This window comes from Collinsella aerofaciens, assembly GCF_015561195.1.
Taxonomy (GTDB): Bacteria; Actinomycetota; Coriobacteriia; order Coriobacteriales; family Coriobacteriaceae; genus Collinsella; species Collinsella aerofaciens_AC.
This window is the reverse complement of record NZ_JADMSU010000002.1, coordinates 1-115,343: the sequence shown is the minus strand read 5'-3', so window position 1 is coordinate 115,343 and position 115,343 is coordinate 1. Positions and strand designations below refer to the sequence as shown.

General features: G+C 59.9%; 94 protein-coding genes, 1 tRNA gene and 1 riboswitch (1 of these 96 running past the window's edge). Of the genes, 57 read left to right on the top strand and 38 right to left on the bottom strand.

All coding sequences use genetic code 11. The features are described 5' to 3' along the window. The 8 genes from I2H81_RS02745 to I2H81_RS02710 all read left to right on the top strand — a co-directional run. On the top strand, positions 1–1,266 hold the 3' portion of the coding sequence (locus I2H81_RS02745; RefSeq protein ID WP_195644456.1) for an elongation factor G. It extends 741 nt beyond the left edge of the window; the window shows 1,266 of its 2,007 coding nt (coding positions 742–2,007); the start codon falls outside the window, past its left edge; its stop codon occupies positions 1,264–1,266. Positions 1,267–1,356: 90 nt separating this feature from the next. Further along, on the top strand, positions 1,357–2,475 hold the full coding sequence (locus I2H81_RS02740) for an AAA family ATPase (RefSeq protein ID WP_195644455.1): 1,119 nt from the start codon (positions 1,357–1,359) through the stop codon (positions 2,473–2,475). A gap of 53 nt (positions 2,476–2,528) precedes the next feature. Next, positions 2,529–3,077 carry a GNAT family N-acetyltransferase gene (locus tag I2H81_RS02735; RefSeq protein ID WP_195644454.1) on the top strand — a complete coding sequence of 183 codons (549 nt, stop codon included), beginning with the start codon at positions 2,529–2,531 and terminating at the stop codon, positions 3,075–3,077. Between the two features lie 47 nt (positions 3,078–3,124). Beyond that, on the top strand, positions 3,125–5,617 hold the full coding sequence (locus tag I2H81_RS02730; RefSeq protein ID WP_195644453.1) for an excinuclease ABC subunit UvrA: 2,493 nt from the start codon (positions 3,125–3,127) through the stop codon (positions 5,615–5,617). Positions 5,618–5,879: 262 nt separating this feature from the next. Continuing rightward, positions 5,880–6,515: a recombinase family protein gene (locus tag I2H81_RS02725; RefSeq protein ID WP_195644452.1), complete on the top strand. Its 636-nt coding sequence runs from the start codon at positions 5,880–5,882 to the stop codon at positions 6,513–6,515. Between the two features lie 161 nt (positions 6,516–6,676). Further along, the gene (locus I2H81_RS02720; RefSeq protein ID WP_195644451.1) at positions 6,677–7,489 is read left to right on the top strand and encodes an FxLYD domain-containing protein; all 813 of its coding nucleotides are present in this window, start codon (positions 6,677–6,679) and stop codon (positions 7,487–7,489) included. A gap of 144 nt (positions 7,490–7,633) precedes the next feature. Next, the gene (locus I2H81_RS02715; protein WP_195644450.1) at positions 7,634–8,278 is read left to right on the top strand and encodes a DUF4230 domain-containing protein; all 645 of its coding nucleotides are present in this window, start codon (positions 7,634–7,636) and stop codon (positions 8,276–8,278) included. An 11-nt stretch (positions 8,279–8,289) separates the two neighbouring features. Further along, positions 8,290–9,675, top strand: coding sequence for an EcsC family protein (locus tag I2H81_RS02710; RefSeq protein WP_195644449.1), 1,386 nt, complete (start codon positions 8,290–8,292; stop codon positions 9,673–9,675). A 36-nt stretch (positions 9,676–9,711) separates the two neighbouring features. On the opposite strand, the gene I2H81_RS02705 is transcribed toward I2H81_RS02710, so the two are convergent. From I2H81_RS02705 to I2H81_RS02680, 6 genes are all read right to left on the bottom strand, one after another. Further along, positions 9,712–10,311: a tRNA (cytidine(34)-2'-O)-methyltransferase gene (locus I2H81_RS02705; protein WP_195644448.1), complete on the bottom strand. Its 600-nt coding sequence runs from the start codon at positions 10,309–10,311 to the stop codon at positions 9,712–9,714. A 102-nt stretch (positions 10,312–10,413) separates the two neighbouring features. Next, entirely contained in the window at positions 10,414–11,544 is a 1,131-nt protein-coding gene (locus I2H81_RS02700; protein WP_195644447.1) for a GTP-binding protein, read from the bottom strand. Between the two features lie 86 nt (positions 11,545–11,630). After that, positions 11,631–11,972, bottom strand: coding sequence for an arsenate reductase family protein (locus I2H81_RS02695; RefSeq protein ID WP_055252194.1), 342 nt, complete (start codon positions 11,970–11,972; stop codon positions 11,631–11,633). 184 nt (positions 11,973–12,156) lie between these two features. After that, positions 12,157–12,780, bottom strand: coding sequence for a flavodoxin family protein (locus I2H81_RS02690; protein ID WP_195644446.1), 624 nt, complete (start codon positions 12,778–12,780; stop codon positions 12,157–12,159). A gap of 111 nt (positions 12,781–12,891) precedes the next feature. Continuing rightward, positions 12,892–14,421: a diguanylate cyclase domain-containing protein gene (locus tag I2H81_RS02685; protein ID WP_195644445.1), complete on the bottom strand. Its 1,530-nt coding sequence runs from the start codon at positions 14,419–14,421 to the stop codon at positions 12,892–12,894. A 125-nt stretch (positions 14,422–14,546) separates the two neighbouring features. Beyond that, entirely contained in the window at positions 14,547–17,264 is a 2,718-nt protein-coding gene (locus tag I2H81_RS02680; RefSeq protein ID WP_195644444.1) for a bifunctional diguanylate cyclase/phosphodiesterase, read from the bottom strand. A 324-nt stretch (positions 17,265–17,588) separates the two neighbouring features. Between I2H81_RS02680 and I2H81_RS02675 the strand changes: the two genes are divergently transcribed. Further along, complete coding sequence (locus I2H81_RS02675; RefSeq protein WP_195644443.1) at positions 17,589–18,458, top strand: patatin-like phospholipase family protein; 870 nt, start codon at positions 17,589–17,591, stop codon at positions 18,456–18,458. A 174-nt stretch (positions 18,459–18,632) separates the two neighbouring features. Here the strand turns inward: I2H81_RS02675 and I2H81_RS02670 are convergent, their stop codons facing one another. The 3 genes from I2H81_RS02670 to thiM are packed head-to-tail and all read right to left on the bottom strand — an operon-like array spanning position 18,633 to position 20,509. Continuing rightward, on the bottom strand, positions 18,633–19,328 hold the full coding sequence (locus tag I2H81_RS02670) for a thiamine phosphate synthase (RefSeq protein ID WP_195644442.1): 696 nt from the start codon (positions 19,326–19,328) through the stop codon (positions 18,633–18,635). Further along, complete coding sequence (locus I2H81_RS02665; protein ID WP_229108032.1) at positions 19,325–19,666, bottom strand: thiamine-binding protein; 342 nt, start codon at positions 19,664–19,666, stop codon at positions 19,325–19,327. Before I2H81_RS02665 ends, I2H81_RS02670 begins: the two co-directional genes overlap by 4 nt. A 3-nt stretch (positions 19,667–19,669) precedes the next feature. Continuing rightward, entirely contained in the window at positions 19,670–20,509 is an 840-nt protein-coding gene (gene thiM, locus I2H81_RS02660; protein WP_195644441.1) for a hydroxyethylthiazole kinase, read from the bottom strand. Between the two features lie 51 nt (positions 20,510–20,560). Next, positions 20,561–20,671: riboswitch (TPP riboswitch) on the bottom strand. A gap of 161 nt (positions 20,672–20,832) precedes the next feature. Between thiM and I2H81_RS02655 the strand changes: the two genes are divergently transcribed. The 4 genes from I2H81_RS02655 (at position 20,833) to I2H81_RS02640 (ending at position 25,393) form a co-directional block, all read left to right on the top strand. Beyond that, a complete protein-coding gene (locus tag I2H81_RS02655) occupies positions 20,833–21,741 on the top strand; it encodes an HAD-IIB family hydrolase (protein WP_195644440.1) in 909 nt (302 codons plus the stop codon). Positions 21,742–21,751: 10 nt separating this feature from the next. Continuing rightward, the gene (locus I2H81_RS02650) at positions 21,752–22,648 is read left to right on the top strand and encodes a LysR family transcriptional regulator (RefSeq protein ID WP_148331535.1); all 897 of its coding nucleotides are present in this window, start codon (positions 21,752–21,754) and stop codon (positions 22,646–22,648) included. 155 nt (positions 22,649–22,803) lie between these two features. Further along, positions 22,804–23,937: a 5-methyltetrahydropteroyltriglutamate--homocysteine S-methyltransferase gene (locus I2H81_RS02645; protein WP_229108031.1), complete on the top strand. Its 1,134-nt coding sequence runs from the start codon at positions 22,804–22,806 to the stop codon at positions 23,935–23,937. A 121-nt stretch (positions 23,938–24,058) separates the two neighbouring features. Beyond that, positions 24,059–25,393: a uracil-xanthine permease family protein gene (locus I2H81_RS02640; RefSeq protein ID WP_195644438.1), complete on the top strand. Its 1,335-nt coding sequence runs from the start codon at positions 24,059–24,061 to the stop codon at positions 25,391–25,393. A 60-nt stretch (positions 25,394–25,453) separates the two neighbouring features. Here the strand turns inward: I2H81_RS02640 and I2H81_RS02635 are convergent, their stop codons facing one another. The 4 genes from I2H81_RS02635 to I2H81_RS02620 all read right to left on the bottom strand — a co-directional run bounded on the left by I2H81_RS02635 (position 25,454) and on the right by I2H81_RS02620 (position 31,691). Further along, positions 25,454–26,119, bottom strand: a complete 666-nt coding sequence (locus tag I2H81_RS02635) for an alpha/beta hydrolase (RefSeq protein ID WP_124786412.1) — start codon at positions 26,117–26,119, stop codon at positions 25,454–25,456. 207 nt (positions 26,120–26,326) lie between these two features. Beyond that, on the bottom strand, positions 26,327–28,111 hold the full coding sequence (locus tag I2H81_RS02630) for a carbohydrate-binding domain-containing protein (RefSeq protein ID WP_195644437.1): 1,785 nt from the start codon (positions 28,109–28,111) through the stop codon (positions 26,327–26,329). 271 nt (positions 28,112–28,382) lie between these two features. Next, on the bottom strand, positions 28,383–30,170 hold the full coding sequence (locus I2H81_RS02625; RefSeq protein WP_195644436.1) for an LPXTG cell wall anchor domain-containing protein: 1,788 nt from the start codon (positions 30,168–30,170) through the stop codon (positions 28,383–28,385). A 207-nt stretch (positions 30,171–30,377) separates the two neighbouring features. Further along, complete coding sequence (locus I2H81_RS02620; protein ID WP_117582871.1) at positions 30,378–31,691, bottom strand: NCS2 family permease; 1,314 nt, start codon at positions 31,689–31,691, stop codon at positions 30,378–30,380. A gap of 193 nt (positions 31,692–31,884) precedes the next feature. Between I2H81_RS02620 and I2H81_RS02615 the strand changes: the two genes are divergently transcribed. Both I2H81_RS02615 and bsh read left to right on the top strand, forming a co-directional pair. Further along, positions 31,885–32,304 carry a peptide deformylase gene (locus I2H81_RS02615; RefSeq protein WP_195644435.1) on the top strand — a complete coding sequence of 140 codons (420 nt, stop codon included), beginning with the start codon at positions 31,885–31,887 and terminating at the stop codon, positions 32,302–32,304. Between the two features lie 135 nt (positions 32,305–32,439). Beyond that, positions 32,440–33,405, top strand: coding sequence for a choloylglycine hydrolase (bsh, locus tag I2H81_RS02610; protein ID WP_195644434.1), 966 nt, complete (start codon positions 32,440–32,442; stop codon positions 33,403–33,405). An 81-nt stretch (positions 33,406–33,486) separates the two neighbouring features. On the opposite strand, the gene I2H81_RS02605 is transcribed toward bsh, so the two are convergent. Together I2H81_RS02605 and I2H81_RS02600 are read right to left on the bottom strand one after the other, a co-directional pair. Then, on the bottom strand, positions 33,487–35,733 hold the full coding sequence (locus tag I2H81_RS02605; protein ID WP_118448785.1) for a KUP/HAK/KT family potassium transporter: 2,247 nt from the start codon (positions 35,731–35,733) through the stop codon (positions 33,487–33,489). A 139-nt stretch (positions 35,734–35,872) separates the two neighbouring features. Then, a complete protein-coding gene (locus tag I2H81_RS02600; protein WP_117757313.1) occupies positions 35,873–36,784 on the bottom strand; it encodes a DMT family transporter in 912 nt (303 codons plus the stop codon). 118 nt (positions 36,785–36,902) lie between these two features. Here I2H81_RS02600 and I2H81_RS02595 point away from each other — a divergent pair, with 118 nt between their 5' ends. Further along, entirely contained in the window at positions 36,903–37,760 is an 858-nt protein-coding gene (locus tag I2H81_RS02595) for a LysR family transcriptional regulator (protein WP_271817448.1), read from the top strand. 202 nt (positions 37,761–37,962) lie between these two features. After that, positions 37,963–39,444, top strand: a complete 1,482-nt coding sequence (locus I2H81_RS02590; RefSeq protein WP_117757320.1) for an aminotransferase class I/II-fold pyridoxal phosphate-dependent enzyme — start codon at positions 37,963–37,965, stop codon at positions 39,442–39,444. 75 nt (positions 39,445–39,519) lie between these two features. On the opposite strand, the gene I2H81_RS02585 is transcribed toward I2H81_RS02590, so the two are convergent. Next, positions 39,520–39,930: a peptide deformylase gene (locus I2H81_RS02585; RefSeq protein ID WP_195644432.1), complete on the bottom strand. Its 411-nt coding sequence runs from the start codon at positions 39,928–39,930 to the stop codon at positions 39,520–39,522. A gap of 214 nt (positions 39,931–40,144) precedes the next feature. On the opposite strand from I2H81_RS02585, the gene I2H81_RS02580 reads away from it, so the two are divergent. After that, entirely contained in the window at positions 40,145–40,996 is an 852-nt protein-coding gene (locus tag I2H81_RS02580; RefSeq protein WP_195644431.1) for a hypothetical protein, read from the top strand. Positions 40,997–41,400: 404 nt separating this feature from the next. On the opposite strand, the gene pdxT is transcribed toward I2H81_RS02580, so the two are convergent. Together pdxT and pdxS are read right to left on the bottom strand one after the other, a co-directional pair. Next, the gene (gene pdxT / locus I2H81_RS02575; protein WP_195644430.1) at positions 41,401–41,988 is read right to left on the bottom strand and encodes a pyridoxal 5'-phosphate synthase glutaminase subunit PdxT; all 588 of its coding nucleotides are present in this window, start codon (positions 41,986–41,988) and stop codon (positions 41,401–41,403) included. A 20-nt stretch (positions 41,989–42,008) separates the two neighbouring features. Continuing rightward, a complete protein-coding gene (pdxS, locus tag I2H81_RS02570; RefSeq protein WP_195644429.1) occupies positions 42,009–42,899 on the bottom strand; it encodes a pyridoxal 5'-phosphate synthase lyase subunit PdxS in 891 nt (296 codons plus the stop codon). Between the two features lie 145 nt (positions 42,900–43,044). On the opposite strand from pdxS, the gene pdxR reads away from it, so the two are divergent. Next, positions 43,045–44,475, top strand: coding sequence for a MocR-like pyridoxine biosynthesis transcription factor PdxR (gene pdxR, locus I2H81_RS02565; protein ID WP_195644428.1), 1,431 nt, complete (start codon positions 43,045–43,047; stop codon positions 44,473–44,475). 546 nt (positions 44,476–45,021) lie between these two features. After that, the gene (locus I2H81_RS02560) at positions 45,022–45,903 is read left to right on the top strand and encodes a hypothetical protein (protein ID WP_195644427.1); all 882 of its coding nucleotides are present in this window, start codon (positions 45,022–45,024) and stop codon (positions 45,901–45,903) included. Between the two features lie 241 nt (positions 45,904–46,144). On the opposite strand, the gene I2H81_RS02555 is transcribed toward I2H81_RS02560, so the two are convergent. Together I2H81_RS02555 and I2H81_RS02550 are read right to left on the bottom strand one after the other, a co-directional pair. Next, entirely contained in the window at positions 46,145–46,705 is a 561-nt protein-coding gene (locus tag I2H81_RS02555; RefSeq protein WP_229108030.1) for a ferritin family protein, read from the bottom strand. Between the two features lie 278 nt (positions 46,706–46,983). After that, complete coding sequence (locus I2H81_RS02550; protein WP_195644426.1) at positions 46,984–47,877, bottom strand: DUF5131 family protein; 894 nt, start codon at positions 47,875–47,877, stop codon at positions 46,984–46,986. A gap of 196 nt (positions 47,878–48,073) precedes the next feature. On the opposite strand from I2H81_RS02550, the gene I2H81_RS02545 reads away from it, so the two are divergent. From I2H81_RS02545 to I2H81_RS02510, 8 genes are all read left to right on the top strand, one after another. Beyond that, entirely contained in the window at positions 48,074–49,294 is a 1,221-nt protein-coding gene (locus I2H81_RS02545; protein WP_195644425.1) for an iron-containing alcohol dehydrogenase, read from the top strand. 8 nt (positions 49,295–49,302) lie between these two features. Beyond that, positions 49,303–50,682, top strand: a complete 1,380-nt coding sequence (locus I2H81_RS02540) for an aldehyde dehydrogenase (protein WP_195644424.1) — start codon at positions 49,303–49,305, stop codon at positions 50,680–50,682. Positions 50,683–51,105: 423 nt separating this feature from the next. Further along, the gene (locus tag I2H81_RS02535) at positions 51,106–51,285 is read left to right on the top strand and encodes a hypothetical protein (RefSeq protein WP_195644423.1); all 180 of its coding nucleotides are present in this window, start codon (positions 51,106–51,108) and stop codon (positions 51,283–51,285) included. 66 nt (positions 51,286–51,351) lie between these two features. After that, positions 51,352–51,897 (top strand): metallophosphoesterase, encoded by a 546-nt coding sequence (locus I2H81_RS02530; RefSeq protein WP_229108029.1) that lies wholly within the window; start codon positions 51,352–51,354, stop codon positions 51,895–51,897. Positions 51,898–51,970: 73 nt separating this feature from the next. Beyond that, positions 51,971–52,807: a PRD domain-containing protein gene (locus tag I2H81_RS02525; RefSeq protein ID WP_195644421.1), complete on the top strand. Its 837-nt coding sequence runs from the start codon at positions 51,971–51,973 to the stop codon at positions 52,805–52,807. Between the two features lie 340 nt (positions 52,808–53,147). Continuing rightward, entirely contained in the window at positions 53,148–54,596 is a 1,449-nt protein-coding gene (locus tag I2H81_RS02520; protein ID WP_195644420.1) for a PTS transporter subunit EIIC, read from the top strand. Positions 54,597–54,673: 77 nt separating this feature from the next. Next, complete coding sequence (locus tag I2H81_RS02515; protein ID WP_195644419.1) at positions 54,674–55,438, top strand: ChbG/HpnK family deacetylase; 765 nt, start codon at positions 54,674–54,676, stop codon at positions 55,436–55,438. A gap of 139 nt (positions 55,439–55,577) precedes the next feature. Further along, on the top strand, positions 55,578–57,335 hold the full coding sequence (locus I2H81_RS02510) for a DUF2130 domain-containing protein (protein ID WP_195644418.1): 1,758 nt from the start codon (positions 55,578–55,580) through the stop codon (positions 57,333–57,335). Between the two features lie 79 nt (positions 57,336–57,414). On the opposite strand, the gene I2H81_RS02505 is transcribed toward I2H81_RS02510, so the two are convergent. The 3 genes from I2H81_RS02505 to I2H81_RS02495 form a co-directional block, all read right to left on the bottom strand. After that, complete coding sequence (locus I2H81_RS02505) at positions 57,415–60,096, bottom strand: DEAD/DEAH box helicase (RefSeq protein WP_195644417.1); 2,682 nt, start codon at positions 60,094–60,096, stop codon at positions 57,415–57,417. Between the two features lie 268 nt (positions 60,097–60,364). Continuing rightward, complete coding sequence (trmB, locus tag I2H81_RS02500; protein WP_195644416.1) at positions 60,365–61,246, bottom strand: tRNA (guanine(46)-N(7))-methyltransferase TrmB; 882 nt, start codon at positions 61,244–61,246, stop codon at positions 60,365–60,367. Between the two features lie 118 nt (positions 61,247–61,364). Beyond that, the gene (locus I2H81_RS02495) at positions 61,365–62,237 is read right to left on the bottom strand and encodes a methyltransferase domain-containing protein (protein WP_117778893.1); all 873 of its coding nucleotides are present in this window, start codon (positions 62,235–62,237) and stop codon (positions 61,365–61,367) included. Between the two features lie 267 nt (positions 62,238–62,504). On the opposite strand from I2H81_RS02495, the gene I2H81_RS02490 reads away from it, so the two are divergent. From I2H81_RS02490 to I2H81_RS02475, 4 genes are all read left to right on the top strand, one after another. After that, positions 62,505–63,227: a helix-turn-helix domain-containing protein gene (locus I2H81_RS02490; protein WP_195644415.1), complete on the top strand. Its 723-nt coding sequence runs from the start codon at positions 62,505–62,507 to the stop codon at positions 63,225–63,227. Continuing rightward, the gene (locus I2H81_RS02485) at positions 63,224–64,123 is read left to right on the top strand and encodes a DUF4097 family beta strand repeat-containing protein (RefSeq protein WP_195644414.1); all 900 of its coding nucleotides are present in this window, start codon (positions 63,224–63,226) and stop codon (positions 64,121–64,123) included. The genes I2H81_RS02490 and I2H81_RS02485 overlap by 4 nt, the downstream gene beginning before the upstream one ends. 97 nt (positions 64,124–64,220) lie before the next feature. Beyond that, positions 64,221–66,128, top strand: coding sequence for an elongator complex protein 3 (locus tag I2H81_RS02480; protein WP_195644413.1), 1,908 nt, complete (start codon positions 64,221–64,223; stop codon positions 66,126–66,128). Further along, positions 66,129–67,004: a spermidine synthase gene (locus tag I2H81_RS02475; protein ID WP_195644412.1), complete on the top strand. Its 876-nt coding sequence runs from the start codon at positions 66,129–66,131 to the stop codon at positions 67,002–67,004. A gap of 25 nt (positions 67,005–67,029) precedes the next feature. Here I2H81_RS02475 and I2H81_RS02470 read toward each other — a convergent pair whose 3' ends face one another. From I2H81_RS02470 to I2H81_RS02430, 9 genes are all read right to left on the bottom strand, one after another. Then, positions 67,030–69,474 carry a DEAD/DEAH box helicase gene (locus I2H81_RS02470; RefSeq protein ID WP_195644411.1) on the bottom strand — a complete coding sequence of 815 codons (2,445 nt, stop codon included), beginning with the start codon at positions 69,472–69,474 and terminating at the stop codon, positions 67,030–67,032. Between the two features lie 116 nt (positions 69,475–69,590). Further along, positions 69,591–70,895, bottom strand: a complete 1,305-nt coding sequence (locus tag I2H81_RS02465; RefSeq protein ID WP_117645733.1) for an ATP-binding protein — start codon at positions 70,893–70,895, stop codon at positions 69,591–69,593. Beyond that, entirely contained in the window at positions 70,888–72,648 is a 1,761-nt protein-coding gene (locus tag I2H81_RS02460) for a TerB N-terminal domain-containing protein (protein WP_271817446.1), read from the bottom strand. Before I2H81_RS02460 ends, I2H81_RS02465 begins: the two co-directional genes overlap by 8 nt. Positions 72,649–72,734: 86 nt before the next feature. Then, positions 72,735–73,451 carry a DUF554 domain-containing protein gene (locus tag I2H81_RS02455; RefSeq protein ID WP_195644410.1) on the bottom strand — a complete coding sequence of 239 codons (717 nt, stop codon included), beginning with the start codon at positions 73,449–73,451 and terminating at the stop codon, positions 72,735–72,737. A 118-nt stretch (positions 73,452–73,569) separates the two neighbouring features. After that, a complete protein-coding gene (locus I2H81_RS02450; RefSeq protein WP_117563506.1) occupies positions 73,570–75,000 on the bottom strand; it encodes a hypothetical protein in 1,431 nt (476 codons plus the stop codon). Positions 75,001–75,018: 18 nt separating this feature from the next. Next, positions 75,019–75,300: a hypothetical protein gene (locus tag I2H81_RS02445; RefSeq protein WP_118384834.1), complete on the bottom strand. Its 282-nt coding sequence runs from the start codon at positions 75,298–75,300 to the stop codon at positions 75,019–75,021. Further along, positions 75,284–75,883: a hypothetical protein gene (locus I2H81_RS02440; protein WP_089573324.1), complete on the bottom strand. Its 600-nt coding sequence runs from the start codon at positions 75,881–75,883 to the stop codon at positions 75,284–75,286. The genes I2H81_RS02445 and I2H81_RS02440 overlap by 17 nt, the downstream gene beginning before the upstream one ends. A gap of 90 nt (positions 75,884–75,973) precedes the next feature. Continuing rightward, positions 75,974–76,483, bottom strand: a complete 510-nt coding sequence (locus tag I2H81_RS02435; protein WP_099431401.1) for a cell division protein FtsQ/DivIB — start codon at positions 76,481–76,483, stop codon at positions 75,974–75,976. Then, positions 76,480–76,776 carry a hypothetical protein gene (locus tag I2H81_RS02430; RefSeq protein ID WP_089573322.1) on the bottom strand — a complete coding sequence of 99 codons (297 nt, stop codon included), beginning with the start codon at positions 76,774–76,776 and terminating at the stop codon, positions 76,480–76,482. Before I2H81_RS02430 ends, I2H81_RS02435 begins: the two co-directional genes overlap by 4 nt. Positions 76,777–77,122: 346 nt before the next feature. Between I2H81_RS02430 and I2H81_RS10560 the strand changes: the two genes are divergently transcribed. From I2H81_RS10560 to I2H81_RS02415, 3 genes are read left to right on the top strand one after another with little or no spacing between them, the layout of a single operon-like run. Continuing rightward, positions 77,123–78,724 (top strand): FAD-binding oxidoreductase, encoded by a 1,602-nt coding sequence (locus tag I2H81_RS10560; protein ID WP_271817445.1) that lies wholly within the window; start codon positions 77,123–77,125, stop codon positions 78,722–78,724. 2 nt (positions 78,725–78,726) lie between these two features. After that, entirely contained in the window at positions 78,727–79,542 is an 816-nt protein-coding gene (locus I2H81_RS02420) for an electron transfer flavoprotein subunit beta/FixA family protein (protein WP_195644409.1), read from the top strand. Continuing rightward, positions 79,543–80,748 carry an electron transfer flavoprotein subunit alpha gene (locus I2H81_RS02415; RefSeq protein WP_195644408.1) on the top strand — a complete coding sequence of 402 codons (1,206 nt, stop codon included), beginning with the start codon at positions 79,543–79,545 and terminating at the stop codon, positions 80,746–80,748. Here I2H81_RS02415 and I2H81_RS02410 read toward each other — a convergent pair. Continuing rightward, a complete protein-coding gene (locus I2H81_RS02410; RefSeq protein ID WP_195644407.1) occupies positions 80,745–81,548 on the bottom strand; it encodes an HD domain-containing protein in 804 nt (267 codons plus the stop codon). The two genes, I2H81_RS02415 and I2H81_RS02410, sit on opposite strands and share 4 nt — an antisense overlap. Between I2H81_RS02410 and I2H81_RS02405 the strand changes: the two genes are divergently transcribed. The 4 genes from I2H81_RS02405 (at position 81,450) to I2H81_RS02390 (ending at position 85,186) form a co-directional block, all read left to right on the top strand. Beyond that, positions 81,450–82,367, top strand: coding sequence for an AzlC family ABC transporter permease (locus I2H81_RS02405; protein WP_324253199.1), 918 nt, complete (start codon positions 81,450–81,452; stop codon positions 82,365–82,367). The two genes, I2H81_RS02410 and I2H81_RS02405, sit on opposite strands and share 99 nt — an antisense overlap. Then, on the top strand, positions 82,357–82,680 hold the full coding sequence (locus I2H81_RS02400; protein WP_195644405.1) for an AzlD domain-containing protein: 324 nt from the start codon (positions 82,357–82,359) through the stop codon (positions 82,678–82,680). Before I2H81_RS02405 ends, I2H81_RS02400 begins: the two co-directional genes overlap by 11 nt. A gap of 150 nt (positions 82,681–82,830) precedes the next feature. Then, positions 82,831–83,853 (top strand): 2-keto-3-deoxygluconate permease, encoded by a 1,023-nt coding sequence (locus I2H81_RS02395; RefSeq protein WP_117645720.1) that lies wholly within the window; start codon positions 82,831–82,833, stop codon positions 83,851–83,853. A gap of 190 nt (positions 83,854–84,043) precedes the next feature. After that, positions 84,044–85,186: a GGDEF domain-containing protein gene (locus I2H81_RS02390; protein WP_195644404.1), complete on the top strand. Its 1,143-nt coding sequence runs from the start codon at positions 84,044–84,046 to the stop codon at positions 85,184–85,186. A gap of 60 nt (positions 85,187–85,246) precedes the next feature. Here I2H81_RS02390 and I2H81_RS02385 read toward each other — a convergent pair whose 3' ends face one another. Together I2H81_RS02385 and I2H81_RS02380 are read right to left on the bottom strand one after the other, a co-directional pair. Continuing rightward, a complete protein-coding gene (locus I2H81_RS02385) occupies positions 85,247–86,221 on the bottom strand; it encodes a DMT family transporter (protein WP_195644403.1) in 975 nt (324 codons plus the stop codon). A gap of 99 nt (positions 86,222–86,320) precedes the next feature. Beyond that, positions 86,321–90,067: a phosphoribosylformylglycinamidine synthase gene (locus I2H81_RS02380; protein WP_195644402.1), complete on the bottom strand. Its 3,747-nt coding sequence runs from the start codon at positions 90,065–90,067 to the stop codon at positions 86,321–86,323. Positions 90,068–90,251: 184 nt separating this feature from the next. Here I2H81_RS02380 and I2H81_RS02375 point away from each other — a divergent pair, with 184 nt between their 5' ends. Then, the gene (locus I2H81_RS02375; protein WP_195644401.1) at positions 90,252–91,814 is read left to right on the top strand and encodes a cation:proton antiporter domain-containing protein; all 1,563 of its coding nucleotides are present in this window, start codon (positions 90,252–90,254) and stop codon (positions 91,812–91,814) included. A gap of 284 nt (positions 91,815–92,098) precedes the next feature. On the opposite strand, the gene I2H81_RS02370 is transcribed toward I2H81_RS02375, so the two are convergent. Continuing rightward, positions 92,099–92,848 (bottom strand): SDR family NAD(P)-dependent oxidoreductase, encoded by a 750-nt coding sequence (locus I2H81_RS02370; protein WP_195644400.1) that lies wholly within the window; start codon positions 92,846–92,848, stop codon positions 92,099–92,101. A 214-nt stretch (positions 92,849–93,062) separates the two neighbouring features. Next, complete coding sequence (locus I2H81_RS02365) at positions 93,063–94,406, bottom strand: homoserine dehydrogenase (protein WP_195644399.1); 1,344 nt, start codon at positions 94,404–94,406, stop codon at positions 93,063–93,065. 251 nt (positions 94,407–94,657) lie between these two features. Here I2H81_RS02365 and I2H81_RS02360 point away from each other — a divergent pair, with 251 nt between their 5' ends. The 8 genes from I2H81_RS02360 to I2H81_RS02325 all read left to right on the top strand — a co-directional run bounded on the left by I2H81_RS02360 (position 94,658) and on the right by I2H81_RS02325 (position 102,761). After that, positions 94,658–95,824: an ABC transporter substrate-binding protein gene (locus tag I2H81_RS02360; RefSeq protein WP_195644398.1), complete on the top strand. Its 1,167-nt coding sequence runs from the start codon at positions 94,658–94,660 to the stop codon at positions 95,822–95,824. A gap of 271 nt (positions 95,825–96,095) precedes the next feature. Then, positions 96,096–97,283, top strand: coding sequence for an ABC transporter substrate-binding protein (locus tag I2H81_RS02355; RefSeq protein ID WP_117855262.1), 1,188 nt, complete (start codon positions 96,096–96,098; stop codon positions 97,281–97,283). A 139-nt stretch (positions 97,284–97,422) separates the two neighbouring features. Beyond that, positions 97,423–98,304: a branched-chain amino acid ABC transporter permease gene (locus I2H81_RS02350; protein WP_117582912.1), complete on the top strand. Its 882-nt coding sequence runs from the start codon at positions 97,423–97,425 to the stop codon at positions 98,302–98,304. A gap of 9 nt (positions 98,305–98,313) precedes the next feature. After that, on the top strand, positions 98,314–99,393 hold the full coding sequence (locus I2H81_RS02345; RefSeq protein ID WP_195644397.1) for a branched-chain amino acid ABC transporter permease: 1,080 nt from the start codon (positions 98,314–98,316) through the stop codon (positions 99,391–99,393). Next, a complete protein-coding gene (locus I2H81_RS02340) occupies positions 99,383–100,243 on the top strand; it encodes an ABC transporter ATP-binding protein (RefSeq protein WP_089573307.1) in 861 nt (286 codons plus the stop codon). Before I2H81_RS02345 ends, I2H81_RS02340 begins: the two co-directional genes overlap by 11 nt. Beyond that, positions 100,244–100,957, top strand: a complete 714-nt coding sequence (locus I2H81_RS02335; protein WP_229108026.1) for an ABC transporter ATP-binding protein — start codon at positions 100,244–100,246, stop codon at positions 100,955–100,957. A gap of 325 nt (positions 100,958–101,282) precedes the next feature. Then, on the top strand, positions 101,283–101,960 hold the full coding sequence (locus I2H81_RS02330) for a copper homeostasis protein CutC (RefSeq protein ID WP_195644396.1): 678 nt from the start codon (positions 101,283–101,285) through the stop codon (positions 101,958–101,960). A 3-nt stretch (positions 101,961–101,963) separates the two neighbouring features. Continuing rightward, a complete protein-coding gene (locus I2H81_RS02325; RefSeq protein WP_195644395.1) occupies positions 101,964–102,761 on the top strand; it encodes a DUF4931 domain-containing protein in 798 nt (265 codons plus the stop codon). A 30-nt stretch (positions 102,762–102,791) separates the two neighbouring features. Here the strand turns inward: I2H81_RS02325 and I2H81_RS02320 are convergent, their stop codons facing one another. Beyond that, on the bottom strand, positions 102,792–103,790 hold the full coding sequence (locus I2H81_RS02320; protein ID WP_195644394.1) for a bile acid:sodium symporter family protein: 999 nt from the start codon (positions 103,788–103,790) through the stop codon (positions 102,792–102,794). Positions 103,791–104,066: 276 nt separating this feature from the next. On the opposite strand from I2H81_RS02320, the gene recJ reads away from it, so the two are divergent. The 9 genes from recJ (at position 104,067) to rplT (ending at position 115,013) form a co-directional block, all read left to right on the top strand. Then, positions 104,067–107,354, top strand: a complete 3,288-nt coding sequence (gene recJ / locus I2H81_RS02315) for a single-stranded-DNA-specific exonuclease RecJ (RefSeq protein ID WP_195644393.1) — start codon at positions 104,067–104,069, stop codon at positions 107,352–107,354. 15 nt (positions 107,355–107,369) lie between these two features. Further along, positions 107,370–109,730 (top strand): RelA/SpoT family protein, encoded by a 2,361-nt coding sequence (locus tag I2H81_RS02310; protein WP_195644392.1) that lies wholly within the window; start codon positions 107,370–107,372, stop codon positions 109,728–109,730. Positions 109,731–109,823: 93 nt separating this feature from the next. Then, positions 109,824–110,498 carry an MBL fold metallo-hydrolase gene (locus tag I2H81_RS02305; RefSeq protein WP_195644391.1) on the top strand — a complete coding sequence of 225 codons (675 nt, stop codon included), beginning with the start codon at positions 109,824–109,826 and terminating at the stop codon, positions 110,496–110,498. Positions 110,499–110,692: 194 nt separating this feature from the next. After that, a complete protein-coding gene (gene fba / locus I2H81_RS02300; protein ID WP_035137086.1) occupies positions 110,693–111,559 on the top strand; it encodes a class II fructose-1,6-bisphosphate aldolase in 867 nt (288 codons plus the stop codon). Between the two features lie 253 nt (positions 111,560–111,812). Further along, positions 111,813–113,246 carry a transglutaminase-like domain-containing protein gene (locus I2H81_RS02295; protein WP_195644390.1) on the top strand — a complete coding sequence of 478 codons (1,434 nt, stop codon included), beginning with the start codon at positions 111,813–111,815 and terminating at the stop codon, positions 113,244–113,246. A gap of 39 nt (positions 113,247–113,285) precedes the next feature. Then, positions 113,286–113,372: transfer RNA gene (locus I2H81_RS02290), tRNA-Leu, on the top strand. Between the two features lie 441 nt (positions 113,373–113,813). Further along, positions 113,814–114,383 (top strand): translation initiation factor IF-3, encoded by a 570-nt coding sequence (gene infC, locus I2H81_RS02285; RefSeq protein ID WP_006234423.1) that lies wholly within the window; start codon positions 113,814–113,816, stop codon positions 114,381–114,383. A gap of 32 nt (positions 114,384–114,415) precedes the next feature. After that, positions 114,416–114,607 carry a 50S ribosomal protein L35 gene (gene rpmI / locus I2H81_RS02280; RefSeq protein ID WP_006234422.1) on the top strand — a complete coding sequence of 64 codons (192 nt, stop codon included), beginning with the start codon at positions 114,416–114,418 and terminating at the stop codon, positions 114,605–114,607. Between the two features lie 46 nt (positions 114,608–114,653). Beyond that, positions 114,654–115,013, top strand: coding sequence for a 50S ribosomal protein L20 (gene rplT / locus I2H81_RS02275; RefSeq protein WP_006234421.1), 360 nt, complete (start codon positions 114,654–114,656; stop codon positions 115,011–115,013). Positions 115,014–115,343 lie beyond the last annotated feature (330 nt).

Here is a 115,343-nt window from a genome sequence, read left to right as displayed (position 1 = left end):
GAGCGTTTGGCTTGGGTTAAAGTGACCGGTGGCACGCTGCACGCCAAGCAGATGATTGACGGACGTTCCGGTGCCGAGGCATGGGAGCAGAAGGTCGATCAAGTACGCATCTATAACGGCGAGAAGTATGAGCTTGCGCAAGAAGTTGCTGCTGGCGGTATTTGTGCCGTGACGGGTCTTGCGCACGTTCGCCCAGGGGACGCCCTGGGCGCGGAGCCCGCGGGCGATGCGCCCGTCATTGCGCCAGTCCTCACCTATACGGTGCTTCCGGGCGAACACGATGTCCACGCGGTGTTCAAAGCGCTGACTGAGTTGGCGGACGAAGATCCCATGCTCGGCGTAAGCTGGAATACGCATCTTGAGCAGATTCACCTGCAGTTGATGGGCGCCGTGCAGCTCGAGGTCGTGCAGCGCGTGCTGGCCGATCGTTTTGGCCTTGCGGTCGAGTTTGAGCCCGGCGGCATTCTCTATAAGGAGACTATCTCGCAGCCGGTCGAGGGTGTGGGCCACTTTGAGCCACTGCGCCACTATGCCGAGGTGCATTTGCGCTTGGAGCCGTTGCCGGCGGGGTCGGGCGTGCAGTTTGGCACCGTGACCTCGACCGACGAGCTCGATCTTAACTGGCAGCGTCTGGCGCTCACCAACGCTATGGAGCGCGATCACCTGGGCGTGTTGACGGGCTCGCCCATCACCGATGTGCGCATCACGCTCACGGGCGGCCGCGCGCACGCCAAACACACCGAGGGCGGCGATTTTCGCCAGGCCACGTACCGCGCGATTCGCCAGGGTTTGATGCAGGCGCGTGAGGCCGGCGCAGCCGTGCTGCTGGAGCCGTGGTACCACTTTGAGCTCGAGGTGCCGGGGGAGTGCGTGGGCCGGGCGTTGTCAGACGCCACGCGCATGGGTGCCGAGTACGAGTCGCCGACGATGACGGGCGACCGGGTAAAGCTTGTGGGTCGCGTGCCGGCATTCGAGGTGCAGGATTACGCGCTGGAGGTGGCTGCCTACACGAGCGGTCGCGGACATCTGTACCTGGAGTTCGCCGGTTATGCGGCTTGCCATGATGCCGAGCGCGTAATCGAGGCGGCCGCCTACGAGCCCGAGGCCGATCTGCCCAACACGCCCGACTCGGTTTTTTGCTCTCACGGCGCCGGCTACACGGTCAAATGGTACGACGTACCCGCCGCGGCGCACGTAAAGGTCGATCCCAGCACCTTCCGTCCCTGGCGAGCGGCAGACGCCGAGTTTTTCGGCCATAGGCGATAGAGGTTCAGTCTCTTTGTTACATGCTATTGGTATAACTCGGTATAAGTTAGTATAACTATTACCAGGGTTTGCCAATCCGAGGAGGCCGGCATGAATCCAAATCCCTTTAAGCCGACGGCAGGCAAGCGGCCCCCGATGCTCATCGGTCGCGAGTCGGTCGTCGAAGATTTCGAGGAAGGGCTCGATAACGGCGCCGGAGCGCCGGGCAGGCTCATGCTCATTACGGGAAACCGCGGTTGCGGCAAGACGGTTCTCCTGCGGGAGCTGCAACGTCTAGCCAAAGAACGCGGATGGGCGGTTGTCTCCGATTCTGCTTCGCTTGGCTTGTGCGATCGCCTGGCCGACGCGCTTCGCTCGAATAAACCCGTTGTGACGTCAATGGAGTTTGGGCCGTCGTTTGGTCGGATGTCGGTCGAGGCGGCTCGGGCAAAGGGCGAGACGCTACGGGGGCTGGTCAACGAGCGCCTCAAGAAGCTCGGTCCAGGCAAGGGCATCCTGTTTGCGATTGACGAGGCGCAATCTGCGTCAATCGAGGAACTGGCGGCTCTTGCCGTTCTCTATCAGCAGGTGCTCGGAGATCAGGATGCTACGGGCCTGTCCGATAGCGACCAGCGCGGTCTTGCGCTGGCGTTCGCCGGCTTACCCAGTATGGTTGACGATCTGCTCGAAGAGCCGAGCGTGACGTTTTTGCGGCGTGCCCAGCAGCGTACGTTGGGGGCGATATCTTTGCCCAAGGTGCGCGATTCGTATATCCAGACGGTCAAAGACGCCGGGCTTTACGTTGACGCGGAGACGGCGGACCTTGCGGCGCGCAAGAGCATGGGGCATCCCTACATGGTTCAGCTGGTGGGCTATTACATGTGGCGCTCTACTGTCCGGCGTGGCTCGCAGGTCATCGAAAGGCGCGATGTCGAGGATGGCCATGCGGATGCCGTCTCCGAGTTCTACGAAGCGGTTGACGCGCCTCTGTATTACGGGCTGCGCAGTCCACAGCGCCTCTTTATCGAGACCATGGCGGTTGACGAGGGCAAACCGACGCGCATGGCGGATATCATTGAGCGCTGCGATCGCACCCAGAGCTGGGCGAGTAAATATCGCGCAAGCCTGATTCGCGAGCGCGTCATCGAGGCTGCCGGATACGGCCTGGTCCGGTTTACCGTGCCCATGCTGGGCGAGTACATCCGCGACCGCGTTTTATGGCACGGGTAATGTGACAAAGGGACTGTCCCTTTGTCACATCGATGTTTGAGAGGGGCCAAAGCATGGTGATTCATACTGAGCGTTTGACGCTTCGTCCGTGGCGCGAGACGGATGCGGCGATCCTGTTTACATATGCGAGCGACCCGGACGTGGGACCGGCTGCGGGCTGGCCGCCCCATCGAAGCATTGAGGAGAGCAGGGAGATCATTCGGACAGTCTTTGCGGCACCCCATACCTTTGCCCTTTGCCTGGCTGAGACAGACGAGCCTGTGGGCAGCATCGGGCTCATGCCGCCTCGTTGCGAGTCGAACAGCCAAAGCGCTGGACTCGAACTCGAGGTGGGGTATTGGGTCGCCAAGCCGTTTTGGGGCCGAGGCTTTGCTCCCGAGGCAGTTCGGGCCATGCAACGTTATGCGTTTGAAACGCTTGGCTGCAAGGTACTTTGGTGCGGATACTACGAGGGCAATAACAAGTCGTTACGCGTTCAGCAAAAGTGCGGATTCGCGCCGCATCACGTTAAGCGCGACGTGCCCTGCGAGCTTATGGGCGATGTACGTACCGAGTGCTTTACGTATTTGACCTGCGAAGACTGGCGCAGACAGACAATGTGACAAAGGGACAGTCCCTTTGTCACATTCGATCAACGGGAGGGAAAGCGATGACGGTGTCGCAACAACCAAGTGCTATCGAGGTACGTGGCGCGCGCGTCCATAACCTTAAGGACATCGATATCGATATCCCGCTGGGAAGGCTCGTGGGCATTGCCGGCGTGTCGGGGTCGGGCAAGAGTTCGCTGGCGCTGGGGGTTCTTTATGCCGAGGGCTCGCGCCGTTACCTGGAGGCGCTCAGCACCTATACTCGACGTCGCCTGACGCAGGCCGAGCACGCCCAGGTGGATGAAGTGCTGCACGTACCGGCGGCGCTCGCATTGCACCAGCGTCCCAGTGTGCCGGGTGCGCGTTCCACTTTTGGCACCATGACCGAGCTCAACAACAGTCTGCGTTTGCTCTTTAGCCGCTGTGCCCATCACGTGTGCCCACATTGCGGGGCGCGTGTGGAGCCGAGCCTTAACGTGGCTGCGGGCCTGTCGCTCACGTGTTCGACATGCGGCCGCGAGTTCTACGCGCCGAGTGCCGAGGATTTGGCTTTCAATAGCGGCGGTGCGTGCCCTACCTGCGGTGGTACCGGTGTCATGCGCGAGGTGGACGAGGCGAGCCTGGTGCCCGACGAGTCAAAGACCATCAACGAGGGCGCGGTCCTTCCCTGGGGCACGCTCATGTGGGATCTGATGAAGCAGCTGGCTGGCGAGATGGGCGTGCGCACCGACGTGCCGTTTAACCAGCTCACGCCCACCGAGCGCGACATCGTGTTTCATGGTCCGGCGGTTAAAAAGCACATTCTCTACGTTCCCAAAAACGGCGAGGGCGCCACGCCGCTCGACTTCACCTATTACAATGCCATCTATACGGTCGAGAATGCGCTCGCCAAGGTTAAGGACGATAAGGGCCTCAAACGCGTGGGTCGCTTTTTGCGCGAGGGCCCGTGCCGTGACTGCGGCGGCACGCGCCTCTCCGAGGCCGCGCGCCAACCCCAGGTGCGCGGTATCAATCTGGCACAGGCGGCGGCCATGACGCTGGGCAAGGCGATTGAGTGGGTTCGCGGGGTGCCCGCATCCTTGCCGGCCGAGATGCAGCCCATGGCAGCGGATATCTGCGATTCGTTTTTGAGCACGGCTCGTCGCCTGGTCGACCTGGGGCTCGATTACCTTTCGCTCGATCGCGCCGGTGCTACGCTCTCCACGGGTGAACGCCAGCGTGTGCAGCTCGCCCGCGTGGTGCGCAACCGATCGACGGGCGTGCTTTATGTACTCGATGAGCCCTCGATCGGCTTGCATCCTGCCAATGTCGACGGCCTGGTGGGCGTGATGCGCGACCTGGTGGATGACGGCAACACCGTGGTTGTTGTTGATCACGATACGCGCGTTCTAGCGGAAGCTGACTATCTGGTCGAGATGGGCCCCGTTGCCGGAGCAGGAGGCGGTAATGTGATCGCTGCAGGTACGGTGGACGAGGTAGAACAATCGCAGGGCAGCCGCATCGCGCCGTTTTTACGCGCAGACCCCAAGCGCTTGCGGCCGCAGGTGGCTGACGACGAAATGTACGACCAGGGCCATATCCGCATGGCGACCGATGCCATCCATACCGTCAAGCCGCTCGAAGTCGATATCCCGCGCGGTCGCTTGGTCGCGGTGACGGGCGTTTCGGGTTCGGGTAAGACGACGTTGGTGCTCGAGATGCTCATTCCGGCGCTCAAGGCGCAGGCGGCCGGCGAGCGCCTGCCGGGGCACGTGCGTTGGGTCGATGCCGAGGGCATTGCCCGCGCAAATCTGATTGACGCCACGCCCATCGGCGCCAACGTGCGCTCGACGGTAGCGACCTATGCCGACATCCATGACGAGCTGCGTCGAGCCTTTGCCCGTACGCCCGAGGCCAAGGCGGCCGGCTACAAGGCGGGCGCCTTTAGCTACAACACTGGCGCTCTGCGCTGCCCTACGTGCGATGGCACGGGCTCGATATCGCTCGACGTGCAGTTTTTGCCCGATGTCGAGATCGTCTGCCCGGCATGTCGCGGCTCACGTTATGCAGACGCTGCTTCGCATATCCATCGCGAGGGCAAGGACGGGAGCCTGCTTACGTTGCCGCAGCTCATGGATATGAGTGTGGACGAGGCCATCGACGCCACGCTGGGGCTCAAGAAGGTTCAGACGCGCTTGCAGACTTTGCATGACCTGGGCTTGGGCTATCTCACGCTCGGTGAGCCCACACCAGCGCTCTCGGGCGGCGAAGCGCAGCGTCTTAAGCTTGCGAGCGAGATGGGCCGCGTGCAGGACGATGCCGTATTCGTATTCGATGAGCCCACGATCGGCCTGCATCCGCTCGATGTTCAGGTGTTGCTGAGTGTGTTCGACGGCCTTGTTGCCAAGGGCGCCACGGTTATCGTGATCGAGCACGACCTCGACCTTATCCGTAACGCCGATTACGTAATCGACATGGGCCCGGGCGGTGGCGATGCGGGCGGGCAAATCGTCTGCGCCGGTACGCCGGGCGACATCGCAGCCTGCTCCGCAAGCATCACCGGTCGCTACCTATAACCGAATGTGACAAAGAGACAGTCCCTTTGTCACATTGCCACATGCCGGCAAAGCCTGTCAGCATCACGGTTTTCTTTTCTAGCAATTCTAGTTAAAGGCAGCTGATTACCGTTAAAAGTCAGCATGTTGTCGGCATGGCACTTGAATAGCTTGTGCCTGAGGGCCAAAATGACCTCAACCCATTCGCGAAATTTGCACGCCCTATAGTGAGTGGGCTCTCGCTTGAGCTGATGCTGCCAAGAGGTAGCCGATAGGGGCAATTATGGACAATCGAATCTTTGGGTATGCGCGTGTCTCTTCCGCGGACCAGAACTTGGACCGCCAGTTAGACGCACTAGGGAGGTTTCCTGTGCAACGGAGCCAGATTTATGCTGACAAGGCAAGCGGTAAGGACTTTAAGCGTCCCCAGTACCAACGTCTTCTTCGCAGGTTGCGCGCGGGTGACGTTCTCGTGATCAAAAGTATCGATCGTTTGGGTCGCAATTATCGCGAAGTCCTCGATGAGTGGCGACGCATCACGGTGGATAGGAACGCTGCCATCGTGGTTCTTGATATGCCGCTGCTCGATACGCGCGAGCAGCCCGATGGCATCACGGGAACGTTTATGGCAGATCTGGTCCTTCAGATCTTGAGCTACGTGGCGCAGCTAGAGCGCGAAAACATCAAGCAACGCCAGGCGGAGGGCATCGCGTCGGCGCGTTTGCGTGGCGTGAAATTTGGAAGGCCGGCATTCGAACGTCCAGATAGCTATCGCGATGTCATCAAATTATTCGAAGGGGGTGAGGTTACGAGGCGAGAGGCTGCTGCGCTTTTGAACGTCAGCGCATCGACATTCGATCGTTGGAGACGGGCGGACGCGGCTAGTTTTGACCGTTCGTCGTCTGTCCGTCTTCTTTAGCTAGACATTTTGACGAGGGGAGTTTATTGAACAGAGCTCACTCCTTCCCTCGATGTCTGTCCAGTTCACGCCCTTGAGCCAAATAGTGCCACCGCGTTGCCAATTCGTCTGCTTTTTGACGAGGGGCTAGATATCGTGTTTTGTATTAAAAGGAGGACGAAATGAAAAGGCGTTATGGAATGGCTCTGGTGACCGCGCTATTTGCGATGGTGTTTTGTGGGGCGCTTCTGCTGAGCGGCTGTTCGCAGTCTGAGAAGAAAAACGCTGAACCTGATTATGCCGATGACCGTGCAATGGCTGTGATCGCTCAAGGTTATCAAAAGCGGTCGGATTATATCGAATCGCTTGGAGAAGATGCTGATCTAAGCTCGAATAAAGTGCGAAAAGAGATAATTAAAACCGAGATCGATAACGACAAAGAACTCAAAAAGGCGCCTTTTAAAGACACTAAGATGCAGGAAGATGTCATCGCCTATCTCAACCTGCTTGACGATCAGCTTGATGTTACCAAGAAGTATGCGGAATCTGATCCTAAATACTACGAGGAATGGGAAAAGGCCTACGACGCACGATCCGCACAGCTTAAGAAACTGGTTGATCGATATGACTTAACAGTCGATGACGAGTATCAAGATGAGTTTGACGAGCTGATTAAGAACGGTAGGACCGTAGAGGAGAAGACGCATAACGATGAGGTTATCAACGGCTTGCTCTCATCGGCGAACTTTGAGAAAAGTGATGATGGCTACGGTCTCTATACGTACACTGCAATCGTCGAAAACACCTCTGACATATCGTTCGAAAACGTTTATCTAAACGTTGCCCTTTACGATGCCGATGGTGTGAGGGCGGAAGAATGCTACGCAGATGCATCTGCCTGGGTGCCTGGCGAGAAGGTGAAGTTTGAGGTAATGAGCGAGGTTGACGCCTCGAGGCTTGCGCCGACGGTGTCGGGTTACAGCGTCAAGGAATAGTTCGCGGGAATTGAAAAGAAAGCGCGGCCGTTTTCTCCGAACGGTCGCGCTTTGCATTGAGCCGTTGACGGAATGATTCGTGTCATCATGCTCGCGCTGGAAGATGATGGGAACGTCGGGGCAATAAAGAAAAGGTGAAACAGGATGGCAAAAACAAAATTTCTTACAACGATACCGCAAAAGGTTGCCTTTGGCGGGTTAGTCGTTGTTACGGTTCTAGCGGTTGCCTGGGGTATCTGGATGTCATTGACGCGTAATCCTACAACGATCAGCGATGATTCGATTCGCGAGGAGATCACGCCAGTCGTTAAGCTCGTGACGTACGAGTACAATTTCACCCAGCTGCTTTCAATTGATGAGGCGGGCAATCCGCTTGGGTGGGAAAACCCCTTTACGTCTAAGCGATATGTCGCAACGATTGACGGCAAGGCTGACATCGGGATCAATGCCGATAAGATGAAGGTTACAATCGTACGGGCTAATATGGCCGATAAGAATTCAGAGGTCAAGAGCGTAAAGGTTATACTGCCTCACTCGGAGATCACTTCGTTCTCGACAGACCCCAATACGCTTAAGAAATATGTTGAGGACAATGGTTTTCTTAACTGGAATCAAGTAAGCACGGATGATCTAAACACGTTATTGAAACAGGCAAAGAAAGAGCAGACCAAGAAGGTCAAGGAAAGCAATATGCTCCAAGAATCTGATGATAGAGCCTGCGCCCTTATCGAAAAACAGGTCAAAGCCCTATGCGGCGATGACGTCAATGTTGACATTGCGTTTGAGTAGGGGTGAATAGCATGTTGGATAAACGGCAACAGACCGTTGGGGCGGAGCTCGAAAAATGGCGGAAGTCCGGTGCCAGCTTTTCTTCGCTGGAGAACATGATGTCTGGAGTACTCAATGGTGCTGGAAACGCCATTAAGGATGCGACCAAGGAGGCTCAAAAGAAATCGGGGGAACTGGCGGAAGCCGCTGGTCCTTTGGCAGATAGTGCACTCAAAGGTTTTTCGGATTTCGCAAACGGGATTGCTTCTACGGCAGCCGCCGCGGCTAACGAGCGCTACAACGCAAAGCGACAAGAGCAACTCGGCCTATCGTCGACGCTCGTTGACGATAACGGTGATTGGGTGTTGCCCGATCCGCTACTGTCCAATCGCGAGCTTGGCGAGCTTGAGGTATTAACCGAGCAATACGAAAAGATGGTATCGCCTTCAAAGCTCAAACAGCTGGCTGATAAGGCCGGGTCAAGAGTACCGGAGAATCTTCGCGCTACCATTGGGGGTGCGGTCGACGACCTTACGGGTGAGATTCAGAAACAAGCGCTGTATGCGCAGGTCATGAAGCAAGTTGTCGATGGTTTCAAGATCATCGAGGAGCAAGCTGCCAAGTACAGCGTCACTGAGGCACAGATTGTTGAGGTTGCAAACGCCACGCTCGAAGGTGTTACTATCCGGTCGATTGATGAGCTGTTCATGCTTCGCAGTTTTGACGTCGCGAAGATTGCGGCAGGCGAGAACGGTAGACACCTGCTGCTTGCGGCGACCGAGGGTGCGGCGACAGGCGCTCCCGGTTTTGCCGGCCTGCCCTTCAACATCGTGTTCAGCATGTTTCTCTATTATCGCGCGGTGCAGTCAGTCGCCATGATGTATGGATTTAACGTTAAAGAGGATCCGGCTGAATTGGTCATTGCGGGTGATGTGTTTTCAAACGCGATGGCTCCGTCAGCAGGTTCTACTGATGGCATGACTGCCGCAATCGGCAAAGTGATGCTTGTAGCCGAGATGGAGGGCGTGAAGCAGACAGTCAAAAAGGGTTGGACGGCCATGGCGGCACGGGGCGGCGCTGCCACGCTTATCGCGCAGATTCGCGCCCTTGCAAATGCCGCCGCACGCAAGGCAATCGAAAATGCCGGCAAGAAGTCGCTCGAGAACAATGTTTTCAAAAACGTACTCGAGCAAATTGGCAGGAATATCACCCAAAAATCTCTTGGTAAAGCCGTCCCTGTATTTGGCGGCGTTGTCGGTGCTCTGTTTGATGCCTCGCAAATGAATCGTGTTTTGCAGTATGCCAATATCTTCTACCATAAACGGTTCATCATTGAAAAACAGGAACGGATTGCAACATTGGTTGGCATGGAGACGACCTCCGAGGACAGCGGGGATGAGATTTGCATTGCAGAGTGATAGCCGGCCGAATGTGACAAAGGGACTGTCCCTTTGTCACATGCCGGGAAAGCCTGTTTGGCGCAGGGCCTCGTAGAGGACGATGGCGGCGCTGTTGGAGAGGTTGAGTGCGCTGATGCGATAATCGTCCGGGTCGACGAAGTTGCCGCAGATATCCTGCCGAAGGATGGCCTCATGGCTGTCCTCGGTATGCCCCAGCGATTCCTCGTGGGCTTCCCAGGCCTCGGCGTTATCGAGCGAGTCACAATCGCGCAGCATGGGGATGCGCTCGCAGCGCGCGGGCGCCGCGGCAAGCAGTGGCTCGGGAATCCCCGAGCTTTCGCTGCCAAAGACCAAGTAGTCGCCATCGCGGTAGGTGCTTTGCGCATAGGTGCGGCGTGCCTTTTTGGTCAGCAGATGCAGGCGCTCGTCGGCGGGGGAGAGGCCGTTGCGCGCAAGGAAATCCTCCCAGCCGGCATAGGTGGTCACGTCCAAGTTTTGCCAGTAGCCCAGGCCGGCGCGACGCACCGTCTTGTCGTCGAGCGAAAAGCCCAGTGGCTCCACCAGATGCAGGCGGGCGCCGGTAACTACGCAGGTGCGGCCGATATTGCCCGTATTGGCCGGAATCTCGGGCGCATACAGCACAATGTTGAACATGAATCTCCTTGGCTCAGAACGAAAAACCACCACGAAGGGGACAGGCACCTTCGTGGTGGTTTTGGCGGTTACGTGGGCGGAAAAATGCCCGCTTCGATAAACCTAGGCGCGGTGCCAGTCGGTCAGGCAGGCATCGAGGGCGGCGATGAGCGCGTCCTTGTCCATGTGACGGCCGATGATGCACAGGCTCGTCATGCGGTCGCCCGTCTCGTCGTCCCAAATCTGCATGATCTCGGGGTTCTCGTCGATGATCTTCTGCTTCTCGCCCTCGGGTGCGGAATCGACAAACAGGCCGTTCTCCATCAGGCGCATCTGGTGGCCGGCCTGCTCAAACATGTAGCACATGTCCGGGTTGCTGGCCTGCCACAGCGGACCCTTGACGCGGATGACCTCGTCGGGCCACTCCTGCTCAACAAAGTCGGTAAACTTCTGCAGGTCGAACGGCTTGCGGCGCGAATACACAAAGGTCTCGATGTCGTACTCGAGCACCTCGGGGTCGTCGTGCTCCTCGGGATGCTCCATGGCCTCGATCCAGGCGGCGGAGTTGTAGGCGCGCATAAAGTCGAAGCGGTCGGTGTCGAGCAACTCCTCCATGGGGACCTCGCCGTTTTGAGCCTCGACAATCACGGCGTCCTTCTGTAGGCTGCGCACGATGGCCTTGAGCTCGGCAATCTGCTCAGGCGTCACGGTGTCGGTCTTGTTGAGGATCAGCGTGGAGCAGAACTCGATCTGCTGGATGAGCAGGCTCTCGATGTCGTCCTCATCGATATCCTCTGCCAGCAGGTCACGACCGCCGTTGAACTCGTCGTACATGCGGGCGCAGTCGACCACAGCCACGATGTTGTCGAGTGCGAGTTTGGGCTCGCCGCCCACCTTGGCCTCGTCGCAGAAGCTCGAGATGGTGTAGGCAATGGGGATAGGCTCGCAAATGCCCGATGCCTCGATGATGATGTAATCGAAGTTGCCCGAATCGGCGATGCCCTGCAGCTGGTTGGCCAGGTCGTCCGAAAGCGTGCAGCAGATGCAGCCGTTGGTGAGCGGGATGAGGTCGTCGGCCTCGGAAAGGCCGCCGTCAGCGATGAGGCTGGCGTCGACGTTGATCTCGCCGATATCGTTGACGATCACGGCGGCGCGGATGCCGCCGTCGTTAGCGAGGATGTGGTTGAGCAGCGTGGTCTTGCCGGCACCGAGGTATCCGGTAAGCATGATGATCTTCACGGGTTTGTTGGGCATGTGCCCTCCTTTGTTAGACATGGCTTACAGTTGAATCTTATGCCAAACGCCTGCTCTTATACCCACGCGCCGACAAATAACACAGGCTACTCCCAGGCTCCCCATACATCGGGGCAATAACCGACGGTGGCCTTCTTGCCGTTGCGCACGATGGGTTCGGCCAGAACCTGCTGGTTCTCGAGCAACTTGTCGAAGCGCTGGCTGGGGGTGAGGTGCTGGATGAGCGCGAGCGTCTCCTCGTCCTTGGCCTTGGGGTTGAGCAGCTTGTCGATGCCGCCGACCGCCTGCATCACGCTCGTGAGCTCGCCTTTGCTCATCTCCTTTTCCTTAAGGTCAATAAACTGCACCTTAATGCGGCGCTCCTTAAAATAGCGCTGGGCCTTCTTGGTATCAAAGGACTTCTTGGTGCCGAAGATTTGCACGTTCATATAATGTTCCGCCGTTCTAACGAACGGCGGTCACCTCGACGCTGCAAAGCCATCTGATGGGCAATCTGCCTTTCAATCGTCGGGCGCGGGCAAAAGCCCAGCGCCCTCCTCTTTCAAGGCACCTTGCCTCATCAGCTGGCTTTTCGCTGACATTGACAGTACATCGAGGTGACCACCGCCGGACTTATCGAATGAAGTTGGTGCGCTCGCGATCGGCCGCAGGTGCCTCGATGCCGGCGGCCTTTCCCGCCTCGATGCAATGCAGGAGCCAGGCCATGTTCTTGCCGATGTTTCGCATGGTAGCAAGACCCTCGGCGTCCTGGGTGGCCTCGCCCGGCATGGCGCCAAAGACGTTGTTCCAGTAGGTGGATGCCACCACGGGCATCTGGTTGATGGTGAAGTACTTGTTGAGCACATCGAAGGTGGTCGATGTGCCGCCGCGGCGGGCAACGGCGACAGCGGCACCCGGTTTGTGCGCAAAGGCCTTGCTGCCGGCATAAAACGCGCGGTCGAGGGCCGAGAGGATGCGGCCGCTGGGGTGCGCGTAGTAGACGGGGGAGCCAAAGACAAAGCCGTCGGCCTGCTCGGCGGCAGCGATGAGCTCGTTCACCACGTCGTCGTCAAAGGTGCAGCGACCGCCAAGCTTGCCGCACTGGCCGCAACCGATGCAATCGCGAATGGGCTTGGCGCCCAGCTGAAACACCTCGGTATCAATGCCTTCTGCATTAAGTTGCTCTGCGACCTCGGCGAGTGCGCGGGCGGTGTTGCCGTTCGCCTTGGGGCTGCCATTGACTAAAAGAACCTTCATCACAAACTCCCTCTGTTGTCGATGACTTCTGCGGAGGATTATCGCACGAGCGGGCAGATGGCGTGGGGCGCGATGCGAAACGGGCTGTGTTTCGCATCGCGCCCCATAACGCTAGTCCAGCTTGGTGCCCGGTACCTGCGGCGCATCTTTAATCAGCGCATTGAGTTCGTTCAAAATGGAAACGGGCTGTCGGTCGACGGCATCCAGATGAAGCGTGGCCACGCGAAGGGGCGGCTGATATTCAAATGAGCCAAAGAGCACGGGCGACCCTAAGAACCGCTCGATTTCGTCTGCGATCGCGTCGGTCTCTTCGGGATCAAAGTTGTCGAAAAGCGCCACGAACATCGGCCCGGTCGAGCGGAACAGGCGACCCTTGCCGCGCGAACAATCCATGAGGCAGGCGGCGCTTTCTGCCAAGACGCGGTCGCCCGCATCAAAGCTAAATCGGGCGTTGACCTTGGCGATATCGTCGATTTTAATGGCGATTAAGCCGGCCCTGCGCGTCACGCGACGCATTTCGCCAATGGCGTTGACCAGGGCATGGATATCGCCCAGGCCGGTTACGGAATCGGTCGTATCTGCCAGGCTTCGGTTGATGATAATGCCCACATACATGTTGGGCTCGGTATCGGTTCCGTCCAAGCGATAGCCCGTACAGTCGCAAAGCGCGTATTTTCCAGCGGTATTCATTACGCGATACTGCATGTAGTGGAAGTGCCACGTGCCGTTTACCACCATATCGAGCTCGGTGCGTACGTTATCGCGGTCCTCGGGATGAACGCGGGCAAGCCACATGTCGAGCGAGTTAAAAGGGTGCTGCGAGGGCAGGTCAAAATCGCGCACGGCATTAATCGACCATTGTGATTCGCCCGTATCGAGGTTAATGATGAACGGATAGCGCGTCTCGGAGCTCATGGAGATCGCTTGGAACACCCGCTCGTTGCAGGGAGGCTGTTCGACGACCGGCCGCATCGGCGCGTCATCTTCTTTTGGTTGCTGCACACGGTGCATGAGCTTGTAGCGATACATCTTGCGGTCGGCGTCCATGGTCATCTGGCGACGCGAATCGCCTGCAAGTGGGTCGACGCGCGAGCAGCCAAAGCTAAAACTAGCGACCATGGGTGCCTTGCCGTCCGATGTCGCCTCGATCAGATCGGTGCGCGTCCGCTCCAGGCGCTGCTCGAGCTCGGCTTCGTCTGCCATGGGGGACACGAGTACAAATTCGTCTCCACCGATGCGGAACAGCAGGTCATCGTGCTCCATCGTTTCGGTGAGCGCGCGGCAGATGCGCAGAATGTAGCGGTTGCCCTCGGCGTGGCCAAACGTATCGTTGCAATGCTTAAGGTGGTCGATGTCAATGTAGGCGCAAGTGAAGGGGGTGCCTTTGCGCCAGAGCAGATCGGCATAGCGGTGGAGTGCATTACGATTGCCAAGATTGGTGAGCGAATCGATATGGGCACTGCGCTCAAGCAGCTGGTGTTCTTGCTCCAGGATGGCGAACGTCTTTTGGAGCTGCTCGCCCACGGCGCGCAGCTCAGTGGGCAGCGCGGCAACATCGAGCTCGGCGGTTGAGGCCCCGTTTGCAAGTCGCTGAAGGTAGGCAATGATTGATTGCTCGCCCAGGCGATACGACTCGTTCATGATGGATAACCTCCTTGGGCAGAAAAACGGTTTGTATCATATCCCCAATTCGATGTGGATTGGGGATATAAGTTAGCCAATGGGGACAAATGCTTCTTTCGACGGTGGTGTTTTGCGCGAGCGCATCAGTTGTCGTTGCCACCGTCGAGCAATGCCTCAAAATCCTCCGCCGGCATGGGGCGGTAGTAGAGGAAGCCCTGAGCGTAGCGGGCGCCCATCTGTCGTAGCATGTTCGCCTGCTCATGTGTCTCGACGCCTTCGATTACAACGGGCAGATGGAGCGACTGCGCCATCTCGAGCATCGATGACACGATCTGCGCGCTGCGGCCTTGATCGCGGTCGGTGGGCACAAAGGTGCGGTCGAGCTTGATGACATCGACGTTGACGTTCTTGAGCATCGCGAGCGTGGACTGGCCGGTGCCAAAGTCGTCCATATAGGTCGAAAAGCCCTGATTATGCAGGTCTGCCGTTAGCTTGTCCACCGCCTCGGATTCTCCGGTATAGGCGGTTTCGGTGATTTCGATGCGCATGAGCTCGGGCGGCAGGTTGTACTGAGCAGCCAGTGCGCTCATGTGCTCGGCGACATCGCAGGCGAGGATGTCGACACGCGACACGTTTAGGGAAATCGGAATTACGCGAAGCCCCTGGTCGATGCGCTTGCGCAGCCACGAGGCGACACCCTGCCAAATGTACTTGTCGAGCGTCACTACAAAGCCGCTTTCCTCGAGTGCGGGGATAAAGGACGCGGGCGGAATTAACGATCCATCTTTGTCGATCCAGCGTGTGAGCGCCTCGGCGCCAATGATCTCGCCGGTTTCCATATCAACCTGGGGCTGCAAGTAGTAGGTAATGCGGCCGTTTGAGAACGCATACTGGAATTCGGTCAGCGTGCGGTGGAACGCGATTTCGCGCTCGTACTCCTCGGGGCGGAAAATGGCTATGCGCTCCTTAAAGTCGTTTTTTGCGCGCCGATTGGTAAAAATGGCCTTGGCCTGCGCATCGATGGTGATTTCCTCGTTGGGGTCGATGGGGCAAACGCCCATGGACGGCCAGAAACCCACGCCGTCATCATGCTTGGCCACGGCGGCGCGAACGCGGTTATAGATTTGATGGACGGTGTCGTGCTCAAAGGGGATGAGAATGCAAAAGTCGTCTTGGCCCCAGTATCCTGCGACGCCCATCTCGGCATTCTCGATGTCCTTGAGGACCGTGCCCACATCGGCGAGTACGCGGTCGCCCTCGGCCTGTCCGTGCCATTCGTTGAACAGCCGCATGTGTCCCATGTCGACGGTGGCGATACACCAAGCGCCGCCGTGCCTTGTCTTAAGAAATGCGTTGGCACGCCGCATAAACTCGCTGGGTCGATAGAGGCCCGTGAGCGTATCGATGCGTTCGGCGACGGCGCATTTGCGCTCAATCTCAGGTATGGGGAGGCTGTCGTTGGGAACAAGCCCGCCGGCCGCACGAAGACGACGGTCGAGTTCGCCTAAAACGGCGGTCGCTTGATTGATTAAGCGCTCGTAAAAGGCCGGAACGACGAGGCAGACGGGGGTAATGGTATCGCCCGCGATTTGAACAGGAGCGAAAACGGCCTCTTTAAGATGGCGGGTCAGTTGCTCGAATGCCTCGTGATCCAAATTGTTGCTGAGCACGACGAACTGGGCGTTTCGTGAGCGGAAGACGCGACTCCTGCCGCGGGTGATCGACAACATACGGCCTGCGTATTCGGCGAGCATGTTGTCGACAGCCTCGGCCCCGTAGAGCTCGTTGAGCTTTGCCGTGCCGCGAACGCGGACCGCTATAAGCCCCGTCTCGCAACGGTCGCGACGGCAGGCATCGATAGCGTTGATCAGCATACGCTGCGTTCCGAGGCCCGTAGCGGCGTCGACGGTCTCAGCGAGCGAGTGGTTGACAAGTTCGCCGACATAGAGCGAGGGGGTATTTCCGTCGCCTTCGATACGAAACCCGCGAGCGCGACAAAGGACGTAGTCGCCCGCGGCATTGCGCATACGGTACTGCATAACGCGGCGGTGTTTGGAGCCGTTGTAGATTTGGTCGATATCGTTGGTATAGGCCTCAAGGTCATCGGGATGGACACGCGTTCTCCAGTAATCGTGGCAGTTGTCTATATGCTCGGAAGGAAGACCGAGATCGCGCAAGGCGCTTTGTGACCAAAGAGTGCGATGTTTGTCCAAGTTCTCGATAAAGCAATAGCGGCCTTCATTGAGCATCGAAAAGGCATCGAAAACGCGGTCGCTTATTTCGAAGTCGTCGGTGTGGACTTGCGCGATGTTGCGTCGATCAAGATGCATGGCATGGCGTAGCTTGTAGTCGTACATGCGATGGTCGGCATCGAGTGTCATACGATTGGGGGCTTCACCCAGGGCGGGGTCGGCGTGTGACACTCCGTAGCTAAACGAGTGAGGCATCTCAGAATCGTTGTTTTTGAGCAGGACCGTTCGGCAGTGTTCCAAGCGTTCGGCGAGGTCATCCTCGGTCGCAATCGTAGACAGGATGGCAAACTCGTCGCCTCCCAGACGAAACGCCGCTTCGTCCACTTTCATATACAGTTTGAGATAAAGGCTTACCTGCAAGATGTAGCGGTTGCCCTCGTCATGCCCAAAGACGTCGTTGCAGTGCTTGAGATTGTCGATATCGATGAACGCCATGGTCACGGGCAGTTCCTGCTCCCAGAGTTCCTCTAGGGAACGGGTAAAGCCGCCGCGGTTGCCAAGTCCGGTAAGCTGGTCGGTAAGGGCGGTCCTAATCAGATCATCCTGACGCTCGAGAAGGTCACGGATGGTCTTTTCGAGCGTTTCGGTGTAATTGCTGACAGTATCCATGTTCTAAGCGGCTTTCTGAGGTCGGGGCGGATGGCGTCGGGCGAGCTCGTAGTGTACACGCGTCGTTGCTCCGCGCCTTGCGTGTATCCAGGCCCCCGCCTTGCTGCGTTGTTGAGTTACTTTGCCGGCTAATGTTCGCTGTTGATAACTGCTGAGTAGTGTAAACAACAGTACGCAATTATATATGGGTGTCCATGCTGTTGGCGGCTACTATTCGCCAAGCGGTAGCGCGACAATGCGATGTTCGATGAAAATGCGACTGAGTCGATATATGTTGACGGGTATACTTGTCCCGTTTTAAAACGCAGGAACGGAGATGGTCACATGGCACAGCCGGATACGACGCGCACGGTGGGGCTTGCGCTCGAGGGAGGCGGCTACCGCGGTATGTATACGGCGGGCGTGCTCGACGTTTGGATGGAGCACGGTTTGACCTGCGACCATATGGTGGGCGTTTCGGCGGGCGCGGCGTTTGGCTACAACTTTAAATCGCGGCAGATTGGGCGCGCCATTCGCTACAACAAGGCCTATTGTGCCGACAAGCGCTATGCGAGCGTGACCAGCTGGCTGCGAACCGGTGACATGTTCAATGCCGATTTTGCCTATCACGAGGTGCCCATTGAGCGCGATCCCATCGACTTGGAGGCGTATCGCGCCTGTCCCATGCGATTTACGTGCGTGTGTACCGATATCGAGACGGGCAAGGCTGTCTATCACGATTTGCCGTATGGCGACGAGCGCGATATCGAGTGGATCCGGGCGTCGTCTGCTATTCCTGTGGCGACGCGTCCCGTTGCTATTGACGGGCATAAGTATCTGGATGGTGGCGTGGCTGATTCTATCCCCAGCGCATGGCTGTTTGCGCAGGGGTATGACCGCAATATCGTGGTGCTCACGCAGCCGGCGGGCTTTGTGAAGCAGCCCAACAGTGTGATGTCCATGCTGCGGCGCGTGTTCCGTCACTATCCGGAGTTTGTCGCAGCGCTTGAGCATCGGCATGAGGTCTACAATGCCACGCTCGATGACCTGGCACGTCGCGAGGCTGCCGGCGAGGTCTTTGTGGTGCGGCCGAGCGAATCGGTGAAGGTGCCGTCGCTGTGCCGCGAACCGGATGAGCTCGAGCGCATCTACCAGGTCGGCCGCCACGATGCGGAGGCGACTTTGCCGGCGTTGGAAGCGTATCTGGCGGGGTAGGACAAGCTGCCGCGGACTCGGCGGAAAGCGCATCCCGGAATTTGTGTTCAGACTGGGATGCAGTTTCCCACTGGCCCTCTATGCGGAAAGCGCATCCCAGAATGGACGTCCAAACTGGGATGCGCTTTCCGCTATTGAAGATATGAGGTTGCGAATCGGCTGCTCGGCTTATGCCTATGCCTGCTGCCAGGTATCGACGAGCTCCTTGGCCGCGGCGTAGGGGTCGTCGGCGCTGCAGACGGCGCTCACCACAAAGAAGCCATCGACGCCGGTGGCCTTGAGCTGCGGCAGGTCGGCCGTCTTAACGCCGCCGCCCACCACGATGGGCACGGGGCTTGCCGCGTGGAGGGCGGCCAGGTCCTCAAAGCTCTTGGTGATGATAGAGCCGTCGGCCGCGCGTCCGCAGTCGCGCTTGGTCTCGGTCTCGTGGAGCGGGCCGATGCCCAGGTAGTCGACCAGGCTCATGTCGGCGGTCTTGACGTACTCGAGCATCTCCTCGCAACGGGCCGAAAGGCCCACGATGGCATCGGGGCCCAAAAGCTTGCGGCAGACCTCGACGGGAATATCGCTCTGGCCCACGTGCACGCCGTCGACAGCGATGCCCTGCTCGCGCGCGGCGAGTACGCAGTCAAGGCGGTCGTCGATCAGCAAGGCGACCTGACCGGTCTTGCCGGCCTGTGCGATTGCCTGCGCGGCGTCGTCGGTCAGCGCGATGATCTCGCGGGCGCTTGCCACCTTGGAGCGCACCTGGATGCAGGTAAAGCCGGCGTCGAGTGCCTGGGCCACCACATCGCCCACGGGGCGTCCGAGGGTGTTTTCGGGGCCGAGTACCAGATAGGCGGAGATATCAAGGTTGTCGCGGATGCTCATCGTGCTTCCTCCTGCTTTTTGATCTGTGCTTCCATGCGCTCGAGTTTGCCGGTCATGGTGTCGGTAAATCCGGGTCGAATATCTGCCTTGAGCACGACTTCGGTCCGGATGCCCTTGCTCGCCAGCACAAAGGTTGCGTCGCGCACGACCTGCATGACCTCGTCCCAGTCGCCCTCGATCTCGGTGAACATCGAGCTGGTGCGGTTGGGAAGGCCACTCTCGCGAATGACGCGCACGACCTCGGCGACCTCGGCGGACAGCTCATCGCCGGTGCCGCACGGGGCGATGGCCACGGCGACGAGTGTGTTCATGCCGGCGCTGGTTGTGGACTCGGACATGGCTTATGCCTCCTCGAGTTCGAGTTGGTTGTCGGCAATATCCTGGGCGGTCGCGCGGTAGAGCTCGTCGATAAAGGCGACCTTAAAGCTTGCCGGGGCATCGGCGACAGCGGCGGCACGCGTACCGGCGACGTTGTAGACGGCGGTGCCGCAGATGGCTGCCGTAAACGGATCGGCAGCACAGGCGTACACGGCCAGTACGCCGCCTTGCGAGCAACCGCAGCCGGTGATCTTGGACATGAGCGGGCTGCCGCCGTGGGACTTGGCCACGGTTGTGCCGTCGGTGATTAGGTCGACTTCGCCCGAGACCACTACGGCGCCGCCGGTGTAGCGGGCGAGCGCTACGGCGGCATCGCGGGCGGCGTCGACCGTGTCGGTGGTATCGACACCGCGTACGCGGCTCAGATCGGCCGCCTCGCCCTCAAGACCCCACAGGCCGGCGAGCGCGATAATCTCGGAGGCGTTGCCGCGCACGATGGCGGGCTTGTACTGCTTGAGTTCGTTTACCAGCTGGGTGCGCAGGCTACCGATGCCCAGACCAACCGGATCGAGCACCCAGGGCTTGCCGGCATCGTGCGCCGCCTTGGCTGCGCGGGGAATCGTCTGCTCGTAGATGGGGAAGAGCGTGCCCATGTTGAGATAGATGGCGCCGCCGCCGGCAACGAGTGCCTCGCCCTCGTCGGGCAGATAGACCATGGCGGCCGAGCCGCCCACGGCGAGCTGCGCGTTGGCGACAAAGTCGATCGTCACCGTGTTGGTGATGGAGCCGGCCATCGGATTGGTGGCGCGAATCTCTTCCACGGCCTTGACCACATTTTGCTTAAGCTGTTCCGGATCAATCACTGCACATGCCTCCTTGGCATAGAAAAGGGGCGCTGTGCATAGACAGCGCCCCTGTAAAGGCGGCATGCTCCCTACGCCAGCATTAACTGACAGGTTCAAAGGATTGGGCCCTATGCCCTCTCAGCCTTGTGGTTTGCACCGCCGGCACTCCCGCATCGAATCTGTTGCTCCCTATACTAACGCACCCGCCAAAAAGGGACAGATTTATTTTGGCAGGTGGCAACAGGGGTGCTGCATTTTCCCAGATAAAACCTGCCAAAATAAACCTGTCCCTTATTGGCAGGTCGTTACAATGGTTACGGTGAAAATGACTGGGGGACTCTATGATCAAACTTGTGCTGACCGATATGGACGATACGCTGATTCCAGCCGGGCATGACGGTGCCAGTGACTACGCCATTGAGGGTATTCATGCCATGCAGGCGGCTGGTCTGCACTTTGGCCCGGTTTCGGGTCGCCAACCGTCCGCGATGGGCTGGATGTTCAAAAATCGTTCTGAGTGCTTTTCGACCGGTGCGTTCTGCAACGGCCAGGTCATGTTTGTCGACGGTCAGGCGGTCGCTTCGCGCGCGACCGACAACGATGCTCTGATGCGTCTGGCCGATTACCTCGAACAAGAGACCAACGATACCTATCTAAAGGTCTACAGCCTGGGTGACGACTTTTGGGATAACGATGCCTATTGCGTGACGAGCGACCCCGAGCGCGTGCGTCGCGCCATGGAGTCGGGCGGCAACGCATGGCTCAAGGGCGAAGAAGCCCCGTGCCGTCCTGTTATCGATGATGCCCCGGTATACAAGGCGAATATCTGGAGTGCCCGTTCGCGTGAGGAGCTCGCAGAGCTACGCGAGCGCGTTGCCGCTGAGGTGCCGGAGCTCTCGCTTGTGTTTCCCAACAACCGCGTGCGCCTGTTCGATATCCTTCCAGCAGGTTGGGACAAGGGTTGCGCCGCCCTGGAGCTGGCGCGTGCTTTGGACCTGACGCTCGACGAGGTGGCCGTATTCGGTGATTCCGATAACGATCTACCCATGATCGATGCCGTTCCCAACTCCGTTGCAGTCGCCAATGCCAACGAGGCTGTCACGGCTGCCGCGCGCTGGCATATCGGCGCTGCGGTAGACGATGCGGTCGCTGGGGCTCTGCATCAGATTGCCGCCTGCGCCGCGACGGGGGAGATGCCGCCGTTTATGCGTCAGGTGGGCGAGACGGGTTTCGACGTCATGAACGTCTAGGGAGGGCGCTATGAAGCTTCAGCAGCTCAGGTATGTCGTCAAAGTTGCCGAATGCGGCAGCATCACCGAGGCCTCGCGCCGACTCTTTGTGTCGCAGCCTTCGATTACCGCGTCGATTCGCGATCTCGAAAACGAGATGGGTGTGCATATCTTTGAACGCACCAACAAGGGTGTCATTGTGTCCGAGGAGGGCGAGACCTTCTTGGGCTACGCGCGCCAGGTGCTCGACCAGGCCGACCTGCTCGAGGGCAAGTACAAGGGCGCGTCCGAGCAGGTGCCGCACTTTAGTGTGAGCTGCCAGCATTATTCCTTTGCCGTCAACGCGTTTGTCGATGTGATCCGTGAGTTCGATGCCGCGCGTTATGACTTTACCCTGCGCGAGGAGCAAACCCACGAGATTATCGAGGACGTCGCGCATATGAAAAGCGAGCTGGGCATCTTGTACCTGTCCGAGCACAATCGCGAGGTTATCGAGCGCATGCTGGCGGCCAACGAGCTCGTATTCGAGGGACTCTTCTGCGCCACGCCGCACGTTTTTGTGTGTGCAGACCATCCGCTGGCGGGCCGCTCGAGCGTGACGCTCGAGGACTTGGAAGACTACCCGTTCCTGTCCTATGAGCAGGGCAGCTATAACTCGTTCTACTATTCCGAAGAGCTGACCTCGACGTTTGAGCGCCGCAAGAATATCCGCGTGCGCGACCGTGCGACGCTGTTCAACCTGGCCATGGGACTCAACGGCTACACGGTGTGTTCGGGCGTGATCAGCCACGAGCTCAACGGCCCCGGCATCATCTCGATTCCGCTCGATGTGGACGAGTACATGGAGATTGGCATCATCACGCGCAAGAACACGACACTCACGCGCTACGGCCAAGCCTATATCGACGCGATCCGTCAGCATATCTAGGCTGCTGTGCTCCGCGCGGGTCAAATTTCTTTATGGCAGTCCAGACTGATATAGGAATTATCTATATCAAACTGTTGTAAACGTATATTTTACGATGGCCATATGAGCGCTCATACTCTGTCCCAGTAAAGCAACCAATGCAAAGGGAGATATCTATGAGTGCTTTAACCACGCTGAACGCGCCGTTTCGCGCCGATATCGTCGGCAGTTTTCTTCGTCCGCAGGTCGTGAAGGACGCCCGTGCCGCCTACGCCGCGGGTACGCTCGATGGCGAGGGGCTTAAGGCCGTCGAAGATGAGGCTATTCGCGACCTAGTGGACAAGCAAAAGACCGCCGGCCTGCAGGTCATCACTGATGGCGAGTTTCGCCGCAGCTACTGGCACCTCGATTTTATGTGGGGGCTGAACGGCGTCGAGCGTCGCACCTCGCGTACGGGCTATATGTTCCACGATGAGGAGACCACCGCCGACACCGCCGTGGTGACTGGTCCCATTAGCGGCGAGAGTCATCCGTTCGTCGAGCACTTCAAATTTGTCAAGGCGCTCGAGGGGGAGGGCCAGGTCGCGCGGCAAACTATTCCGGCGCCGATCCAGACGTTCTCCGAAGTCACGCTCGACCGCTGCGATGGCCAGCAGGAGAGCCTGCGCGCTGTCTATAAGACCGACGAAGAGCTCGCCGACGCCATCGCGGCGGCATACCGCACCGTGATTGCCGACCTGTATGCCGCAGGCTGCCGCAACATTCAATTTGATGACTGCACCTGGGGCATCTATTGCGATACCGACTTTGTGGCAAAGACTGGTATGAGCCCGGTCGACCTGCAAAAGGTGAGCGAGCTGGGCGTGGCGCTCAACAACGCCGCCATCGAGGGCAAGCCCGACGACCTGGTCATCAACACGCATGTGTGCCGTGGTAATTACCACTCCACCTATGCCTTCGAGGGCGGCTATGACCCCATCGCGCCGTACCTGTTCGCACACGAGAACGTCGATGCGTTCTACCTTGAGTTCGATACGCCGCGTGCCGGCGGTTTTGAGCCGCTGAAGTACGTTGCCCCCGGCAAGAAGGTCGTGTTGGGCCTGGTGACCACCAAGGCCGCTGAGCTTGAGGACGAGGATGCCATCGTTGAGCGTATTCACGAGGCTGCAAAGTATGTTCCGCTCGAGAACCTGTATCTGTCTCCGCAGTGTGGCTTTGCCAGCTGCGAGATTGGCAACAAGCTGACCGAGGACGAGCAGTGGGCGAAGATCGCGCTGGTCAGGCGCATTGCCGAGCGCGTTTGGAAGTAGCAGTACCGTTTGCGGGGACGGTGCGTGCGGGGCGGCATATATCACGTACAATGGTTCGGATCGTATCGTTCGGGCAGGTTATCCGATATGCCCGATCGCCCTTCTATTCGAAAGGACATCCATGTCCCAGTCTTCGACGCCCGCTGTCGCCGATGCCATCTACGATGCGTCGTCGCTCGGCCGCCCGCGCATGTTCCTACTCGGTCTGCAGCATCTATTCGCGATGTTCGGTGCCACGGTGCTCGTACCCGTGCTCACCGGTCTCTCGGTTTCGGCAACGCTTCTGTTTGCCGGCCTGGGCACGCTGCTGTTCCACTTCCTGTCGCGCGGCAAGGTGCCGGCCTTCTTGGGCTCGTCGTTTGCCTTTATTGCCGGTTATGCCGCAATCGCGCCCAACGGCGAGGCCGAGCTTTTGCCCTACGCCTGCCTGGGCGTAGCCTGCGCCGGCCTGCTCTATCCGGTGCTGGCGGCGCTCTTCCGTGCGTTTGGCGCCAAGCGTGTTATGCGCTTCTTTCCGCCAGTGGTGACTGGCCCCATCGTCATTTCCATCGGTCTGATCTTGGCAAGCTCCGCCATTGCCAACTGCCAGACCAATTGGCTTGTTGCCGTTGTCGCTGTGGCAGTGATCATCATCTGCAACATTTGGGGCCGCGGCATGGTCAAGATCGTGCCGATCTTGCTGGGCGTCGTGGTGAGCTATGCCGTTGCCGCTGCGCTCGGCGAGGTCGATTTTTCGGGCGTTGCCGCCGCTCCCTGGGTCGGTCTGCCCATCATGTGGGACAACACCGTGTTTGCGCTCTTTGGCCCGCAGTTCGATAGCGGTCTTGCCACGACGGCCATCATCACCATTATGCCGCTGGCCTTTGCGACCATGATCGAGCATATCGGTGATATCTCGGCTATCGGCTCCACTTGCGAGCGTAACTACATCGCCGATCCCGGCCTGCATCGCACGCTGCTCGGCGACGGCCTTGCCACGATTTTGGCTTCGCTCTTTGGCGCTCCGGCCAACACCACGTATGGTGAGAACACCGGCGTGCTTGCCCTGACGCGCGTGTTTGACCCGCGCGTGATTCGCGTTGCCGCGTGCTGCGCCATCGTGCTTTCGTTCTGCCCCAAGTTCGCGGCTGTCATCGCCGCCATGCCGGCGTGCGTAATCGGCGGTGTGTCGCTCGTGCTCTATGGCATGATCAGCGCCGTAGGCGTGCGCAACCTCATTGAGAACCAGGTCGATTTCCAGAACAACCGCAACGTGCTGGTGGCCGCTCTGGTGCTCGTGCTTTCGCTCGGCATTGCGTACAGCACCGCCGGCGCCATCGTGTTGGAGCTGGGCGGCGTGACGATTTCGCTTTCGGGTCTTGCCGTGGGTTCGCTGGTGGGTATCGTGCTCAATGCGATTCTGCCGGGTAATGACTTTGAGTTTGATGTCTCGGAACTCGAAGGGTCTGCCGAATAGCAGCTGTGTCCAACTCAGTTAAAAAAGCCGGCCATGCGTCCGATGCGCATGGCCGGCTTTTTAGTGCGCAAGAACCCAGTGGATGCCACGCGCCATGCGCAGGTCGGTTTGGGCAAAGTGGTTGCCGGGGTTGAGTTCCAGTGTTGTGAGGATGCCGCGCTCAACGAGCAACGTTTCCATTGCGCGCGTGTCGTCAAGTACGTGCCGCATCATGCGGTTGGGCGTCTTGGTTTCCTTTTTGCCGAGTGACAGATAGACGGCCTGCGGGTTGCCGGCAAAAGGGGCCGTGCTGGCGCGATCGACAAAGTCGGGAAACCACAACGACCCCGATGCGCTTGCGGCGCGGCTAAAGGCGTCGGTTTGCCAGAGGGACCAGAGCGCGAAGAGGCCCGCGAGCGAGTAGCCGGCAATGCCGCGCCAGGTGGGCGGCTGAGGAAGCGACGACTCGGCCTCTGGGATTATCCAGTTCAACAGCTCATCGAGAAATCCGGATGCCTGACCGCCAAAGGGCTCGGCATCGCGCACGGTTCCGTCGCATCCCCAGGGGCTCAGCTCGCGATTCCAGTTGAGGCTGCCAATGCCGACAAGCGTGAAGGGCGGGCAGTTGAGCTCTCGGCAGCGTTCATAAACCTCCGTGCCGTCGCCCATGACCACGGGAAGATAGATGACTGGTGCGCTTTCGGCATGCTGTGCATGAACGGTTATCTGCTTTTGATGCGCTTCCATGACGGGCTTCTCTCGGCGTTGTGATATCGACGGCCCCCATTGTCGCACGCCGGCTCATGCAGGTTGGGCTAGACCAAAGACAATCTCGTGCATACCCTGCGGACGCATATGGAAAACGCCACCGCCGGAGGGGAGCTCGGCGGTGGCGTTGTTAAACGGTGCTGGGACTCGGGGCCTTCGCGGGAGCTGCCATGTGCGCAGAGGCGTCTAAGAGCGCTTGCGGCTCGCCATGGTGCCTGCGGCGATAGCGGCTGTTCCCGCAAGGACGGTTGCCACGATGGCCGCACCCGAGGTGTCGCCGGTTGCCGCGAGCACGCCGGTAGTCTTGGCTTTCGTGATTGAAGCCGCAACGGCCTTGGTCGGCTTTGAGCCCTCAGGCTTGGGGTTCTGCTTGGACTCCGCGGGCTTGCTTTCTGCGGGCTTGGTCTCGTCGGGCTTGGGGTCTTCCGGCTTGGCTACCTCGGGAGGTGCGATGACCATGCTCTTGGCGACAGCTTCGTTATAGGGGGAGTCGATCACAGCGTCGCCCGTGCCGATGGCTTGGCCTGCCTCGTAGATGCCGTCACGGAGCTTGCGATAGTCAATGACCTTGCCGCCTTCGGGCGTCTGGATGGCGGCGTTCTCAATCTTGATGGTGCCGATTGTCTTGCCGTCAGCGCTCATGGCACGGGCAAAGATTGCCGCTGTATCTCCTTCGGCCGTTACCTTGCTGCGGATGATCGAGATGACTGCGGGTGTGACGCCCTCGCTGGTCTGGGCGATGATGCCGATGTTCTCGCCTTGGGGCTCGGGGCTCGTCTCACCATCTTGGTTTTCGCTGTAGGGGATGGGGCCGTCGCCGTTCTCGACATAGCGGGCTATGGCCTTGACAACGGAGTCGCTGATGTAGATGTGGCCACCCTCCTCGTTGGGTCGATCGTTTCTGGTGGAGAATGCAGCCGAAACCTCGCCTTCCGCAAACGCGTCCACGGTGGAGCCGTTCTTGACGACGATATCGTCTTGGTAGGTGAAGAGGGCAATGGCACCACCGTATCTGCCTTTACTTGCGCGGACTGTCACGTTTGCATGATCGAGTGTGATGCCCTTGTGGGCATAGACGCCATATTCAACACCGTTTGCGTTGAGGGAGGCGTTTGTGGCTGCGAGGCTGCCCTTGGCCTCGACGGCGGCGTCTTTCTCGGAGCTCGCCTTGACCTGGCTGCCGTCCGAGATATTGATGTTGCCGCCGCTCCAAATGGCCTCACCATCGGCTGAGCTTGCCTCGACTGTGCCGCCACCCTTGATGGTGAGGTTCTTGTCGGTTCCAATACCCTTGTCCTCGGTAGCCCTGGCGGTGACGGCTCCGCTGTCGTCAATCGTGATATTGCCGTTTGCCCTGATGCCATCCGATGCACCCGTGGCGTTGACGTTGCCCGAACCTTTGATAGCGAGATCACCCCCGGCATTGATGGCATCAAACCCAGTGCTCGTGGCGTTGACGGATCCGGCTCCGTCGATGTTGATATTACCCGTGGAGAGGATAGCGTCCTCAGTAGATGTCACGCTGAGCGTGCTGCCCGCGTCGCCTTGGATATTGAGCTCGGCATTCTCATTCTTGCCATGAGAAGCCTTGATGCCTTCGATCCAGTCGGCAGTGACGATGTTGTTTCCCGAGTAATTCACGTTGAGCTTGCCTGCGGCCTGGATCTCGCCGCCGTTATAGTTGTTGAGCTTCAAGTCGTCGGCGCCGTCCCACGACCAGGTACCGGCCTCGTCGCTCGCCGCGGTGTTGTACTTGTTGCCGCCGACCTTGACCCATTCCGCTGCGAGCGAGACGCTCGGCATGAGCAGCGAGCTCACCGTGAGCGCGCACACGGCGCCCGCGACGATGCGGCGCGTCACGCGGCGCCAGCTGCCGTGCGCGAGTCCTATGCGACGGCGAACGTCGGGTTCGGCAACATGGGTTCCGGCGGTAGCGTTATTGCGTTTGGGGGTCGTGAACAAGGCTGCCATGGTTGCTCCCGTTCTCATAGGGCCTATACGACTAGATTCAGCGTATCTGCTGGATGTTGCCGGCGGTAGTGCCGTTTGGAGGGCAAAATGGCCAAAATGGGGGAGAAATAGGCCGCACGCCGGCGCAGGGACCGGCGCTAAAAGAAAAGCGCGGGGCCGCATGGCGACTCCGCGCTTTATTGTTCAGCTTTTGCAGCCTTGCCCTCACGCTACGAAGAAGTAGACGAGGAAGGCAAGGGCCGCGATCCACCCGTCCTGTGCGAAAAAGTGTTTACGAGCGCTTGCGGCTCACCACGGCGCCTGCGGCGATGGCGGCTGTTCCCGCAAGGGCGGCTGCCACGATGGCTGTGCTCGAGGCGTCGCCGGTTGCCGCGAGCTTGCCGGTGGTCTTGGCTCCCGTGGCTGCAACTGCAACGGTCTTGGTCGTCTTCGTGCCCTCGGACTTGGAACCCTCGGGCTTGGTCTCGCCGGACTTTTCCTCGGGTTTGATCTCCTCGGGAGGTACGATGACCGCGCTCTTGGCGACAGCGGCGTCATAGGGGGAGTCGATCGCAGCATTGCCCGTGCCGATGGTTTGACCTGCCTCGTAGGAGATACTGGGGCCGTACTCTTCTTCGTGGCGATAGTCAATGATCTTGCCGCCTGCGGGCGTCTGAATGGGAGCGCCTTCGATCTCGATGGTACCGATCGCCTTGCCGTCCTCGCTTATGGCAAGGGCGAAGATTGCCGCCGTGTCTCCCTCGGCCGTGACCTTGCTGCGGACGATCGAGATACTCGCGGGCGTGATGCCCTCGTAGGTCTGGGCGAAGATGCCGATGTTCAGACCCCTAGGCTCTGGGGTGACCTCGCCGCTTTGGTCGTTGCTGTAGTGATCGGGGCCATCGCCACCGGTCTCGACATAGCGGGCTATAGCCTTAACAACGGAGTCGCTGATGTAGATGTGGCCGCCAGCGATGTTTGGCTGGTGGTTTCTGGTAGAGATTGCAACCGAGAATTTGCCTTCTGCGAACGCGTCCACGATGGAACCATTCTTGATGACGATGTCGTCCCCGTCAGTGATGAGGGCGATGGCCTGGCCGCCGCTCGCGCTTGTGCGGACCGTCACGGTCGCGTGATCGAGCGTAACGCCCTTGTAGGCATAGACACCATATTCAACACCGCTTGCGTCAAGGGAGGCGTTCGTGACCGCGAGACTACCCTCAGCGTCGACGGCAAGATCTCCCTGGGAGCTTGCCTCGACCTGGCTGCCGCCCGAGATGTCGATGTTGCCGTCAGCCCAAATCGCCGCTTCTTCTATCGAGCTTGCTTCTTCCTTGCCACCGCCTTTGATGATCAGGTCACTGCCCGCGGTGACGCCGTAACCTTCGCCTCCTTTAGCGATCACTGTGCCAGAGGAATCGATGGTGGTCTTGCCCTTGGATCGGATGCCTTCGGTACCGCCCGTTGCATTCACAGTGCCCGATCCCGTGATAGAGAGATCGCCCTTTGCCTCAATTCCGTCGGAAGAAGTGCTTGTGGTGTTCACAGTGCCTGGGCCAGAAATGGAGAGGTCGCCTGTGGATTTAATTGCATCGGCCTCGGCTGTCACATTGAGCTCATCCGTGCTATTCGAGCTCGTTATGTTCAACTCTGCTTTCTGGCTAGTGCCATCCTGCGCCTTGATGGCGGCTCCGGTGTAATCGGGCTCGGTTTTCACGGTGTTCTTGCCCCCGTAGGCAATGTTGAGCTTGCCCGCAGCATGGATCGCACCGCCGTCATAGCCGTTGAGCTTCATATCGTCGGCGCCGTCCCAGCTCCAGGTGCCGGCGGCGTCTCCCGTGGGGCCCGCGGCCGCTTCGTGGCGGACGCCGCCAACGTCCACCCACTCCGCCGCGAGCGATACGCTCGGCATGAGCAGCGAGCTTACCGTAAGCGCGCATACGGCGCCTACAACGATGCGGCGTGTCACGCGGCGCCAGCTGCCGTGTGCGAGCAGCGTGCGACGGCGCACGTCGGGCTCGACAAAATGGGCTCCAGAGGTTTTGTCATTGCGCTTGGGGGTCGTGAACAAGGCGGCCATGGTTACTCCCATCCTCATAGGGCCTATGCGGTTATATCCAGCATATCTGCAGGATGTAGCCGTCGGTAGTGCCGTTTGGAGGGCAAAATGTCCAAAACTTGGGAAGCAATATATCGCGCGTCCGTGCGATGCCTGGCTTTAAAAGAAAAGCGCGGAGCCGCTCGATGCGACTCCGCGCTTTGGTGTTCTGCTTTGGCAGCTTTGCCGCTACGCTACAAAGAAGTAGACGAGGAAGGCAAGGGCTGCGATCCACATGAGCGGCTTGATCTTGGAGGCCTCGCCCTTAAAGAGCGCGACGATCACGTAGGCGATAAAGCCCAGACCGATGCCGGCAGAGATGGAGTAGGTGAAGGGCACGCCGGCGACAATCATGAACGCCGGGAAACCCTGCGACACGTCGGACCAGTCGATCTCGGAGGCCTCGCTCATCATGAGGTAACCGACGTAGACCAGAGCACCGCAGGTGGCGGCGCTGGAAACGATGGTGACGATGGGGGAGAAGAACGCGGCGAGAATGAACAGCACGCCGGTGGTGACGGAGGTGAGGCCCGTGCGGCCACCGTCGGCAGCGCCAGAGGTGGACTCGACGAAGGTAGTGATGGAGGAGACGCCCATAAAGCCACCGGCAGCAGCGGCCACGGAGTCGACGACCAGGATGGGACGGATGTCCTCGACATTGCCGTCCTCGGTCAAGAACTCGCCCTGCTTGGCGACGGCCATCGCGGTGCCCATGGTGTCGAAGAAGTCGCTCATGAGCAGCGAGAAGGCAACGACGAGCAGCATCGGGTCGGTCAGAACCTTCACGATGGCCATGTTGCCATCAGCGGTGCTGGCAAACGGGGCGCCAAAGGTCGAGAAGTCGAGCGGTGCGATGAGGCCCTCGGGCGCATGGGTGACGCCCAGCGGGATACCGGCGATAACGGCAACGATGATGCCGATGAGCAGCGAGCCCGGCACGTTGCGGGAAGCCAGGGCAACCGTCACGACGATGGAGATGATGCCGACGATAAAGGTGGGGGAGGTGATGTCGCCCAAGCCGACGAGCGTACCGGCGCCAGCGGTGATGATGCCGGCGTCGCACAGGCCGATCATGGCGATAAACAGGCCCAGACCCACCGAGATGGCGTGGCGCAGGACCACGGGGATGGCATCCATGATGGCCTCGCGCAGGCCGCAAAGGACGAGCAGCAAGATGACGATACCTTCGAGGAAGATAACGCTCATGGCAACGTGCCAGTCACCGCCGCACATGGTGGTGGTGATGCCCGCGATCATGGCGTTGATGCCCAGGCCCGACGCGCAGGCGAGCGGGCGGTTGGCGAAGATGCCCATGCAGATGGTCATGATGCCGGCGCCCAGGCAGGTGGCGCAGGCGAGCGCTCCCGCATCGATGCCGGCGCCCGAGAGCACTGCGGGGTTGACGGCGATGATGTAGGCCATCGCCAGGAATGTTGTCAGTCCAGCGCGAAGTTCGGTCCCGATTGTGGACTTGCGCTCACTGACGTGAAATAGTTCGTCCATGCATACCCTTTCCTTGTTCGGCCCCGAGTTTAGGCCGATTGACACGAACTTAACTACTATATCGCCTTTGAAAGATTGATGTTCCTCGCGTGTTGAAGTTCGGCGCTTTGTAGCAGACGGACGGTATTATTCGCATGAAAATGTGTAGGTACCGTATACTTAAGCGGTTACAACGACCCCTATGGAGGAACGTATGATTAAAGAGCTTTGCCACGACGAGGCTATCCTGTCCCAGCGTTGCGAGGTTGCGACCGTCGAGGACGAGTCGGTTGCTCAGGACCTGATCGATACCATCAAGTCGCTCGACGATGCCGGCTGCTTGGCCGCCAACCAGATTGGCGTTACCAAGAAGGTTTGCGTCTACTTGGACGATGCCGGCGAGCCCCACGTGCTCTACAACCCTCGTCTGGTGTTTGGCCTGGGCGCCAGCAAGATGGAGGAGAGCTGCCTGACGCACGACGAGATCACCAAGTCCACGCGCTACATCAAGTGCAAGGTCGCCTTTGACCAGATCGTCGACGGCAAGATGAAGGAGTGCCGCCGCGACTATGCAGGCTTCGAAGCTCAGATGATCCAGCACATGATTGATCACTGCCAAGGCAAACTTGTCTAGGGTGGTTCAATTGGGGACCGAATTTGCGGTCTTTGTCCCGGGCGTGACATTGTTGTCATGTCCGGGCTTTTTTTGTTTAGCGCCTCTTTGTTTGGTGACAATGAGTTTAGCAAGAACGAAAAGCTAGGAGGCGCTATGTGCACGAGCATTCGATTTACCGATAATTCTGGCCACATGTATCTGGGCCGTAACCTCGACTGGAGCTTTGACTACGGCCAACAGGTTCGCGTGATGCCGCGCGGGTTTCACATTCCGTATTCGTTTATCGACGACGCGACAGCGGCACACGCGGTGATCGGCATGTGCATCGATTACAAGAACTACCCCATGTTCTTCGACTGCGGCAACGATGCGGGCCTCGCCGTGGCGGGTCTCAATTTCCCGGGTTATGCCGAGTATGCCGAGGATCCTGCCGACGGCAAGACCAATATCGCGGCCTATGAGTTTCCCCTGTGGGTGGCAGCGACGTTCTCGACGGTCGACGAGGTCGAGGCTGCGTTGCACGATACGGTGATTGTTGCCAAATCTGCAGGAGAGGGGCTGGGCGTGTCGCTGCTCCATTGGATTATCGGCGACAGGCAGCGTAGCATCGTGGTCGAGATGATGGCTGACGGCCTGCACGTATACGACGATCCGGTCGACACCCTTGCCAACCAGCCGACCTTCCCGTGGCATATGGAAAATCTACGCACCTATATCACCGCCACAAGCGATTTTCCGCAGACGGCGACGTGGCGTGGCGCCGAGCTTAAGCCCTATGGAGCCGGTGCCGGCATGCGCGGCATTCCCGGCGACTGCTATTCGCCGAGCCGTTTTGTAAAGGCAGCGTACCTCAACGCCAATTACCCGCAAAAAGACAGCGAGGCCGAAAACGTCGTCCGCATGTTCCGCTCGCTCGAAGGCGTGGCGATGATCGAGGGAGCGTCCAAGATGGGCGATGGTAAGTTCGAGAAGACTATCTATACCGGATGCTTTAGCGCGCGCACGGGCAATTATTACTACGCGATGTATGGGGATCCGTCGATTCGCTACGTGAGCCTGATGGATGCCGAGGGCGCGAGCCCCGATAGGCTCGTGGTTCCCGAGCCGCGTCGTTCGTAGCTCACTGGTCCGTTGCGACATAAAACGGCCTCGCACCTCCTATGAGATGCGAGGCCGTTGTCGTCAATGGCTGGTGGCGTGTTAGAAGTTGGCGTCGTTGAACTGGGTGCTCTCGAGTCCGTCGAGTTGCTGTTCGGGCGTATCGGCGACGCTCTCGAGCAGCTCGGTGGGATCGACGTTCATGCTCTTGCCGGCCTCGTTGCCGTTGACCAAGTCGTCCGAGAAGATGTCGACCTCCATTTCCTCGGCCTCTTCGATCTGAACCTCGAGCGGCACCTGGGTGCGCACAAGTTTGACGGCCGGGCGCATGCGGGCAAAGAGCGGTACGTACTCAATGATGATGGCCGAGTTCTCGAGACCGTACCAGCGTGCCGGGCTTCCGCAGGCGCGGCGGACGGCGTACTTGATGGCCATGACGCGATGGTCGTTGCGGTTGATGTCCGTTTCGGGGGCAAGCATCTTGCGCAGCATGCAAAAGCGGAAGTCGCCCACGTTGCCGCGTGTCTCGTAGATAGAGTAGGTGTGATGCTGCGGCGGCAGCTCGCCCGATGCCATCAAGTCGCCGACGATTTGGCGCAGGTAGGCATTAACGCGCTGGTTGACCTTAAAGCCCAAGTCCAGGCGCACGCGGAACAAAAAGTCCGTGCCAAAGGTCTCGACGGAATACTCGTGCGTATAGGGCTCGTCGGTAACGTGCACGTTGATGAACCAGTATGCCTTGGCGCGCTTGGGATGTTTGTCCAGGATGGAATAGAGCACGTCGCGGTCGAGCGTGAGCGGATCGGGGCTGTTGGTGAGGAACACCAGATTGTCGGCGAGCACGGGGTAGGTCTCGTCGTTGCGCAGGCGGTTGAGCTGGTCAATGTACTTGGAGACGGGCAGCAGGATCGTCTGCGTGCGCTCGATGGCGGTGCCGCGACGCCACACATACATAAGGCCAAACAGCAGTGCGGCCAAGAAGATCATCACATAGCCGCCGTCAAAGAACATGGTGAGGCACGAGGCGAAAAAGCACAGCTCAATGGCGCCGAAGAGCAGGGCGAAGACGCAGGCGCCCAGCTTGTGCTTGAGAATGCCGGCGATATAGCTCGTCAAAAGCGTGGTGGTCATAAGCATGGTCACGGTAATGGCGAGGCCGTAGGCACTCTCCATGCGCTCGGAGTTTTGGAACAGCAGCACGATGAAGATGCAGCCGACCCACATGATGTTATTGACGAGCGGAATATAGAGCTGGCCCTTGGTGTCGCTGGGGTAGTGGATGCGCAGGTGCGGCATAAGGTTGAGGCGCGTTGCCTCGGATACCAGCGAGAACGAGCCGGTGATGAGCGCCTGTGAGGCGATGATGGCCGCCACGGCCGAAAGCACGATGGCAAAGGGGCGTAGGGGCTCGGGGAGCATCATATAGAACGGGTTGACGATATCCATCGCGAGCATCTGGGGGTTGGAGTTATTGGCGAGTAGCCAAGCTCCCTGACCCAGATAGTTGAGGATAAGGGCCGCCTTAACAAATGGCCAGGATGCATAGATGTTTGCCTTGCCCACGTGGCCCATGTCCGAGTAGAGTGCCTCGGCACCGGTTGTCGACAGGAAGACAAAGCCGAGCACCATGATGCCCGAATGGTTGATGGGCGAGAACAGGAACATAATGCCGCGGATGGGGTTGAGCGCGCGCAAGATGGACAGGTTGCCGAGCATGTTGAACAGACCGGCGCCTGCCAGGAACAGGAACCACAGCGTCATGAGCGGGCCGAACAGCTTGCCGATTGACGAGGTGCCGGCGCGCTGCATGGCAAATAGGCCGCAGATAATGATGATGGTGATGATGATGACGTTGGTCTGGCCGTCGCCCAGCAGCGCATGGCCCCATTCGATGGTGCGCAGACCCTCGATGGCTGTGGTGACCGTGACGGCGGGGGTGAGGATGCCGTCGGCAAGCAGTGCCGCACCGCCGATCATGGCGGGCAGAATCAGCCATGGTGCCACCTTGCGTACGAGGCTGAACAGGGCGAAGATGCCGCCTTCGTTGTGGTTGTCGGCCTTCATGGCGATTACCACGTACTTGACCGTGGTCACGAGCGTCATGGTCCAGATGACGAGCGAAAGCGCGCCCAGGATCATGTCCTCGCTGACGGTACCGATGCCGCCGTTGTTGGCGACGATTGATTTCATGGTGTACATGGGGCTCGTGCCGATGTCGCCATAGACGACGCCGAGCGTTACGAGCAGCATGCCAGCGGAGAGGGGGATGGCTCCGTGCCCGCCTTGCCCGCGCTGGTCTTGGAGGTTTGCCTCCAGTTTGTTGTGTGCCACGAGGACTCCCTTAGACATCCGGTTATCTGTCTAGGACAAAAAACTTTATGCCGTCTTTATACATACAAGAACAGTTTGGCACATCGGGTTATTTTAGACAATAATCCTCAGCTGGGGATTATTTATCTACGCAGGTAGCATTTCAAAGCAGGGGCTTTTAAGCACGTGCTGTCTGGGCGATGCCAGCCTTGGCGTTTGCGCGTTTGCCGGCGAGTTCGCAAAAAATCGCGCCGCCGATGATAAGCGCGGCGCCCATCAGGCGGACCGGTGTTATGGCTTCACCCAAAAGGGCGGCCGAGAACACGACCGCCGAAAGCGGCTCGAGGTAGCCGACGACGGCGACGGTCTGGACGGGCAGCTTGGCGACGGCGCTAAAGTAGAGCAGGCAACCAATGCCGGTGTTGACGACGCCGAGCATAGCGACGGCGCGCCAATCAATGCTGGCGGCGACGCCGGCGGACAGGAACGAGGGAGCGCCCTGCGTGATGAGCGTGAGGGCCAGTGCGGTCACAAAGGCGGCGCTCACTTGGAGTGCGGAGTTCTCGAGGCCCTCGATGTGCGGCGCACCCTTGCTGGCGATGACCATCAATGCATAGCAGAAGGCCGAGGCGATTCCACAGACGATGCCCGCAATGGGCATATTGCCGCCTAGACCTTGCGCTGCAATGAGAAAAGCACCGCAGGCGACGGCGACAAAGCCGGCGATTTTGCCGCCGGTCAGCTTTTCGCCAAAAATGAGCGGGGAAAGGGCCATAACGATGATGGGGCCACAGTAATACAACAGCGAGGAGATACCAACGCCGATCGTCTGATAGGCGCGGAACAGGAAAATCCAGCTGGCGCCCAGCGCGGCGCCCGAGACGATGAGCGCTGCGGCCTCGCGGGGGCGAGACGGAGCCTGCAGGTTATGGCGCTTGGTTATGAAGAGGATGGCGGCAAGGGTGAGAGCGCCCAAAAACGTGCGCAACAGTACGATATCGGAGCTCGGCAGTGCGATAGCTGCGGCGATGATGCCGTTAGAGCCAAACAACAGTAATGCTGCTAAGTATGTAAACAGTCCGTTGTTCATGCGCTGACATCCCCTCTATATCCGAACATATTCACTATGGGTGAACTGGCTTTAGAAGAAAAGCGAATATAATGCATGGAAAACATAACAAAAACTCATGCAAGGGTGGAGGACTGCCGTGGAAACGAATATTCAAAAGATGCAGGTGCTGCTCGAGACAGTGCGCGCCGGAAGCTTTACGCGCGCCGCCGAGCGCCTGAGCTATTCGCAATCGGGCGTGAGCCGCATGGTGGCCGATCTTGAGGCCGATTGGGGCTTTAAGGTGCTCGACCGCAGTCGCGAGGGCGTGGCTCTTTCTGCTGACGGGCGGCAGGTCATGCCGGCTGTCGAGGCGCTCTGCGAGGAATTCGTTCGCTTGCAGCGACGCGTGGATGAGATGCGTGGGCTCATGCGCGGCAAAATCTGCATCGGTACGTTTTCGAGCGTGGCGACCCACGTGCTGCCGCCGGTGATTGCTCGTTTTCGTGCCGATTATCCAGACATTGATTACGAGTTGCTGATGGGTGACTATTCAGAGATTGAACAATGGGTGGCAGAGGGCCGCTGCGATCTGGGCTTTATCCCGCATGAGCCCCGAGAAAATGGCATGACGTCGCGGTCTTTGGTGCGCGACGAGTTGATGGCGGTAGTGCCGGCAGACTCTTTGCTTGCCACTGAAGAGGTCGTCTCTCTTGCCGATTTGGCCAACGAGCAGTTTATTCTGCTGGAACGCGGCACTGATGACGAGATTACGCCGCTATTCCGTCGGGCGGGGCTGGCGGTGCGCTCAAAACTGTCGACTTGGGATGACTATGCGATTATGGCTATGGTCGAGGATGGCCTGGGCGTGAGCATTCTTCCCGCGCTCATCTTGCGTCGCTGCCAGTTCGATGTTGCTGTGCGTCCGCTCGAAGGGCATCCCCATCGGCAGATCAACGCCATATATCGAACGGCCGATGTTTCGCTTGCCGCCGCTCGTTTCCTCGAATACCTCTAAATGCGTGCACGTCGTTATCGCCTTGGGATAAATCTCGAGGTCTTGCTCATTTTATTTTTGAAATTGAACTTTTCGAAATAGCACGGCGTTATACTGCTGCCTAAATTGAACTCAGGTTCAATTCGTGTTGTATAAATTGAACTTTGCCAGCAAGGAGGTTCTAGTGGCCCAAGAGACGTTTAGCGATCGTCTGCGACAGGCTATGTCCGATCGCGACGTTCGCCAGTCGGACGTGATCCGCGCATCGGAGATGCTCGGCAAAAAACTCGGCAAGAGTCAGATGAGCCAATATGTGAGCGGCAAGACGATTCCGCGGCGCGATGTGGCTGAGCTGCTCGCCCGTATTTTGGAGGTCGATGTTACCTGGCTGCTTGCCGGCGACGCCGATCAAGGCGAGGCATCATCACCCCGCAACGATTCCAAGCCCGAACCCCATCCCTCAGCTCAAATTGCAAGGAGCACCACCATGCGTACTTTTTCTAAATCCACCAAGCTCGATAACGTCCTGTATGACGTGCGCGGTCCCGTCGTCGACGAGGCCGCCCGTATGGAGGACGAGGGCGAGCGCATCCTCAAGCTCAATATCGGCAACCCGGCGCCCTTCGGTTTCCGCACGCCCGATGAGGTCATCAAGGACATGCGCCAGCAGCTGCCCGACTGCGAAGGCTATTCCAACTCGCGTGGCCTGTTCTCCGCGCGCAAGGCGATCATGCAGTATTCGCAGATCAAGGGCTTGCCCAACGTTCAGATGGAGCATATCTACACGGGCAACGGCGTGTCCGAGCTCATTCAGCTTTCGATGAACGCGCTGCTCGACAATGGCGACGAGATTCTGATCCCCAGCCCCGACTATCCGCTCTGGACGGCGTGCGCAACCCTTGCCGGCGGTCATCCTGTGCACTATCTGTGCGATGAGCAGGCGGATTGGTATCCCGACCTGGAGGATATGGAGTCCAAGATCACGAGCGCGACCAAAGCCCTCGTTATCATCAACCCCAACAACCCCACGGGCTCGGTCTACCCGCGCGAGGTGCTCGAGGGCATCGTCGAGGTTGCACGCAGGCATCAGCTGATGATCTTTGCCGATGAGATCTACGACCGCCTGTGCATGGACGGCTACGAGCACGTCTCGATTGCCTCGCTCGCTCCCGATCTGCCCTGCGTTACCTTTAGCGGTCTGTCCAAGTCGCACATGATCGCGGGCTATCGTATTGGCTGGATGGTGCTTTCGGGCAACCAGCGCTGCATGAGCGACTTCATCATGGGCATCAACATGCTCTCCAACATGCGCCTGTGCTCCAACGTGCCGGCTCAGTCGATCGTTCAGACGGCGCTCGGTGGCCATCAGTCCGTCAACGACTACATCCGCCCCGGCGGCCGTGTCTACGAGCAGCGCAACTTTGTGTATGAGGCGCTCAACAAGATTGACGGCATCTCGGTGGTTAAGCCGCGTGCGGCGTTCTACATCTTCCCCAAGATGGATGTGAAGAAGTTCAACATTACCGATGACGAGCAGTTCGCCCTTGACCTGCTGCACGAGAAGAAGATTCTGATCACGCGCGGCGGCGGCTTCAACTGGGCTGAGCCCGACCACTTCCGTATCGTGTACCTGCCGCGCATGGAAGTGCTCAAAGAGTCCCTCGAAGATCTCGCCGACTTCTTCGATCACTACCGCCAGAGCTAGTGGGATAGAAGCTCCGCACTATGAAAAGCTCCCTGCAGTTGTTTTACTGCAGGGAGCTTTCTTGAATCGGCGGAACTATATAACAATCCCGTTGCAGTGGTCGATTTCGTGCTGGATGATTTCGGCGGTGTAGCCCGAGAAGTTTTTGATGCGGTGGACAAAGCTCTCGTCCAGATATTCCACCTTAATGCGGCGATAACGAGTGCAGGGACGCTCGCCGACGAGCGAAAGACATCCTTCGCTCGTCTGATAGGCATTGACCTGCTCAAGAATTTGAGGGTTGTACATCAGGAGCGTCCTGTTGCCGTCCTTTACGCAGATGATGCGTTTGCGCACACCGATCATGTTGGCAGCGAGGCCCACGCACTCGTGCTCATGCTCGTGGAGCGTATCCAGGAGGTCCTGCCCGGTCGCGGCATCGTCGGGTCCCGCGTCTTCGGAAGGCAGGCGCAAAAAGAACTCGGATTTCATGATGGGCTTAATCATGGCGGGCTCCTTAGGGTGGACACGTTTGGTTCAGGCCATGATACCGCGACATGTCGCATTAATGTGTGCACATAGATTCTGCAGCTAGATTGGCGGGCGAGACCATAAACTAATGGACGTTTTGCCGAGAGGTATGAATGTTTAAAGCGCAAAGAGTGCGCGACGGGCCCCGCGAATGGGGCGATGATGCCCGAGAGGGCCAAGAAGGAGTCTCATGTCTGAGAACGAAGAGATCATGAACGAGACCGAGAACGAGACCATGACTGCCGAGGTTGAGGCAGTCGAGACCGTGGAGACCGAAGCTGCCGAGGTTGAGGCTGCTGACGAGGTTTCTGCCGAGGAGGAGGCCGAGGTTGTCGAGGCCGCCGTTGATTACGATGACGAAGAGCTGATGGACAAGATGCAGAAGGCCGCCCGCCTGCTGCGCAGCCGTCGCTTTGCTATTTCCAAGGAGGAGGAGGCCAAGGCCGAGCGCATGGCGAACATCGAGCGCGCCATCAAGCTTCTTGACCTCAAGCCCAAGATGGAGCAGAAGGAAATGTCCGACCTGCTGGGCATGCGCCTTCGTGAGCTCGATGGCCTGATGGCCGAGGCCGAGGCTGCCGATCTGGTCGGCCGCATCGACGACGCCGAGGGCGATATGCGCAAGATCGTCGTCTTCGCTGCCGAGGATGCCGCTGAGGGCCTGGTCGAGCTTGCCAACAAGAAGGAGAAGCTCCTGCCCGGGCTTTCTTACGAGGAGGCCACCGAGCTGATGGCCGCTCTCGATAAGGTTATCGCTCCGCTCGTCGCCATGGGCCTGGACGAGGACCGCGGTCCTCGCGGCGGCCGTGACGACCGCGGTGGCCGTGGCGGCGACCGTGGCGGTCGCGGCGGCTTTGGCGATCGCGGTGGCCGTGGCGGCGACCGTGGCGGTCGCGGCGGCTTCGGCGGCAACCGTGGTGGCTATGGCGATCGCGGTGGCAACCGTGGTGGCTTCGGCGGCAACCGTGGTAACGACCGCGGCGGTCGCGGTGGCGACCGTGGCGGCCGCAACGGTGGCGGCTTCCGCGGCAACCGTTTCTAATTGGGTTACGCGGTTTTACCAAACCGCGTAACTGCTCGACGCTGCAAACGCCCCTAAGCGGCAATCTGACGTTCAATCGTCGGTCGCGTACCGAAGTACGCTTCCCTCCTCTTTCACGTCACCTTGCTCGCTTAGGGGCGTTTTCGCTGACTTATGCTCAACCTGCGGCGCCTTCAAGATTCGCTACGCAAAGAGGACGGCATGACCAGAAGGTCTATGCCGTCCTCTTTTCAGTAGTCGTTGGGGACGTTCTTGAATGACTAGTCGTTTAGGAACGTCCCCAACGACTACGTAGTATGAGAGTGGATAATCTCCCGGTTTGAGTCTGCATTCAAGCTCAAAGTGGGAGATTATCCACGCTCATTTGCTGTGTGTCCGAAAATCCACGCTCGTTTTATTTTTGCCTACATTTGCAGGAACAGTTCGTGGAGGCGAGCGTCTTCGTCGAGCTCGGGGTGGAAGGTGACGCCGAGCTGGTTGCCTTGGCGGGCGGCGACGATGCGACCGTCGACTTCGGCTAGGGCCTTGGCATTGCCGTGCACCTTGACGATGCGGGGTGCACGGATAAACGTTAACGGCACCTCACCGTCGATACCGCCTACCTGCCCCTTGGTGCGAAAGCTGCCGAGCTGTCTGCCGTAAGCATTGCGCTCAACGAGCACATCCATGGTTGCCAAGCGCGGCGTCCCCTTATCGTCGTGGGCGGCAAGATCGCGCGCCAACAGAATCAAGCCGGCGCAGGTGCCCAGTACGGGCATGCCCTCAACAATGCGGGTGCGAAGCTCATCGAGCATACCAAGCTCGGCAAGTAACTTGCCCTGAACGGTGGACTCGCCGCCGGGGAGGACCAGACGGTCAAAGTTCTGCTGCAAATCGGCCGCCTGCCTCAGCTCGATACAACGTGCGCCCAGCTCGGACAGCCTTGCCTCGTGCTCGGCAAAAGCGCCCTGGACCGCCAGCACGGCGACCGTTTGGTCTGCATAATCGCTCATGTGCGATCCTTTCTGCTGGACTAGCGCCCGCGCTCCTCCATGATGATCTCGATTTCGTCGGCGTTGATGCCCACCATGGCCTCGCCCAGGTCCTCCGAAAGCTCGGCGATGAGCTTGGCGTCGGTGAAGTTTGCCACGGCCTTGACGATGGCGGCGGCGCGCTTGGCGGGGTCGCCGCTCTTAAAGATGCCCGAGCCAACAAAGACGCCCTCGGCGCCCAGCTGCATCATCAGCGCGGCGTCGGCGGGGGTCGCGACTCCGCCGGCGGCAAAGTTTACGACGGGGAGCTTGCCCGTGGCATGGACCCCGCGCACCAGCTCGACCGGAACCTGCAGCTGCTTGGCTGCCTCAAAGAGCTCGTCGTCGCGCAGAGCAACAACGTCGCGGATCTGCTTTTGGATCTTGCGCATATGGCGCACGGCCTGAACGACGTCGCCCGTGCCCGGCTCGCCCTTGGTACGAATCATCGTGGCGCCCTCGGCAACACGGCGCAACGCCTCGCCCAGATCGCGGGCGCCGCAGACAAACGGCACGTCAAACTGGGTCTTGTCGATGTGATAGACGTCATCGGCAGGGGAGAGAACCTCGGACTCGTCGATGTAATCGATCTCGATGGCCTGCAGGACCTGCGCCTCGACAATGTGACCGATGCGGCACTTGGCCATGACGGGGATGGAGACGGCCTCTTGGATGCCCTTGATCATCTTGGGGTCGCTCATGCGCGAGACGCCGCCAGCGGCGCGGATGTCGGCCGGAATGCGCTCGAGTGCCATGACGGCGCAGGCGCCTGCCTCCTCGGCGATGCGTGCCTGCTCGGGCGTGGTGACGTCCATGATGACGCCGCCCTTGAGCATCTGCGCGAGCTCGCGATTGAGTTTGACGCGATCGGCCTTGCTGGTCTGTTCTGCCATGGTTGCTCCCTTGGTTGGCGTGTACATTGCTTGACGGAACATCCTATCGGGGAGCTGGGTATGGCGAAATACTCAGTTTTCGAGATAATAACAAGGCCAGACTAATGCCAGATTGAATGATTCGATAAGGTCAGATGATAGACCCATGCTTGACTACAATTTGGAAAATCGCGGCGAAGCATCGCTTTATGAGTATGTTTACCAGCAAATTCGCGATGATATTGTTGCCGGGCGCATTGCGGCAGGGGAGCATCTGCCATCTAAGCGCGCCTTTGCGAGTCATCTGGGTATCAGTGTCATTACCATCGAGAATGCATATAGCCAGTTGCTTGCCGAGGGTTATATTTGCTCAATGCCGCGTCGTGGCTACTACGCGTGCGAGCTTCCGGATGCGCCGGTTTTGGCTTTGGCTGCGGGGGATATCGACCGAGATGCCGTCCCTGTTGGTTCCAGCGCGCATGATGCCATGGGGCAGGCAGAGCGATTCGACGCACTTTCTCCTTCCGCTTTGGAGGCGGCGCGGCTTTGGCAAAGTGCGCTACGGGCGACGCTGACGTCCGAAGACGAGCGTGAAATCTTTTCGCCCGCACCGGCGCAGGGCACCGCTCGACTGCGACGTGCGATTGCGCACCATCTGCGCGGGACAAGGGGCATGAATGTCGATCCCGACAACATCGTTATCGGTGCGGGCGCCCAGCTGCTCGACACCATGCTGGTTCAGTTGCTTGGTGCGGACAAGGTGTATGCCGTTGAGGACCCGGGCTATTTGCGCCTGACGCGCATCTATCAGGCTATGGGCTGCGAAGTGTGGCATGTCCCGTTGGATGCTGAGGGCGTGGACTTGAGCGAGCTGCAGAAAACCGGGACAGATGTCCTTCACCTGATGCCGTCTCATCAGTATCCGACCGGTCTTGTGACGAGCATTGCACGTCGTTATGCGCTGCTGAGCTGGGCTGCCGAGCGACCAGGTCGGTATCTCATCGAAGATGACTTTGATTGTGAGTTTCGCCTTGCCGGCAAGCCGATTCCCGCGCTCGCGTCAATCGATGCCGCCCAGTCGGTTATCTACACCAACACGTTTTCGAAGAGTCTTTCATCCGCGTTGCGTTTGGCGTACATGGTGTTGCCCGATGAGCTGATGGAGCGGTTTAGGTGCAACCTTGGTTTTTACGCCTCATCGGTGAGCTCTGTTGACCAGGTCGCTTTGGCTCGTTTGCTGGAATCGGGCGATTACGAGCGACATGTGAACCGCGTGCGCGTTCGTGCTCGCGAGGCACGTGATGGCCTGGCGGCGCTTGTACGGAAAGCGTTTCCGGCAGGGGAGGTTTCGATCGAGCATGCAGACGCGGGCCTTTACTGCGCCGTGGTTGCGGAGCGTGGAACGGGCGGAAGCTCTTTTGCACAGGCCCTCACGCGCTCGAGCATCCCTTTTATCGATATCAGTGACTGTTTTTGGTGCGTCGATGGCGCGTCTGTCCCTGAAAACTCAACTCGAATTCTTGTCCAATATGACGACCTGAGTCTGAAAGTGCTAAATACCCTGGAATTGCAGCTTATGGGGCACTCTGCAATCTAAGTGAGTAGACTTTTGGCACTTTGGCGACCAGGAAGTTTTGTAACAAGCTATCTACCTGCGGTTTTGAAAAGCAGGATGACCGGCCTGCTCGGGATGTTCCAAAAAGTCTACTCACTTGCCGCACAAGGCTTCTGCATGAGAGGAAAACGAGGTTTTCAACAGGGCTTTGTCCAGTTCTTGGCAAGCTTTTGGTCAGTTGGGGAGGGCTGTTGAAAACTTAGCAGTCCGTTCGGCGCCATTTTCGGTGCGTTCGCGCCAATGCGAGACCGGCTGGGTTGAAATTCGTGTTTTCCTGTGCCTATGAAGGATCTACTTTGTGACATATCGGCTTTTAGGTACTGGCGTTTGCCCCCTCAGGTCCGCGCTTTGTGTCCGCCGCTTCCGCGACCGGAAGAAGACCGGCAGCGATACAACCTCGCTCATAACCCGACGGCTTCGGTTGCGCTCGGCTTTCCGCTGTATACGTTGGTTCGGACGAGAAGCAAGCGGACTTGCCCTGCCAGCATTAGGCAGCGGCTGTTCCTTGGCGAGCTCCCCAGGGAATCCGTGCTGGAAACGGAGCATGGGTTTTTGGTTACGTCTCCTCTGCTGACGGCATTCATCATGTCGCGGCATCTGACGGATCTTCAGCTTCTTTTGGTATTGGCGGAGATGTGCGGCCTGTTTGCGGTGTGTGCCCTGCCGGCGGCACTTGAGGCGGAGCTTTCGCGCGCAATTGATTCGGGCGCGATTTCGGCAACGTCGGGTTGGGTGCGCTGTCCGTCCGAGGACGGCGCTGCCTCAAATTTATGGCGTCGCGACGCTTTGGTTTTGGGTGAAGACCTTGACCGTTTTTGTTCAGGTGTTTGCGGGATGCGTTACGGCAATCGATTTATAGCAGTATCGTGTCTCGCTCCATTGGGTGCCGCATCGCCTTTTGAGGTCGAGGCGTATTTGCTGCTTGGATTGCCGCGATCCCTGGGAGGCGAAGGTTTTTGCGGCGTAGAGCTCAATGTCGAAGTGAGGCTAAGCACAAGTGCTCGAGCGATTGTGGGAAAGTCCCGCGTATATATCGATTTACTTCTGTCTTCGCCGGACGGAAGGCGACAGTTGGCCATTGAATGTCAGGGAAAGGCATCGCACGGGCGTGCGGGGGATGGCTTGCGTGACGCTGACCGCATGACGGCGCTTCAGGCCATGGGCTACGATGTGCTTCTCCTGACACACGGACAGATATCCGATGAGGATCGATTCCGTGCGATCGTTAAGGCCGTATGCAGGATGCTCGATGTTGAATATTGCGATAAAAGTTCGGATGAGCAAGGGGCCGAGGCATTGCTCCGGTCTGAACTCTTCGTTGACTGGACAAAACTGGGAGTAATTGACGGAAAGATGCCCGTTAGATACAAAAAAGCTCGGTCATGGACGGTCGCGGATCTAAGTGAGTAGGCTTTTGGCGTGATGGCGACCAGACCGTTATGCGACAAGTCATTTACCTGCGGCTTTATAAAGTTATATGGATGGCCTGCTCGGCAAGTTCCAAATAGCCTACTCACTTAGTTTTTGACGAGAAGCCGATGTCGAGGGTGATTCGATTTTACGGCGTTAACGAGTTCTCGAGACACAAAAAGGCCCGAACCAATACGGTTCGGGCCTCATCGAGCTAGAGGTTATGTCTCAGGCGGTTGGCTTAGCCAAAGTAGCGCTTGAGCAGGCCGGCGAAAGCCTTGCCATGGCGAGCCTCGTCGCGAGCCATCTCGTGCACGGTGTCGTGGATGGCATCGAGGCCAGCGGCCTTGGCGCGCTTAGCAAGATCGGTCTTGCCGGCGGTGGCGCCGTTCTCGGCCTCAACGCGCATCTCGAGGTTCTTCTTGGTGGAGTCGGTCACGACCTCGCCCAGGAGCTCGGCGAACTTGGCGGCATGCTCTGCCTCCTCGTGGGCAGCCTTCTCCCAGTACAGGCCGATCTCGGGATAGCCCTCGCGATGAGCGACGCGAGCCATGGCCAGGTACATACCGACCTCGGAGCACTCGCCCTCAAAGTTGGCGCGCAGGTCGGCAACGATGTCCTCAGAGACGCCCTCCATCTTGGCGACGCCTACGACGTGCTCGGCAGCCCACTCGAGCTGGCCCTCCTCCTGCTTCAGGAAGCGAGAACCGGGAACGCTGCACTGGGGGCACTTAAAATCCTCGGGCAGCTGGTCGCCGTCGAACTCTTCCACATAACCGCAAACGGGGCAAACAAACTTCATGATTCGATCCTTTCGATCGATGGCGATGGCGCGCTCGTCCGGTCCCGTAAGGGCCCTCTCCGGACGTGCGTCTTGACGGGTTCTATTATCCATAAATGCAACCAAATGTGAAGCCTATTAGGAATGATTTTTAATAAAACAATTTTACTTTTATCCCCAGGCCTCGTAGGCGCCCTTCTTTTCCGCCGAAACTGCCGTTTCGGCGGGAGGAGGTGCTGTTTGGGTTGGAATCGTGCCTTGGTTGCTGGCGTCGGCGCTTGATGAGTCGACTGGCAGCGCTAGCATCTCCCGCAGAGGCCGCAGCGGACGCAGCCGTTGCAGATGAGCTGGCTTCCGCAGGTGGCGCACCACGGTTCATGTGGTGGAACCCAGAGCTCCTGCTCGGGTATGGCGAGCCCCAGCGGGTCATGGAGGTTCCATCGGATGGGGCGTCCTCGGTGCTGGAGTCCTGACTTCCAGGCCTGCTCGGCCTGAAGGTTCTTGCTGCGCAGATGGTATGTTTTGCCGTCTTTCTCAAAATAGGTGCCCGTCTCTATGAAAGCGAATGCGGCATCGGCGACAACGCATCCCTCGTGCAGCGCCCGCACCCATTCATAGCGACAGGGGCGTGCGCCGCCGTAGTTCTCGCCGCCCACGATGACCTGCTCGATGCCGCCCGTGCGCCCCAGGCATCCGGGCGCGGCGTTTTCGAGTGAGACGCTTCCGATAAGCGGCGCGCACATCACGCCGCGGTGCGCTGCGGGCGTGGCAAGCAGCAGGGGCACGCGTTCCTTGGCGCGCCGTTGGTTTTCGCAGGTTACGTTGAGCATCACGTTGGGCCAACCGCTTCCCCAGTCGCGGGGCAGGCACTGCGCAAAGCGCTCAGGCCGCTTGGTGAGGATGAAGAACTTGACGTCCGGGCGCTGTCGGATAATGTCCCACACTTCCGGTCGCCACGCATCGGCCTCTTCGACAAGAAAATCCGAGGTCATGCAGATCCGGATGAGCTCGCCCGCCTGCACCTTGTACGAGCCGTCGCGTCGGCGCTGAAGCGGATAGTCAAAGGCCGCCTTGTTGCGAGTGACGATGGAGGGGTCAAGCCCGCGCTGCCCATCCATAAAGTACATGTAGCAGTTGTCGCAGCCCTCGCTTACGCGGGCGCAGCCGTGCCAAGGGTTCCAGATGTCGTGCATGGACCTCCTGCCTCTCGCCGCCGCATGCTCGGGCTATCAGGGTAGCGCATTGCAGGGGAGTCGACCTGGCCGCATGGGCAAACGCGCCAAATATGAAGATGTTGATTGATTAACGATTGGCAGGCGGCCCGCGAGTCTCGATGAGTACAATCGGTCGAGCAAATGTTGACCCATCAACAAATGAGGAGCTTCCTTTATGCATCTAGCCCGCCGCGCCTGGTGCCGAACGTATCAAACGGTCTTTCGCATCGCATTGCCGGTGCTGCCCTATACCGAGCCACACATTCTGGAGCATGCTGAGGATGTGCCCGCAGTGCTTCGGGCGCGTTCGATACAGCGGGTCCTTATCGTGACGGATCCCGGTATTGCCCGCCTTGGGCTCACGGCACCGCTCGAGACGGCGCTCGCGTCCAAGGGAATCGGCGTTGCGATCTATGCCAAAACATCAGCGAACCCCACGGTCTCAAACGTGGAGGAAGCGGCATCTCTGTATCGAGAGAGCGTCTGCCAGGCCATTATCGGCTTTGGCGGCGGCTCGGCCATGGACTGCGCCAAGGGCGTGGGCGCGCGCATCGCGCAGCCAAAGAAGCCCATCAACAAGATGCGCGGCCTGCTGCGCATTCATCGTCGCCTGCCGCTGCTTATCGCCGTTCCCACCACGGCGGGTACGGGAAGCGAGGTCACGCTTGCAGCGGTAATTACCGACGACGAGACGCACTACAAGTATCCTATTAACGACTTTGTGCTGATCCCGCACTATGCGGTGCACGACCCCGAGTTTACGCGCGGCCTGCCCGCCTCCATTACGGGGCAGACGGGCATGGACGCCCTGACGCATGCCGTCGAGGCCTTTATCGGACGCAGTACCACGCCCTATACGCGCAAGATGGCGCGCCAGGCGGTACAGCTCATCCATGACAATTTGCTGGAGGCCTATGAGCATGGCGGCAACATGCGTGCGCGCCGCAATATGCTTTCGGCGGCGTATAAGGCAGGTGTTGCCTTTACGCGCTCCTATGTTGGATACGTTCATGCCATCGCACACAGCTTGGGCGGGCGTTACGGGATTCCGCACGGCTTGGCCAACGCTATCATCCTGCCGCATATGCTTCGCGCCTATGGCGAAGCCGCTGCTCCTAAACTCGCCGATCTCGCCCGCATGGCCGGTATCGCGCCGGCTAACGCGCAGGACGGCCTGGCGGCCGAGGCCTTTATCGATTGGGTCGACCGCATGAACGAGGCCCTGGGAATCCCCAAATATGTCTCGGGTATTCGCCGCTCCGATATTCCGCAAATGGCGACGCATGCCGATGTCGAGGCCAATCCCCTGTACCCCGTTCCGCTATTAATGGACCGCTTGGAGCTCGAGCATATGTATGAAGTCGTTGCAGGTGGTATGTTTGAGGGCGAGAACTAGGAGGGTCCATGAACACCGAGGAAATTGCGTGCATCGTCGGCGATCAGCGCGCCTACTTTAAGACGCACGCCACGTTTGATGTCGATGCTCGACGTCGTGCGCTCGTGAGTTTACGCGATGCAGTGCGGGCCCACGAGGCCGATATTGCCCATGCGCTCAAGACCGATTTGGGAAAGTCGCATGACGAGGCGTATATGTGCGAGATCGGCACCTCGCTTTCCGAGATTCGTTATCAGATTGCGCATGTGGCTCGATGGAGTCGCTCGCGTCTGCGTCCGTGTGACCTCGCCAACGCCGTGAGTGTGTGCAAGACGCAGTCCGTGCCCTATGGCGTCACGCTCATCATGGCTCCGTGGAACTACCCGTTTTTGCTGACGCTCGAGCCGCTCGCTGGCGCCCTTGCCGCGGGCAATACCGTGGTCATCAAGCCGAGCGCCTATGCTCCGGCATCGAGCGCGGTGCTCAAGCAAATCTGTGAAGAGGCATTTGATCCGCGCTTGGTGACGGTCGTCGAAGGCGGGCGTGCCGAAAACGAAGCGTTGCTCGATGAGTGCTGGGACAAGATCTTCTTTACCGGTAGCGTTCCGGTCGGCAAGTTCGTTATGGAGCGCGCAAGTAAAAACCTTACGCCCGTGACGCTTGAGCTGGGCGGAAAGAGTCCCTGCATCGTGGATGCGACGGCTAACTTGAAGGTCGCGGCACGCCGTATCGCCTTTGGTAAATGGCTCAACGTGGGGCAGACTTGCGTGGCGCCCGACTACCTGCTGGTCGACACGCGCGTGCACGACGAGCTGCTGGGTCTCATCAAGGAAGAGGTCCGCCGTATGTTTGGCGAGCATCCGCTCGATAACGAGGATTACGGGCATATCGTCAACGCCAAGCATTTTGCGCGCGTGCGCGGGCTGATCGATCCCGATAAGGTCGTGCTTGGAGGTACCGCGCGCGAGACTTCGCTCAAGATCGAGCCGACGATTTTGGACGGCGTGTCCCCCGATGACGCCGTGATGCAGGAGGAGATTTTCGGCCCCATCTTGCCGGTGCTGACGTTTGAGAGCCTAGACGAGGCCGAGACGTTTATTACGGATCGTCCGACGCCGCTGGCCCTGTATATCTTTAGCCAGGACCGTGAGGTTCAGCAGCGCTTTGTGCGTTACGTGCCCTTTGGTGGTGGCTGTGTTAATGACACCATTATGCATTTGGCCACGAGCCATATGGGCTTTGGCGGCATGGGGGCGAGCGGTATGGGACAGTACCATGGACGCGAGAGCTTCGATACGTTTAGCCACAAGAAGAGCATCGTGAACAAGGCAACGTGGCTGGACGTGCCGTTCCGCTATGCCCCTTACGCAAGCTGGAAGCACAAGTTCGTGCGCATGTTTGTGCATTAGAAAAGGGTGCGGGTAATACGAACAGATGTTCCTATTACCCGCATTTTGCGTTAGACTACTGCTATGGAGCACGGATGGGCCAACTCCCTTTAGAAGGGATTTGGTATGAACGTAAGCGATGTTATTTCGTTATTGGCGTTGTTGATCGCGGCTATCGAACTCGGCCTGTTTATCGGCCGAATGAAATAGCCGCCCCCGCGTAAGCGAAGACGGCCACTTCTCACGATGAAAACGTGTATCGGAGTTGGCAAGACCCGCAGCCACGGGTGCCATCCGTGTCCCTATCTTAGCTGTAAGCGTTCCGCCGCGCAAGCGTTGCGGCAAGCGATTGAAAGACGCAGACAGGATGAATTTGTGTCCGCACGGGCCCGTAGACTTCTCAACTATGTTGTGGATGCTCTCTAATCGGTAATGGAGGCGCACGTGTTTGATGACGATGACTTGTTCGATCTGGTAGATGATCCGTTTGAGTGGGATCTGCTGCTCGATGACGATGAGCTGGAGCAAGATCGTAAAAAGCGACAGGGCAAGAAGGCTCAGGATGACGCTTCGAAAAAGCAGGACAAGCGCCGCCGAGGTCTGTTCGGCGGGCTCTTTGGGTAACCGTCGCATCGCTGCGTCTGTATACTAAACAGGTCTTATACGCGCTGCGAAATGAGGACAGAGACGATGATGTGGTTTACCGCCGATCTGCACCTGGGCGATACGAATATCTTGCACGACGTGGATCGACCGTTTGATTCGGTCGAGGAGATGAACCGCAAGGTCATCGATGCCATCAATGAGTGCGTGGCTGTGGACGACCGCCTCTATATCCTGGGAGACTTTACGTATCGTTTGCCCATGGCGGAGGCAGTGCGCCTGCGCGAGCGCATCGAATGCCAGAACGTGACGCTCATCCGTGGTAACCATGATGGCGATTGGGGAGATCCGGACGCGCCGCACATTTGGGATGAGGTGCGCGATTATCTGGAGGTCGCCCCCGGTTACGCTAAGGGCCATCGCCTGGTAATGAGCCATTACCCCATGCTCAGCTGGAATGGCAAGGCGCGCGGCGCCATCATGCTGCACGGGCACATTCACAGTAGGGGAGACCGCACCAACGCGCGCAATCGCGATCGCGAGCGCCCTATCTTTCGCTACGACGTTGGCCTCGATGCCAACAACTACAAGCCCGTTAGCCGCGACCAGATTCTCGGCTTCTTTGGACTGTAGTTGTAAGTGCAGGTAGAATGAACGCGCCGCGTGGATGGTCTGTGCGGCGCTTTTTAGTAGGAGCGATGAATCCATGAGGGCTATCCAGCGCATTAACCATAACGCCGCTATCTGCGAAGACGGCGCGGGGCGTCAGCTTATCGCGCTGGGTCGCGGTATCGGCTTTGGCGATATGCCACATGAAGTCGACCTGGATGTCATCACGCGTACCTTTTACGGCATTGATTCAAAGTACCTGGCGTTTATCGATGAGGTCGATCCCGAGGTGCTGGAGTTTTCTGCTCAGCTGGCCGATATCGCGACCGGACAGCTTTCGTACGAATTGAGTCCTAACCTTCCCATTACATTGGCAGACCATATTCAGTTTGCCATTAAGCGCGCCCGCGAACATATGGTGGTGTCGTTGTCGCTCGAGCGCGATCTGGAGCAGCTGCATCCCATCGAATACCGCTTGGGCGAGCTGGCCGTTCGCGGCATTCAGAAAAGCTTTCGCGTGCGTATGCCCCGAAGCGAGGCCGCGGGCATTGCCATGTCGATTGTCAACGCATCGGTTAAGCCGAGCGAGCGGCGCGTGCTGGCTGAACAACATGAAGAGCATCTGCTCGATATGACGGTCGCGATTATTCAAGAAGAGTTGGGTGTGAAGGTTGATCGCTCGTCGTTCGCCTTTACTCGCTTTGCCACTCATGTACGCTATCTGCTCGACCGCGTGGCAAAGAAAGAGCCGATCGATACCGAGAACTCCGGTCTTTACGACGTGCTCGTGGAGCAGTATCCGGCGGCGTCGCGTTGCGCTCATCGTGTCGACGATCTGATTCAAGAGGCCTTTGGCGAGCCATTGGCCCAAGAAGAACTCGTCTATCTGATCATGCATGTGAACCGCGTGGCTTCTGTCCACTCGGATAAATAGGCTCTCTGGTATTTCCTTTCCGTCATGGCGACCGTTCGCGGGTCGTTTGCTACCGTTCGTCGGTAATCTGAGCCGCAACGAACGCATCTGCCGCATATACTCGCCGTGTGTTGGGTGTTACTCACGGCGCAGCTCCGAGAGGCACTACCGATTCTGCCGAGGCCATAATTGGGTCTCTGTCGGTTGTGCGCGGGGCTTTTTTCATGTCGATCCACCCGGGAATCACATGCAAATCAATCTCTTGCCAACTGATATCGTGCGCTGCGCAGGCGCGAGCGGAATCGTGCGTCTTGGTGCCGTGAAGTCCCACGGCCTTTAGTTGGAAGAGAAGGGATTCGACATGGCTGTCGATAACAAGAAGATTGCCGAGGACGTGCTTGCTGCCGTCGGCGGCGCCTCCAATGTGACGAACGCGACGCACTGCATGACCCGCCTGCGTCTGAACCTCAAGGATCAGTCCATTCCCAATGACGATGAAGTAAAGAAGATCAAGGGCGTGCTGGGCGCACAGTGGTCTGGCGGCCAGTATCAGGTCATCATTGGCCAGAACGTGCCGAAGGTCTATGACGCCGCCATTGCGCTGGGCGTCAAGGGCGAAGGCTCCATTGACGAGAACCTCGATGACGGCACCAAGGAGCCGCTGACGCTCAAGACTGCGGGCAAGAAGACCCTCAACTACCTGTCCAAGACTATGGTCATGACGATCCCCATCATCATGGGTGCCGCCATGTTCCGCACCATTGCCGTACTTTGCGGCGACGGCATGCTCGGTATCTGGTCTGCCGATTCCGACATCTACAATTTCTTCTACAACTGGATTTACAACGCTGGCTACTATTTCCTTCCTGTCTATCTGGGCTGGGCTGCCGCAAAACAGCTTGGCTGCAGCCAGTCGCTTGGCATGATGCTCGGCGGCGTGCTCATTGCCCCCGAGTTCATGACGTTGGTCAATGCCGCTGCTGATTCGGGTGCTACGACCACCATGGTTTATGGCGTGCTCCCGGCTCAGCTAAACAACTATTCTGCGACCGTGCTTCCCATGGTGCTCTCCATGCCAGTGCTGATGGTCGTCGAAAAGTTCATGAAAAAGATTATCCCCGACATGCTCTCCACGGTGTTTGTGCCCGTGTGCACCATGGCTGTGATGATCCCCGTTTCTCTGTGCGCTCTAGCTCCGATCGGCTCCATTCTGGGCAACCTGGTCGGCAACTTTATGTTCGGCCTCGGTAACACTGGCGGCATCGTCACGATCCTCTCCCTCGTCGCCATTGCCGCGCTTTGGGAGTTCTTGGTTATGACCGGTATGCATCAGGTTCTGCTTACCCTGGGCATTGTGCAACTGCTCACCTTGGGCTCTGATTCTTGCGTTATGGTCGCGGGCGGTATCGCCCAGTTCGCCACGTGGGGTATGGCCTTCGGCGCCTTCCTGCGCCTTAAGGAGACCGACGAAAAGGGTGCCATGCTTGGCTTCTCGCTCTCCGGCATTGTCGGTGGCGTGACGGAGCCCGCGCTGTATGGCTGCGGCTTTAAGTACACCCGCTGCCTGGGTGCCATGGTTGCCGGCGGTGCCATCGGCGGCCTGATCGCGGCTCTCACCAATGTGACCACGTATGTTTTGGGCGCGACTAATATTCTGGGCGTTACTGGATTTGTTGCCGGCGGAACTGCTAATCTCGTTTGGGGATGCGTTGCCTCGGGCGCTGCGTTTGTTTCCGCAGCCGTCATCGCTTACCTCTTTGGCTTTACCAAGGAGCAGCTCGACGAGGACGCTGCTGCCGCCAAGGCCTAAAGCATCCGTTTGGTAGGACAATTATCTGGGGCACTTGGCTACGCTTCAAGTGCCCCTTTCCGTAGATGGGGGTCAATATGAAGCAATTGCTCATTCGTGCCGACGATATCGGTTATTCGTATGCCGTTAACCTGGGGATTGCCCGCAGCATCAATGAGGGTCTGGTGCGCTCGGCGGGCTTGATGCCCAATATGCCCGAGGCCGAGCGCGGCTGGTCGCTCGTGGCGGACGCCGGCATTGCGGTGGGCCAGCATACCAACGTGTGCCTGGGCAAGCCGTGTGCCGACCCGGCGCTCATTCCGAGCATGCTCAACGAGAATGGTGAGTTCCATAGCAGCCGTACCTTCCGCGAGCATTTTAAGCGCGGCGAGGAGTTGATAGACTTCGACGAGGCCTGCATCGAGATTCGCGCGCAGCATGACCGCTTTGTCGAGATCGTGGGCCGCGAACCCGATTACTTTGAGGCCCATGCCGTCATGAGCAAAAACCTTAACCGAGCGATCTCGGCGGTTGCTCAGGAACTGGGCCTTAAGGAACAGAAGGCGAGCTTCGACCCCGCAGCGGTTGTGCGATGCGGTGCCACCGACCTGCGCATGGTGATGCACTCGATGGAGCCGGGCTACGAACCCAAGGACTCGATTATGCGGACGGTTCGCGAGATGGCGGACGGCGAGACGGTCGTCTTTGTGTGCCATCCGGGCTATCTCGATCGTTTTATCTTGGAGAACAGCTCGCTTACGACCGATCGCACCAAGGAAGTCGATGCGCTGATCGATCCTGAGCTTCGCGCTTGGCTTGAGTCTCAACCTGATCTTCGCCTGATCGACTACCGCGACCTGTAAGGACCCAAGCCACCACAAAGGGGATAGGCACCCTCGCGGTGGATCTGGCGCCGTTGCCATTATGGCGGCGGCGCCTTTTTTGTCCGCGTGGCGCGGTAGAGTGTAGGCGGTTGTAATTTGCGTCCATCGAGGAGCTGCCATGAACGAGATCAAGTGCCCGCATTGCGGCGAAGTTTTTAAGGTCGATGCGTCCGGTTATGCGGATATCGTCAAGCAGGTGCGCGACGCCGAGTTCTCGCGCGACCTGGACGAGCGTGTGAAGGCGGTCCAGCGCGAGGGCGAGCAGGCGCTGGAGCTTGAGCGCTCGCGCTCGACGGCTGCCTTGCAAAAGGCAGAGTCTCAGCGCGACGCTCAGCTTGTCGAGCAGAAGAACGCTGCAGCTCAGCAGCTGGCACAAGAGGTTGCCAAGCGCGACGCTGAGCTTGCCGAGCTGCGCGCCAAGCTCGAAGGCGCTGCCGCAGAGCGCGAGAGCGCAAGTCAGCGCGCGGCGGTTGAGGCCCGTTCCGATGCTCAAAAGGAGAATGCCGAGCTTCAGCGCGAGATCGACAATTTACGTGCGCAGTTGGAGCGCAAAGATGATGAAGCCAGGCTTGCCGAGGCGGCGGCACGCAATGCTGCTCAAAACGACCTGTCCGCGCGCGACGCTCAGATTGCCGAGCTGCAGGCCAGGATCGCCGCGGCGGACAAGGCCCAGGAGATGGCGCTTGCCGCTGCCGCGGCAGAGTCGCAGCGTGAGCTCGATGCCGCTCGCAGCGAGGCCGAGCGCGCGCTTACTGACTATCGCGCGAAGGTGCAAGAGAAGTTTTCCGCCGCAAAGGCTCAGTCCGAGCAAGAGGCCGAGGGCCTGCGTGCCCAGCTGCGCGAGCAGGAACTGATGGCAAAAATGAACCTGTCAGAGGCGGTTGCCGCGGCGGAGCGAGAGCGCGATGAGGCACGTGCCAAACTGACGAGCGAGCTGGCGGTGCGCGATTCTCGCGAGGAGCAAGCCAAGGCGGCACACGAGCTCGAGCTTGCGCAGGCCAAGCGCGCGAGCGATGACCTGATTCGCTACAAGGATGAAGAGATTGAGCGCCTTAAGGACATGAAGGTCCGCCTGTCCACCAAGATGGTGGGCGAGTCGCTCGAGCAGCACTGCGAGACCGAGTTTAACCGCCTGCGCATGACGGCGTTTCCCAACGCGTATTTCGAGAAGGATAACGATGCATCCGAGGGTACCAAGGGCGACTTTATCTTCCGCGAGTGTGACGAGAGCGGCAACGAGATCATTTCGATCATGTTCGAGATGAAAAACGAGAACGACGAGACCGCGACCAAACACAAGAACGAGGATTTCTTTAAGAAACTCGATCACGATCGTCGCCAGAAAGGCTGCGAGTATGCGGTGCTCTGCACCCTGCTGGAGCCCGAGAGTGACCTCTATAACGCGGGTATCGTCGACGTGAGTTACCGTTATGAGAAGATGTACGTGATCCGCCCGCAGTTCTTCATTCCCATGATTACGCTCCTTCGCAACGCCGCCATGGGTTCGCTTCGCTATAAGCAGGAGTTGGCGGAGTACAAGCAGCAGAATATCGATGTTACGAACTTCGAAGCCAAGATGGAAAAGTTTAAGGATGGCTTCTCGCGTAACTACAACCTGGCGAGTAAGCAATTCGAGTCGGCGATCAAGGAAATCGATGCCGCCATCAAGCAGCTCGAGAAGACCAAGGACGACCTGCGCCGCAGCACCGAGAACCTGCGCCTGGCCCACAACAAAGCTGATGAGCTTACCATTCGCAAGCTCACATGGGGCAACAAAACCATGAAGGCCGCGTTTGACGAGGCGCGCGAGGCCGCGCCAGAGACAAACGATGATCCGGCCGAGGCAGATTCGTATGAGGTCGAGGATGCCGAGTAGGGCATAGCAGATCGTGTAAAAGCGGGGCCGCCGGCGATGTTGCCAGCGGCCCCGCTTCGTTTCGCTTCAATATGTTCGGCTAGTCCTCGAGCAAGTCCTCGATAAAGCCGACGCGGTAGTTTTTGAAGACGACCTCGCCGCCGTCTTGCGTGGCGTCCAGATCGACATCGCCCATGATGCCAAAGTCGTGGTCGCCGTCCTCGTCGGCAAAGACCTGGTGCACATGCCATAGGTGGTCGGCCTTCTCGTCGCTCTCGTCGATCGAGAACATAGCAGAGGAGCGCGCGTCGCCGTTGGTAAGAATCTCCTCGTGCTGCTCATGATAGGCATCGAGCGCTTTTTGCCAACGGATTTCGCTCATGCCCCAGTCGTCGTCGAGCTCGCCCAGGTCGCGCACGTGCTCGCGGGCGGCAAGGGTCACGCGGCGGAAGAGCGCGTTGCGCACCAGCAGCGTGCAGCCGCGGCGATCCGCCACGACCTCGTCGATGCCCTGCGGCGGCGCGGCGTCGAGGGCTGCCGGGTTGCCGGCGTTCTCCCACTCGTCCACCAAGCTCGAGTCGACCGAGCGCACCACAAAGCCGAGCCACGAAATGATGTCACGCAAGCGCTCATCGCGCTTCTCAATGGGCACGGTGCGATCGAGGGAACGGTAGGCCTCGGCTAGGTAGCGCAGCAGAATGCCCTCGGAGCGGGCGATGCCGAGCTTTTGGATATAGCCCTTAAAGTCACTCGCGCTTTCCAGCATGTCGCGCAGGACACTCTTGGGCGAGAGCTGGTAGTCGTTGGCCCAGGGTACTTCCTGGCAGTACTTGTCAAAGGCGGCGTCGAGCAAATCCTCGAGCGGTTTTTCGTACGTGACGTCCTGAATACGCTCCAGACGCTCCTCATACTCGATGTCGTCGGCCTTCATCTCGGCCATAGCGCGATCGCGTGCGGCGCGCTCCTGTGCGCGCAGCACCTGCTTGGGATCCTCGAGCGTTGCCTCGACCATTGAGATTAGATCCATGGTATAGGTCTCGCTCTCGGGATCGAGCAACTCCAGCGCGGCAAGCAAAAACGGCGAGAGCGGCTGGTCGAGTGCGAAGTCCTCGGGCAGATCGACCGTCAGCGCATAGTCGATGTCCGGTGCGGCGTCGGCCGGGGCATCCGGCGCGGGCGGCACTTCGGTACGCACGACGACGCCGGAATCGATAAGCGTGGCGAAGATTTCGTCGGCGCGAACCTCAAGCTTGGCCTTTTCCTCGGGGGTCTGCAGGCTTGTCTCGATAAGGTCGTGCACGCGGGCGCGGGCGTTACCGCCCTGCTCGACCACGCTAATTACCATAGAGTGCGTGATGCGCAGGCGCGGCTTGAGCGTCTCGGGCTGCGTCTCGATCAGGCGTTCAAAGGTTTGCTTGTTCCAGGAGACAAAGCCCTCGGGGGCCTTTTTCTTTTTAATCTTACGGAGCTTTTTGGGGTCGTCGCCCGCCTTGGCCATAAGCTTGGCATTCTCGATCTCGTGCTCGGGTGCTTCGGCAATCACCATGCCCTCGGTATCGAAGCCCGAGCGGCCGGCGCGGCCGGCAATCTGGTGGAACTCGCGGGCGCGTAGGCGACGCATCTTGTAGCCATCGAACTTGGTGAGCGCGGTGAGCACCACGGTGTGGATGGGCACGTTGATACCGACGCCGAGCGTATCGGTGCCGCAGATGACGGGTAGCAGGCCCTGCTGCGCCAAGCGCTCGACCAGCAGGCGGTAGCGCGGCAACATGCCAGCATGGTGCACGCCGACGCCGCATCCGAGCAAGCGCTTGAGGATTTTGCCGAAGGCCGTCGAGAAGCTCGTGCCCTTGGCCGCCTCCTTGATGGCCTCGCGCTGCTCCTTGCTGGCAATGCCAAAATTGGCGAGCGACTGTGCCGTCGCAAGTGCGGCATCCTGGCTAAAGTGCACGATGTAGAGCGGGGCCTCGCCACGGCGCATGGCGAGCTCGACCGTGCCCTCGAGGGAGGTCGTCACATAGTCGTAGCTCAGCGGAACAGGACGCGGGGCGTCGACAACCAAGTCGCAAGCAGCGCCGGTGTGCTCCTCGAGTGAGGCGGCGATGGCAGTGACATCGCCGAGCGTGGCGCTCATGAGCATGAATTGCGTGTGAGGCAGGGTGAGCAGCGGCACCTGCCAGGCCCAACCGCGATCGGGGTCGGCAAAGTAGTGGAACTCGTCCATGGCGACGCAGCCAACATCGGCATCTTCGCCCTCGCGTAGTGCGTCGTTGGCGAGGATCTCTGCCGTGCAGCAGATGACGGGCGCCTTGGTGTTGATATGCGTGTCGCCGGTGATCATACCGACGTTATCGCGGCCGAGCACCTGCACAAGGTCGAAAAACTTCTCGCTGACCAGAGCCTTGATGGGGGCCGTGTAATAGCAGCGTTTGCCCTGTGCCATGCCCATAAAGAGCATGCCCAGCGCGACAAGCGACTTGCCCGATCCGGTCGGCGTGCCCAGAATGACGTGATCGCCGGCGGCTAGATCCATGAGGGCCTCTTCCTGGTGGTCCCACAGCTCAATACCGCGATTGCTCGTCCATTCAAAGAAGCGCTCGAAGGCCTGGTCGGGCGTGAGCCACGGTTCGGGCTCGCTGCCGTCCTCGGGCTCCCACCAGGTGGGGGAGAGCGCACCGAGTGAGCCGAATTCGGCTTCGGTTCCCGTGCCGCCCGAGAATGAGCTGGCGGCTCCGGCGCCGGAGACGGTGCTGGCGGCGATATCTGTCGTGGTCTGTGCCATGTGTTTGCTTTCTCTCGCGATTGTCCGCCAACTATTATGGCGTAGCGGCGGCGCGGGGTGCCAGCGCGAAAGAAAATGCAGGAAATGGGCGTTCTGCTCAGCCGTTTGGTGCAGTTGCCAGCTAAGTGAGTAGACTTTTTGCGATATCTCGAGCACACGGCTTTTGCGCAAGGGCTCTACCTGCGGTTTTAGTTTTCGTTATGCGGGTTGTGCTTGGCTATTGCCAAGAAGTCTACTCACTTAGGTTTTGAGGGTCGTTTGCTGGCGCCTATTTGCGCTTGCTTACCGACGCCGCGACCATCAGAGGCCCCTGGGATTCTTGCGGCAGGCGCTTCTTGCCTTTGCGGGCGCGGTTTCTAAAGTTCTCGACGGCCTCCTCCATGCCCAGAGGTACATAGGTGAGCTCATCGAGGTTTTCGGGCAGGTAGCAGGCAAGGCTTTGCTCCTGCGCGCGGCCCGCCGCGAGCTGTTCATCGCTGGGCTGCGCGCCGGGTGTGGCGCAAATGCCATAGACGGCTGCACCCATCTCGCGCGTGCGGCGCTCGTATTCGGTCTCGGGGTGCTCGGGATGGTCGCGGCGGACGTCGTCGCTTACCCAAAGCGTGTCATAGCCGGCCGCAGCAAACTGCCCCAAGGCGTAGTCGCGCAATGGCTTACTGTCGGTGCGCAGCGTGACGGTGGCGCCGGCTGCAAAGAGCGGGCGGTACAGCATTAGGTGGTCGACATGGACGAGTCGCTTTTTGGCGTACTTGGCCTTGGGCTGCGGCGTGGGAAAGTTGATGGTGATGGCATCGAGCTCGCCTGCGGCAAATAGCTGCGGCAGCGATGCGGCGCCTCGGGGCAGGACAAGTGCGTTGGTCAGTTTCTGCTCGCATATTTTCTGCGCGGCATAGGCAATGCAGATGGGCTCCTGGTCCATGCCGATAAAGAGCGTGTTTGGCTCGTGGGCCGCGCTCTCTACAAGGTACGTTCCCTTGCCACAACCAAGATCCAGGTGAAGGTGTTCGAAAGGCTTGCTGCCTGCGGGCGCACAGGCCTTGCGCCAATCTCCGACATAGGCCTCGGGGTTCGTCTCAATCGCATCGGCGTAGCGCTCCAGGCGCTCCTCGAGTACAAAGTTCTTAGGCGTGCGAACGTGGACGGCTCCCATGAGGCTCCTTGGTCATAAATGCGAAACGCATGGCTGCGCGTTTCGGCGATGCGTTGGAAGAAGGTGGGCATAGTTTGCCCGAAAGATGCGGCGCGGCTCGGCGGCGCGTCGTCGGTGCCTACAGACGCTTGAGAATCACATAACGGTTGAGCTCGCCGCTACGGCCGTCGGCATGGAAGCGCTCAAGCTCGCGCACGGGGACCTCGCCGCTCTTGTAGAACGTACGGACGCCGCGCACCAGGTCGGTGATCTGCTGATCGTCAAAGTGATGGCAATAGCGGTAGGCGTGGCGGTCGTTTTGCCAGCCAATGAGGTGGTCGCCGGCTTCAAACTGCGCGGAATCGTAACCTTCAAACGGCGGGGTAAGCTCGGCGCGGGCTTCGGCGCGAACGGCCTTGCGCGCCATGCGCTCGTCATTCATAAACTCCCAAAAGCTGATGGCGATGATGCCGCCCGGGCGCGTCTGGCGCACCAGGGTGTCGAGCACGCGTACGCGGTACTCGCACGACGGCACGTGGTGCATAAAGCCAAAGCAGACCGAGATATCGGCGAGCGGGGCGTCGAAAAGCACGTCGGGCGTCTCGGCGGGATTGAGCTTCATGAGGGCGTCGAGCACGTCGAGTTCCTGGAAGTGCAGGTTGGGAATGCGCAGGGCGTGGCCATGTGCATCGATGGCCAGGTCTTGGCACGAGTCGACGCCATAGAACTCGAAGGGGCAGCTGGCATCTGCCGAGGGGTTTGCGCCGTCGACGCCCTTGGCGGCAAGTGCGCCGCCGGCGGCAAAGTTCTCGAATCGCATATTGCCGCAGGCGAGATCGAACACGCGGACGGGGTGCTCGATCGTGGCGACGTCGAGCTGTTCGAGCGCGATGTCCATGGTGCGCACCCAGCCGGGCCACGGGGCCTGGCGCGTATCGGAAAAGGAGGCGGAGTGCTCGCGATAGAACGTATTGTTGAGCTGGATGAGCGATGAGGCGAAATCGCGGTTCACGGCGCGGAACTCCCTCCATTGGCGGTGCGGAATTAATAGTACGACCATACTACCGTTAACGCCGCAACGGGGACAACCAAGCTACGGGTCATTGCTTTGTTTGGACACATTTCCGCAGCTCATATGCACCCGCAACCGCCGGTTGTCAAAAATCTCACTAGAATAGGTGGCATGCTTTTGGCGGTGGCGGATAGATTTTTAACTGTGCAAGGCGCCTTAAGAACAAAAACGGTCCGGCGGCACGGCTGGCATCACATAGGAGGAACCATGAATGTAGAAACTGCGCAGCGGCTCGCTGATCTTCGCCGCAGCAAGGGCTTTAGCCAAGAAGGATTGGCACGAAAGCTGGGGCTGTCGCGCCAGGCGGTCAGTAAATGGGAGCGCGCGGAGAGCTCGCCCGATACCGAGAACCTGATCTCGCTTGCCAAGCTCTATGGTGTGAGTCTGGACGAGCTGCTCAATCCGAGCGACGAGATCGAGGACGATATCGAGTTTGAGAACGAGGACCGTGCCCGCCAGCGCGAGGCCGAGGCAGCGGAGCGCGCCCGTACCCATGAGGCGGCGGCACGTGCTACCGAGGCGGCAACGCAGGCGAGTGATGCCGCCGCCAAGGCGGCGCAAGCGGCAAGCTGGAGCGCGCAGGCAGCTAATGCGGCGACGGCTCAGGTGACGGGTGCCGGTGCGACCAGCGTGACTCCGGTGAAGGGCCCGTTCCAGTCGTTCCCGTATTGGGCCGTGTGCTGGCTGCTGTTCTTTTTGCTGATGTTCCTGTTTGGTGCCGGCCCCTTTGCCGCGCTGATCTTCTTTACGATCCCCATCTATCACTGGGTGGCGCGTGCGCTCGATGGCGATTGGGCGCGCGGGGATATCCAGGTTGGTCCGGCGCCGGCGGTCGCTAGGACTAAGGGGGAGGACGTTTCCACTGTGGTTGACGCTGACATGGCTGCCGGGGCCACCGCTGAGCCGAGTGCCAAAGAAGGTGGTGAATGATGAAGCTCTCGCATGAGTCTAAGAGGCGCTTGGGCGTCGGCATCGGAGCGTTTGTGCTTATCATCGGACTTGTCTTTGGCACTTCGTGGACTTTGATTCATTTTGATGGACCGTGGGATTTCGACGATGTTGTATCCGGCTTGTCTGGTATGGGCGATGCGTTTGACGAGGACGATTCCTTGAATAGCGGTAACTATTCCGCTCGGCCTCAACAGCTTTCGAAGGAAACGTTTGATGCCGACGCGTTCACATCCCTTGACTTGGACGTGACGTCGGGCACGGTCGAGGTTAAGTGCGTTTCCGACGGGCCGGTACGTGTCATCGAGAGTGGCCGCGTCGCAAAAGGAGTAGCTGCTTACGATGCGGCAACCCAGAACCTGGCCGAAATCAAGGGCTCTACGCTCAAGATTCGCCAGTTCGATTGCGATGACGAGCGCGCCCATGACCGTAAGGTCACCATTGAACTGCCGCGTGAGCTTGCCGATAACATGATGGGCATTACGGCAAATGTGGGGTTGGGAGACCTGACGGTCGCGGACATTGCGTGCCACGACTTTGATTTGACGTTGGACTCGGGAGACGTCGCGTTTGCGGGCACCGTGACCGACACTCTGAATGCCGAGGTCGGTTTGGGCGATGCGACGTTCGAGCTCTACCAGGCCCCCGCGAAGTCTATGGACGTAAGCGTGGACTCGGGCGATGTGGAGATAACGGTTCCGAACTCTACGGGCTTTAAGGCGAGCCTCACCGTGGGCAGCGGTGACTTCGAGAGCGATTTCCTTCCGCTTGGCTACGATGGCGAGACCATATTGAATCTTGAATTCGACAACGGTGATAAGTCTGCCACGTATCGTTTTAAGGTCGGTTCGGGCGACATGTCGTTCGATCCGGAGTGACATGCGGTTTTCGGAGGTCGGTGCATATAGGCATGCTCTTTGATGGAGGCGCCGGGGCCGTGACTGGCTCCGGCGCCTTTGCCTTTACAATGGGGGCATGGAACAGATTATTTTGAACATACTCGAGGCTCTGCGTCGCGGCGAGACCGTGGACGACAAGACCCTCGTCAAACTGATACATGCCGAGGCGCGCCGCGAGGGTGCCGACAAACGGGACCTGGCCAAGCGCCGACTGCTGCCGTTTTACCAGCGGGTTAAACGTGAGGAACCGGCTCGTTGGGCTGGGTGGAATGTCGACGCCGATCTGGAACGTCAACTGCTGCAGGTGCTGCGTATGAAGCCGCGCCGAACGGCCTCGGGCGTGGCGACCATTACCGTCATCACCAAGCCGTGGCCCTGTTCGGGCGATTGCCTGTTTTGTCCCAACGATCTGCGCATGCCCAAGAGCTATCTGCATGCCGAGCCGGCGTGCGCCCGTGCGGAGCAAAACTGCTTTGACCCGTATCTGCAGGTGAGTGCTCGTTTGACCGCGCTTTCGCAAATGGGGCATGCAACCGACAAGATCGAGCTTATCGTTCTTGGCGGTACCTGGAGCGACTATCCGCAAGGGTATCAGGCATGGTTTATGTCGGAGCTTTTCCGTGCGCTCAATGACGACGCCGTCGCCGGCGTGGCGGCCAACCCCATGTTGGCGCGTCCGGGCATCAGCCGTGCCGAGGCGGGGCGTCTGCTCGATGACGCTCCCGCCGATGCCCTGCCGCCGGTGGTAGCAGAGCGTCGCGAGCGCTATCGGGCCGCCGGCATTGTGACTGATGAGGCCGAGCTTGCGAGCGGCGTTGCCGACGAGCAGGGACGTGTGGATGCTGCCGTGGGCGGCTATAACCGTGCGGTGCGTCGTCTGTACGGCCCCGGTACGCCGTGGGGCGAGGTCACCGAGTGGCAGACGGCAACGATGGAGGAGCTCGAGCGTCAGCAGCGCATTAACGAGACGGCGAAGCATCGCGTGGTGGGGCTCGTTATCGAGACGCGCCCCGATGCCGTAACGCCGCAGGCCCTCACGCTCATCCGCCGCCTGGGTTGCACCAAGATACAGATGGGCATCCAAAGCCTTGACCAGCACCTGCTCGATATCAACGAGCGCCGCATTTCGGTGGCGCAGATCGAGCGGGCGTTTTCGCTCGCGCGCCTGTTTGGCTTTAAGATCCACGCGCACTTTATGCTCAACTTGTTGGGTGCTACGCCTGAGGGGGACAAGCGTGACTACGAGCGCTTTATGACCGAGGGCGCCTTTATGCCCGACGAGGTCAAGGTCTACCCGTGCGCGCTCATCGAGGGCTCGCGTCTGGTGGGCTGTTACGAGCGTGGCGAGTGGCGCCCCTATACCGAGGAAGAACTGCTCGACGTGTTGGCCGATGACATCGTGGTGACGCCGGCGTTCTGCCGCATCAGCCGCATGATTCGCGACTTTAGTTCCGATGACATCATGGTGGGCAACAAGAAGCCCAACCTGCGTCAGCTCGTCGAGAACCGCCTGGCTGCTCGGGGTGACGGTGCGACGGTGCGTGAGATCCGCTATCGCGAGATTAGCACGGCGGGCGCCGACCTAGGCGAGTTGACCCTTGACGAGGGCGTGGCGTACGAGACGCCGGTGACGCACGAGCGCTTTTTGCAGTGGGTGACACCCGAAGGCAAGATCGCGGGCTTTTTGCGTCTGTCGCTGCCCGACCGTTCGTTTGTTGCCGCGCACGCGGACGAGCTGCCGACGGGGCCGGAGGAGGCGATGATTCGCGAGGTGCACGTGTATGGTATGGCGGCACGTGTGGGCGATCAGGGCCAGGCGGCTCAGCATCACGGTCTGGGGCGTCTGCTCGTGGAGCGTGCGTGCCAGATTGCTCGGGATGCGGGGTATACGCACATCAACGTGATCAGCGCGATCGGTACGCGCGAGTACTATCGTCACCTGGGTTTTTGCGACCATGGTCTCTATCTGCAAAAGGAGCTCTAGATGAACAAGCCGAGTGTTTCCGCTGGTGTTGTTGCCGGCGTTGCCCTGGGAGCTGCGGCGCTTGGTGCGGCCGCCGTCGCTGTTCGCGCTGCCTGTTTGCAGGTCGCACGTACTCGCAACGGGTTGGCGCGTGTGAAGCGTGTGCACGACGAGAGCGGTGACGAGGTCCGCGTGCTCGTACAGGGCGGCGTCTACCAAAGCGCGAGCTATGTTGGCGATCGTTGGGCGGAGCCGGTCTTTGCGTACTATCGTGCATTTGACGATGTGTTTGAGGCCGAGGGCGCAATGCGCGACGCGTATGGTCATGGTATCGACCGCATGCTTATGCTGGGTGGCGGCGGGTTTGCCTATCCCAAGTTCGCGCTGATGTCGCACGAGGGCTTGCGCATGGACGTCGTCGAGTATGACGGAGAGATTACGCGCCTGGCGCGCCGCTGGTTCTACCTGGACGAGTTGGAGCGCACGGTGGGCGATCGCCTGCGAGTGATTACCGCTGAGGCTCGCTCGTATCTGGGTGTGACGAGCGTGGGCCATCGTCGCTACGACGTGGTCGTGAGCGATTGCTTTGGCGGTGCCGAGCCCGTTCGCGAGCTGGCGACCGTTGAGGCGCTGCGCCTGGTGCGGGGCAGCCTGAACCCCGGGGGTATCTACGTGGCCAATATCGTGAGCGCAAACGAGGGGAGCGATGTGGCGTTCCTTCGCGACTGCGCTGCCGCGGCACTCGAGGTATTCGTCCACGCCTGGGTGGTCCCATGTGGCGATGCGAAGTTCGGCGGCGAGGAAAACTACCTGCTCATCGCCAGCGACGGCGACTACGCCTTTGCCGAAGCCGTGCCCTTCGACACCGACTTCCTCGGCACTGCTCTCCACGACTAGCCTATTGGGAATAGTCAGTCCCGTCTTATGTGTGGTCGCGCCAGCTGAGGACGCGCTGCTTCATGCCCTCGATGTCGAGCACGCCTTCGGCAAAGCCCTTGCGTACGAGCTCTTCGGGAACAAACTCGTCGTAGCGGTCAAAGTAAGGCACCTCGCCAGGATAGACGAGCTCGATGGGATCGAAGTCCTTCTCGGCCTCGGCGGCGAGCACCTCAAAGAACGTCTCCTCATCGGCCTTCATCTTAAACTGCATAAAGTACGGGCGTGACGGATCGAGCCCGCGAAGGCCCAGCTCCGCGGCACATTTAATCTTGAGCATGCGCTCGAGCGCCAAAAAGGCGTAGCTGCCCAGCCAGGGGAAGAGCACCCAGGTATCGCCGCCCAGGTTAATGAGCGGCTTGGTTCCCGCCCCCGAAATCTCGGCCGTATGACGAGCCTGCGCCAAGCGGGCCCGTGCGTTACCCATAAGGTACGGATATGTCGCGTGCTCGTTGAGCGCCTTGCGCATGCGCTCGAGCACATGCGTGTTAATGTCGCCGGGGCAGTCGCCAAAGTAGGCCGGCACCCGGCCCTTGACCTGCGTGGCAAAGACAGTGTGGCGCTTCCAGTCCACTTCCTCGACAATCCAGCAGTGTCCGGCGATGGCGATGCGCTCACCGGGCGGGGGCGGATTAACGATCGTGCCCAGCTCGGCCGATTCGCTGCGAACGGTAAACTCCTCGTTTTCCTGGAACACGGCGTAGAACTTAAAGTTGTTGATGATGCGCTCGCCCGCGAGGCCCACGATGAGCCCACCGCCCTCGGTGACCTGGATATGGTCGATCTTAATGAGGTGATGTAGCAGCACACGGTAATCGTCTGCCGAGACACGGTGGAAATAGCTGAGCGTGAGCACGCGTTGGGCAAGTTCGGCCGGCGTGAGCTCGCCGGTGCTGGCGAGCGTCGACATGGTCTGGTGATAGAGCAAACTGTAGGGGAGTCGATCGAGCTCGGGCGGCTCGACCCACTTTTCTTCGCGATAGAGTTGTACGAGCGCGATGCCCTGCAGGAGCTTCCAGGGTATCGTTTCGGGCATCATCGTGCGCGGCTCGGGCTCTTCCTCGCGCATGACAAACCACATCTCGGGCGGAAGATCGCGACGGCCTGTGCGCCCCATGCGCTGCAAAAAGGAGCTGACGGTAAACGGCGCGTCAATCTGGAAGGCGCGCTCCAGGCGGCCGATATCGATACCGAGCTCCAACGTAGAGGTGGTGACGGTTGTCTGCGTCTGCTCCTCGTCGCGCATGAGCTCCTCGGCCGTCTCGCGTAGCGATGCCGAAAGATTGCCGTGATGGATGAGAAAACGGTCGGGCTCGTGCCGGCTCTCGCAGTAGCTGCGCAGCATGGAGCACACGGCCTCTGCCTCCTCGCGCGAGTTGGCAAAGACCAGGCATTTGCGGCCGCGCGTATGCTCAAAGATATAGCCCATGCCGGGGTCGGCGTTGTCGGGCGCCGTGTCGGTGGGGTTGAGAAGCGCCTGCTCGGTCGCTCGTGGGATGTCGACTTCGCCCTCGGGGGCCGAGGAAGTGCGACGGTCTTTGGGAGCGGCCTTGTCCCGCGCCTGCTCACGACGTTGACGGTGTTCTTCCTGTGTAAGCTGTCCGCTGTGGCACATGTCTTGTCCGGATGCGGGCAGCGCCGCGGGCGCCGCCGTCTCAATACGCTCGCAAGCAAGCACCTCGGCTTCTTGTGGACCTGTGCCTACGAATCCTCGTTGCTGAGCCTGGGGGCCCGAGTTGTAGAAGTGCTCCATGGAGATGCGCCACACGCGGCGCGGTTCCTCAAAGCGGGGGATAACGCAGTCGCGCCCCGTTCCCTTCGAGAGAAAAGCGCCCGTGCGCTCGGGGTCGCCGATGGTGGCCGAAAGGCCAATGCGTCGGGGCTGTACGCCGGCCATGCGCGAGAGTCGCTCGATAAGGCAGAGCGTCTGCCCGCCACGGTCGCCGCGCATGAGCGAGTGGACCTCATCGATGACCACATAGCGTAGGTCGCAGAACATGCGCGGGATCGCCATATGCTTATGGATTAAGAGCGCCTCGAGCGACTCGGGCGTAATCTGCAAGATGCCGCTTGGCTTTTTGATGAGCTTGGCCTTGTGCGACTGCGAGACATCGCCATGCCAGTGCCAGACGGGGATGTCGGCTTCTTCGCACAGGTCATTGAGACGGACGAACTGATCATTGATGAGCGCTTTGAGGGGGCCGATGTAGAGGGCGCCCACGCTCGCGGGCGGGTTCTCCCAAAATTCGGTCAGGATGGGAAAGAAGGCTGCCTCGGTTTTGCCGGAAGCCGTGGATGCCGTCAGGAGCACATTATCTTGCGTGTTAAAGATGGCATCAGCTGCCGCAACCTGGATAGAGCGCAAGCTCTCCCAATCGTGGGAGTAGATGAAGTCTTGGATAAACGGGGCGTAGCGGTCAAAGGCGTTCACGAGGCCTCCTTTCAAAAGCGAATCTCTCAACGCGGCGGGCAGTGGCTTGCTGCATTACTGCTTCAACGTTTGCCCAGATAGAGCCTGCCAAAATAAACCTGTCCCTTTTTGGCAGGTTAGATGGTGAATTCGGCGAAGTTACGGTCGCCGCCTGCGGTATCGGTGTCGCCTGTTGCGGCTGCCGGCGCCAGCGCGTCGCCGCCGACGCTTTGCAGCAGCTCGGCCACGTTGGCGTCGGGGTTTTGGCATAGGATGTCGAGCAACTCGATAAAGTCACGAATGACTTCACGCGGCGTCAGATGCGTGTCGGCTCCCACACGACCGAACTCGATCTTGAGGAAGTCCACCAAGTCGTTCTCGGTAAGCGTGGGCGTCCAGCCAAAGTAGCCGGCGTGAATTTGCATGAGTTTTTCGATGAGCACCAGTAGCTCCTCGTAGGTGAGCGGCTGCAGGCGGATGATGGGTGCGAGCATGTCCTTAAGGTCCTGGCGCGCAAAGCGACCCTGAGCGAGTCGGCTGCGCAGAGCCTCGTAGGAGAACACGCCGCGGCGGCGGTCTTCGATGGAGGTTGGCGTGCCGCCCATGATCATGCCCAGGTACTGCGCCTTGCCCTGAAGTGTGTCGTTGTACATGGTCAGGATCTTCTCGTAGTTGTACTGGCGCGTGATGGCATTGGGAATCTTATACAGATTCACGAGCTCGTCGATGAGCACCAGCATGCCCTTGTAGCCGCTGCAAACCAAAAAACGCGCGATGAGTTTGACGTAGTCGTACCAGTCGTCATCGCTGATGATGGTCGAGGAGCCCAGCTCGGCGCGCGCCTCGCTCTTGGTGCGGTATTCGCCGCGGATCCATTTGGTCACGCGGCTCATGGTCTCTTCGTCGCCCCCGGATGCGGCCATGCGATAGCGGCGGAGCATGCGGGTGAAGTCGAAGCCGTGGACCATCTCCTCGAGCGGGGCCAGTTGGGCATTGACGACCGACTCGTCGACGTCGGCACATGAGGCGACCCAGCGATCTAGGATAAGGTTGAGCGCACCGCCCTCGGGGCGCGTCTTGGTCGATATATTGCGGATGAGCTCGCGGTAGGTGGCAAGGCCCTGTCCCTGACCGCCCTGCAGGCGGCGCTCGGGCGACAGGTCGGCATCAGCGACGACGAATCCCTCGCCCATGGCGTGCGTGCGGATGGTCTGGAGCAAAAAGCTCTTGCCGGCGCCGTAACGACCGACCAGAAAGCGGAAGCTCGCGCCACCGTCGGCGATGAGGCTCAGATCGGTGAGCAGGGCGCGGATCTCGACCTCGCGGCCTACGGTGATGTAAGGAAGGCCGATGCGCGGGACCACGCCGCCCTTGAGCGAGTTGAGAATGACGGCAGCGACGCGCTTGGGCACGCGAGGTGCTGCGGATGCGGTATCACTCATGGTCTAGGTATCCTCTCACGTCTGCTTCGTAGTCCTCGATAATCTGCGGCCCTGCCGCGCTAAATTCAATTACGGTGTCGCCCACCAGGTCAAAGAGCGCCTCGTTGATGGTATCGACGAGCATGTCCTCGCTCTGCTCCGATTGCACTACCGCCGATTCCGCCTGTACTGCGTTGTGCTCGAGCAGCGCGCGGAGATAGGCGTCTGCGGCGAGCGCGAGTTCGTTCGTGGCGTCAGCGGGCGCAGCCGCTGCGAACGCGGGCGTCGGCGCGAGAAGCGGTGCCACGACACCAAACTGTTCGGTGGATATGGTCGGCTCGTCGGACTCGTCCTGCCCTGCGGCCGCCGCGACCGCCTCGACCGTCGCGTCGGCTACGGGCTCGGCTTCCGGTTGCCCTGAGTCCGCTGCCTCGGCTTCTGCGGACGCGCCGTCCTCGCGTTCCTCGTCAATCAAAAGCGCTTCGCGCGTTTGTGCGGCAGCGCTCCGAATGTGCCCCAGCTGGCTCAAATCGATATCGATCTTGACGGGCTGGTGTGCAGCGTCCCACGAAAGCCATGTCACAACCTCGTCATCGATAATCTTGGCCAGATATTTGGGGACCTTTTCTTCCTTAAGGGGATGGGCAGGGTCCAGGGCCAGGCGCAGGCGTTGGTCGCAGGCGCGCATCATCTCGCCAAGTTTGCTGCTCTTTTGTCTGCTGCCGTGAATCCGCATGCATTCCCAAAAACCGTTTTGGCAACGGTAGATATGGATGGGGTCCAGACGGTATTCGCAGTCCTCGTGGCGCTCGGGCGCAAAGAATACGGCCGAGGCAAACATGGTGTAGGGCATGGCCGTCTCCTCCCCAAATAAACTTGCCACGATGCCGGTCTTTCGGTGCGTGTCATAGTAGCGCGCCATGCGGACATACACGGCGCACGCCACGTGGCGCAGATCGCGGTGGTGGCTGCGGTCGAGCCGCGAGCTACTTAGGTTGTACGTGGAGAGGGCGTTGATGGCGGCCATGAGTCGCTCCTCGCGCACCTCATCGGGCGGAAGGGGGAGCGTGGGCTCGGAGGTTTTGCGACGCTTAGGGGTCTGGCCGGACGGTGCCGGTGCCGGTACAAGGTCTCGCGCCGCGCGTCGCAGCTCGATAAGGGCGTTATCGAACATGACGGTTTTAGAGTCACGAAGCAGCTTGGGGTCGAGCCCGTGGAACACGGCGTAATCTTGCAGCCACACGCGCGCAAACCGGTCGATGCCGGGCTCGAAGGCGCGATAGACATCCCAAAAAGCCCTGATCTTGTTAAAACCATCGAGTGGATTATCTACGCCAATGCCGCAAATCAGCTCATAGAGATACAGAAAGGCAAAGGACGTAGACGTTTCCTCGACGGTTCCGCGGCGCACTTGGGCACGCCAGGTAAAGTAGCCGCGCAGCTGCCGGTCGCTCATGGCGTTGTAGGTGGGAAAGTACGACTTAAAGGTGCCGTTGTAGGGACAGTCGTCCTCAAAGTCGGCCATCAGCAGGCCCTGGCGGTAAAAAAGCTCGGCTTCCGAAAGCCAGCGGCCCGCACCGCCCTTGGGGTCATCCTGCCAGCGCGATATCTCGCGCATTTTACGGTACTGGTCGGGGAGGAAATTCTGCATCTGTCGGCCGGTTTTGAGAATCGGCTCGTCTGCGTAGGTTTCGTTTGAGAAGCGGGCGGACTGATGGGTCCGGGCCTCGGCCATAATGCGCTCGATGAGCATCTTGATGTCCTGGTCGGCCACCGCTCCTCCTCTCGAACGCAGCTACGGTGACCTCATATCATAGCACAGCATCAAACAGGTGTTCGAGATATCACTATGCTGATAGTTTAGAACAGGAGGGCGTAGATGACGGCGATGACGACGGAGGGAAGCATGTTGGCCGTGCGGAAGGTCTGAGGTCGAATAAGGTTAACGCCAACACAGAAGATGAGCATGGATCCCACAAGCGAAAGGCTGTTGAGGGCTGCCGTGGTCATGATAGGGGAGAGTGCGCCGGCAAACAGCGTAATCGTTCCCTGGAATACGGCAACGGGCAGGGCGGAGAAGATGCAGCCGCGGCCGAGCGAAGCCGTCATGGTGCAGACGATGATGCAGTCCAGCGCGCCCTTGAGGGCAAGCGTGGACCAGTCGCCGAGCAAGCCGTCTTGGATTGATCCCACGATAGCCATGGCACCGATGCAGACGGTCAGCGATGTCGAGACAAAGGCATTGGTGAACTCGTTGTCTCCCTCGCTGCCGGTTTTGCGCTTGAGCCATTCGCCCAGGTTTTCGATGCCGGCTTCCAGGTTAATGGCTTCGCCGATGAGCGAGCCGAGGGCAAACGATACGATGAGCATGGTGGTACCGGTGGTCGCTAGCGCCTTTCCATCGATGACGAGCATCTTTTGCATGGTGCCGCCCAGGCCGATAAACAGGACGCACAGCCCCGATGCTTTCATGAGCGTGTCTTGGATGCGCGGTGTAATGAAGCGGCCGCCCGCTAATCCCAAAAGACCGCCCGCAACTAAAAGCGCAACGTTGATGATTGTTCCCAAGCCCGGCATGAGCCCTCCTGTATTGATGCCAACGTGGCAATCGTAGCAGAACGAAATGCGAGGCACATCGCGACTCATCTAATACGTTATATAAGTGGTATTAGGAATGATGCGCAGCATTTAAGCCTCAGGTGGTTGTCGGGACATAGGGATAGTAGTCAAAGCGCAGTGTCATAAGCCGCTGTGGGGATTCAATAGCCGCGGCGATGATATTGGCATCGCGGGCACGATCAAACCCTTCGAGTTCGATCTGATACGAGACGTCTTGCATAATGTCCAGACGTCGCCAGGCTAGAAGTGTGTCGCCATCGAATTCCAAGGTCTTGCCTCCGTCTGGGGCAACGGCGTATAGACGCAGTTTAGCGGTGGTTGCAGGGTCGACAACCGTGACCTTTTTAATTTCGTTTCGAGTATTCTTGGCGCCCAACAAGGTGAGCAGTGTTGGGGCCACGACCTCGCCCGATGGCAAAAAGACGACTTCGATGGATTCGGGAAATGCGATGATGGCCGACTTGCGGACGGGCTGATTGGCGGCGGCAACTTCGATGTTTGCAGCATCGATGACCTCCGTGTGGTCGAGGGCGGCAAGCACGCAGCAGTTACCTTCATCGATCTCCTGAGGATCAGCAAGCCCCAGACTGTCCGCGAGCTCGGGATCGTTTGGACCGGTAGCGGGCTCATTCGGTGCTTCGAAAGAAGCTGGGACGCTGTTTGTCGGCGACGGCGTGTCGCCCGCACCTGCTTCTTTGTCCGTGCTCTCTTCTTGTATGGTTGCGTTGATGGGTTCGTCGTTTGAGGGGAGCGTCTTGGCGTCAAGCGCGGAGGGGACAATCCCGACGGCTCCGGATCCGTTCCACTCCATCTCGAGAAGCGCCGGGTCGGCAAGAATGCGTTGCCTGCCTAGCGTGTGGGTATCGATCGCAATAGGGCCTGCCTCCGTCCCGCGCGTAAGGCTGAGCGATCCGGCCGGCTTCTCGAAATGAATGTCTGTGTCTTCGGTGCTGGCGGCGTAGAACAGCAGGGATGCTTCTCCCGCCGCGATGGCATCGGTGCCCGCCTTGGTCAGCCGCAGCGATGCCGTGAATGAGAGGGTGGGCTGCACATCGTCTGCATTCGCGGCGGCGCAGCCCAGACATATACCGCCTCCTTTCTCGAAAAACGCACCGTCGAAGGCGACCTTCGCTCCGTTCGCCGAGTCATCGACCGAAGCGATATCGATGCGCAACCCCAAATCGCACGGATCGCCATCTGCATCGAGCACAATCGAGCGCCACGTGCAGACGGCGCACCCCGCCTGGGAGCCGTTTGCCTTGTTCGAACGATTGATATCCACGACTATCGAGCCGTCCGTATTACGACGAAGGCATCCCGAGGTTGAGATTGCGGCCTGTGCGAACGAAAAACGCTTGCACGCAATGGCGCTCGACGGATTTGGTGCGGAGCTTAGGGCTGCTGGTAAGGAGTCTGCCATGACGGGAGTCGCCCAAGCGGCGACAGGCGTTCCGGTTGCGAGCGCGCCGCAGAGTGCGACGACGGGCAAAAGGTTCTTCGATGCCATGGGGTCTCCTTAGCTAATTTAGTGCGGCCTGTCCGTGTTTCGTTTCTGGCTGCGTTTGATGTGCAGACCGAGGCCGGCGGTTCCCGCGCCTGCTGCCGTGGCGCCTGCTGCCAAGAGCCATCGTCTGTCGTCTGTCTGTGCCAACGGTTCCTTGCAGTTGCCGCGGTCGAGCTCCGAGAGGTCGACCGTCACCTGCGTGGCGGCCTGCGCCTGTTCTTGCTGGGCAAAGGCCATGGCTGGCCCAAACGCTAGGATACTGACGGCGGTGGCCAGGGCGACGGCCTTATGCCGTGTGCGCACCGGGCTCGACCGTCCAGGTGATCGTTGCAACCTGATCGCCTTCGCCGGTTACGCGGAAGATGTCGCGCGTGACGCGGGCGACGTTTCCGCTTGTCTTGAGCTTAATTTTGTCCGTGCCGCCGGCAATGCCCTGGTAGCCCATGTCGAAGGCTGCATTCTTGGAAAGATCGAGGCCCGTCTCCTGCATTGCGGCGCTGGCGTTCTGGAGTGCGCCGTCGGGGCCGACCTTAAAGTCGATGGAATTCTGCGCGGTTCCGGCCTTGGCGTCGGCGGCAATGGTCCAGGTGTTCATGGCGTCGATCTTCATGTTGGTGACATGGATGCCGTAGGCCGAATGATTGTCGATGGTGGTCGCGTCTTCTGAGGGGCCCTGAAGCGTGCCGTCGGCCTTGGCGACGAAGGGAATAACCGTCGGAACTTTGAACTCTACGTTGTCGATCTCGGTCCTGACCATTACTTTCGTGGTTCCAACGCGCCCGGCTGCCAGAGCTGGCGTCGGGGCGGCGCCCATTGCGAGCGCGAGCGCGAGCCCTGCGCCCACGACGAGCGCTCTGGCTCCGTTCATGTTCCTGGTGATGTCCATGGTCGTTCCTTTCTATTCGCCGCGGGCCGTCCCCGCGATGATTGGACGAATGCTGGTGAATTGCGTGCGGTGCCGCGTCGGCCGAAAAAGCTAGTTCTCGGCTTGCTCAACCCGTACCTTGACACGTGTCGGATTGCCGTGGCTGTCGAGGGTCTTGGCATCGAGTGCTTGGATCTCGATGTATGCCTCGCCTTCTTTGATGTCGCCAGCGGGGCACGTCTCGATTGTCTTGCCGGTCTCGACCACACCGGATTCGTACATGGTCTCGTCGTTTTGGATGACGCGGAATCGCTGGGGAAATTTATTGTCTTGGACGTTTTGCACGTTGACGCGCAGCTTGCCGTCCTCCTGTAGCTGAGCGACCGGCGCGACCGAAATCGTCATCATGTTGTCGCGGACGATGGCATCGAGCTCATCTTGGATTTCTTGTCGCGATTTACCCTCTGCCGTCGTGACTGAGGCGCCCGCTTCGGGCACGGGCTGCGACTGCCAGGCGTATAGCCCTACGGCGATGAGGGCGCAGACGATAGCCAGACAGACAACGACGAGTTTCTTGCGACGCCCCAGTCCTGCGAGGCGGGGCGGCTTCTTCGCACTCATGCGGCGTCCTTGGTGGTGTAGACACGTGCGAACGTGGACGGGTCCGCTCCAAAGAGCATGTGAAGCATCAGGCGGCGCGAGTAGATGAGCTCGTCAAAGTCGTGAGGGAGCTCGATGTCGTGGATACGCGCGATGTGGTGGGCGAGCGCCGAGAACGACTCGGGGTCGCAGATAACATCGGTGGTGACGTGGTAGACCGCCGTGTCGGGGAACGCCTCTTCGTCGAAAGGCAGGAGATAGGGATCGTCGTCGACCTCGATGGCGACGCCGTACTGGGGCCAGTAATATGCCATGGGAACCTCCCTGCTTCTGGGGCCAAAACTTCTATCGGTTTTGGCTGTCGACGCCGACCGTATCAGCCGCTACTTGACCAATTTCTGACCAAATGCTTGACGGATTGACATCTCCGCAGGTAAAAGGTGGAAAAAATTACTTCAACTTTTTTCGAGCGACAATCGAGCGGTCGGCGACGGCGGGGCGATATGTGTCAAAAGCATCGTCTGCCGAGGAAGCTTTGCCGTTCGCCGAATTGCACAAACGTAAAAATCGCCAATTATGGAGACGGTCTCGAACACGTCGACGAAACGATGCGGTAACATCTCCCTGCAAACACTGTAGTTAGCTAAAGGGGGAGTTCGCGTGTCTGCAACCATCAAACCCTTCACCGACGAGTTCGAAGAGTATGGTCGCGATGAATCTCGTGCATCGGGCGAAGCATCGAGCATCTCGTTTCCGACAACGGAAGACGAGGTCCGTGCCATTTTGGAAAAGCTCCATGCCGAGTGTGTCCCGGTAACGGTTCAGGGCGCCCGAACTGGCCTTGCCGCCGGCGCCGTGCCCCACGGCGGGCATATCCTCAATACTTCCCGTATGAATCGTTACTTGGGCCTTCGCCGCGATGAACAAGGCCAATTTCTGCTGCGTGTGGAGCCGGGCGTTGTGCTCTCGGAGCTGCGCAAGCAGCTGAGCAAGAAGGTGCTGCCGATCGCTGGTTGGGACCAGGTATCGCTTGAGGCCTACGAGGAGTTCCAAGAGGCCCCGGAGCAGTTTTTTCCCACCGATCCCACCGAGGCGTCTGCCTGTCTGGGCGGCATGGCGGCATGTAACGCCTCCGGTGCCCGCAGCTACGCCTACGGTCCCATGCGCCCACATATCACGGGACTCCACGTCGCGCTGGCTGATGGCGATTTGCTTGAGCTTCAGCGCGGCGAGGCTTTTGCCCAGGGCCGCCACCTGTCGCTCGTGACGGCAGCGGGCCGTGCACTCGAGCTCGATCTTCCCGGCTATACCATGCCCGAGACAAAAAATGCCTCAGGCTATTTCGTTGCGGACGATATGGACGCCATCGACCTCTTTATCGGCGCGTGCGGCACGCTCGGCGTTATCACCGAGCTCGAGATTGCCCTGCAGGCGGCGCCTGCGGTCGTTTGGGGCGTGAGCTGTTTCTTTGACAGCGAAGACAAGGCCGTGTCCTTTACCGATTCTGTGCGTCCCGTCCTGTCCCACGCGGCTGCCATCGAATATTTCGATGCGGGCGCCCTGGATATCCTACGTCGCCAGCGCGAGCAGTCGACGGCGTTCGCCTCGCTGCCGGCGCTCGACAAAGACGCCAAGGTCTGTGTCTACGTGGAGCTCGACTGCGACGACGAAGCCCAGGCGACCGAGGAACTGTACCACCTGGGATGGGTGCTCGAGTTCGCGGGTGGCCGCGACGATGCGACATGGGTCGCGCGCACCGAGGTTGATCGCGAGTGCCAGCGGTTCTTCCGCCATGCGGTCCCCGAGAGCGTCAATATGCTGATCGACGAGCGTCGCCGCACGGATCCCACCATCACCAAACTGGGTTCGGACATGTCGGTGCCCAATGCACGCCTTGCCGATGTCGTGGCCCTCTATCGCCGCACGCTGGCCGAAAGCGGGCTTGAATCTGCTGCCTGGGGGCACATCGGTAACAACCATCTGCATGTGAACATCCTGCCGCGCGATGCGCAGGACTACCGTCGCGGTGGAGAACTCTTTGCCCAGTGGGCTTCCGAGGTCACGGCCATGGGCGGTGCCGTTTCTGCCGAGCACGGCGTCGGCAAGATCAAGGCGGGCTTCTTAGAGACGATGTACGGTCAAGAGGCCATGGTCGAGTCGGCGCGGCTCAAGCTCCAGCTCGATCCCGACGGGCAGCTGGGTCGTGGCAACCTGTTTGCGGAGAAGCTCTTGGATGAGCTCGTCCAGAAAGGGGGCGCGTGAAGATGAGCGATTTCCATATGGTGGTGTGCGTCAAGGCCGTGCCGGGCAGCACCGAGGTCAAGATGGACCCCAAGACCAATACCATCGTGCGCGATGGCAAGCAGGCGGTCATTAATCCCTTTGATGCGAGCGCTTTGGAATGCGCGCTGGCGCTGAAAGACGACTTTATCGGCTTTGGCATGGACGTGCGCGTAACGGTGGTGTCGATGGGCATCCCCGCGACCGAATCGCTGCTGCGCGACTGCATCGCCCGCGGTGCCGACGACGCGCTGCTGCTGACCGACCGAGCCTTTGCGGGTGCCGATACCCTAGCCACCACCTATGCCCTCAAATGCGGCATCGAGGCACTCGATGAGGACTTTGACCTGCTCATCTGCGGCAAGATGGCAGTGGACGGCGATACGGCCCAGATCGGCCCCGAGCTGGCCGGAGCTTTTGAGATTCCCTGCGTGACCGACGTGAGCTGTGTGCAGAGCGTGGGATTTACGACGTGTGGCTCGCTGGCGCTCGTCCACGGCTGCGATGCCGGCGAGGAGACGGTGTACCTGGAGATGCCATGTGCAATGACGACTGCCAAGGAGATTGGCCAGCTGCGCATGCCGAGTATTGCCGGTATTCGCGCGGCCGAGGATGCAGGCGTGCGCGTGGTCAACGCTGCCGACGTGAACGCCGACCCCGCACGCTGCGGCCTTGCCGGATCACCGACGCAGGTCGTGCGCTCGTTTGTGCCCGACCGTGACCAAACGTGCGAGGCCGTTGAGGGAACGGCGTCCGAGCAGGCGGTAAAACTTGCCAAGATTATCGAGGGGATGGCATAGATGAGCGGGCTGATTATCGATAGCGAAGTCTGCATCGGCTGTGGTCGCTGCGTTCGCGCCTGCGCCTCGGGCGGCATTGTGGTGGAGGGCGAGCGCCCCAATCGCTGTGCCCGCGTAACCGACGGCTGTATCCTGTGCGGCGGGTGCGTCGACGCCTGCCCCGTCAACGCCATCTCGATCGAGCGCGACGAGGCCGCTGGCGCGGTAGACCTTGACGCATATCGAGACATTTGGGTCTTCGTGCAAACTGACGAGCACGATGCCGTGGCATCCGTGGCCTTCGAGCTCATGGGCAAGGGCCGCGAGCTTGCCGATGCACGTGGCTGTCGCCTGGTGGCGCTGGTCGGCATGGGCCCCGAGGGCTCGCTCGGGGACCTGGAACATCTGGTTTGCGCCGGTGCGGACGAAGTTCTGGTCTGTCGTGACGAGCGCCTGCGTCAGAACGACGCGGAGGTCTATGCTCGCCTCATCTGCGATTTGGTAGCCGAGCGCAAGCCCGAGGCAATTCTGTACGGTGCGACCGCCTTTGGCCGCGAGCTGGCGCCTGGCGTTGCCGTGCGCCAGCAGACGGGCCTTACGGCCGACTGCACGGTGCTTTCTATGGATACGGAGACGGGTCTGCTGCAGCAGACGCGCCCGGCGTTTGGCGGCAACCTGATGGCCACCATTATCTGCCCCAACCACCGCCCGCAGATGGCAACGGTGCGCCCCGGTATCTTTAAGGCGCCCGAGTTTGACTATAGCCGCTCCAGCACGATCACCCAGGTGATGCTTGCGGAAGACGTTAAGGCCCGTGTCGAGATCTCGATTCCCGCCGAGGAGTGGGGACAGCAGGCATCGATTGCCGATGCCGAGCGTCTGGTCGTGGTGGGCCGCGGCATCGGCTCCAAGAAAAATCTGCCCCTGATGCGAAAGCTCGCCGATGCCTTGGGTGCCGAGCTTGGTTGCACGCGTCCCATTGTGGAGGCAGGCTGGTTGGAGTATCGCCACCAAATTGGCCAGACGGGTGTATCGGTCTCGCCCAAGCTCCTCGTGAGCATCGGTGTCTCGGGTGCTATCCAGCATCTCGCCGGCATCGGTGGGGCGGAGTGCATTGTCGCCATCAACGAGGACCCGGATGCCCCCATTTTCGGCGCTGCGCAGTACAAGGTTGTCGGTGACGCCGTCGAGGTCGTTGAGGAGCTCCTAGCTCAGCTTGAGCGCTAGGCGCGCGCCAGCCAGGTGCGCATCTCGTTCTTTAGGCGCTCCCAGGTCGCTTGCGTGGTGGGGTCGCTAAAAGGCCGTGCAATGCCAAAGGGCGCGTCGAGCAGGCGGTGGATATCGCCCTGCTCGCGCGCCAGCGCGCGGCTCGCTGGATAGACGAGCTCAAACATAAAGCAGATGAGTCCCACCAGGTAGTCTGCGGGCTCATCGCGCGTGACGCAGCGGTGCTCGTCAAAGGCGGCCAGCGTCGGTGCCGAGAAGTGGCTGGCGAGAAACGTGTCCTCATCCACCTTAAGGATGGTCTCGACGGTGCTGTCGGCGATGGTGCGCATAATGTCGATCTTGTCACCATCGCGCACGATATCGCAGAAGCTCCGCGTGCGCTCGTCGAGCTGTGCGGGTAGACGGAAATCGCTGTGATAGGCAATGCTCGCTCGGATGAGCTCATCTTCTACCGGGTCATCGATAAAGTCGCGGATGCTCGTTACGGCGGGTGCATCGGCGGGATTCTCGCCAAAGAGGACCTCGATGCCCAGCGCCGCATGGCTCATGCTCTCGGCGTCCTTAAAGGTGTCCCAGCGTCGCAGCTGCTCAAAGCGGCCCATATCGTGTAGCAGGCCGCAAAGCCATGCTAGGTCAATATCTTCTGACGACCAGCCCTGCTCGCGCGCTACGGCATCGCATGCCTCGGCCACGTGGTACGTATGCTCGATTTTGAGCGCGATGCGTGGGTTGGTGGCGTCGTAGGCATCGGTGTAGCTTTTGAAGGCCGCGCGCGCCCGGTCTCGATCGATAGCTGTCATAATGACTTCCTAAAAAGTTGTGTCTTTCGATCCGGTGGCAATTGTAGGCGAACTCGGTTGCTGTCGGATGATGATTCTGCCGTGTCGCTACATGCGGCTCGGAGACCTTGTCAGGATAAGAAGCGTATGGTGCTCAAAATCGTTAGAACCGTCTGGCCGGTGATGCTTACCTATGTTGCGATAGGCGCGCCGTGCGGAATGATCATGGGGCAGACGGGAATGGAGCCCTGGATGGTCTTTGCTCTGAGCAGCACGTTTGTGACGGGCAGCGGCCAGTTTATGATCTGCAATCTTTGGCTGGCGGGCGTACCGGCACCTTCGATTATCGCGAGCGTCGCCGCCATCTCCTCGCGCTTTGCACTTTATTCGGCATCGATCGCACCCCATCTGGCGGGCGCCTCGAAGCGTCAGACGCTGGCTGTTGCCGCGACGCTCACCGAGGAGGCATACGGCATCTCGCTTGCCAAGCTGGTTGAGGGGGAGGATTGGGGCCCGCGCGAATCCTTCGTGCTCAACGTGATCCTCATCGTGACATGGGGCGCTTCGTGCACGATGGGTGCCATCGTCGGTGCCGTTGTCGATGTTCCCACCGCTATTGCTAGCTTCGTCTGCACGTCGCTCTTTATCTGTCTACTCTTTTCGCAGCGGCTGTCGCGCGGCAACGTTGTCGCGGCGGTTTCGGGCGCGGTGTCCGTCGCCGTATGCAAGTTCTTGGGCCTCACGAATATTGCCGTGCCGGCAAGCGTCGTGGTCGGCATTGCCATTGCGCTGGCGTGCGATGCTGTATTTGACGGAAGAGGTGCCCGCGATGCCCGTTAACGAGTTCTTGGTTCTGTGGCTGTCGTCGTGGTCTGCTATCGCGTTCTTTCGCATCGCGCCGGCGTTTGCCTTGCGCGGGAGAACGCTGTCGCCCCGCATTACCGAGGCCCTGGGCTATATCCCGCCCGCTGCCTTTGCCGCGCTGGTCGCCAACGGCTTGGTGAGTCCCGGCGCGTTCGACGCGGGGCTCTGGCCTGCCTTGGTTCCCTGGATTGCGGCCGCCGGCGTCGTGGTCGTGGCGGTCAAGACAAAATCGATGCTGTGGTGCTGCGTCTCGGGCATCGTACTCTATATCGTCTTGAGCCTTATATAGGGGTGGCGTCGCGGGCGCCGAATCTCGTTCCATCCCAACTTGTCGAATTTTTCACCGAGCTGGTCTATTTCTTCTGGTACCATGGTCAAACTTTACTGTAGCAAAGCGTGACGTGGGCTTTTGTACCCCGTCAGCGGAAATGGGGGTTTCATGGCACAGGAAGCGACCGCCAACGAGCAAAAGAAATTCAAGGTCCCGCGCATCCCGGGCGACATCATGATCTATCCGATGATCGTCGGTCTTTTGCTCAACACCTTCTGCCCGCAGGTTTTTGAGATCGGCGGCTTCTTTACGGCTGCCTGCCGCGGTGGCTCCAATACCATCGTCGCCGCGATCCTGCTGTTTGTGGGCGCCGGCATCAGCTTTAAGTCCACGCCGGGTGCCATCAAGACCGGTATCGTCGTGCTGATCCCCAAGCTGGTCGTCGCAGCGGCCCTCGGCCTGGGCGTAGCATATTTCTTTAACGACAACTTCCTGGGTCTGAGCTCCGTGTCTATCATCGGCGGCATCACGTTTTGCAACATGGCGCTCTATACGGGCATCATGGGCGAGTTCGGCGATGAGTCCGAGCAGGGCGCCGTCGGTATCCTGTTCTTTACGGCTGGCCCCGCCGTCACGATGATCATCCTCGGTGTTTCCGGCCTCGCCAACATTCCCATTGGCACCATTATCGGCTCCATCTTGCCACTCGTTATTGGCATGGTTCTGGGCAACCTGTTCCCGTTTATCAAGAACCTGCTGGTTCCCGGTGCCAATCCCGCGATTGCCGTCATCGGATTTCAGCTCGGTGCGTCCATGAGCCTGTCGAGCTTTATCACCGGCGGTATTTCCGGCATCTTGCTGGGCCTTGTCACGCTGTTTGTCGTCGGTCCCATCACCTTTGCGTTCGAGCGTCTGTGCGGCGGCAATGGCAAGGCCGCTGTGGCTTGCTCCACCATTGCCGGCACGGCTATGACCACACCGGTTGCCCTCGCCGAGGTCGCACCGCGCTACGCCGAGCTTGCGCCCACCGCGTACGCTCAGATCGCCACCGCCGTTATCATCACGGCGATCATGGCTCCGATTCTGACTGGCTGGGTCGACAAGAAGTTCTGCCAAGGCAAGGAGGATCTGTCGCCTGTCGGTGTCGAGGCCATCGAGGAGGCCGTCGCGACTGACATCGATGGCGAGTAGCGATCGATACCCATCAATGATGCCGGCGTGTGCAATTCGCGCCGTATGGGCGCCCGAACAGAAACTGTTTTGCAGTGATGTTCGGGCGCTCTGCTATTATCCCCTTTACCCCTGCGGAGTAAAGGGGTGTTTATTGCCCTGATTCGAATTGGGCGATTCTGACCACTTGGATATTGAAGGGATGGCGCTAGTGGTTAAGGCACTCAAGATTGAGATATTCGTGCTATGCATGATTGTTCTTATCGGGCTTGCCATGCGAAGTCGTCGCTCCTTGTTCTCGAGCACCCAGCAGTTATTGTTTAGCATGCTTGGCTACACCTCTGCCGCGTACATATTATTCGATATGATCTGGACGCTTTCGGACGGTGTGGACGGCACGTTGGGCATTGCTGCCAACTGGATTTCCAACGCGGTTTCGTTTTCGCTCTTTGCTATCGCGTGTCTCATTTGGTTTATCTATTCCGAGACGGTGCAGGGTTCTCGCCTTTTGACCTCGCGCTATAGGGTGGTGCTTGTAGCGTTGCCTACGGCTCTGGTGGTCGTGCTGGCGTTTACCAGTTACTGGACGCACGCCCTGTTCTATATCGATTCGCAGGGCGTGTATCGTCGCGGCTTTGCCTATATGATCCAGCCCATCGTCAGCTACTGTTACGTTATACATACATCCCTGCATGCGTTTGTGCAATCTCGCAGGGTCGAGAGCCTGCAGACGAAGGCCATCTATCGAACCTTGGCATTTTTCGCCATTCCGGCCCTGGTGGGCGGTACCTTTCAGGTCGTATACTCGGTGCCCGGCCTTTGTGTCGGCATAATGATTAGCATGTTGCTGCTCTACATCATCTACCAGGAGCAGCTGATCTCGACCGACCCGTTGACTGGACTTAACAATCGCAACCGTTTTGAGACCTATATGCTGTCGCTCTTCTCAAATGTGGATCAGGCCGAAGATGTATATCTGCTTATGATGGACGCCGACGGCTTTAAGCAGATTAACGATCGCTATGGGCATGTGGAGGGCGACCACGCTCTTCAGGTCATATCTGCTGCGCTCAAAGAAGTCTGCTCGGCGTCTGGCGGCTTTATCGCACGTTATGGTGGCGATGAGTTCGTGGTGCTCCAAAAGGCAGTGGCGGAACAGGATATCATGCATCTGTGCGCGACAATCAACGACGAGCTCGCGCGCGCCGAGGTTCCGTATCTGTTGCGGATGTCCATCGGCTACGCACGGGTTGGTGATGGCGTCGATACCTGGCAAGACTTGCTTCGTGCTGCCGACGCGGAGCTCTACCGCGTCAAGGCCGAGAAAAAGAAAGCCGGCGTCCAGATACGCTAGAAAAAGGGGCGCACGCTTGCGTGCGTGGCGGCCCTCAGCTCACCGATGTACTCCATTAAACTAAAGTATGTGAATCTCTCTGCTAAATAAGGGCAGTTCGCTAGGCTTTTTGGGTTTGTTGACGATGATGATGCCGCCGCAGACCAACAGCAGGGCAACGATGACGGTAACGGGGCTCGTGCCAGCGCCCTCGCCGAGCAGCAGCGCGCTCAGCATCACACCAAAGACGGGGTTCATAAACCCAAAGACCGAGACGCGGCTGACGGGGTTGACGGCAAGCAGGCGCGACCACAGCGAGTAGGCGACCGCGGAGATAAGCGCCATGTAGATGATGAGCGCGATAGCGGGGGCAATCGCCGTGGGGGAGAGCGCGCCACCCATCAAAAAGCCGATGGCGGTGAGGACCAGGCCGCCGACCAAGAACTGCCACCCGGCAAGTAAGACGCCGTTGTGCTCGCGCGAGAAGATGCCGATCAGGCAGGTCGAAAGGGCACCCGCGACGGTGGAGGCCAGGATAAAGCCCTCGCCGTCGAGCGTAAAGCCAAAGGTGCCGCCTGCGCTCGAAAGGTTGACGAGCGCGACACCGGCAAAGCCCAGCACACAGCCGAGCACCTTGGCCACATCGAGCTTTTCGGTGCGAAACGCCAGGGCGGCAAAGAGGATGGCTAGGAAGTTGGCGCTGGCCTCGATGATGGAGCTCGACATGGCGCTGGCGCGCGAGAGTCCCAGGTAGAAAAAGAAGTACTGGCCGATAGTCTGGAAGAGCGACAACGTGAGGATGGGCTTGATGTCGCGCGCTTGCGGAACGAGCGGACGGCGCTGGGCCACACTCATGCCAACAATGACCAGCATGCCGGCAAGGGTGAAGCGCAGACCCGCGAAGAGCAGCTGCGAGGCGCTATCGTGCGCGGGGATGCCAAAGAGCGCATAGCCGATTTTGATGCAGGGGAAAGCCGACCCCCAGAGCGCGCAACAAACAAGGCAGCCCAGGATGAGTCCGGGTAGGGTGGCGAGATACGGCTTGCGGCTTTCCATGGTGTCCTTCCTGTATGCGCGAAGCAAAAAAGAACCCGCCACCGGGTGTGCCGGTGGCGGGTGATGTTACCCGAGGGGATTGTACCCGATGGGAAAGCTTTAGGCGAAGTAGGCTACGCCGCTCTCAAAGATCGGCATGAACTTATCGCCGGGGACATGCTCGGGCACGTTGCGGTACAGGTTGTCGCCGCGACGCTCGGCGTGGCCCATCTTGCCCAGGACGCGGCCGTCGGGGCTCGTGATGCCCTCGATGGCGAGTGCGGAGCCGTTGGGGTTGACGGAAAGATCCATGCTGGGCTTGCCGTCCTCGCCCACGTACTGCGTGGCGACCTGGCCGTTGGCGATAAGCTGGGCGAGCACCTCGTCGTTAGCGACGAAGCGGCCCTCGCCGTGACTGATGGCGACGGTGTAGGGGTCGTCCAGGCTGCACTGCGACAGCCACGGGGACAGGTTGGACGAGATGCGGGTGCGCACCAGACGGCTCTGGTGGCGACCGATGGTGTTGAACGTCAACGTGGGCGCATCGGGCGTGGCGTCGACGATGTCGCCGTAGGGCACCAGGCCGAGCTTGATCAGGGCCTGGAAGCCGTTGCAGATGCCCAGCATCAGGCCATCGCGGGCCTTGAGCAGGTCGCGGACTGCCTCGGTGACCTCGGGAGCGCGGAAGAACGCCGTGATGAACTTGGCAGAGCCGTCGGGCTCGTCGCCGCCCGAGAAGCCGCCGGGGATCATAACGATCTGGCTTGCACGGATGCGGCGGGCAAGCTCGTGGGTGCTCTCGGCGACGGCCTCGGGCGTGAGGTTGTTGATCACGAAGGTGTCGGCCTCGGCACCGGCGGCACGGAAGGCGCGGGCGCTGTCGTACTCGCAGTTGTTGCCGGGGAACACGGGGATGATCACGCGCGGGCGGGCGATCTTGGCGCCGCCGTACACGTGGATATCCTTGGCGCGGAAGTCGATGGTCTCGACCTCGGGGGTCTCGCCGGCGCTGCGGTAGGCGAAGACGCCCTCGATGCCGCTCTCCCAGGCCTCCTGGAGCTCGGCGAGCTCGATGACCTCAGAGCCGGTGTCGATGACATAGCCCTCGACGGTGGTGCCCAGGGGCTCGACGACAACGCCGTCGGCGACCTCGGGCAGCTCGGCATCCTCGGCGAGCTCGACGATAAAGCTACCGTAGAGCGGGGTGAAGAGGCTCTCCACGTCCACATCCTCGGCAAGCTCGATACCGATCTGGTTGCCGACGCACATTTTAAAGAGGCTCTCGGCGCCGCAGCCGTAGCCGGGCGTGGAGATGGCCAGGGCGTTGCCGTTGGCGGTGAGCGCCTCGACGGCGTCAAACGCGGCGAGCAGCTGCTGGGCATCGGGGCGGTAGTCCTCACCATAGGTGGCGGGGGCGATACGGACGACGCGGTGTGTGAGGCCCTTGAACTCGGGGGAGACAGCGCGCGCCGCCTTGCCCACGGCGACAGCGAAGCTGATCAGGGTCGGCGGAACGTTGAGCTCGCCGGCCTCGTCCTCAAACGAGCCGCTCATGGAGTCCTTGCCGCCGATGGCGCCGGCACCCAGGTCGACCTGGGCCATAAGGGCGCCTAGGACGGCTGCCATGGGCTTGCCCCAACGCTCGGCCTCGGTGCGCAGGCGCTCGAAGTACTCCTGGAAGGAGAGGTAGGCGCGCTTGTGCTCAAAGCCGGCGGCTACGAGCTTGGCGATGGACTCGACCACGGACAGGTAAGCGCCCGCAAACTGGTCGGCCTCCATCAGGTAGGGGTTGAAGCCCCATGCCATAGCGCTTGCCGTGGTGGTCTCGCCGTCCACGGGGAACTTGGCGACCATGGCCGAGCTTGGGGTGAGCTGCGTCTTGCCGCCAAAGGGCATGAGCACGGTCGCGGCGCCGATGGTGGAGTCGAAGCGTTCGGAAAGGCCCTTGTTGGAGGCGACGTTGAGGTCGGTGACCAGCGAGGTCATGCGCTCGGCAAGCGTGGTGCCGGCCCAGCTGGGCTGCCACACGCTGCGGGCGCAGACGTGGGCGACCTGGTGCTTGGGTGCACCGTTGGAGTTGAGGAACTCGCGGGATAGGTCGACGATGGCGACGCCGTTCCAGGCCATGCGCATGCGCGGCTCGGCGGTAACCTCGGCGATAACGGTCGCCTCGAGGTTCTCCTCGGCGGCGTAGCCCATGAACTCCTCGACGTCACCGTCGGCGACGGCGCAGGCCATACGCTCCTGGGACTCGGAGATGGCGAGCTCGGTGCCGTCCAGGCCGTCGTACTTCTTGGTCACGGTGTCCAGGTCCACGTACAGGCCGTCGGCAAGCTCGCCCACGGCGACCGAGACGCCGCCGGCGCCAAAGTCGTTGCAGCGCTTGATCAGGCGGCAGGCGTCGCCGCGGCGGAACAGGCGCTGCAGCTTGCGCTCGACCGGGGCGTTGCCTTTCTGGACCTCGGCGCCCGAGGTCTCGATGGACTCGGTGTTCTGGGTCTTGGATGAGCCGGTGGCACCGCCGATGCCGTCACGGCCGGTGCGGCCGCCCAAAAGGATGATTTTGTCGGTGGGGGCGGGGCACTCGCGGCGCACGTGGTTTGCCGGGGTAGCGCCCACGACGGCGCCGACCTCCATGCGCTTGGCCACGTAGCCGGGGTGATAGAGCTCGTTGACCTGGCCGGTGGCAAGGCCGATCTGGTTGCCGTAGCTGGAGTAGCCGGCGGCGGCGGTGGTCACGAGTTTGCGCTGCGGAAGCTTACCCTCGAGCGTCTCGGAAACCGGGACAGTGGGGTCGCCGGCGCCGGTGACACGCATGGCCTGGTACACGTAGCTGCGGCCCGAGAGCGGGTCGCGGATGGCACCGCCCACGCAGGTGGCGGCACCGCCGAAGGGCTCGATCTCGGTCGGGTGGTTGTGGGTCTCGTTCTTAAACAGGAACAGCCAGTCCTGGTCCTCGCCATCGACATCGACCTTCACCTTGACGGTGCAGGCGTTGATCTCCTCGGACTCGTCGACATCGGTCATGACGCCGGTCTTCTTAAGGTACTTGGCGCCGATGGTGCCCATGTCCATGAGGCAGACGGGCTTGGCGTCGCGACCGAGCTCGTGGCGCATTTCCATGTAGCGGTCGAAGGCCTGCTGCACCACGGCGTCGTCGATCGTCACGTCGTCCAGGACGGTGCCGAAGGTGGTGTGGCGGCAGTGATCGGACCAGTAGGTGTCGATCACGCGGATCTCGGTGATGGTGGGGTCGCGATCCTCATCGCGGAAGTACTGCTGGCAGAAGGCGATGTCCGCCTCGTCCATGGCAAGACCGCGCTCGGAAATAAAGGCGGCAAGGCCTGCCTCGTCAAGCTCGCGGAAGCCGTCGAGCACCTCGACGGGCGCAGGCTCGGGGGTCTCCATGTACAGTGTCTTGGGCAGGTCGAGCGAGGCGATGCGCGCCTCGACGGGGTTCACCACGTAGTGCTTGATGGCCTCGACGGCGGCTTCGTCCAGAGCGCCCGAGATCATATAGACCTTGGCGGAGCGCACGGCGGGGCGCTCGCCCTGGCTGATGAGCTGCACACACTCGCTGGCGGAGTCGGCGCGCTGGTCAAACTGGCCAGGCAGGAATTCGACGGCAAAGACGGCGCCATCGCTTGCGGGGAGCTCGTCGTAGGTCACATCGACCTGGGGCTCGCTAAAGACGGTCGGCACGCAGGAGCGGAAAAGCTCCTCGTCGATGCCCTCGACGTCGTAGCGGTTGATGATCCTCAGGGCCTCGATGCCCTTGATGCCGAGAATTTCGGTCAGCTCGCCCTTGAGCTGCTGAGCCTCGACGTCGAACCCGGGTTTCTTCTCCACGTAGATACGAGAGACCATTGGTTCCTGCCTTCCTGATCGGTTGGGCGTACGGTACGGTATGCGGCAGCGGTCGGTTTGCGGGGTCTGCCCTGCGGTCGCCTTGAGCCACATGTTTGTAAACCTCACTATGATACGACAGCTCGCGGCGCGTTGAGGACGGCGAGGGTGCTACAGTGAAGCGCAAACAAGAGAAAGGCATCACATGGCATTCGTTTCGCTCGCCATCATCGCACTCGTGGCCTTTGCGAGTCCTTTTATCGCCTCGGCGATTCCCGGAAAACCCGTTCCCGAGACGGTCTTTTTGCTCGTGCTCGGCGCGGTGCTGGGACCCCATATGCTCGGCGTCATCCATGTAGATGCTGAGGTCTCGCTTGTGTCCGAGCTGGGCCTGGCCTTTTTGTTCCTGCTTGCCGGCTTTGAGATCGACCCCAAGAGCATCACGGGCGTCGAGGGGCGCTACGGCTTGGCGACGTGGGTCGTCACGTTTGGTATCGCCTGGCTTGCCGTGCGCTTTACCCCGTGGTTCTCAGTCAGTCATTTCGACGGTATCGCCGTGACGCTTGCCCTCACTTCGACGGCGCTCGGTACGCTTGTGCCCATCATGCGTGAGCGCTCGCTCACCGGCACGCGCGTGGGCGACTCGATTCTCGCGTATGGCACTTGGGGCGAGCTCGGTCCCGTGCTCGCCATGTCGGTGCTGTTGTCTGCCCGCACTGGCATCCAAACGCTCGTTATCCTTGGCTTGTTTGCGGTGGTTTGCGTGTTGCTGGCCGTGGTCCCAAGCCGCTCCAAGCGCGTCGGCAGCCGCTTCTTTGCGTTTGTTGAGGAGCGCGCCGATACCACGTCGCAGACCTTCGTGCGCCTGACGGTGCTCATCCTGGTCACGCTCGTGGCGTTCTCGGCCGTCTTTGATCTCGACATCGTGTTGGGTTCTTTTGCCGCCGGCTTTGTCCTGCGCTATATCATCCCCGAGGGCAACCATACGCTCGAGACCAAGCTCGACGGCCTGGCCTACGGCTTTTTGATTCCGGTGTTCTTTACCGTATCGGGCGCAAAGATCGACCTGACGGCCGTGGCGTCGCGCCCGGGCTTGCTCGCGGGCTTTATCGTGGCGTTGTTGATTATTCGTGCCGTGCCCATTCTTATCTCTATGAGCATTTGTCCTGCGACGCGCGATGTCTCGGCGTATGGCCGCATCACCGTGGCGCTCTACTGCACCACGGCGCTGCCGATCATCGTTGCCGTGACGAGCGTTGCCGTCAACGCAGGTGCGCTGTCGCAAGACATCGCGTCGGTTATGGTTGCCGCCGGCGCCATCACGGTGTTCTTGATGCCATTGCTCGCGCAGCTCTTCTACCGCGTGGTCGACGCCGCACCGGTCGCCGCCGTGGCAGAGGTTGCCGAGCATCCATCCGATGCGCTCGACATCCTGCGCGCTCACCACGACCTAGCGAGCTTGCTCGCGCGCGAGCATGAGCTGCTGACTTCGCATGGCCATGGTCGCGTATTCGAGGGCCTGCCTACGCTCGATACGATTGCCGAGCGTCTTTCTGCCGAGGCGGCGAGCGGCCACATCGATGCCCGCATCGTGGATGCGGCGCATCTTCTTGCCGATAAGACCTATGGTGATGAGGTTGACCCGTCCGAGCTGACTCCGCGCGAGCGTCGCCGCTTGGAGCGCGCCAAGCTCGCCGTGCGCGAATACCGCCGCCGCATGCTGGAGCTTTACGCACGCGAAGAGGCCGAGAACGACGACGGTAAGTAGTCGATACTCTCTCGGGGAAGCCGCGTCCCGCTTTGAAGACTCGGAACGGGATGTGGTTTCCGAAACGGGGGCCGTTGGGAAGCTGTGTCCCGGAATGGGCGCTCAGAGTGGGATGCAGTTTCCGCAAGGAGGTCCTGGGGGAAACCGTGCCCCGTTCTGATCCGAAATACTGGGACATAGTTTCCCTTTCATAACAGGAGAAGGCGCGCTGTCTGCAGTTGATTCAGACGGCGCGCCTTTTTGGTTGAGCTATGTTGAAGCTTGAAGCCAAAGCTTGTGGCTCCTTAGGAGCGGGCGGCTCCGTCGACGGGGAGCACGGCGCCCGTGACATAGGAGGACATGTCGCTCGCCAGGAAAACAAAGGCGTTGGCGACATCCTCGGGCTCGCCCATGCGACCCAGCGGAATGGTGGCGATGATGGGCTTGATGACCTCTTCGGGCAGGTTGGCGACCATGTCGGTCTTAGTCACGCCGGGGGCGACGGCGTTGACGCGGATGCCCATGGGAGCGAGCTCGCGCGAGAGCGACTGGACCATACCGTTGACGGCAAACTTGGACGTGGGGTAACCGACGCCGGAGGGCTGGCCGTACTTGGCGACCATCGAGCTTGTGGTAGTGATGGTGCCGCCGTGGCCGGCCTCGGTCATGATCTTGGCGGCAGCCTGGTGGCCATTAAAGACGGCGACGACGTTAAGGTCCATGACCTTTGCGAACTCCTCGGCCGTGTAGTCCAAGAGGGGTGAACGTTGGGAGATACCGGCATTGTTGACGACCGTGTCCAAGCCGCCCATGTCGGCTGCAGTCTGCGTAAAGGCCTCAGTCACGGCCTCGAGCGAGGTGAGATCGCAGGAGCGACCCCAGACCTTGGCGTCGGGATAGGCGGCTGCCAGCTTCTCAACGGCCGTGTCGGCAGTCTCCTGGCGCGAGCCAAAGACGGTGACGGCAGCGCCTTCCTCGATAAAACGGCAGGCGATGGCATAGCCGATACCGCGCGTGCCTCCGGTGATGACTGCTTTCTTGCCCTCGAGCAACATGGTATTTCCTCTCATCGCGGGCGGACATTCGCAACAAAGCGTAGCGGTAGCCGGAATCGGCCGCGTTTGCATATCGGTGAACGGTAGCCCGCGTTACCGATGAGCGGCTCGCGCAAATATGCTCTGCCGTTGTGCTTAGGGCAGGTGACAAAAGGGCTCCCGCCCCACATCGGACGGGAGCCCTCAAGGCGCGTATTGCTAGGCGAGCGTTGGGTTAGTTGGCCATAACGCCTTCGGTCCAGGCCTCGACGTCCTCGATACGCAGGACGTTGGCGACCTCGGCCACGCAGTCGACGCTGGCAAGCTCGGCGGCGGCAGCCTGGACGTCCTTCTCGAGCGCGCGGTGCGTCAGGAAGATGACCGAGCAGGCATCGCTGACGCCCGACTTGCCGTCCTCGACCTGGTTGATGAGCGAGATCGAGATGTTGTGCTTGGCAAAGATGTCGACCGTCTCGGACAGGGCACCCACGCGGTCGGCGACCTTCAGGCGCACATAGTACTTGGTCTGGAGCTCGTCCATGGGCTTAAAGGTGAGGTTGTGGCCATAGGGCTCAATCTCGGGCAGCGGAGCCACGCCGCGGCTGATCTGCTCGGAGAGCGACAGGATATCGCCCACGACGGCGCTCGCGGTGGGGAAGGAGCCTGCGCCCGCGCCGTAGAACATGGTCTCGCCCACGGCGTCGCCTACCACGTAGACGGCATTCATGGCGCCGTTGACCTTGGCAAGCATATGGTCTGCCGGGATGAGCGTGGGATGCACGCGAACATCGACGCCGGCGTCGGTGTTGCGGGCGATGCCGAGCAGCTTAATGGTGTAGCCGAGCTCGCGGGCCTGGGCGATGTCCTCGGCGCCGATGGTGCGGATACCCTGCTGGTACACATCATCGGTGGTAACGCGGGTGCCAAAGCCGATGGAGGCGAGGATGGCCGTCTTGCTGGCGGCGTCGAAGCCGTCGACATCGGCGGACGGGTCGGCCTCGGCATAGCCCTTGGCCTGGGCGTCGGCGAGCACGTCAGCGTAATCGGCGCCCTCGGCGTCCATGCGCGACAGGATATAGTTGGTGGTGCCGTTGAGGATGCCGGCGATGGTCAGGATCTTGTTGCCCACCAGGTCGTGCTCGAGCGTGCTGACGATGGGGATGCCGCCACCGCAGCTGGCCTCGCACTTAATCTGCACGCCGCACTCACGCGCCTTCTCGGCGAGCGTCTCGACATGACGGCCCAGCAGGGCCTTGTTGGCAGAGACGACGTGCTTGCCGTTCTCGAAGGCGGTGGTGAAGATCTCGGTCGCGGGGTGCTCGCCTCCGATGAGCTCGACGACGATATCGACGGCTGGGTCGGTGACGACATCATGCCAGTCACTCGTAAAGGCCTCGCGCTCAATACCGGCTGCTTCAGCCTGCTCCCAGGCAAGCGCGCAGGCGCGGGTCAGCTTAAGGTCGATGCCGTAGGCGGCCAGGTACTCATCGTGGTGGCTCTTAATCAGGCGGGCCACGCCGCCGCCGACGGTTCCCAGACCGATGAGGCCGACGTTCACGGTGCGCAGGGGTTCGCTCATAGATAGCTCCTTCGTGCATCTTATGGATGGATTAACCGCTTAAAGGTTGAGTGCATTCTAGCGTGAACCGAGGGCGCGTGCTCGCCAAGCAACAGGAGTCGCACAAAACGGCACCCCCGAAACGCTGCGGAAACATTGGAAACATGCTCGCTACAAACGGAACTCCGTAACAAACTGTCAACGTTTGCGCCATAAGGTTTGCCCTGTACCGCAAGACGGCCGCACCGCGGCCAGCGAAAAAGGGGGACACCATGTTCAACATCAACAGCACGCTCAGCCGTAGGAACTTTCTCGCCGGCGCTGCGGCGCTCGGCAGTACCGCCGCACTCGCTGGTTGCTCGTCGGGTGGCTCGGACGGCGGCTCCGCCGATGACGGCAAGACCTTCAAGATCGGTGTCATCGGCCCTCTGACCGGCGCCGCGGCAACCTATGGCGTTTCGGCCGAGAAGGGTGCCAAGCTTGCCGCCAAGGATTTCTCGACCAAGGACCTCAAACTCTCGCTTAAGTCCGAGGATGACGTCGCCGACGGCGAGAAGGCTATCAACGCCTTCAATACCCTGTGCGACTGGGGCATGCAGGCGCTCGTCGGCCCCGTCACGACTGGTGCCGCCGTCGCTGTCTCGGGCGAGATCGCCGACGATATGCTCATGGTCACGCCCTCTGCTTCGTCCCTCGACGTCACCAAGGACAAGACCACGGTTTTCCAGGTTTGCTTTACCGACCCCACCATGGGCGCGAGTGCTGCCAAGTTTTTGGCCGAGAAGTATGCAGACGCCAAGATCGCCCTATTTTACAACTCCGGCGATACGTACAGCTCGGGTGTTGCCGACGCCTTTGCCGAGCAGGCCAAGGAGTCCAAACTTGATATCGTCGATACCGAGACCTTTAAGGACGACTCTTCCACGAGCTTTACCAACCAGCTCACCAAGGCCAAGGAGGCCGGCGCCACGCTTATCTTTGCCCCGATCTATTACACGCCGGCGTCCGTTTTGCTCAAGAACGCCAAGGACATGGGCTACGACATGACCCTCATGGGCACCGACGGCATGGACGGCCTGCTCTCCGTTGAGGGCTTCGACACCTCTCTTGCCGAGGGCGTGCTGCTCATGACCCCGTTCTCTGCCGACGATGAGAAGAACGCCGACTTCGTCAAGGCATATAAGGACGCCTACGACGAGACGCCCAACCAGTTTGCCGCCGATGCCTATGACTGCGTCCATGCGATTGTCGAGGCTATCGATAAGGCTGACATCGACATCACGGCCGACGGCGCCGACATTGCCGGCGATCTTGCCAAGGCCATGCGCAAGATCAAGATCGAGGGCCTGACGGGCGAGCTCACGTGGAACGACGAGGGCCAAGTCGAGAAGCCCGCTACAGCCTATGTGATCCAGGACGGCAAGTACATCGCCGCCTAAGTGCGCATAAAGCGCTACCGGTGAGGCTGTTTTAATCAGGGCAGGGACGCTTGTAACAGAATGGAAACATTACTTTCACACAATAAAGTGGCTAAACTGCATAAACCAATAGAAATACGCATAATTATGGATAAACGGACAAAACAAAAGAAAAGTTGAAATAATCGCCACTTTTCTCAACTAAAGCGTCTACTATTTTGCGAACGCCGAACACGGCGAAGGATGGCCTGTTGGGTAACCGAAACCCGACGAGATTTGAGAGGAGAGCCGCATGTCGAGCCTCACCGGTAAGTCATTGAACCCTGTTATGAATCGCAGGAGCGTTATCGCGAGCGCAGCAGGTCTGGGGGCGATGTCTATTCTAGCTGGCTGCTCCTCCAACGGCGGCGACAGCGGTTCCGCTTCGGGCGACGCTTCGTTTAAGATCGGCACCATCGGCCCGCTGACCGGCGCCAACGCGTCCTACGGCAAGTCCGTTACCCAGGGTGTCGAGCTTGGCTGCAAGGATTTCTCGACCAAGGAGCTGCCGCTTGCCAGCAAGGCCGAGGATGACCAGGCCGACGGCGAGAAGGCCGTCAACGCCTTTAACACCCTGCTCGACTGGGGCATGCAGGCCCTCGTCGGCCCGACCACCACGGGTGCGTCGGTTGCCGTTGCCGCCGAGTGCGGTAACGACCCCGAGACGTTCATGATCACTCCGTCCGCGTCCTCCGAGGACGTCACCAAGGGCAAGGATTGCGTCTTCCAGGTTTGCTTTACCGATCCCAACCAGGGCGTCAACGCTGCCAAGTTCCTGGCGCAGAAGTATGCGGACGAGAAGTTCGTGCTGTTCTATAACTCCGGCGACGCCTATTCTTCGGGCATCGCAGATTCCTTTAAGGTTCAGGCCGCTAAATCCAAGCTCGAGATTGTTGACGAGGAGACCTTTAAGGACGACTCCGCCACGAGCTTTACCAACCAGCTCACCAAGGCCAAGCAGGCCGGCGCTACCATGATCTTTGCGCCGATCTACTACACGCCGGCGTCCGTCCTGCTCAAGAACGCCAAGGACATGGGCTACGACGTCAAGATGATGGGCTGCGACGGCATGGACGGCATCCTGGGCGTTGAGGGCTTCGACACCTCTCTTGCCGAGGGTCTGCTGCTCATGACCCCGTTCTCCGCCGACGACGAGAAGAACGCCGACTTCGTCAACGCTTACAAGGATAAGTATGGCGAGACTCCGGACCAGTTTGCCGCCGACGCTTACGACGGCGTGCACGCGGTGGCCGAGGCCCTCGAGGAGGCCGGTCTTGGTGTCGACGCCGACCCGACCGAGGTCGCCGAGAAGCTGCCTAAGGCTATGCTCAAGATTACCGTTGACGGTCTGACCGGCAAGCTCACCTGGAACGATAAGGGCCAGGTCCAGAAGGAGCCCACGGCGTACGTCATCACCGACGGCAAGTACGTACAGGCCTAATAAGCCGCCTTACATAGAGCGGTTTTGATCCCAAGCAGGGGAGGTTTTGGCCTTCCCTGCTTGCTTGGTATCTAGGGACAGTGTAACGTCCCTGTTTCATACATTAACTGGAAACCTATTCGAAAGGGGGATGTGGAACATGACAGTCTTTATCCAATACCTGGTCAACGGCCTGTCCATGGGCAGCGTCTACGCCATCATCGCGTTGGGCTACACCATGGTCTATGGCATCGCCAAGATGCTGAACTTCGCTCACGGCGACGTTATCATGGTCGGTGCCTATGTCTCGTTCTGCGCCACGTCGTATCTCGGCCTCCCGGGCTGGGCATCTGTAATTCTCTCTTGTGTGGTCTGTACCGTTCTCGGTGTTCTCATCGAGGGTCTGGCATACAAGCCGCTGCGTCAGGCGGGCCCGCTGGCCGTTCTGATCACGGCCATCGGCGTGTCTTACTTCCTGCAGAACGCCGCGCAGCTTCTGTGGGGCGCCACGCCCAAGAACTTCACTTCGCTCGTCACCTTCCAGGTGCCGGAGTTCTTGGCCAAGTTCAATGTAAGCGCCGTCTCGCTCGTCACCATCGTCGCCTGCCTGGTTATCATGGCCGGCCTGATGTTCTTTACAGGTAAGACCAAGATGGGCAAAGCCATGCGCGCCGTGTCCGAGGACAAAGCCGCCGCTCAGCTCATGGGCATCAACGTCAACCGTACCATCTCGATGACGTTTGCCATCGGCTCCGCCCTTGCCGCCATCGCCGGTGTGCTCCTGTGCTCCTACTCGCCGGTCCTGCAACCCACCACGGGCGCCATGCCTGGCATCAAGGCCTTCGACGCCGCCGTCTTCGGCGGTATCGGCTCCATCCCCGGTGCCTTTGTCGGTGGCATTCTCATCGGCATCATCGAGGCGATGGCACAGGCTTACATTTCCACGAGCCTTGCCAACTCCATCGTCTTTGGTGTTCTGATCATCGTCCTGCTCGTCAAGCCTGCCGGCCTCTTGGGCAAGTACGTCCCCGAGAAGGTGTAGGTGAGCGTTATGAAGTTTCTTAAAGACAAGCAGACGCGTCACGACTTTGTTACGTACGCCATGTGCCTTGTGGCGTTCGCCATCGTGTTCTTTATGCAGTCCAACCATATGATTCCGCGCATGATCGCCGGTCAGCTGGTTCCCATCACGGCCTATATCGTCATGGCCATCTCCCTTAACCTCGTCGTCGGCATCGCGGGCGACTTGTCGCTGGGCCATGCGGGCTTTATGAGTGTCGGTGCCTACACGGGCATCGTCACCGCGGTCGCCCTCGAGAGCGCCGTTCCCTCCGATCCGGTGCGCCTTATCATCAGTATCGTGGTCGGCGCCATCGCTGCCGCCATCCTGGGCTTCTTGATCGGCATCCCGGTCCTGCGCCTGAGCGGCGACTATCTGGCCATCGTGACCCTGGCTTTTGGCGAGATCATCAAAGAGATCGTCACCTGCCTTATCGTGGGCGTCGACTCCCGCGGCCTGCATGTGATCTTTAACATCACAGGTAACTCCACGATCGACGACCTGCACCTGCTCGAGGACGGCACCGCCATCATCAAGGGCGCCCAGGGCGCTTCGGGTGTGTCGACCTATTCGACCTTCCTTGCCGGCGCCATCCTGGTCATGGTCGCGCTCGTGATTGTACTCAACCTGGTCCGCAGCCGTACCGGCCGTGCCATTATGGCCGTGCGCGACAACAAGATCGCTGCCGAGTCCGTGGGTATCTCCGTCACCCAGTACCGCATGATCGCCTTCGTGGTTTCCGCCGCTCTCGCCGGTGCTGCCGGAGCCCTCTTCGGCGGTAACTTCTCGCAGCTCTCCGCCACTAAGTTCGACTTCAACACGTCCATCCTCATCCTGGTGTTCGTGGTCTTGGGCGGTCTGGGCAATATGCGCGGCTCCGTCATCGCGGCGGCGTTGCTCACGGTGCTTCCCGAGCTGCTCCGTCAGTTCTCGGACTACCGCATGCTCATCTACGCCATCGTGCTGATCCTGGTCATGATCTTTACCAACAACCCGCAGCTCAAGGCGTTCTTCGCACGCATTAAGGATCGCTTTGCTCCCAAGAAGGAGGTGGCAGCCGATGCCCAGTAAGTTTGAGTTCAACAAGGGCAAGATGGTCCCGTATCCTTCTGGCGCCATTGTCCCCGACCGCGACTTGGGCCAGCGACCGGCGCTCGAGTGCATCCACCTGGGCATTGAGTTTGGCGGCCTCAAGGCGGTCGACGACTTTAGCCTAACCATCGGCAAGACCGAGATCGCCGGTCTCATCGGCCCCAACGGTGCCGGCAAGACCACGGTCTTCAACCTGCTCACCAAGGTGTACCAGCCCACGCATGGCACCATCCTGCTCGATGGTGAGGACACCTCGGGCAAGTCGGTCTATCAGGTCAACCGCATGGGTATTGCCCGTACATTCCAGAACATTCGCCTGTTCAACACCATGACGGTGGAGGATAACGTCAAGGTCGGTCTGCACAATCAGGAGCGCTACTCCGGCTTTGAGGGCGTGCTGCGCCTGCCGACGTATTGGAAGCACGAGAAGGCTGCCCACGAGCGCGCCATGGAGCTGCTGTCCATTTTTGACATGGAGCACCTGGCAAATGAACAGGCCGGCTCGCTGCCTTACGGCGCTCAGCGTCGTCTGGAGATCGTCCGCGCGCTTGCCACCAACCCCAAGCTGCTGTTGCTCGACGAGCCTGCCGCCGGCATGAACCCGTCCGAGACCGCGGAGCTCATGGAGAACATCGTCAAGATCCGCGACACCTTCGGCATCGCCATCATGCTTATCGAGCATGATATGTCGCTCGTTATGAACATCTGCGAGGGCATCTGCGTGCTTAACTTTGGCAAGGTTATCGCCAAGGGTACGGCCGAGGAAATCCAGAACAACGACGCCGTTATCGAGGCATATCTGGGCAAGCAGGATAAGGGGGAGAACTAAATGGCAGAGCCGATGCTTTCCGTCTACAACATCAACGTCTGGTACGGCGCCATCCACGCCATCAAGGACATCTCCTTTAACGTTAACGAGGGCGAGATCGTGGCCTTGATTGGTGCGAACGGTGCCGGCAAGTCCACAACGCTCAAGACCGTCTCGGGCTTGCTGCGTTCCAAGACCGGCTCCATCAAGTTTATGGGCGAGGACATTACCCATACGCCCGCCGACAAGCTGGTGGGCAAGGGCCTGGCCCAGGTTCCCGAGGGACGTCGCGCCTTTTTGCAGATGACGGTTGAGGAGAACCTGGAGATGGGCGCCTATACGCAGCCCAAGTCCACGGTGGCTCCGGGCCTTGAGCGCGTCTACGAGCAGTTCCCGCGCCTGAAGGAGCGCCGTCGCCAGGTCGCCGGCACCCTTTCGGGCGGCGAGCAGCAGATGCTCGTTATGGGCCGCGCCCTTATGAGTAACCCCAAGCTGCTCATGCTCGACGAGCCTTCCATGGGCCTGGCGCCGATTCTGATCGAGCAGATCTTCCAGATTGTCGAGGAACTGCATAAGGCCGGCACCACGGTGCTTCTGGTCGAGCAAAACGCACAGATGGCTCTTTCCATCGCCACACGCGGCTACGTGCTCGAGACCGGTAAGATTACCTTGACCGGCACCGGCCAAGAGCTCCTGCACGACGATAACGTTCGCAAAGCATATCTTGGTGGTTAGATAGTTACGGCGTTTTACCAAACGCCGTAACTACTTGACGCTGCAAGCCCGCCAGGGCGGCAATCTGCCTTTCAACTTCGGCGGCATGACCAGAAGGTCAATGCCGCCTCGTTTCAAGGCACCTTGCTCGCCCTAGCGGGCTTTCGCTGTCGTTGCCAAAACATCGACGTTGTGGCAGATGCCAACGACTACTCCCTTTATGTTGCGGTGGAATAGGGACAATGGGAGCCTCAGAGGCCAAAAAGAGTCCCTATTCCACCGCAACTTCATGGGGGTGTGTGACAATGCCCGTCGGAAAACATCTGCTGTCTTTGGGGGTCTATCTATGCTGTACGAGTTTTGTGCCGAGAACTTTGAGCGTGTGCCGGCGGCTATCGATGCCGGTGCAAGGCGTATCGAGCTGTGCGACAACCTTGCCGTTGGTGGCACTACGCCTTCGGCCGGCGTTATCAGCGCTACGACCAACTATGCTCACGAGCACGATGCACGGGTGATGTGCATGATTCGCCCGCGTGGCGGCGACTTTCACTACAACCAGGACGAGCTGCGTATGATGGAGATGGATCTGGGCCTTGCTGTGAGTGCGGGCGTTGACGGCTTGGTCTTTGGCTGCTGCAAGCCCTGCGCTGGCGGATGGGCGCTCGACGAACTTACGCTTGGCGCCCTCGTGATGGCTGCGGGCTGCGCGACCGAGGAGTGCAAGCGCGAATCCCTTGACATCACTTTCCACATTGCGTTTGACCAGCTCTCGCCCGAGGCTCAGCTGGACGCCATTGACACGCTCGCCGACTGCGGCGTCACGCGCATTCTGACGCACGGTGGTACTGCCGGTACGCCGATCGAGGACAACTTCGAAAACCTGGCTCGTTTAATCGAGTATGCGGGCGATCGTTTGACCATCCTTCCCGGCGGCGGCATCACTACGGCCAACCGCGATACCGTGGCGGCGGCACTGGGCGTCTCCGAGCTCCATGGCACCAAGATCGTGCCGCTGGAGGTATAACCCGTGGCGCTGGTATTTGACGTTCAGCAGGCGAACGGTAAGCCCGACGACAACCGTCGTCCCGGCACCGCGTGCCCCTTTTGCGATACCGAGGAACTCGCCAATATCATCCGGCGCGATGGCGACTGCATCTGGCTCGAGAATAAGTTTAAGACCTTGCGGGCCACTCGCCAGACCGTATTGATTGAGTCGTCCGACCACGACGCCGATCTGGTGACCTATGCGCCGGACGAGCTGCATCATGTTATGCGGTTTGCTCTGGATTGCTGGCAGCGGATGATTGACTCCCGGCAGTATCGCAGCGTTCTCATGTACAAGAACAAGGGCCCACTTTCGGGCGGCAGTCTGGTCCATCCGCACATGCAGATTGTGGGTTTGGAGCAGGAAGACGGCTATGCTTCGCTGACTTCCGCCAATTTCGAAGGCATCAATGTCTGGCAACAGGGGAGAATCTCGGTCAATATCTCAACCGAACCGATCATGGGGTTCTTTGAGATCAACGTTTCAGCCCCACAGGGAATCGCCGCCAGCGATGACGCACGAGACCAAGCCGAGGCGGATCTCTTTGCCGATGCGATCCAGGTAGCTCTGCGCTATATCCTAAACGAGCACCACGGTGGTCGCGCAGAGTCGTACAACTTGTTCTTCTATCACCTGGGCGGTCGGACCATTGCCAAGGCGCTGCCGCGTTGGGTGGTTTCGCCCTACTTTGTCGGCTATCGTTTGGCCCAAGTCAATGCCGAGACGACGCTCGATATCGATGCTGAGCGTCTGCGTGCGCATCTGGAAACGCTCGTATAGCAAGACTAACACCCGCGTAATGCGGACAGCCTAGCGCGCCATGGCGTCGCGGCCGGCTTCGACCCGCTTGCGCTGTTTGGTGCGCTCCTCGCCGGTCAGGCGCTCAAAGAGGTGCCCGATAATTGAGGCCAACACCTGCTGAAACAGCGTGCCGCACATGACGGGGAATACCATTTCGCCGGGAAAATATTGCGTGGCGATGACGGCACCCGAAGAGATGTTGCGCATGCCGCAGGTAAAGCACATGGTGGTCGTCTCGCTATACGGCAGGTGCAGGGCCCGGGCGATCAGGACGCCGATGATAAAGCCGCTGATGGCGAACACCAGGATAAAGAGTGCGACTTCCAAGCGCTCAACATTCATGTGTAGCACGTACTCGCTCATAGCGGTGGAGTTGGACGCGATGACGCCCATCATCATGAACTTGCAGGCGGGCGAGAGCGCGGGAGAGAGTTTCTCGTGGCCCCAGCCGCGCGTGAGTTCATTGATGACAATACCGAGCACAGCGGGGATGGCGATCATAAAGGCCATGTTCTGCATCATGCTCGGCACATCGATCGAGACGGTGGCGCCCAGCAAGAGCTTGAGCGTGAGCGGAATCGTCACGGGCGAGATGACCGAGGACGTCAGGATGATGGTGAGCGCGAGCGGGCCGTTGCCGCCGAACATGCTAATCCACATAAAGGCGGTGACGGCCACGGGCACGCTGTATTCGAGTACAATGCCGCAGACAAGGTTGGGGTTGGAGCCAAAGAAGAGTGACCCCATGGCATACGCCGCGATGGGAATAAGCACTGCCGAGACCAGCAACGCCAGAATCAGGTGCAGCGGACGGTGGAACACCTCGGCTACCTGGTGAAAGGTGTTACTGAGCGCACCCTGAAACGTCATAAAGGCAAACAAGGTGGGAACGATGGGCTTGAGCACGCCGATCTGCTGGGGAAAGAGCACGCCGAGCGCCACACAAATCGGAACGATGACCTGCATATGCCCCGCGAGAAACTTGCCCAGTCCAACCCATTGCTTCATATGCGCTTGTGACTCCCTTTGCTCGTGAATCCGTTTTGAATGGATATGCTAGACGCTCGCGTGCGTCCGTGCGTCAGAAACGCTTGAATATTTCGAGGCTATTACCGGCATCGTTTACCGAAACCGCGGCGTGCTGCGGCGATTTGCGTCCGCGCTGCACGGTATAATAAATCCGTTCAACAGATCTGCCTGCCGAAGCGGGCATACACAGAGGACTCATCGCTATGAACCGTGAGAGGTATCGCGGCGACCTGCCCCTATCGGGGGTGGGCGCCTATGTCATCGCTTAAGACGACGCATCGCTGGGCGGTCGCTCAGCAAAACCCCGAACTCGAAAAGGAGCTTTCGGCTGGCCTGGGAATACCCGGGCTGGTGGCGCGCATTATGGTTGCGCACGGCATTACATCCATCGAAGAAGGCCAGCTGTTTTTGACGCCTTCGCTCGATCGCGACTGGGCCGACCCACTCATTATCCCGGGCATGTCGGTCGTTGCCGACCGCGTCGAGCGTGCTATTCGCAACCACGAGCACATTGCGGTCTTTGGCGATTTTGACGTTGACGGTATTACGTCGACCTGCCTGTTGACCGAGGCACTGCGCACGTTTGGCGCCGATGTCACGCCGTTTATTCCGCATCGCTTTGACGAGGGCTACGGTCTCTCGCGCGCGGCGCTCGACCGCGTTAACGAGCTCGCTCGCCCCCAGCTGATCGTGACCGTCGATAACGGTATTGCCGCCAAGGAAGAGGTTTCCTATCTGGAGAGCCTGGGGATCGATTTGGTGGTCACGGACCATCACGAGCCCTCCGACCAGGTGCCGCAGGGTGTGCCCCTGACCGACCCCAAGCTCGAGGATGAGGGGCCCTCGCGTGAACTTGCCGGTGCTGGTGTGGCGCTCAAGCTGGTGCAAGTCCTGGGTGAGCGCCTGGGCAAGCCGTCGTATTGGCGTTCGCTAATCGAGGTCGCGGCGCTGGGCACCGTGTCCGACATGATGCCGCTCACGCCCGAGAACCGCGCGCTGGTTGCCGAGGGCATCCAGCAGATGCGCGTAACCGCTCGTCCCGGCTATATCGCGCTTGCCGCGCTCGCCAAGGCGGACCTTTCGAGCATTACGGCGGATGGCCTATCGTTCTCGCTCATTCCCCGCTTAAACGCTGCCGGTCGCATGGCCGATCCCAAGCTGGCGCTCGACCTGCTGCTTGCCCGCGATCCCATCGAAGCAAGCGCACTGGCGGCTGAGCTCGAGGAAATCAACCGCCAGCGCCGTGAGATCGAGGCGGAGCTCACGCGCGATGCCATGGCAAAGGTCGAGAAGACCTATGACGGCGGACGCGCAATCGTCGTGGGTAGCGAGGGCTGGCACGAGGGCGTCAAGGGCATCGTGGCAAGCCGTCTGACCAACCGCTATCACGTGCCGGCGCTGCTGTTCTCGATCGAGGACGGTATCGCGCGCGGCTCTGGTCGCTCGGTGGGCAAGGTCAACCTGTTCGACGCCGTAGAGCGCTGCTCCGATCTGCTGATTCGTCGCGGCGGACATGCGGGCGCGGTGGGCGTGACCATCGAGGCGTCCAAGCTCGATGAGTTCCGCCGTCGCCTTTCGGCCGTGCTATCGGAGCTTCCCGCCGAGGACTTTGAGGACACCGACGAGGTTGCCGCCACTGTTGACCTCTCCGAGCTGAATATTGAGACTATCGAGCAAATCTCCCGTCTTGAGCCGTTTGGCCAGGGCAACAAGGTGCCGCTGCTGGCTGCCGAGGGCGTGACGATGTGCGACCGCGCCGTGGTGGGCAAAACCGGCGAGCACATGCGCTTTGTGGCGACCGATGGCGCCGCGAGTGTGCCGGCCATTATGTTCCGCGTGCCGCAAATCGATAAGCTCATCAACTGCGATAGCGCTGTCGACTTGGTGTTCGAGGCCGTTGCCGAGCATTGGCAGGGGCGTGTGAAGCCCAAGCTCATGATCAAGGATGTTCTGGTCCGCGATACCACGCTGCCCAGCGTCGACGATCCGGCATGCGAGCTTCGTCGTGGCATGCAGCCGGCGGATTCCGGCCTGCGCCTGGAGTCGCGTAAGCGCGAGACGCTCGCCCAGCTTTCCTATTCCGAGCTCACGCGCTCGCTTATTCATAGCTTTATCGGATCGAACCAGCCGCACCGCGCGCAGGCTGAGGCACTCGATGCCTTGGCCGACCACCAGAGCGTCTTGGCCGTTATGGGAACGGGCCGCGGCAAGTCTCTCATCTTCCATGTACATGCTGCGCGCGAGGCTGTCCTTCGCGGACGTGCGAGCATCTTTGTCTATCCGCTGCGCGCGCTTGTTGCCGACCAGGCCTATCACCTCTCGTCGACGATGGCAGCGCTTGGCATTGGTGTTGGCGTGCTGACCGGCGAGACCGTGGAGGCCGCACGCGATGGCGTGTTCGCCGGCCTAGCTTCGGGCCGCACCGGTATCGTGCTCACGACGCCCGAGTTCCTATCTATCCACCGTGACCGCTTCGCGCGTTCGGGCCGCATCGGCTTTGTCGTTATCGATGAGGCGCACCACGCCGGCCTTGCCAAGGGCGGCGACCGCAGCGCCTATCTCGACATGCCCGATATCCTCAAAGCCCTGGGCGACCCGGTTGTTATGGCTGCGACGGCCACCGCGACGGCTCCGGTCGTGGCCGAGCTTGCCCGCATGCTGCCGATTACTCGCACGGTGGTCGACGAGACGGTGCGCGAGAATCTGCAGCTCGAGGACGACCGCGATCTTGCGAGCCGCGAAAACCGCCTGGTGTCGATCGTGGCGACGGGGGAGAAGACCGTCATTTACGTCAATTCGCGCGACCAGTCCGTGGCGCTCGCCAAGACGTTGCGCAAGCGTGTGCCCGATTACGCAACCCATATCGCGTTCTATAACGCGGGACTTGCGCGCTCCGATCGCCGCCGCGTGGAGGAAGCATTCCGAGACGGAAGCCTCAGCTGCATCGTTTCAACTTCGGCTTTCGGTGAGGGCGTCAACCTGCCCGATATCCGCCATGTCGTGCTCTACCACATGCCGTTTGGCGCCATTGAGTTCAACCAGATGAGCGGGCGTGCCGGTCGTGACGGACAGCCCGCCGTGATCCACCTGCTCTATTCGTCGCGCGACGCCCGCATCAACGAGCGCCTGCTCGACTGCTACGCACCCGAGCGCGACGAGCTCGTCACACTCTATCGCGCGCTGCAGACCATGTGGCGCTCCAACCGCGGTAAGACCGGGGATGATTCATTCTGCGCAAGCGATATCGACATCGCGCAGATGTGCCTTGCCATCGATGCCCGCACCCCGGTCGACGAACGTTCGGTGGCAAGCGGCCTGGGAATCTTCGAAGAGCTTGGTTTCTGTCGCGTTTCGGGGTTTGACGACACCCGTCGCATCGCGATGGCCGAAAACCCCGGTCGTGTGCAATTGAGCAGGTCAATTCGCTATTTGGAGGGCTTGCGCTCGCGCATGGAGTTCTCGGCTTTCCGGAGTTGGGCGCTCGATTCGTGCGCTTCTGATATGCTAGCCAAAGTTAACCGCCCGATCGTACCGCGGGCCTAGGGGAAGGGGACCTCGATGGATGCCGCAGCCCGTACCGCCCATGATTCCACCCTCCAGCCGTTCTCGGAGATGGAGCACTATAAGCATGCTGATGAGCTGCCGCCCGAGATTATGGCGGACAGCTACGACAAGCTGGAGCGCCTGTGCCTCAAATATATGAATGAGGACGACTTCTCTAAGGTTGAACAGGCCTACTGCTTTGCCGCCGAGAAGCACTGCAACCAAAAGCGCCGCTCGGGCGAGATGTACATTAACCATCCCGTCGAGGTGGCCATCATTTTGGCCGACCTCAAGATGGACCGTGACGTGGTGTGCGCCGCGCTGCTGCACGATACCGTCGAGGATACCGAGACCTCGCTTGCCGATGTTTCCGGCCTGTTTGGCGATACGGTGGCCGAGCTCGTCGATGGCGTGACCAAGCTCACCAACATCGAAGTCGACAGCATGGACGAGAAGCAGGCCCTCACGCTGCGCAAGATGTTCCTCGCCATGTCCAAGGACATCCGCGTCATTATCGTTAAGCTTGCCGATCGTCTGCACAACATGCGCACCCTTGCCGCCCTGCGTGAGGACCGTCGCCTGTTTAAGGCTCGCGAGACCATGGACGTGTACGCGCCCCTGGCCGACCGTCTGGGCATGAGCTCCATTAAATGGGAGCTCGAGGACCTGTCCTTCTTCTACCTGGAGCCCGATGCCTACCAGCGCATCGCACGCATGGTGGCGGAGTCGCGCGAGGTCCGTGAGCGCTATCTGGCCGAGACCATCAAGACGCTCACCGACGAACTCAACCGCATTGGCCTGGAAGACTTCCAGATCAACGGCCGTTCCAAGCACTATTGGTCCATCTACCAAAAGATGAAGCGCAAGGGCAAGGAATTCTCCGAGATCTACGACCTGGTGGCACTGCGCGTCATCACGCATTCGGTGCGCGATTGCTACTCCACGCTCGGCGCGGTGCACACACTGTGGCACCCCATGCCCGGTCGCTTTAAAGACTATATCGCCATGCCCAAGGTCAATAACTACCAGTCGCTCCACACGACGGTCATCGGCCCCACGGCTCGCCCGCTCGAGATTCAGATTCGAACCTACGAGATGCATGAGCAGGCCGAGTACGGCATTGCCGCCCACTGGCTATATAAGAAGTCGGGCGGATCGTCTGCGTCTAAGACCAATGATGCGCAGCGTCTGGACGATCAGATTAACTGGCTCAAGCATTCACTCGATTGGGCGGCGTCTGACGAGATCACCGATGCCAAGGAATACCTGCACTCGCTGAAGGTTGACCTGTTTGACCAGGAGATTTTTGTCTTTACGCCCAAGGGTGAGGTCATGGCGCTTCGTGCCGGTTCTACGCCGCTCGACTTTGCCTACGCTGTCCATACCGAGGTCGGCAACCACTGCGTCGGCGCCAAGATCAACGGTGCGGTAGCGCCGCTCACGCACGAAATCAAGACGGGCGACCGCGTTGAAATCCTGACCAACAAGAGCTCCAAGCCGTCGCGCGATTGGCTCAAGATCGTTAAGACGCCTTCCGCCAAGTCAAAGATCCGCCGCTATTTTGCCGCCGCGACCAAGGACGACGACGCTGCCGCCGGCCGCGATATACTGGCCAAGGACCTGCGCAAGCGCGGGTACGGCATCTCTACGCCGCGATCCACGCGTGCGCTCAACGCCGTGGCGGAGCAGTTTAACTATAAGCAGCTCGAGGACCTGTTTGCCGCCGTCGGCGCCGGCAAGGTCGCCCCGCGCGCTGTGGGCAATAAGGTCGAGCAAATCTTGGACCCCAAGCCCGAGGAGCAGCTCTCCAAGGCCGAGGCTATCGCCGAGGTCGTGAAGCAGCCTGCCCGCGGCTCCAACCGCAAGCCGCAAAAGCGCGGCAAGAGCGCCAGCAACGGCATTATCGTCAAGGGCGAGAGCAACAGCGGCCTGCTGGTCCGTCTGGCCCATTGCTGCAACCCCGTGACGGGCGACGACATCGTCGGCTTCATCACGCGCGGTCGTGGCGTTTCGGTGCATCGCGCCAACTGCCCCAACGTCAAGGGTCTTATGGAACATCCCGAGCGCATGATCGATGTGGAATGGGACGGCGCTGCTGACACCCTCTTCCAGGTCGAGATCGTGGTCGAGTGCCTGGACCGCATGGGCCTGCTCAAGGATGTCACCATTGCCATTGGCGATGCGGGCGGCAATATCCTTTCTGCCGCCACGTCGACCAACCGCGAGGGTATTGCAACCCTGCGCTTTATGGTCGAGATCTCGGACGCGAGTGGTCTGGATCCGCTGCTGGCCTCTATCAGCAGCGTTGACTCGGTCTACGACGCGCGTCGCTTGATGCCCGGCGAGGGTGGAGCCCAGCTTAAGCGCCGCGTTTAGTCGCGACGAACGTGCCACATTATCGATATTCGCTACACTCGAGGCATCGTTTGATGCCTCGAGTTCTATAGAGAGGAGAGGGACATAGGTGCTGTGTCCTTGGATTTAACTCCCAAGGGATCGGTCGAGATCGAGACGCTCGTAAACGGTCCCATTCAGACCAATAGCTATGCTGTTATTACGGACAATGAGTGCGTGATTATCGATCCCGCATGGGAAGGCGAGCGCTTGGTGGAGCATATTCGAGCCGAGCATCCCGGTGTACGCGTGCTTGGCGCCGTATGCACTCATGGCCATGCCGATCATGTTGGCGGTGTTGCCGGCGTGCGAACCACCGTTGGCGAGGGCTGCCAGTATGAGCTGTGTGCTAAGGATGTGGCGGTGCCGCATGCGAATATCGAGGAACAGCGAGCTATGTGGGGCATTGAGACGCCCGACCCCGGGGAGCCGACGCGTCTGCTCGCCGAGGGCGATGCTATCGAGGTGGGCGATATCTGCCTGCAGGTGATCGAGACGCCCGGTCACACACCGGGTGGCATTGTCTTGTTTGCTGCCACCGAGCGGGGGAACATTGCCTTTGCGGGTGACACGCTATTCCCGGGCAGCCACGGCCGCACCGATCTTGCCGGTGGCGACGAGGCGGCGATTCTGCGCTCGCTCTCCAAGCTCGCCCGGCTTCTCCCGCCCGATACCGTTTGCCTAACCGGCCATGGCGATTCGACCACCATGGCACGCGAGCTCATACAGAACCCTTTCATGCGGATGTAGCTTAATAGTCGGCTTTTGAAGCACGAGAAGCGTCCAAACGTCAAGCTATTTTTCCCCAACGGGTCGATTCCGTAGGGCAAACGGTCAAAAAAGTCTGTTTGGACGATATTCGTGAACAAACGAACGTTTATGCTCGGGTGCGCCGTGGTAAAATCTCAGGCGTTATCGGAGCAACCTTACAGGAGGTTTCTTTTATGCTCGTCAACGCAGCAGACATGCTCAAGAAGGCCGAGGCCGGCAAGTACGGTCTTGGTGCCTTCAACACCAACAACCTCGAGTGGACCCTGGCTATTCTCCAGGCCGCCGAGGAGGCCAAGTCTCCGCTGATCCTTCAGTGCACCGCTGGTGCCGCTAAGTGGATGGGCGGTTTCAAGGTCTGCGCCGACATGGTCAAGGCTGCCGTCGAGGCCACGGGCGTTACCGTTCCCGTCGCCCTTCACCTCGATCACGGTTCTTACGAGGACTGCTTCAAGTGCATCGAGGCCGGCTTCACGTCCATCATGTATGACGGCTCTCACGAGGAGACCTTCCAGCTTAACCTCGACCGCACCAAGGAGCTCGTCGAGCTTGCCCACTCCAAGGGCATGTCCATCGAGGCCGAGGTCGGCGGCATCGGCGGCACCGAGGACGGCGTGACCTCCAGCGGCGAGCTCGCTGATCCTGCTGAGTGCAAGCAGATTGCTGACCTGGGCGTCGACTTCCTCGCCTGCGGCATCGGCAACATCCATGGCGTGTACCCCGCCGACTGGGCTGGCCTTTCCTTCGAGCGCCTGGGTGAGATCAAGGCCCAGACCGGCGACCTGCCCCTCGTCCTGCACGGTGGCACCGGCATCCCCGAGGATCAGATCAAGAAGGCCATCTCCCTGGGCATCTCCAAGATCAACGTCAACACCGACCTGCAGCTCGTCTTCGCCAAGGGCGTCCGTGAGTACATCGAGGCTGGCAAGGATCAGCAGGGCAAGGGCTTTGACCCCCGCAAGCTCCTCAAGCCTGGTCGCGACAACATCGTTGCCCGCACCAAGGAGCTCATGGAGGAGTTTGGCTCCGTCAACAAGGCGTAAGTAGCGGTTTAACTTCCCGCCGGAGGCCCCGTTTCCCCTACGCTGTTTCCCTCGCGCTCACCTGGCTTTGCCAGAAGTCGCGCCAAGGAAGCAGTTCCGGGGGACGGGGCTTCCTTCGTTTAACGCCGCAGGGTTACGAGGCTGAATTATTTATTTGACTACCGTTCAGCGGTGTTGATGGCTCCCTTGTTGGGGCTTTCTTTTTATCTCGCTACAATGGGCTTCAAGCGTTCTAGTGACTTGGAGTTTTGGTATGGCTGTTATTAATGTACTGCCTTCGGATGGGAAGGTTATTGACGAGGGTCCTGTTGGTTGCTCTGTTGATGTTTGCTGTGATGACTTTCGTCATCTCGATGTTGGACTGCCGCCCGAGATTCTTCGTCTTAAGGATGCGGGGTATTTGACGCAGGCTGTTGCTGCCTGCGATCGCCTTTTGGAGCAGAACCCCGAGCCTTCGCTGGCTGCTTGTGTTCGTGCCGAGCGGTATCGCATGCTCGAGACGCCGCTTCATTTTTCGGTGTCGCGCGATCAGGCTATTGCGATGATTCGCGAGGAGTGGCCAGAGTTTACCGAAGAGCAGTTTGATGACCTGATTAATCGTAAGCGTATTGACTGGCGCTTTATCGATGGCGAACTGTTCGTTCTCGACAACTTCCTCGATTCGCTTCGCGTATATCCCAAAGAGGTTCCCGGCATGCGGCCCGATTCTACGGACGGAATAGCACTGCGCAACGAGATGCTCAAGGAGATGGAGTCGCAAAACGGATTGGCTCGCGTCATTACGCTTAAAGCGTCCGTGTCTGTCCCCGGCGCTCTGGAAGGGGAGACCGTTTGCGCTTGGCTTCCCGTCGCAGCTGCCTGCCGTCAGCAGTCTCGGGTCGAGATTCTCGAAATGACGCCGGAGGGTGCTGTTGCTCCCGCGAATGCTTCGGCGCGTACCGCCTCGTGGTCTTCCTCGAGCGAGCACTTATTTTCGGTGACCTATCGTTATCACATCGATGCTGCTTATTGTGATGTCTACGGTGGCACACTTCCGGTTCACCCGCGTATGGACGCGCCTCTGCCCGAGGATATTTCCGAGGACCGTCCGCACATTGCGTTTACACCGTATCTGCAGCAGCTAACGGCCCGTGTCATTGACGGGCTCGATGATCCGCTCGATCGCGCCCGTGCTATCTATGATTACCTGACGCAGTATATCGACTATCGCTATCAGCCGCCGTACTTGCTTTTGGGATCTATTGCCGATGACTGCGCGCATTCGCTCCGCGGCGATTGCGGCGTTATGGCGCTCACGTTTATCACCATGTGCCGTATCGCGGGCGTGCCTGCCCGTTGGCAGAGCGGCCTGTATGTTGCGCCCGATTCGGTGGGGTCGCACGACTGGGCAGAGTTCTATACGCCGCAGACCGGTTGGCTCAACGCCGACGTGTCATTTGGATCTTCTGCTCGTAGGATGGGGGAGGAGTGGCGCCGCCGTCACTACTTTGGCAATCTCGACCCGTGGCGTATGGTGGCCAACAATCGATTCCAGGCAGAGTTTGAGCCCTCTTTCGACGGCATGCGCGAGGACCCTTACGATAACCAGATGGGTGAGGCTTCGGTCGACGGTCGCGGATGCCGTCGGCGCGAGATGCTCCGTGTGGTCGAACTCATCGAAATGCTCGAAGTTCCATTTTCGGACTAATCGGTAGAAAGCTGTGATAAACTAACTCACGCATTGCGTGCCCGAGTGGCGGAATTGGCAGACGCAGTGGACTCAAAATCCACCGTTGGCAACAACGTGCGAGTTCGAGTCTCGCCTCGGGCACCATTCATGCAAGCGAGCGTTCAAGGGGGTTGCGGCCCCCTTTTTCGTGCCGAACTCGCGTGAGCGCGCGAAGCGTTAAGCAAACAGGCTTGTGGCCTGTTTGTAGCGGAGCGTGGCGAGGGCGCCACGCGCCCGAAGCCTGGAGCTTAGCGAAGCGAAGGCCCTTCGAGTCTCGCCTCGGGCACCATACATACAAGCGAGTATTCAAGGGGGTTCAAGGGGGTCAAGGCCCCTTTTTCGTGTACGTAATGTGATAACGTGCTGTACGTGTTATTATTCCCAAGGCGTTGTTCCCGCAATGCCCTAAAGAGGAACCTGAGGGTTCCCACCTTTTGGCGCCAATGAGCAGCTGACTGGTCATACAACTTAGATTCCCTTCCTCAAATCGAGGAAGTCTATGTGTACGACCTGGTTGCTGAGAAGCGCCGGGTTATTTTTTTATGAATGGAGGTAGGGAAAATAGCTAAGTCTGATGACACCCGCATCAACGACGAGATCACTGCATCTTCGTGTCGTTTGATTGGCGTCGATGGCTCTCAGCTCGGCCTGTTCGCCATCCGCGATGCCCAGCGCGTCGCCGACGATCAGGGTCTCGACCTAGTCGAGATCGCTCCCAACGCGGAGCCGCCGGTCTGCAAGGTCATGGACTACGGTAAGTTCAAGTACCAGCAGGCCATGAAGGCCAAGGCTGCTCGTAAGAACCAGTCCAAGGTCGAGGTCAAGGAAATGAAGTTTCGACCCAAGATCGACGTTGGCGACTACGAGACCAAGAAGGGCCACGTTCTGCGTTTCCTCAAGAAGGGCGCACGCGTTAAGATCACCATCATGTTCCGCGGCCGTGAGATGGCTCACCCGGAGCAGGGTCTTAACGTTCTCGAGCGTCTCGCCGAGGACCTTAAGCCTTACGCTACGGTCGAGTCCAAGCCTAAGATGGAAGGCCGTAACATGCTTATGCTGCTCGCCCCGATTAAGGGCGCCTTTGATGAGGATAAAGCGGCAAGCGATACCAAGTAACTAGTGTTCTGTAACCGATTAAGGAGTATTTCATGCCTAAGATGAAGTCCCACAGCGGCACCAAGAAGCGTTTCCGCAAGACTGGTACCGGCAAGCTTATGCGCGCCAAGGCTTTCAAGAGCCACATCCTGAGCAAGAAGTCCACCAAGCGTAAGCGTGGCTTCCGTCAGGAGACCGAGATCGCCGCTGCCGACCGCAAGGTCATCAAGTCGCGTCTCGCCTAAGTTCGCGTTCCCGTTTTTCGTTTAACCGTCTAGGAGTTGATAGAACATGGCTCGTATTAAGCGCGCTGTTGCCGCCAAGAAGAAGCGCCGTACCGTTATGCACCGTGCGAAGGGTTACTACGGTGCCGCTTCGCGTACTTACAAGCATGCTAAAGAGCAGGTCCAGCACTCCCTGCAGTATCAGTATCGTGATCGCCGCAACAAGAAGCGCGAGATCCGTTCTCTCTGGATCACCCGCATCAACGCTGCTGCTCGCCTGAACGACATCTCTTACTCTCAGTTCATGCACGGCCTGAAGGTTGCCGGCATCGAGCTCGACCGCAAGGTCCTGGCTCAGATGGCTTACGAGGACATCGAGTCCTTCAACGAGCTGGCTACCATCGCCAAGAAGGCTCTCGAGGCCTAATAGATTCTCTTGAATCGCTAGGGGAGTGTCGCGTTGTACGCGGCGCTCCCTCTTTTTATCTGAAGCGCGGTTTACATTGCTAAAAGCGCGGGTAGATAGACACTTACAGGTGACCGATCTCTATATATTCCTGAACCAAAGGGTCATCATCTGATACGTGCGGAAGATCCGCACCAGTCTTTCTATTAGCTATAGAAAGCGATATGTTGTGTAGGACTTGTGAAGAGTGGAATTGACGTCCCACAGAGCTTCGCGGTCTGGCAATATATCTCCTTGCCGCGCGGCCCGGTCGGACCGGATCAGCCGCGGGGCGTGCACCTTGAGAACCGG

Bases quoted from the DNA above. Each gene is read 5' to 3' on its own strand.
- I2H81_RS02525 (WP_195644421.1), top strand. From the start codon at position 51,971: ATGAGGGCTATCCAGCGCATTAACCATAACGCCGCTATCTGCGAAGAC.
- I2H81_RS02640 (WP_195644438.1), top strand. From the start codon at position 24,059: ATGTCCCAGTCTTCGACGCCCGCTGTCGCCGATGCCATCTACGATGCG.
- I2H81_RS02350 (WP_117582912.1), top strand. From the start codon at position 97,423: ATGACAGTCTTTATCCAATACCTGGTCAACGGCCTGTCCATGGGCAGC.
- I2H81_RS02695 (WP_055252194.1), bottom strand. From the start codon at position 11,972: ATGAACGTGCAAATCTTCGGCACCAAGAAGTCCTTTGATACCAAGAAG.
- I2H81_RS02655 (WP_195644440.1), top strand. From the start codon at position 20,833: ATGATCAAACTTGTGCTGACCGATATGGACGATACGCTGATTCCAGCC.
- fba (WP_035137086.1), top strand. From the start codon at position 110,693: ATGCTCGTCAACGCAGCAGACATGCTCAAGAAGGCCGAGGCCGGCAAG.
- I2H81_RS02530 (WP_229108029.1), top strand. From the start codon at position 51,352: ATGATGTGGTTTACCGCCGATCTGCACCTGGGCGATACGAATATCTTG.
- trmB (WP_195644416.1), bottom strand. From the start codon at position 61,246: ATGGGAGCCGTCCACGTTCGCACGCCTAAGAACTTTGTACTCGAGGAG.
- I2H81_RS02450 (WP_117563506.1), bottom strand. From the start codon at position 75,000: ATGGCATCGAAGAACCTTTTGCCCGTCGTCGCACTCTGCGGCGCGCTC.
- I2H81_RS02465 (WP_117645733.1), bottom strand. From the start codon at position 70,895: ATGAGTGATACCGCATCCGCAGCACCTCGCGTGCCCAAGCGCGTCGCT.
- I2H81_RS02340 (WP_089573307.1), top strand. From the start codon at position 99,383: ATGCCCAGTAAGTTTGAGTTCAACAAGGGCAAGATGGTCCCGTATCCT.
- I2H81_RS02490 (WP_195644415.1), top strand. From the start codon at position 62,505: ATGAATGTAGAAACTGCGCAGCGGCTCGCTGATCTTCGCCGCAGCAAG.
- I2H81_RS02355 (WP_117855262.1), top strand. From the start codon at position 96,096: ATGTCGAGCCTCACCGGTAAGTCATTGAACCCTGTTATGAATCGCAGG.
- I2H81_RS02360 (WP_195644398.1), top strand. From the start codon at position 94,658: ATGTTCAACATCAACAGCACGCTCAGCCGTAGGAACTTTCTCGCCGGC.
- recJ (WP_195644393.1), top strand. From the start codon at position 104,067: ATGTCATCGCTTAAGACGACGCATCGCTGGGCGGTCGCTCAGCAAAAC.
- I2H81_RS02510 (WP_195644418.1), top strand. From the start codon at position 55,578: ATGAACGAGATCAAGTGCCCGCATTGCGGCGAAGTTTTTAAGGTCGAT.
- I2H81_RS02630 (WP_195644437.1), bottom strand. From the start codon at position 28,111: ATGGCAGCCTTGTTCACGACCCCCAAACGCAATAACGCTACCGCCGGA.
- I2H81_RS02435 (WP_099431401.1), bottom strand. From the start codon at position 76,483: ATGAGTGCGAAGAAGCCGCCCCGCCTCGCAGGACTGGGGCGTCGCAAG.
- I2H81_RS02310 (WP_195644392.1), top strand. From the start codon at position 107,370: ATGGATGCCGCAGCCCGTACCGCCCATGATTCCACCCTCCAGCCGTTC.
- I2H81_RS02540 (WP_195644424.1), top strand. From the start codon at position 49,303: ATGAACACCGAGGAAATTGCGTGCATCGTCGGCGATCAGCGCGCCTAC.
- I2H81_RS02720 (WP_195644451.1), top strand. From the start codon at position 6,677: ATGAAAAGGCGTTATGGAATGGCTCTGGTGACCGCGCTATTTGCGATG.
- I2H81_RS02650 (WP_148331535.1), top strand. From the start codon at position 21,752: ATGAAGCTTCAGCAGCTCAGGTATGTCGTCAAAGTTGCCGAATGCGGC.
- I2H81_RS02710 (WP_195644449.1), top strand. From the start codon at position 8,290: ATGTTGGATAAACGGCAACAGACCGTTGGGGCGGAGCTCGAAAAATGG.
- I2H81_RS02615 (WP_195644435.1), top strand. From the start codon at position 31,885: ATGATTAAAGAGCTTTGCCACGACGAGGCTATCCTGTCCCAGCGTTGC.
- I2H81_RS02335 (WP_229108026.1), top strand. From the start codon at position 100,244: ATGGCAGAGCCGATGCTTTCCGTCTACAACATCAACGTCTGGTACGGC.
- I2H81_RS02295 (WP_195644390.1), top strand. From the start codon at position 111,813: ATGGCTGTTATTAATGTACTGCCTTCGGATGGGAAGGTTATTGACGAG.
- I2H81_RS02415 (WP_195644408.1), top strand. From the start codon at position 79,543: ATGAGCGGGCTGATTATCGATAGCGAAGTCTGCATCGGCTGTGGTCGC.
- I2H81_RS02625 (WP_195644436.1), bottom strand. From the start codon at position 30,170: ATGGCCGCCTTGTTCACGACCCCCAAGCGCAATGACAAAACCTCTGGA.
- I2H81_RS02395 (WP_117645720.1), top strand. From the start codon at position 82,831: ATGGCACAGGAAGCGACCGCCAACGAGCAAAAGAAATTCAAGGTCCCG.
- pdxT (WP_195644430.1), bottom strand. From the start codon at position 41,988: ATGAGCGATTATGCAGACCAAACGGTCGCCGTGCTGGCGGTCCAGGGC.
- I2H81_RS02590 (WP_117757320.1), top strand. From the start codon at position 37,963: ATGTCCGATCGCGACGTTCGCCAGTCGGACGTGATCCGCGCATCGGAG.
- I2H81_RS02505 (WP_195644417.1), bottom strand. From the start codon at position 60,096: ATGGCACAGACCACGACAGATATCGCCGCCAGCACCGTCTCCGGCGCC.
- I2H81_RS02585 (WP_195644432.1), bottom strand. From the start codon at position 39,930: ATGATTAAGCCCATCATGAAATCCGAGTTCTTTTTGCGCCTGCCTTCC.
- I2H81_RS02740 (WP_195644455.1), top strand. From the start codon at position 1,357: ATGAATCCAAATCCCTTTAAGCCGACGGCAGGCAAGCGGCCCCCGATG.
- I2H81_RS02635 (WP_124786412.1), bottom strand. From the start codon at position 26,119: ATGGAAGCGCATCAAAAGCAGATAACCGTTCATGCACAGCATGCCGAA.
- I2H81_RS02730 (WP_195644453.1), top strand. From the start codon at position 3,125: ATGACGGTGTCGCAACAACCAAGTGCTATCGAGGTACGTGGCGCGCGC.
- I2H81_RS02370 (WP_195644400.1), bottom strand. From the start codon at position 92,848: ATGTTGCTCGAGGGCAAGAAAGCAGTCATCACCGGAGGCACGCGCGGT.
- I2H81_RS02555 (WP_229108030.1), bottom strand. From the start codon at position 46,705: ATGAAGTTTGTTTGCCCCGTTTGCGGTTATGTGGAAGAGTTCGACGGC.
- I2H81_RS02665 (WP_229108032.1), bottom strand. From the start codon at position 19,666: ATGTCCGAGTCCACAACCAGCGCCGGCATGAACACACTCGTCGCCGTG.
- infC (WP_006234423.1), top strand. From the start codon at position 113,814: ATGGAGGTAGGGAAAATAGCTAAGTCTGATGACACCCGCATCAACGAC.
- I2H81_RS02550 (WP_195644426.1), bottom strand. From the start codon at position 47,877: ATGCACGACATCTGGAACCCTTGGCACGGCTGCGCCCGCGTAAGCGAG.
- I2H81_RS02365 (WP_195644399.1), bottom strand. From the start codon at position 94,406: ATGAGCGAACCCCTGCGCACCGTGAACGTCGGCCTCATCGGTCTGGGA.
- I2H81_RS02620 (WP_117582871.1), bottom strand. From the start codon at position 31,691: ATGGACGAACTATTTCACGTCAGTGAGCGCAAGTCCACAATCGGGACC.
- I2H81_RS02735 (WP_195644454.1), top strand. From the start codon at position 2,529: ATGGTGATTCATACTGAGCGTTTGACGCTTCGTCCGTGGCGCGAGACG.
- rpmI (WP_006234422.1), top strand. From the start codon at position 114,416: ATGCCTAAGATGAAGTCCCACAGCGGCACCAAGAAGCGTTTCCGCAAG.
- I2H81_RS02725 (WP_195644452.1), top strand. From the start codon at position 5,880: ATGGACAATCGAATCTTTGGGTATGCGCGTGTCTCTTCCGCGGACCAG.
- I2H81_RS02605 (WP_118448785.1), bottom strand. From the start codon at position 35,733: ATGTCTAAGGGAGTCCTCGTGGCACACAACAAACTGGAGGCAAACCTC.
- I2H81_RS02385 (WP_195644403.1), bottom strand. From the start codon at position 86,221: ATGGAAAGCCGCAAGCCGTATCTCGCCACCCTACCCGGACTCATCCTG.
- I2H81_RS02600 (WP_117757313.1), bottom strand. From the start codon at position 36,784: ATGAACAACGGACTGTTTACATACTTAGCAGCATTACTGTTGTTTGGC.
- I2H81_RS02430 (WP_089573322.1), bottom strand. From the start codon at position 76,776: ATGGCATATTACTGGCCCCAGTACGGCGTCGCCATCGAGGTCGACGAC.
- I2H81_RS02700 (WP_195644447.1), bottom strand. From the start codon at position 11,544: ATGCCCAACAAACCCGTGAAGATCATCATGCTTACCGGATACCTCGGT.
- I2H81_RS02515 (WP_195644419.1), top strand. From the start codon at position 54,674: ATGAAGCAATTGCTCATTCGTGCCGACGATATCGGTTATTCGTATGCC.
- pdxS (WP_195644429.1), bottom strand. From the start codon at position 42,899: ATGGCAGAACAGACCAGCAAGGCCGATCGCGTCAAACTCAATCGCGAG.
- I2H81_RS02420 (WP_195644409.1), top strand. From the start codon at position 78,727: ATGAGCGATTTCCATATGGTGGTGTGCGTCAAGGCCGTGCCGGGCAGC.
- I2H81_RS02400 (WP_195644405.1), top strand. From the start codon at position 82,357: ATGCCCGTTAACGAGTTCTTGGTTCTGTGGCTGTCGTCGTGGTCTGCT.
- I2H81_RS02320 (WP_195644394.1), bottom strand. From the start codon at position 103,790: ATGAAGCAATGGGTTGGACTGGGCAAGTTTCTCGCGGGGCATATGCAG.
- I2H81_RS02475 (WP_195644412.1), top strand. From the start codon at position 66,129: ATGAACAAGCCGAGTGTTTCCGCTGGTGTTGTTGCCGGCGTTGCCCTG.
- I2H81_RS02345 (WP_195644397.1), top strand. From the start codon at position 98,314: ATGAAGTTTCTTAAAGACAAGCAGACGCGTCACGACTTTGTTACGTAC.
- I2H81_RS02685 (WP_195644445.1), bottom strand. From the start codon at position 14,421: ATGAACGAGTCGTATCGCCTGGGCGAGCAATCAATCATTGCCTACCTT.
- I2H81_RS02440 (WP_089573324.1), bottom strand. From the start codon at position 75,883: ATGGACATCACCAGGAACATGAACGGAGCCAGAGCGCTCGTCGTGGGC.
- I2H81_RS02380 (WP_195644402.1), bottom strand. From the start codon at position 90,067: ATGGTCTCTCGTATCTACGTGGAGAAGAAACCCGGGTTCGACGTCGAG.
- I2H81_RS02580 (WP_195644431.1), top strand. From the start codon at position 40,145: ATGTCTGAGAACGAAGAGATCATGAACGAGACCGAGAACGAGACCATG.
- I2H81_RS02715 (WP_195644450.1), top strand. From the start codon at position 7,634: ATGGCAAAAACAAAATTTCTTACAACGATACCGCAAAAGGTTGCCTTT.
- bsh (WP_195644434.1), top strand. From the start codon at position 32,440: ATGTGCACGAGCATTCGATTTACCGATAATTCTGGCCACATGTATCTG.
- I2H81_RS02670 (WP_195644442.1), bottom strand. From the start codon at position 19,328: ATGAGCATCCGCGACAACCTTGATATCTCCGCCTATCTGGTACTCGGC.
- I2H81_RS02680 (WP_195644444.1), bottom strand. From the start codon at position 17,264: ATGGATACTGTCAGCAATTACACCGAAACGCTCGAAAAGACCATCCGT.
- pdxR (WP_195644428.1), top strand. From the start codon at position 43,045: ATGCTTGACTACAATTTGGAAAATCGCGGCGAAGCATCGCTTTATGAG.
- I2H81_RS02455 (WP_195644410.1), bottom strand. From the start codon at position 73,451: ATGCCGGGCTTGGGAACAATCATCAACGTTGCGCTTTTAGTTGCGGGC.
- I2H81_RS02405 (WP_324253199.1), top strand. From the start codon at position 81,450: ATGCTCGATTTTGAGCGCGATGCGTGGGTTGGTGGCGTCGTAGGCATC.
- I2H81_RS02410 (WP_195644407.1), bottom strand. From the start codon at position 81,548: ATGACAGCTATCGATCGAGACCGGGCGCGCGCGGCCTTCAAAAGCTAC.
- I2H81_RS02545 (WP_195644425.1), top strand. From the start codon at position 48,074: ATGCATCTAGCCCGCCGCGCCTGGTGCCGAACGTATCAAACGGTCTTT.
- I2H81_RS02690 (WP_195644446.1), bottom strand. From the start codon at position 12,780: ATGAAGGTTCTTTTAGTCAATGGCAGCCCCAAGGCGAACGGCAACACC.
- I2H81_RS02480 (WP_195644413.1), top strand. From the start codon at position 64,221: ATGGAACAGATTATTTTGAACATACTCGAGGCTCTGCGTCGCGGCGAG.
- I2H81_RS02705 (WP_195644448.1), bottom strand. From the start codon at position 10,311: ATGTTCAACATTGTGCTGTATGCGCCCGAGATTCCGGCCAATACGGGC.
- I2H81_RS02375 (WP_195644401.1), top strand. From the start codon at position 90,252: ATGGCATTCGTTTCGCTCGCCATCATCGCACTCGTGGCCTTTGCGAGT.
- I2H81_RS02520 (WP_195644420.1), top strand. From the start codon at position 53,148: ATGGCTGTCGATAACAAGAAGATTGCCGAGGACGTGCTTGCTGCCGTC.
- I2H81_RS02645 (WP_229108031.1), top strand. From the start codon at position 22,804: ATGAGTGCTTTAACCACGCTGAACGCGCCGTTTCGCGCCGATATCGTC.
- I2H81_RS02675 (WP_195644443.1), top strand. From the start codon at position 17,589: ATGGCACAGCCGGATACGACGCGCACGGTGGGGCTTGCGCTCGAGGGA.
- rplT (WP_006234421.1), top strand. From the start codon at position 114,654: ATGGCTCGTATTAAGCGCGCTGTTGCCGCCAAGAAGAAGCGCCGTACC.
- I2H81_RS02330 (WP_195644396.1), top strand. From the start codon at position 101,283: ATGCTGTACGAGTTTTGTGCCGAGAACTTTGAGCGTGTGCCGGCGGCT.
- I2H81_RS02485 (WP_195644414.1), top strand. From the start codon at position 63,224: ATGATGAAGCTCTCGCATGAGTCTAAGAGGCGCTTGGGCGTCGGCATC.